The following is a 115,343-nucleotide window of genomic DNA, read 5'->3' as shown; positions in this document are numbered from 1 at the left end:
TAAAACCAATAAACAGCGAAACCGTAGTCTGACCCCTGGGTGGGTTGCAGGCAGGAAAACACAATCAACAATGCTGTGATAAACAAATAAGGCAAATAATGATTACAGTGAAAACGAATAAGCTTTTTTTATAGTGAATTAAGCATAATTTAATCCACTCAAAAAGAAAGGGGACGACCGGACTATTTTTCCAGCGTGCGCATCAACAGATGAACACGCTGGAATCATTCATTTCACGACGTGATCAGACTGACCAGCGTTTAATTGCCCAGCTTTTTTGCTGTGATGGCGTCAGGAAAGTCCAGGCCACGAAGCGGCTGATTTTGTTCCCGTGCACCATTTCGATGGTGCGAATGTCGGTTGCGCCTTCTTCGTTTAACGTGTCATACAGCAGCGGCAAGGTGGTTTTTTTGGAAACCAGCACGGTGTACCAGAAACAGTTCTGCGCTTTGCCCGCACTCTCTTCGGCCATGTGAACCACAAAGGCTTCTTCGCCGCCTTCGCACCACAGTTCGTTGTGCTGACCACCAAAGTTCAGTTCGGTCGTGCCACGGCGATCTAACCCCAGATTCTGGCGTTTACGCTGGCTGCCCGAGGCCGCATCGGCCGCTGACGCATGGAAAGGCGGATTACACAGCACGGCGTCATAGCGTTCGTCGTGGCGGATAATGGTATCGAGAATACGCTGCGGTTTGGCCTGCAGACGGAAACGCACCTGATTGGTCAGTTGCGGGTTGGTGGCAACGATTTTCTTGGCTGCCGCCATGGAAACCGGGTCGATCTCACTGGCAGTAAAACGCCAGCCGTATTCACGAAGGCCGATAATCGGGTAAATACAGTTCGCGCCAACGCCGATATCCAGCACGGAAATGTCTTTACCCTGCGGAATGTTGCCGTTGTTGCTGCTGGCCAGCAAATCCGCCAGATGGTGCACGTAATCCGCACGGCCAGGGATCGGCGGGCAGAGATAATCGGCCGGAATATCCCAGTTAGCAATCTGATAGCAGTCATGCAGCAAGGCACGGTTCAGCGCTTTTACCGCCTGAGCATTGGCGAAATCTACCGACAAATCGCCCCACTTGTTTTCTGTGACGAACGGCGCCAGTTCGGGGTTATTGGCAATCAGGGCCGGGAAATCATAGCGGCTGCGATGACGATTTCGCGGGTGAAGACCGCTTTTTTCCTGAGGGAAGACTTTCTTTTTTTCCACCTGAGTGACTCTCCGAAAAGGTGTGCGCGACGCATACAACATGCGCGGGGACGCTGGATGTTCATGAATTGGCGCACAAGATACCACAAACCGTCGCCGCCTGCCGGATGCTCACTGGCCGGGGCACATAAAAACCGTCACTTCCCGCCTAAAATGGGTAATCTGGCATTCAAAATTGAAATCAATATGTTGACCGAGGAATACCATGAACGCTGATGATCGCTACTATTACGAACCCGCTGCCGGTCACGGCCTGCCGCACGACCCGCTGAATGCCATCGTCGGCCCGCGTCCGATTGGCTGGATTTCCTCACGCAATGCGGCGGGCCAGCGTAACCTCGCGCCCTACAGCTTCTTCAACTGTTTCAATTATCGTCCACCGATCATTGGTTTCGCCAGCAGCGGCTGGAAAGACAGCGTGGCAAACATTGTCGAAACCGGCGAATTTGTCTGGAACCTGACGACGCGCGCGCTGGCGGTGCAAATGAATGAAAGCTCGGCCTCGCTGGAACGCGGTAACGATGAGTTTACGTTTGCCGGTCTGACGCCGCAGCCGGGCAACATCGTCGCCGCCGATCGCGTGCTGGAAAGCCCGGTGAATTTTGAATGCAAACTGACGCAATGCATCCAGCTGAAAACGGCCACCGGCGGGGATATTGATACCTGGCTGGTGCTCGGTGAAGTGGTGGCTGTGCATATCGCGAAACATTTACTGGTGGAGGGCGTTTACCAGACCGCCCTCGCCGAGCCGGTGTTACGTGCCGGAGGGCCTTCCGCCTATTACGGCATTTCTGAAGCGCTGCGTTTCGATTTAACCCGCCCCGACGCCCGCTGACCGACACAAAAAAACCGCCGCCAGAATTCTGCCCGGCGGCGGTTTTTTTTATGTCTGAAGCTGAACGGCCCGGATTATCTGACCGGGTAGTTCTGTTCCACGAAATCTGCAAAATCCTGACACATGGCATCATCACCGTCTGCGCTGTCGGCCAGAATGCGCTTGCCGTCGATCACCCGGATATGCACGTTGAGATCGAAATCCGCTGCCGGCTGTTCGCGTGTTGAGGCCAGTTCAATGGTGTGCTGCGCATCCTGCCACGCCGCATCGATGGTCTGATTACACGCCTGCGCCAGATACGCCGGATTGAATCCCTCACCGGTCAGGCTGCGTAACGTATCGTCATGGCTGACGCTGTTGCCCGGCGTCCAGTAATGCTTCGCCAGATCCGGGCCGATGGCCGGGTTATCAGTGAGGTAGCCGTCGCGTTTAAGGAAGAACGCGCGCGTTTGCTCAACGGCCATCATTGCCAGCAGATATCCCTGATAAGAACAGGCTGATTCCATCGACAGCAGATGCGGGATAGCCAGCGTCGGACGCGGGCTGCCGGTCACGCCCAGAATGTGGGTTTCGATATCACGCGCCAGCGCGATCATCGCCTCCGGCGTGCGTTTTTCATCAGGCCACTGATAGAGCTGCCATTCGAAATACGGGACCAGCAGGATATGGCGCTCATTGAACGAGCGCATCGGCTGACGGGCTTCGATGGTGGCGCGGATCAGTTCGTCAGGAACGGATTCTCCGGCGGCGTTTTTCGCGTAGCGTTTCAGCCAGTCCGCGTCATCAAGCAGGCTGTCGCAAAACATTGACTGGGTTTCGGCATAGGCCATCGAGGTCGGCGGGAATTCCTGCGAGAAGCACGGCGCATTCTGGCGGATATTGGCGAAATGCGCTGCGTGGCCGCCTTCGTGGAACAGGGTATTCAGGCCACCTGCCCCGCTGCCAACCTGATCGGGTTTCGCCAGACTGGTGAAGTTGATCACCGCAGGCACCCATTGACCGTTGTCGAAAAATGGCGGAACCGGGCCATGCATAAAACCGTTTTCGTATTTGCCTTCGCGCACCAGCAGATCCAGCTGCATATCCGCACCGTTAAAACCGATATTCAGACGCTTAAAGCTGTCGATCCAGCGGCGCAGGGAATCGGCAAACGGGAAGTAAGGGTCGAGCTGGCGGGTGACATCACCGGCGCTGGCAAAACGGATATTCCATGGCAGCAGTGCGGCATCGCCTTCACGCGCGACCAGCTCATTCAGGCTGCGCGTGTTGCTTTCACGGGTTTGTTCTTCGAAACGATCGAGGATGGCGAATAACTGTTCCGGCGTCATGCGCTCGGTTTTATTCACTTTATAATCGAAATAGTTGCGGTAACCGAGCTGGCGGGCGAAGCGGTTGCGCAGGCCAATCAGCTCCGGCAGCCCGTTGTGCAGCAGCCACTCTTCCAGTTCCCGCAGCGCATTTTGCGAACTGCGGCGATAGGTTTCGTTTTCGTTGTTTGCCTGATTGGTCAGCAACTCACCCAGCGATGCACTGACGCGCTCGCCTTTGCTGTTGATGTGCGTCATCCGGTACTGCTTACGTTTACCAAACAACACGGATTCAGCCTGAATGATTTCGTCGAGCAGCGCCTGCGCTTTGGGATCTTCAATCACGTTGCAGTCGAAGAAACTCAGCCAGCCGCGCAGGCCGTGGAGCAGTGCTTCGCCGTCCTGATCGCGTTTTTGATTATCGAGCTGTGCGATTAACTCGCGTAATTCTGCCGGGCGGGAAGGTTCGGCGATAAAACGTTTGTAGGCGGTTTCAGCGGCGGAGAAAGCCGCGGAGACATTGTCATCACCGATGCCCATATAGTTTTGCCAGAACAAATTTTCTTTGTCCTGATGCACTTTAAGGTAATCGCGGTTGAGGGCGTTAAAGTAGTCCTGAGCCTGTTTCATGCAATCTTCTCTGCTGAAAGTTAACGAGATTATGCATTGAGTGTATGTTCAGACAGCGGTTCTGTCGATATGGCAAAACCGCTCGTCACTGCCGGGCCACCAGGGAGGGGATCAGTTTTTCTTCACGAACTCGGATTTGAGTTTCATCTGACCAAAACCGTCAATTTTGCAGTCGATGTTGTGGTCGCCTTCAACCAGACGGATGCCTTTCACTTTGGTGCCGATCTTCAGCATGGAAGAGCTGCCCTTCACTTTCAGGTCTTTGATCACCGTAACAGAATCACCGTCTGCCAGCAGATTGCCGTTGGCATCGATCACTTTCAGGACGTCATCTTCCGCGGCTGCATCACCGCTCATGGACCACACATGTCCACATTCAGGGCAATTGAGCATTTCACCGTCCTGCCAGGTGAATTCAGAGTGACACGTCGGGCAAGCCGGTAAAGTTTCCATTGTTAAATCTCCATAAAATTTTATAAAAAAACCAATTAAATCATGAAATAGATTTCGTAGTTCCTCTATTTTAGCCTTTAACCACACTGTTGAACAGGGTAAGAGGGTTTTTGTGGCGCTGAGATGAATATAAACGCAGAATTTACAGCGTGATGCGGGGGTGTTTTTTTTATGCCTCCCCTGCGAAGAGGGAGGCCGGGACGGGGGATAAAAGACGAAATGAATGTTCAGGCAGGCTTTAACGCCTGATTTTGCGCTTAATCCCCCCCTTCACGGGTAAGGGCGTTAAAACACCTGTTCCACAATCATTCTGGCTTCGGGCATATCGGCACACACCCCTGCGGCCACCAGACAACATGCCATTTGGGTGAGGAGTGCCTGCGGGATAGCGCGTTCGCCCTTCAGGCATTGCTGAATGTAGTTCACGGTAGTGTCGACGTCTTTGGACGCGGGCAGATCCGCGGCAAAAATCTCTTCTTTTTCGGCCAGAACACTCAGCTCACCCCCGGCGATAAAGTGGGTCTGCGGGAACCGCTGCGGATTGGCATAGACTTCGCCTTCCGTGCCCTGGGTCAGCAAGGCGCGCCCGTCGATCTGGCGGAAGAAGGAAGAGACGCGCTGGATATATTCCGGGTGTGAAACGCTCGATAAGCGCAACGCATCCTGCCCGGTGAAGGGCGTAATTAACTTCGCCAGCGTGTGGCTGCTGTTACGCACGCCCATCTGCCAGCGCAGTGAAAGCTGTTTGTCGATGGGCGGGCACAGCACTGAAACCGGGATGAACACCGGAGCGGAACCGGCGTCGAGCTGCTGCTGCGCCTGCGCCTGGGTGTGTGCCGCCTCAATGCCCAGCGAACGGAAAATCTCAGCGCTGGTGATGCGGGTCGGATCTTCATCAACGCCGTGCACCACCACCGGCAAACCAAGACGGCTCAGTAACATCGCCAGCAACGGCGTGAGATTCGCCTGTTTGCGCGCGCCGTTATAGGTTGGGATCACCACCGGCAAAGGGCGATCAGCGGGCGCCTGAAGGCGCATCACGCGCTCTTCCATAGCCTGATAAAAGCCGAGCATCTCCTCTTCCGCTTCGCCTTTAATACGAAACGCAATCAGCAGCGCGCCGAGCTGTAAATCCGGCACATCACCGGCCAGGATCTCGCGGTAAAGCGCAAGCGACTGCTCACGGTCCAAATCGCGGGCGTGATTTTTTCCGCGCCCCACTTCTTTAATGAGTTTGGTGTAATCCATCGTAGCGTTACCTTCTCGGTGTAATGACTTTTCTTCAGGAATAATTATCGCCGGCGGGTGCGGCGGCGAACCGGATCTTTCTTTGCCGTTTTCAGAATATCAGGACGTTTCACTGATCCGGGCGCAGGCATTTCGCGGTGTTCAATCGGGAACACCGGCAACGCCGCCAGCAGGCGCGCACCGTAACTTTTGGTCAGCAGGCGCTGGTCATAAATGACGATTTCGCCGGTGCATTCATGGCTGCGGATCAGCCTTCCGACCTGTTGGATCAGGTTAAACGACGCGCTCGGCAGGCTTTGCACTTCGAACGGATAGCGCTTAAGGGTTTTCAGCCATTCGCCTTCGGTGAGGATCACCGGGCTGTCGACCGGCGGAAACGCAATTTTATGGATATGCACCTGCGTCAGCAGCTCACCTTTCAGATCCAGCCCTTCGGCGAACGATTGCAGACCAATCAGCACGCTGGTGGTGCCCGCTGAAACACGTTTACGGTGCTCTTCCACCAACCGGTAGCGCGGCTGATCGCCCTGCACCAGCAGCATCAGACGCAAATCCGGTAGCAGCGAGACAAACTGTTGCATCGCGCGGTTGCTGGCGAACAGCACCAGCTGGCCGGTGTGTTGCCCTTTCGCCAGTTCGCTGCGGAAAAAATCGGCCATCTCCTGCAAATGTGCCGCTTCGTTCGCCATCAGCGGCTCGAGGGTCATCTGCGGGATCACCAGTTTGCCCTGCGAAACGTGGTTAAACGGCGAATCCAGGCTGACGAAGCGGTCACCGGCTTTTTCGCTCAGGCCGCTCATCTCCTGCAAACGGGAGAAACTGTTCAGCGAACGCAGCGTGGCGGAGGTGATAACGACGTGCGGCACTTTGCGCCACAGCATTTTTTCCAGCTGATCGCTCACGCGGATCCCCGCGCAGTGGAACACCAGATGCGTCTGGTTATCGAAATACGTCCGCGTCACCCATTTGCTGATCGGCGCGTTCGAGGCTTTATCCAGCGCCGCCAGCCGCCACAGCTTGCTCATGGTTTCCAGATAACTTTGCATCCGGCTCATGTGCAGGATCGCGCGGTGCAGACGCATAATGTCGTGCTTGCCGGTCTTCTCACTGAGATCGTTGACCATGTATTCCGCCAGACTGCGCAGCCCGTCGGTCAGTTTAAACAGGCGACTGCACTGTTCGGTCAGTTCCGGCGGCAAGGCGCCGAGTTCAAAACGGTGCTCCGCTTCCGGGGTGTCCGGCGGCAGATACTGACTGACCGATTGTTCGATAAGTAGCAGCAGCTCGCGCATCTCGGCGCAGTGATTGTGCAGGCGCTCGGCGTTGGTCAGCGGCGGCGGATTTTTCGGCGTAAACAGCGACAGACATTGCTCTATCTGGCGCACAAAATTGTCCAGTTGCAGGCTGTTCCACATGGCCGTGATTTCAGCATCAACTTCCAGCGCATCGCGTGCCACTTCCGGCAGGTGATGCCCTTCATCGAGCACCAGCAGCAGATCTTTCGCCGGTGGCAGCACCGATTCCGACTCCAGCGCAGCCATCACTAAAGCGTGGTTGGTGACCACCACATCGGCACTTTCAATCTCTTTGCGCGCCACGAAATACGGGCATTCGCGAAAATAATGGCAGTTACGGCTCAGGCAGTTGGCTTTATCGGTGCTGATTTTGATCCACAAAGGATCGTCGATGGTTTTCTTGTAGTGGTCGCGCAGTCCGTCCCACTCATAGCGCGAGAGCGCGGTTTCCAGCGTTTTCGCCAGTTTCTGCTCTTCGCCGCTGGAGGGCGCCAGTTCGTCACCCAAAAATAACCCGAGATCGCCCTGCGCGTTTTCGTTGCTCATCGCCGCCAGATTGCGCGGGCACACATAACGCCCGCGGCCAAACGCGCCGGTAAATTTGAGATCGGGAATAATTTTTTTCAGCAGCGGTAAATCTTTGCTGTAAATCTGATCCTGCAACGCGACGTTGGCCGTGCTGACAATCAGCGGTTTTTCTTCTTCGCGGCTGACGGCAATGCCGGGGATGAGATAGGACAGCGTTTTCCCGACGCCGGTCGGCGCCTCAATGGCCAGATGCCGCGCTGAGTCACCCGAGAACGCCTTCGCCACCTCTGCAATCATCTGACGTTGCGGGGCGCGGGGAATGAAATCCGGGATTTGCTCTTGCAGGGCTTTGTACCACTGGCTGATCTGATTTTTTACTGCGGGGGAAAGCGCCATGCATCTCTTTTTGTTGGGGGTCAGGACCGAAGTGTGGCGGCTATTGTCCCACAGACCGGCTGATGGCGCAGCCCGAAATCAGGGCGACTGCACAAATTTACGTCAGTCATTTATTAAATAAAGTAAAAGTTCATTTTCAATTGTCATAAATTGATCACATATCTAAGGTAAAAAACCCTCGCTGAGAAAATTCCGAGCACACACGGAATGCATAGCAAAAATGATGAATAGCGTCTTTCCACAAGACTTCATATAAAGCTTTCCAACCAAAGCTTTTAATAAAGAATGCAGGGTAAAAATTCATGAAACGTAATATTCTGGCACTTTTAATTCCTGGTTTATTGATTGCATCAGGCGCGCACGCAGCAGAAGTTTATAATAAAGACGGCAACAAACTTGACCTGTACGGTAAAGTAAAAGGTCTGCATTATTTCTCTGATGCTCCCGGCAATGACGGCGACCAGAGTTATGTGCGTTTCGGTTTTAAAGGTCAGACACAAATTAACGATCTGATCACCGGTTACGGCCAGTGGGAATATAACGTTCAGGCTAACCACGCCGAATCCGACAGCAAATCCCCAAGCACCACCGGCACCAAAACCCGTCTGGGCTTTGCCGGTCTGAAATTTGGTCAGTACGGTTCATTCGACTACGGTCGTAACTACGGCGCACTGTACGACGTCGAAGCCTGGACCGATATGTTCCCTGAGTTCGGTGGCGATGGTTACACCAAAGCAGACCGCTTCATGACAGGCCGTACCAACGGCGTGGCGACCTACCGTAACCGCGGCTTCTTCGGTCTGGTGGATGGCCTGAACGTGGCGTTACAGTACCAGGGCAAAAACGAAAACGACGGTCGCAGCAGCAGCACAGCAAACGGCGACGGTTATGCACTTTCTACCACTTACGCACTGGGTGACACCGGCGTGAGCGTTGGCGGTGCCTACGCGTCTTCTGACCGCACCATCGGCCAGAGCACCTCCGCTTACGGCAAAGGTGATAAAGCTGACGCATGGACCGGCGGCATGAAATATGACGCTAACGGGGTTTATTTAGCGGCGATGTATGCTGAAACCCGTAATATGATTGCCATTACCGTTCCGGCGGGTATTGCAAGCGCACCGGCTGGCAGCGGCTTTGCCAATAAAACACAAACTGTTGAAGCGGTCGCGCAATATCAGTTCGACTTCGGCCTGCGCCCTTCTCTGGGTTATGTGCAGACCAAAGGGAAAGATATTGAAGGCATCGGCGACGTTGACCTGGTTAAATATTTCGACGTGGGCGCCACCTATTATTTCAACAAAAATATGTCAGCCTATGTTGATTATAAAATCAACCAACTGGATGACGACAATAAACTGGGTCTGAATAACGACGACGTTACTGCCGTTGGCCTGGTTTATCAGTTCTGATTTAAGTCAAATACCACCTCATTGTTATTATTCTCTGTCTTAATTTTTTTCGGCCGGACTCACCCTCCGGCCTTTTTTGTTTTTGTCCTTTTTCGTGCCATCTCGCGTAATTTGCCTTTTCCTCTTTCGCAGCCCGCTGAATCTGCTAAAGTTTCAGGGAATTTTACGAATGAGAACTTCTCTTAACAAAAACAGGGATACCCAATGAATAAAGTTTCGCTTTGTACCACCAGTGCATTGATTATGCTGGCCCTGAGCGGCTGTGCGCAGCAAAAGAACGATGCCCAGCAAACGCTGAACGATCAGTCCGTGATGGCGCTGAACTGGTTCCAGCAATCCGGTGAATATCATGCCCTGACCTATCAGGCATTCAACGCGGCCAAAATGGCCTTTGATCAGGCGCAGCCGCTGGCAGGTCAGAAGAAAGCCGTGGTGGTGGATCTGGATGAAACCATGCTCGATAACAGCGCTTACAGCGCGTGGCAGGTCAAAGCGAACAAGCCATTCGACAGCAAAACCTGGTCACAGTGGACCGCCGCACGTCAGGCGACCGCCATTCCGGGCGCAGTGGAATTTGCTAATTACGTCAATTCGCACGGCGGCACGATGTTCTATGTCTCCAACCGTAAAACCAGCGAATACGCTGCCACACTGGACAACATGAACCGTCTGGGCTTCTCCGGCGCGAATGATAAAACCATGTTGCTGAGCTCCGACACCTCAAACAAACAGGTGCGTTTCGATTCCATTAAAGCCGCGGGTTACCACATCGTCTTGTTCGTCGGTGACAACCTGAACGATTTCGGTGCCGCGACCTACCATAAAGGCAACGAACAGCGCCGCGCTTTTGTGAATCAGAACCATCAGCAGTTCGGCACCCAATACATCGTGTTGCCTAACCCGCTGTACGGCGACTGGGAAAGTGGACTGGCGAAGGATTACAACAAGTTAACGCCGGAGCAGAAACTGTCCGTGCGTGATCAGAATTTGAAAGCGTGGAACGGTAAGTAACAGCGGGCAGAAAGCGGTGAAATTTTCAGTGACTCAATGGCTGTGATTTCCCGGCTTTCTGTACCCTGACCGGCCACGAGAGGGAACCTCTTCCCTCTCGTGGCACTCTCCTGCATGTCGGCTGCGCGGGTCAGTCGCCCTGCCTCACCCTCTCAGCACCGTCTGTCAGAAACTGTAGTCAACCGCCGCGAAATACCTTCTTCCGTCTTCGTTATAGCTGTAATCATCGCGGTTCAAATCTTTATCCCCGAGGTTCAGCACACCTGCGCGCAGTTTCACGGCTTTATTGACCTGATAGGAACCGCCGGTGTTCCAGACGGTATATCCGCCCGGCGTGGCGTTTCCGTCGGTGACGGTGCGGCTTTTGCCCTTATAGTTGGCGGAAATATAGAAGCTCCAGTCCTCCAGCGGTTTCCAGTCCAGCGTCGCATTCGACGTGTGGAACGGTAACTCGGACAACGGTTTATTGCCGCCGTTGCTCAGGTCGCGGGCGTCGTTATAGGTGTAGTTCAGCTTCAGGTTCAGCACGTCAGTGACCGGTAAGCTGAGCTCCGTTTCCAGGCCACGGATGCGCGCTTTATTGACGTTGTAGTAACGGAAAATCGGGTTACCGCTGGCGTCGAAGCCAACGAAGTTCTGATACGTCTGCGCCAGATTGCGGTTCGCGGTGCGGATAACCGTGATCATGTCGTCGATGTCGTTCTGGAACACCGTCGCGCTGGCATTCACATCTTCCAGCCACCCTTCTTCTCCGGCGTAATACAGACCGAATTCGACGCTTTCGCTGGTTTCTGCTTTCAGATCTTTGCTGCCCACCACATTGCAGCTGCCACGGCAGGACGCACTTTGCCAGTCCGGGCTGAGTTGCAGCAACGAAGGCGCTTTGAAGGCCGATGCCCAGCCGCCTTTCACCGTCACGGTGTCGGTGGCGTTGTAGACCAGATAAGCACGCGGGCTCCAGTTGACGCCGTAGTTCTGGTGATCATCCATGCGCACGCCGCCGGTCAGCGCCAGGTTTTCAAAAATACGCCACTCGTCCTCGAGGAACAGCGCATATTGATTGGCCTGCGTACTGCCGCCGTTTTGCATGTTCACGCCGTCTTCGAGCTTGTCGTTGCGGTATTCACCGCCGAAAGTCAGCAACTGGTTGTAATCACCCAGCGGGATCACGACTTTGCCGTCGAGAGAGTTGTTTTTCGAGGTAATGGTTTCGGCGTTTTTATTCTCGATGTTTTCGCCGTAGAAACGCAGTTCGGTATTCGCCAGCCCCCAGCGGCCATTGTGGCCAAGCGAGTAGTTTTCACGTTCAATGCGGTTCTTATCCAGCGTGTCGGAATCGCGATCCTGACGATCAAGGCCGTAGCCGAAGGTGATGTCCTGATCTTTGTCCGGGGTCAGGGAGAACTCGACGTTGGCGTTGCGCGAGGTATAGCCCTCAATGCGCGGCTGGCCGGTGCTGCCGCTGGAGGAACTGGCCTGATCTTTTTCACGTTTACCCAGCGCACCGTAAACTTTCACCCCTAACAGGTCATCAACCAGCGGGCCGCTGGCGAAGAAGTTGCCGTTGCCGCTGTCGCCGCGATCGCGATGTTCCTGCACGGTGGTATCGGCGCTCAGCGTCCCGTGCCAGGCTTTGCCGACTTTACGGGTGATGATGTTGACCACGCCGCCCAGCGCGTCCGAACCATAAAGCGAGGACATCGGGCCACGCACCACTTCGATACGCTCGATGGATTCAGCGGGGATCCAGCTCAAATCGAAATCGTTATGACGGAAGACGGCGTTGCGGGAGTTCACGCGTTTGCCGTCCACCAGAATCAGGGTATAACCGCTGCTCAGACCACGGATGCTGACGCCCTGACGGTTGTCGCTTTCGTTAGTGATCTGCACGCCCGGTACGTCTTTCAGCACGTCTTTGAGGTTTTGAACCGGTTTCTTTTGCAGGTCTTCGCGGGTGATCACGCTGATACTTGCCGGGGCGTCCTTGAGGTTTTGCTCGACGGCGGAGGCGGTCACCACCATCTGGTCTTCCCGTTCTTTTACGTCGGTCGTCTCTTCTGCCATCACCGGAAACGCGGCGGCAAACAGCTGTGCGAATAACCCGGCTTTCAGTGCCGGTGTAAATTTAACCTTAACCATTTCTTCTCTCCATGAGGATAAAACAACCCCGGCACTGCGGGACGTTGTATTTTTTTCCATCAAACCGTCAAAAAAAGTGCGAACGGAATCGCCCGGTTTATCAGGATTTTCTTTTATGTTTCAGGCTCACAATGTGAAAGGCGGACGCCGCTACGTTGGCTGCGTCCTTTTTTACTACGTCATGTATTTAAATCGAGGGGTCGCCAACCAGTCCGTCGATGAGGATTTGCGGCGTTCCCTGCGAGCAGCGTTCAATACGTCCGCGCACGCCGTAAACGCGCGCCAGACTGTCAGCGGTGATCACCGCTTCGGGTTCACCATCGGCGATCAGATGCCCGTCTTTGAGCATCAGCACACGATCGCCGTGGCGCAGCGCGATGTTGATGTCATGCACCACCACCACGGTCACAATATTGCGTTTTTGCGTTTCCTTACGCACCAGATCCATAACGTGGAACTGATAATTAAGGTCGAGCGCGCTGAGCGGTTCGTCGAGCAGTAACAAAGAGGGCTGACGAATCAGTGACTGCGCCAGACCCACCAGCTGTTTCTGACCACCGGAAAGCTGATCGAGATAGCTGAGCGCCAGATGTTCGATGCCCAGCTGACGCAGCAGCGCCATCACCTTATCAGTGCCATCGGTCACTTTGCTTTTGCCGCCGGACGCGCGCTGCGCCACGATAATCGACTCGAGCACATGCAGATGCACACCGGCAGGCAGAGTTTGTGGCAGATAGACCACCTGCTCGGCACGGCGCGCAAACGGCATCGGCATCAGATCGTGGCCGTCGAGCATCAGTTGCCCTTCCGCCCGGTTCAGCCCGGCCAGCGAGCGCAACAGGGTCGATTTCCCGCTGCCGTTTGGCCCGAGCAATACGGTAATTTTCCCACGCGGCAGCATCGGCACGTTGAGATGGCGGATCACCGGGCGCTTCGGATACCCCGCGTTAAAATCGCGGATTTGCAGCCCCTGCGTGGCGGCATTCAGGAACTCTTCAGGACGCGTTTCCAGCATGGCAGACATCAGACGTTCCCCCGGTGACGAAGAATAATGCTCAGGAAGAACGGCACGCCGACCAGCGAGGTCACGATACCCACAGGAATGATCACACCCGGCACCAGATTTTTCGAGGCAACCGACGCCATCGACAGCACCAGCGCACCGATCAGCGCACTGGCCGGCAGGTAGAAGCGGTGATCTTCACCAAACATCAGACGGGCAATGTGCGGCGCAACCAGACCGATAAAGCCGATCGGGCCGACAAACGCCACCGCCAGCGCGGAAAGGATGCTGATACGCAGCAGGGTGCCGAGGCGCAGACGGCGCACGTCGATACCAAAACTGACCGCACGGTCTTCACCCAGACGCAGCGCCGTCAGCTTCCAGGCACTCATCATTGACCACGGCAGCAGGATCAGAAACGCGAACATCATCACGCCGAGTTTCACCCAGGATGCCCGCGCCAGGCTGCCCATCGTCCAGAAAACCAGCCCCTGTAAGGTGTCTTCGGTCGCAATGAACTGCATCAGTGACACCAGTGCGTTAAAGGTAAAGACCAGCGCGATACCGAACAGCACCACGCCGGAGCTGGCGACGCGCGTCCAGCGGGTGATGCCGTCAAGCATCAGCGCCGCCAGCAGGGCAAAAATGAAGGCATTGGCGGAGATAAACCACTGATCCGGCACCCCCGGAATACCGATGCCCAGCACAATCGCCAGCGCGGCACCGAAGGCCGCCGCCGACGACACGCCGAGCGTAAACGGGCTCGCCAGCGGGTTATTAAGGATGGTCTGCATTTCCGCCCCGGCAAGGCCAAGGGACATGCCGACGGCGATCGCCATCAGCGCATACGGCAGGCGGATATCCCAGACGATCACCCGTGTACCGGGATCGGCCGCGGCCGCATCAAACAGCGTTTTCCACAGCGTGGAGAGTGACAACCCCGAAGGCCCCATAATGAAATCAATCACCAGTGAGACGAGGATCGCCAACACCAGGATCAGCATAATCAACAAACGGCGGCGTACAATATTTTGGTATTGCCCCATGACGCTGTGCCCGGCGTTGTTATCTGCCGTCAGCGCGGGTTCGGTAGTTGCACTCATGTTTCGCTTCAATCTCATTAACGTAAAAACTTACAGCAGGATAACTTACTTCCCGCTTTCCGGTTTAACTGCATCCGTCCAGTAGGTCCCCGTTGGCTCAACGGCGAGGAACTGCTTATAAAGCTGATTCTGCGTCTGCTGCGGATCGAGATCCGCAAATTTCTGCGGATAGAAGGCTTTGGCAAACACCTGTACCGCCAGCACGTTATACGGCGAATTGTAATAGTTGTGCCAGATGCCGAAACTGCGCCCTTCTTCCACGGCTTTCAGCGTGCTGATGCCTTTACGCTGCAACAGCGGCGTCATGCTGGCGCGCGCCTGCTCCGGCGTGGTCTGCGCACCGAGCACCAGACCGGTCGGTGCCGGATCGCCTGCTTTGGCCGGTTTGCCGCCGCCGCTTATCAGATACACATCAGGCTGTGAGGCGATCACTTTTTCCAGATTCACCAGCCCCAGCGGCCCCGGCAGCAACGGTTTGGAAATGTTTACGCCACCCGCCTGATCGATAAAATCACCCATATTGCCCTTTCCGGCAGACCGGCAGCATTCATCGGCGGTAGACGCACGCAGTTCGATGAAGACTTTCGGTTTGTCCTGTTCAGGGATGTGTTGGGTGATGTCGGTAACGCGTTTGATGTTGTCCTGATAGAACCTGATGTAGTCCTGCGCCTGCTTTTCGCGGTTCAGCACTTTGCCCAGCAATTCCATGCTCGGCAGGGTATTTTTCAGCGGTGAGGTGCGAAAATCAACAAAGACCACCGGCACACCGGCTTTCTGTAACTGAGTCACCAGTGCGCTTTCTTTGCCCGGACCATGCCCCGACAACCCAAAGATCGCTACCTGCGGATTCAGCGTCAGCACTTTTTCCGGGCTGATGCTGTCGGCGCTGGTGTTACCAATCAGCGGGATGTTGTCGATTTGCGGGAATTTAGCCTGATAGGTGGCATAGGTTTGCGGATCCAGCTTACGGAAATCTCCCTGCCAGCCGACAATGCGGTCGAAAGGCTTCTGGCCTTCCAGCAGAGAAACGGCAAAGAACAACCGCCCTTCTCCGAGAACCACGCGCTGAACATCATCCGGCACGGTGACGGTTCGTCCGGCAATATCGGTGACGGTGACCGCCTGTGCGCCTGTGCTCATGACGCCCATCGCCAGTGCAAAAAGACCGCCTGCAACGCGGGCATTCACCCATTTCTGCTGATAATTCATCTTCTTCCGATTCCTTTACGTTTCCCTGAAGAGGCGCTAACAATAAAAGAAATGATAACGATTATCAATGCAGTTTACACAACCTATCAAGCCTACCTATAGTTGCTGCGAAACGAAACAATGCTGAGGTAACAAAGCATTACGCGATGTGGCGAGGGGGCCGCGATAAGCGGCATAAAAAAAGCGGAGCCTGAGCTCCGCTTCAATCACCGCAGGAAAGGAGTGAATATCACTTCGCGTCTTTGCGCGGTGGCTCGACGTATTTCGGGAATTCCATCTCGCTGTATTTCACCACTTTGGTGCCTTTGGTCAGCTTATAACCCAACCAGATGATGAGGAACAGCGGCAGCCCGATGTAGGTCGCGGCAACACCGTACCAGTCGATGGTGTCTTTCAGGAATGCCTGATAGTTCTGGCCGAGAGTAATAATCAGACACAACACAAAGGCGAATACCGGTCCGAACGGGAAGAAGCCAGAGAGATACGGCAGATCTTTCAGATCACGCCCCTGCGACACATAACCCCGACGGAAACGATAATGGCTGATCGCGATACCCAGCCAGGCGATAAAGCCGGTCATCCCCGAGGTATTCAGCAGCCACAGGTAAACGGTCTGATTACCAAACATCGAGCTGAGGAAGCACAACGCGGCCACGATGGTGGTGGCATACAGCGCGTTGCGCGGCACGCCGCCTTTGGACAATTTAGCAAATATGCGCGGCGCTTTGCCTTCGCTGGCCAGCGTGAACAGCATACGGGTTGACGCATACATGCCTGAGTTACCGGCGGAGAGCACGGCGGTCAGGATCACGGCGTTCATCACCGCCGCTGCCGACAGCAGACCGGCATTACGGAATACCAGCGTGAACGGGCTGACGGAAATATCGCCCACTTCATTACGCAGCAGATTCGGGTCGGTGTAAGGAATGATCAGGCTGATCACCAGAATCGCCAGAATATAGAACAGCAGAATGCGCCAGAAGACCTGACGAACCGCGCGTGGAATATTCTTGGCAGGATTTTCAGACTCGCCCGCCGCCACGCCGATAAGCTCAGTTCCCTGGAAGGAGAAACCGACGATCATCGCCACGCCTATCATTGAGGCAAATCCACCGGCAAACGGCGCATCGCCGATGGCCCAGTTGTGCCAGCCCGCCGTTTCGCCACCACGCATGATACCGGTGATCATCAACACGCCGACGGCGATAAAGATGATGACCGTGACCACTTTGATCAGCGAGAACCAGTATTCGGCTTCACCGAAACCGCGCACCGAGATGTAGTTCAGCAGGAAGATCAGGCTGAGGAACAAGGCGCTCCAGATCCAGCCCGGCGTGTCCGGGAACCAGTAGTTCATCACCAGCTGCGAGGCCACGAGGTCTACGGCGATGGTCACCGCCCAGTTGTACCAGTAGTTCCAGCCCAGTGCGAAACCGAACCCTTCTTCTACATAGCGGGAGCCGTAGGTGGAGAATGAGCCTGAGACGGGCATAAACGCCGCCAGCTCGCCGAGGCTGGTCATCAGGAAGTACACCATGATGCCGATTAACGCGTAGGAGAGCAGTGCGCCGCCCGGGCCTGCCTGCGAAACCGTCGCGCCGGAGGCAACGAATAACCCTGTACCAATCGAGCCGCCAATGGCGATCATCGTTAAGTGACGTGCCTTCAGCTCGCGACGCAGTGTAGGTGCTACCTGCGTAGTTTTTGTAGGTTGTTGAGCCATTTTTTCCCTATATCCGCTCGTCATTATAAAATTTAAGCGCGGATTGTAGCAAAACCTGCTGCTCTGAATAGCAGGAACGACCTGTTATAAGACACCTTCATAACAGGCCGCAGATCATTAGCGAAAGACCGTTATTGCGATTCCCGGCAATACGTTAAAAACCGCGATAACGCGCTGGAAATATGCTTCTGCCGGTGGTGGATCAGGTAGAGTTTGCGCACCAGCGGCCCGACCGGCAACGGAATTTCCACCAGCGTCCCGCTGCTGAGTTGCTCTGCAATCACCCGCCGCGAGAGGCAGCTGATGCCGATACCGTGGCGCACGGCGTGTTTGATCGCTTCGGAATTGCCCAGTTCCATCACCAGATTAAAATCGGGCAGTTGCGGCAGCAGCAGGTGATCCAGCACTTCACGCGTACCGGAACCGCGTTCTCGTAAAATCCACGGCTCACGGGCCAGCGCATCCAGCGTCACCGGATGCGTTGCCAGCGGGTTCTCCGGCGCAACAAACACCACCAGTTCATCGTCCAGCCACGGCTGGGTGATCAGTTCCGGCATCTGGCACGGGCCTTCGATCAAACCCAGATCGACACGGAAATCCGCCACGGCGTTGATCACATCATTGGTATTGCCGACGTTGAGTTCGAGCGGCGTCGCCGGGAAGTCCAGTCGATATTCCGCCAGCATCGCCGGCAGCATGTAGTTACCGATGGTGCTGCTGGCCCCGATGCGCAATGACCCGTTGTCATGGTTGAACAGGCGCTCGATTTCGCCCGCCTGTTCCAGCAACGCCAGCGCCTTCGGATAGAGCAGCCGGCCATGTTCGTTAATCACCAGTCGCTTACCGACGCGGTCAAATAACTGTACGCCCAGCTGGTTTTCGATATCGGCCAGCGAGGCGCTGACGGCAGATTGTGAAAGTGAAAGCACAACCGATGCCTGTGTGGTCGAGCCGCTTTTCAGCACCTCGGCAAACACTTCAAGTTGTCGCAATGTAATGTGCATAAATGTCCCGCTCTTCTCACGCGCCTGACAACGCGCTTGCTTTATTCAGTATAGACCGTCGGTCAGCCCGCCCCTTTCGTCTGCCTTTCTTATACCAGTTTTAGCGATAGGTTATAAAGTTATAATCAATTTCATTTTTATATAAGGGCGGCGTAGCCTTGTCTCATCACGCCTCAACGAGGAAAGGACGATGAACAAAATCCAGACGCTTACCCCCCATTTCCCGAAGCCCGGCATTGAGAAACACACCTGGCTACATCGCCTGTTACCCGGCCTGGCCCTGACCGGCGCTATTACCGCGCTGTCGGTCTGGCTGAGCGATTTCCCCGCCCTGAGCCATCTTGGCCTGAGCGCGCTGACCCTGGCAATTGTCATTGGCATGGTGATTGGCAATACGCTGTACCCGGCGGCGAAACCCTGGTGTGAAGAGGGGGTGACGCTGGCGAAACAGCGGCTGCTGCGCCTCGGCATCATCCTCTACGGCCTGCGGCTGACCTTCGCGCAAATCGCCGACGTCGGGGCGACCGGGATTGTGATCGACGCCCTGATGCTGTGCTCCACCTTTGCCCTCGCCTGCTGGCTGGGACAGCGGGTATTTAAATTAGACCGCGATACGTCCATGTTGATCGGCGCGGGCAGCAGTATTTGTGGTGCCGCCGCCGTGATGGCGACGGAGCCGGTGCTCAACGCCAAAGCGGAAAAAGTGACGGTCGCCGTCGCCACCGTGGTCATTTTCGGCACGGCGGCTATCTTTCTGTATCCGTGGTTGTGGCAGCTTAACGCGCACTATCACTGGCTGAATGTCACGGCATCGCAGTTCGGTATTTATACCGGTTCAACGGTGCATGAAGTGGCACAGGTGGTCGCCGCCGGTCAGGGCGTCAGCCCGGAAGCTGAAAACGCCGCCGTGATCGCCAAAATGATCCGCGTGATGATGCTGGCCCCTTTCCTGCTGCTGCTTTCCGGCTGGAAATCCCGCAGTGCCGTGCAACAAGGCGGCCAGAACCCTGGCATGCGTAACATCACCATTCCGTGGTTCGCGCTGCTGTTTATTCTGGTGGCGGCGTTTAACTCACTGGATATATTGCCGCACAGCTGGATCCCGGCACTGATTACGCTCGACACGGTTTTACTGGCCATGGCGATGGCGGCCCTCGGTCTGACCACGCACCTGAGCGCACTGCGTCAGGCGGGGCTGAAACCGATGCTGCTGGCCGCGATACTGTTCATCTGGCTGATTGTCGGTGGCGCGGGCATTAACCAGCTGGTGCATCATCTTTTTGCGCGGATGTGACGGCTTTTACACTTCAGTGCTGCGCCTCCTTCGCCAAGGCGCTATCATCCTTTCATTAACGCGATGAATAACTGAGGAGCAAAAATGAAGTTTGTGGGAGCACACGTAAGTGCGGCGGGCGGTGTTGATCAGGCCGTACTGAGGGCGCACGAGCTGGAAGCCACGGCTTTTGCGCTTTTCACCAAGAATCAGCGTCAGTGGAAAGCCGCACCTTTGCCGGAAGACGTGATCGAAAAATTCAAAGCGGCCTGTCAGAAATACGGTTACCAGAGCAATCAGATTTTGCCGCACGACAGTTATCTGATTAATCTCGGCCATCCGGTGACCGACGCGCTGGAGAAATCCCGCGAGGCGTTCCTCGACGAACTGCAACGTTGTGAACAGCTGGGGCTTTCGCTGCTGAACTTCCATCCGGGCAGCCACCTGATGCAAATCGACGAAGACAAATGCCTCGAACGCATTTCCGAGTCGCTGAACATTGCACTGTCGCAGACTGAGGGCGTCACGGCGGTCATCGAAAACACCGCCGGTCAGGGCAGCAATCTCGGCTTCCGCTTTGAGCATCTGGCCAAAATCATCGAAGGCGTGGAAGACAAAAGCCGCGTTGGCGTCTGCATCGACACCTGTCACGCCTTCGCGGCGGGTTACGATCTGCGCACCGTGGAAGCGTGTGAAAACACCTTTAAACATTTCAGCGATGTGGTCGGATTTGAGTACCTGCGCGGCATGCACCTCAACGATGCCAAAAGTGAATTCAACAGCCGCGTTGACCGCCATCACAGCCTGGGCGAAGGCAACATCGGCAAAACGGTGTTCGGCTGGATCATGCGCGACCCGCGTTTCGACGGCATCCCGATGATCCTTGAAACGGTAGAACCGGAGATCTGGGGCGAGGAAATCGCCTGGCTGAAGGCGCAGGAAACCGCAGAGGCGGATGAGGCGGCGGCCTAATTCCGCTTTGGAAAGCGTTAAAACCAATTCAAGGTCGTGGGCATCGGGTTATGGTTCTTACGCTTGGAAAGCGTTAAAACCAATTCAAGGTCGTGGGCATCGGCCCACACCGACCAGAGGGAGAATAAACCTTCTCCCTCTGGACTCCCGCGTTTTTTAAAACACGTGATCCGCGCGCTGGCTATGTTTCAGAAACTCCGGCTATTGCCGCAAACGCCGCCGCTACGCGGTCCTCTCATTTCAGGTTCGGACCCGCTCGGAAAAACCCCCTCGCGGTTTCTCACCGTTCATTCGACGTCGTTTTGAGCGCGGCCAAAGGCTATGTAAAACAAATGTTTTTCTCCTCCCCCTGCGATGTGGAAGGAGGAAAGCCGAATCAAACACATCGCTTCGACTTTAAAAATGCCATTGGCCGCGCTCAAAAATCACGCCGAAGGGAGAGGTGGAAAACCGCGCGTGTTTTTGCGCGGGTTGTAACCCGACCGGAGGGCACCGCGCAGCGGCGGGATTTTGCGGCAATAGCCGGAGCCGCTGAAACATAGCCAGCAAGCGACAGCGCGCAGTTAAAAAAACGCAGGATTCCAAAGGGTTTCGTTTAAAACCCTTTGGGCCCGTTTGGGCGGCGAGCCCAAGGTCTTGACCTTAAGGCCAGTGTGGGTGGCAACCCACGGTGTTGACCTTAAGGCCGAAATGGGTGGCAACCCACGGTCTTGACCTTAAGGCCCGTTTGGGCGGCGAGCCCAAGGTTTTGACCTTAAAGCCGAAATGGGCACCACCCCACAATCCCACCTGTTTAGAACTTTTCTCTCTTACTTATCCCATTTAATCCCTTGCTTAATCCCCCCGATATGTTAAAAATTTGCAATCAAAAAGCATCTGGACGGCTAAACGTCTAAGCATCCTCCCGGACATCTGAAAAGGCACCCCTAGCGTGAGATCCTCTATTCTCGAGATGCGTAATATCTCGATTTCATTTGCGGGTTTCCCCGCCCTGCGCCAGGTGGATTTCACGCTGGAAGGCGGATCCGTCCATGCGTTAGTCGGCGCAAACGGAGCGGGTAAATCGACACTGATGGCCGTGCTTTCCGGCACGCACGACCATTATTCCGGGCAAATCAGCATTGACGGTGAAACCGTTAATCTGCGCCTGCCGCATCACGCCCGCGAGCACGGCATTCATCTGGTACAACAGGAAGTGGACGTCGCGCTGGTGCCGACGCTGAATGTCGCGGAAAACATCATGCTCGACCGCCTTTCCGAACCGGGCCATCTGCACAACTGGCCGCAGCTTTACCGTCAGGCGCAGTTGCTGACTGAGCAGCTCGGGCTGAACATCAGCCTGCGTGCGCGTATCGAAAGCTGCACGCTGGCGGAGAAACAGCTGATTTTGCTGGCGCGGGCGTTATCGCATAAATGCCGGTTCCTGATCCTTGATGAACCCACCGCCCCGCTCGATCAGGCGGAAAGCGCGCGGCTGTTTGCGCTGGTGCGTAAGCTGAAAGCCGCCGGTATGGCGATTGTGTTTATTTCCCACCGCATCCATGAACTGCGCGATATCTGTGACCGCATGACGGTGCTGCGCGACGGGCGTCTGGTCAGTGATGACAGCATGGACGGCCTGAGCAATGAGCACATTATTGAGAAAATGATCGGCCATCAGCTCGACGATATTTATCCGCCACGCCGCCCGCCGCACAGCGGTGAAACGCTGCTGCATATCCACGGCATGCACGATAAAGACAAACTGCGGGATATCTCGCTGCGCCTGCATCGTGGCGAAATTCTCGGGATCGCCGGGCTGGCCGGTGCCGGTAAAACCGAACTGTGCAAGGCGCTGTTTGGCGCGACGCCGAGTCAGGTGGAAAGCGGTGAGCTGAACGGCAAACCCTGGAAACCGAAAGAACCGCATCTGTCCGTCGAACAGGGGCTGGCGCTGGTGCCGGAAGAACGGCGCAAGGAAGGCATTTTCATTGATGAAGATATTCCGATGAACCTGAGCGTGACCGCTGACGACACCTTCTCACGCTGGAGTATTTTCAACCGGCAACACGCGTTGTCGTGGGCAAAAGACATTATCAGCCGCCTGGGCATTCGCGCTTCCGGGCCCATGCAAAAGCTGGCACGGCTTTCCGGTGGCAACCAGCAAAAGGTGGCGATCGGGAAATGGCTGCGCAGTGAGAGTCAGGTGTTGATCTTCGACGAACCGACCAAAGGCGTAGACATCAAGGCCAAAACGGACGTGTTCAGGCTGATCGACGGCCTGGCGCAACAGGGAAAAGGCATCATTTATGCTTCCGGTGAGTTCGCCGAACTGGTCGGTTTATGCGACCGCATTCTGGTGTTGTGGGACGGCCGCATTGTGGCCGAACTCGATGCCGCCAACGTCGACGAAGAAACCTTATTAACCTATTCAACCGGAGGAACACCCGCGTGAACAAAGCCGTGGTGAGTAAAGAAAACCTGCCCGACGCCCGCCAGCCGTGGCGTCATCAGCTGTTTGAATTTTTATATAAATGGGGCATGTTGCTGACCGTGGTTTTGCTGATCGCTGGTTTTGGCATCGCCTCGGACAACTTCCTCGAACCGTCCAACATCATTAATATTCTGCGCTCCATCGCCATCGTGACGGTGATTGCGATTGGCGTGTCGATTTCGCTGGCGGTCGGCGGTTTCGATTTGTCGGTCGGTTCGACCGCCTCCCTCGCCAATGCGCTGGTGATCTCGATGTTCGTCTGGCACGGTTTCGGCACCACCGAAGCCATTCTGATCACGCTGGCACTGTGTACGCTGGTCGGCCTGTTCAACGCCTTCCTGATCGTCATCCTGAAAATCCCTGACATGCTCGCCACCCTCGCCAGCCTGTTTGTGATCCAGGGAGCAGCGATGACCTACAGCTACGGCGGTTCAATCACCGAAAACATGGTCCTGCCCAGCGGCGATATGGCCGAAGGCACGGTACCGGCAGTGTTCAGCCTGCTCGGCCAGGTGCCGGTGATTGTGATCGTGATGGCGGTGGTGACGGTTGCGGTACAACTGTTTATGTCGCTGACCAAACATGGCCGCCGCATGTACGCCATCGGCGGCAATCCGCTGGCCGCGCGTCTGGCGGGGATCCGCACCGCGCGCTACCGCGTCATCGCTTATGTGATTTCCTCCGTGCTGGCGGGCGCTGGCGGGATCCTGCTGGCATCACGTATCGGCTCTTCGCAGGTCAACGCCGGGGGCGGCTACCTGATGGACGCCGTCGCCGCCGCCTACATCGGTTTCTCGCTGGCCGGCTCCGGCAAGCCGAATGCACTGGGCACCTTGCTGGGCGCGGTGATTTTAGGCGTGCTGTCGAACGGGCTGGTGATGCTGTCGGTGCCGTATTACGCGATGGATATCATCAAAGGTCTGGTGCTGGCCGTGGCGCTGGCGCTGACGTATATACAGAAGCGTTAAACGCTTTTGAACGTGCTCCACTTCTTGAATTGATCAAGCCAGGCCAATGGCAGTTTATTCAGATCTGAAAAGATGAGGTTACGCTTTAAAAGCCTCTGGCCGCGCAGATCACCTGTTTTGAAAAACGCGGGCGTCCGGAGGGAGAAGTTTTATTCTCCCTCTGGTCGGTGTGGGCCGACGCCCACGACCTTAAGCGCCCTGCTCCCTACCTCTCCCTCAATGATTCTTTCACCTTATTCAACGGTTTAATCAGATAATCCAGCACGCTTTTCTGGCCGGTTTTGATGTCCACGTTCGCCACCATCCCCGGCACGATTGGGAACTGACGGCCTGCTTTGTTGGTCAGGAAGGCTTTGTCGGTGCGGACATAAACGCGGTAATAATACTGATCGCGCTTCACTTCATCCTGTAAGGTGTCCGGCGAAACGCCTTCGACTTTGCCCTCCAGATCGCCATAAATCGACGAATCGTAGGCGGAAATTTTTACCGTTGCCGGTAAACCGGGGCGGATGTAGGCGATGTCACGCGGGTTGATGCGGGTTTCTATCAGCAACTGATCTTCAATCGGTACGATTTCCATCAGTTTGCCGCCAGGCTGTAACACGCCGCCCACGGTGGATACCTGAATATCTTTGACGATGCCGTGCACCGGCGAATACAGCTCGGAGCGGGTGACCTGATCTTCTTTACCGGCCATCACCTGCGTTTCGGCGTCGAGATCGGCGTTGTTTTTCACCTGCTCTTCACGGGCACGCACCGCGTACTGATTTGTCGCATCGTCGATTTTCCCGCGCAGTTCGCTGGCCTGACGCTTGAGGCGGATCACTTCCACCTGCCCCGCCGCGCCTTTAGAAACTAACGGCTGGGTCATATTGATTTCGTCGTTCACCAGTTTCAGCGACTGCTGAAGGTTACTGACCGTCTCATCGCGGTTCTGTTTGCGTGATAAATACAGCTGCCGCTCACGGGCCACCAGCTCCGGTGATTTCATGGTTTCCGGGCTGAATTTCAGCGGCGCGCCGGTCAGTTCTGCGCTCAGGCGTTCAGATGAGGCGCGCAGTGTCCGCACGCGGGAGGCCGCCTCGCCAAAGTTTGACTGCGAACGGGTCGGGTCGAGCCGCGCCAGCAACTGCCCGCGGTTCACCACCGATCCTTCCTGCACCATCAGCTTTAAAATCACGCCGCCGTCGAGCGAATCAATTTGCTGCGCTTTGCTCGACGGCGTCACTTTGCCGGTGCCGACCGTCACTTCATCCAGCACCGCAAAGCGCGCCCAGACGAAAAAAATCAGCAGGCTGGCAAGCGACACCCAGATAATCCACGAGACTTTGCGACCTTCGGCTTCCAGTTCATCATGCAATGTTAAATGTGCCATGCGGGATCCTCAGCAGCTCAGGCTGCGCCTTGTCGGTTATCGGTGGCTGCCGCAACGGCAGGTGCGGGGGTATTGCCGGCGGCGGTCGCCAGAATTTTATCGCGCGGCCCGTCGGCCACCACGCGCCCGTTGTCCATCACCACGATTCTGTCCACCAGTTTGAGCAGCGCCGGACGGTGCGTGACGACGATGAGCGTCCTTCCCACCAGCCAGGTGTGCAGCTGGCGGATCACGTACTCTTCCAGCTGTTCGTCCATGGAGGCGGTCGGTTCATCCATCAGCACCACCTGCGGATTGCGCAGGATCATCCGGCTCAGCATCACCATTTGCCGCTGGCCGCCGGACAGCCCGCGCCCGCCTTCATTAATGATTTTATCGAGGCTGGAGGCGTCGGCCTGCACCATCGACAACGCACCGCTGATGCGCAGCGCCTGCAACATCTCCTGGTCGGTGGCATGCGGATACCCCAGCATCAGGTTCTGGCGCAGCGTGCCGAAGAACAGCCGCGAGTCCTGCGACAAATAGCCGAGCTGACGGCGGATATCTGCCGGTTCGACTTTGCTCATGTCTACGCCGTCGATGAGGATTTTGCCCTGCGACGGGCTGGCCTGGCCGGAGAGCAGTTTCAGCAGCGTGGATTTCCCCGCGCCGACTTTGCCGAGGATCGCCACCCGCTCGCCCGGCTTAATCTCCAGTTGGCCGATGCCGAGTACGTTCGGCGCATTTTCTTTGTCGTAGGTGTATTGCAGATTGCGCACGTTGAAGTGACCGCTGAGCGTCGGGCAGTGCGACAGCTCGGCATCCGCCGGGCGATCCACCGGTTTTTTCAACAGTTCATCCAGCCCGTGCATGGCGCTTTTGGCGTGCTGCCAGCGGGAGAACACCATGGTCAGCTGCATCAGCGGTGCGATGGTGCGCGAGGACAACATGCTGCTCGCCACCAGCGTACCGGTCGTGATATCGCCGCTGAGCACCAGATACACGCCGAACACCAGCATGCCGCCGTAAGTCAGTTGCTGCACGGTGGAAGCCCAGCCGGTCAGGCGCGCGCCCCACACCCGTTGCTTCATGCCGACCGCCGCGCTCACTTCATGGGTCTGTTCCCACTGACGCTGAAAATAGGCTTCGGCCTGCAAGGCTTTGATGTCTTCGATGCCTTCGATGGTTTCCACCAGCACCGCGTTGCGCAGTGCACTTTCGCGCATGCCTTCTTTCGCCAGTTTCGCCATCGGCCACTGGATCAGAATGCCGGGAATGACAATCAGCGGGATCGCCAGCAGCGGGATGATCACCAGCGGGCCGCCGATGAAAAACATAATGCCGAGGAACAGCAGCACGAAGGGCATGTCTGCCGCCGCGCTGATGGTGGTGGAGGTCAGCAGTTCGCGTACCTGATCGATTTCGCGCAACTGAGAGATAAAGGAACCGGTGGATTTAGGCCGGTCATCGTTTTTGATGTTCATCGCCCGCACAAAGAACAGCGAGGAGACTTTTAAATCGACCTTCTTGCCCATTAAATCAGACACCAGCGTACGCATCAGGCGGATGACATATTCCAGCCCCGCCGCCAGCACCACGCCGAAAAACAGTACCCACAGCGTCGGGTAAGATTGCGCCGGGATCACGCGGTCGTAGACCTGCATGGAGAACAAAATCCCGGCCAGCGCCAGCACGTTGCCGAGAATAGAAGCCAGCGAGATTTCGGCGATTTTGCGCCCCGAGCCACGGAAGTTGGCCCAGAACCAGTGTTTTTTGTGCGGCTGAACAAACTGGTCGATGCGCTGGTCGCGGCCACGCGGTGCCACGCCGACTAAAAATACCGGGCCGCTGCTTTGTTCCAGCATCGTCGCCAGTTCCGCCGAACGCAGTAAATCCCCGCCGTCGCTCAGCCAGTAATCGACCGTGCCGTCGTCATGCAGATTTTCCAGTACCGCGATACCGCCCTGCGCCAGCGTCACCACGGCGGGCAGCACTTCCTGGCGCCAGCGCACCTGATTCCAGCTGACCATGCCCACCTGCAACCCCATCAGGCCGCTGAGGCGGTCGAGCTGGCGGCGCAGTGGCTGGTGTTCGAACCAGCGCATTTGCTGGCGAAGATAAAGCGGATCGGCTGGCTTACCGAATGATTCGGCCACGCGCCCCATGGCGCTTATCCAGACGTCGATCGACAAAGGTGTTGCTGCTTCATTGCTCATTTCAACCTCGGTATCGAATGCTTCTGGCTAACTCCCGACGGCTCCGGATGTCAGAGGGTCGGAATGGTGTCACCTGTTTGTTTCTGACGATCGATGCCCAGCATGTCGACCAGATTGTCCACGGCGGCGGCGTAGCGCACGGTGGCGTCCCAGCCGTCGTAGAGCGCGCCAATGCGCGACGTGTCCGCCTGAAACACGTCCTGTTCGACGCTGAGTAAATCGTTCAGGCTGCGTTTGCTGAGTTTGTATTCGTCCTGATACACGCTGCGGGTGTGCGTCGCGCTGGCAAACTGTTCCTCGCCCGCCACGTTGCGCTGCTGCCCGCCGATCATGTCGGCATAGGCCGTTGAGGCTTTCTGGTTGATGTCCAGCTTGGCTTTTTCCACTTCGGCCTGCGCCGCCTGCCGCTGGCCTTCCGCCGCCTGCACTTTGGCGCTGACCGCGCCGCCCTGATACACCGGCGCATCCACCGCCAGCTGCACCTGATCGTCCCAGTAAGACCCGCCGCCGCCGGTGTTTTCGTAGCGCGTGCGCCCTGCCTGAACTTTCAGCGTCGGCCAGTGCTGCGCCTCGGTCTGATTCACTTCTTCGATCGCCGCCTGCTGTTTGGCCTGCGCCGCGCGCACCAGCGTGCTGTTTTCGTAGGGGATTTTGTCGAGTGTGACTTTCTGATCGAGCAGGCTTTGAGGGAGATCCGGTAAGTTGTCGGCGACCACGCCGGTAAGCACCGTCAGCTGTGCCTGCGCGGAACGTTGCTGGGCGCGGTATTGTTCGACGGTGGCCCGCATGCCCGCAATGCGGGTTTCGGCCTGCAAAACGTCCGACTGCGAGCTCAGACCGGCATCGGCGCGCAGTCTGGCGGTGTCCCGCACGCGCTCCAGAGAGGCGATGTTGTCACGGGCCGCGACGCTGAGCGCCTGATAACGTTTCACCGAGAGATAGGCCTGCATGGTGCTCAGCGCCACGTCGGTCATCGTGCTGTAAAGGGAATAACGGTAGGCGTCAGACAGATGTTCCTGCTGACTGATGCTGCCGCCGGTGCGGCCAAAATCGTAGAGCAGCTGGCTGAGTTGCACACCGGCTGACGCGTTGTTGCTCAGGCTGCCCGCCGAGTCAGTCTGATGCGACTTTCCCGCCGTGCCCTGTAATGAAATCTGCGGATACCAGGCGCTTTTCGCCTCATCCAGATTGCCTTTCCCCACGCGGATTTGCGCCGATGCTTCTGAAATCTGCGGGTTTCGCGCAAATGCCCGCAAGATAGCATCCCGTAATGTCATGCTGGCGCGCATCTCCTCGGTTGGCGCCGCTTTCCAGTTAAATTCCGGCTGTTTGTCTGCCGCGATGACCCCGTAATTCCCTGTTAAACCCGTCAGACACAAGGTGCCCAACATGACGGCGATACGCCGTGTCACTGTTTTTTTCTTCATTACCGACACCACTTAATTACGCCGATTTATAATTTTGGGTACAGCTCCCTGCCCGGTGAAGGAGAGGGTTGGGGTGGGGAATTCATGGCACCGCAGTCGCCAGTAAAACCCCACCCCCGCCGCCCCCTTTGCCGGGGGCGGCGTACAGACATTAACTCTGTTGTACGTGCAGACCGTGTTGCACCAGAACGTCCCCCAGGGTGTTCGAGGCATCCATTGATGCGTTGTGGTAAACGTCGAACGTCAGGCCATCCACCGTGCGTTGCCCGGTTTCACTCCATGCACCGTCCGTGCCCATTTGCAGATTCACCAGACTGCCCTCACCGCCTTTAATCACCACTTCATCGGACGGATTGTCTTTCACATTCAGCGCTTCATGCAGGTTCAGCGAGATGCTGTTGGTGCCGGAATTACCCAGATCGAAGATGTCGATATGCTCGACTTTCAGCCCGAGCAGCGTCAGATCCAGATGCTGATTGGTGCCTGCCAGCAGCAAGGTATCGACACCGGTTCCGCCGTCGATCAGACCGAAGTCCAGCGTGTGAACCGAGATGGTGTCGTTGCCCGCGCCGCCGATGGCCACGCCGTCAGTTGCCGTCAGGTCGATGGTCACGCCGCCAATGGAGAACGCCGTATCCGCATGCGCGGTGGTGTCGGCCGTGGCGGTATCGTGCGTGGTCGTCGTTGAGGCGCTGGTGTCCGTCGCTGCCAGCGGAGCAGTCAGCGTGCTGGTGGCGTGCGTAACTGAGGTATCCGTGGTGGTGCTGGTATCGGTGGTGTGAACCGCCGCCAGCGTATGGGTATCGTCCACTGCCAGCGACTGAACCTGCGCAACGTTGTTGTCCGCCGGTAATGTCGAACCGACCGTCAGCCCGACGTGGGCATCGAATCCGTTACCGGCCGCATCGACCGCTTTCAGATCAATCACCGCCCCGAGCAACGCGGCGAGCAACCCGGTCAGCCCGTAACTGCTCAGCAAGGCACTGCTGAACTTAACGGTCCACGAACCGTCCGCCTGCACGGTCCCCGCCAGCGTATTGCCCAGCAGCGTGACGCTGACCAGACCCCCTTGTGCGATGTTACGGCTGGTACCGCTCAGGGTCAGACCCTGACCACCGAGAATGCCGCCCACCACACCGAGCGTCAGCCCGAGCAGTGGATTGAGCGCCACCAGCGGCAGGGCGTGTGTCAGCACGCTCAGCGGGTTAGAGATGATGGCGGTGTTGCCCACGGTATCTGCCACCGACACAGAAACCTGCGTCGAGCCATCTGCCAGCCCTTTCAGCTCTGCCGAAGTAAACGGCACACTCCACGCGCCGTTAGTGATGGTGCCGGTGTGCGTCACGCCACCAATACTGACCGACACCGTGCCGTTGAGCAGGTTGGAGGTCCCGGTAATGTTGGTGTTAGCGCCCGCTTCCGCGGCGTTCAGATAGCCGTCACCGCCAAACAGTGAGCCGAGTGACAGCGTTGGCAGAGTATGAATACCGACCGTTGCCGATGCGCTTCCGCTGGTGGAATGACCGGCGGCGTTAGTGATGGAAGCACCGACATTCAGCGTCCCGTCGAGCAGGCTCGCCAGCGTCAGCTGCGGAACCGCGACGCTGAAGGTGCCATCCGCTTTCACCAGCGCCGTCAGGGTATTGCCGCCGACGTTCAGGGTCACGGTTGAGCCCTGCGCGTTGGTGGTGGTACCGCTGATGGTTTGTGTCAGCAGCGCATCCGCCGCGTTCAGCAGGCCATCGCCAAACAGCGGGTTAAGCGTAATGGTCGGCAGAGACTGCGATACCACGTTCAGCAGATTGGTGACCGACGCCGTATTACCGGAGCCATCCACCAGGCTGGCGATGACCGACTGTGAACCATTGAGAATGGCGCCCAGATCGGTCACCGGCACCGTCACGCTGAACACGCCGCCGACGCCCACATTGGCAAGGTAGTTTTTGCCGTTCAGGGAAATCTGCACCTGTGTGCCCTGCGCAACGTTGGTCGCGATACCGCTGATGGTCTGGCCGGTCAGCAGGTCAACCACGTTCAGCACGCCATCGCCAAAGACCGGATTAAGAATAATCGAGGGCAGATTGTGGATACCGACATTCAGCCCCAGGGTATTCGTCGCCGTGTTGCCCACTTCATCGGTCACGGTGGTGACGATGGTCAGATTGCCGTCCAGCAATCCGGCCAGCTGAAGCGGTGTCAGTGCAGCAGAGAACTTGCCGTCACTGCCCACGGTGGCCGTCAGGTTAATCAGGCCGCCGCCGACGTTGATGTTGACCGTTTCGCCAACATGCCCGTTAGTGACCGTACCACTGATGGTTTGCGTCAGCAGGGCTTCCGCCGCGTTGAGGATGCCATCAGCACCGAAAACAGGATCCAGCACAATTTTCGGTATGGCGTTGATGATGGAAGTGAGCGTACTGCTGCTGGTGCTGGTATTACCGCCGCTGTCAGTGACAGAAACCACCACAGGGAAGGTGCCGTCGCCCAGCGCTGTCAGATCACCCGGTTGCAGGGTGATGCTGAATGCGCCGGTACCGTCGGTCGCGCCGAGGAAGGTTTTCCCGCCCAGCGTGACCTGAACCTGCGTACCCGCAGTCACGCCGCTGACTGTCCCGCCAATCACCTGCGTGGTCAGCGCATCCGCTGCGTTCAGCAAGCCATCGCCCAGTACCGAGGTGAGGTTAATGACCGGTTTCACCAGATCCAGCACCGCATTGGCCACTGCCGAACCGACGTTACCCGCGGCATCCGCCACGGTGACGCTGACTGCCGCGGTCGTGCCACTGAGCAAGCCGAGCACGGACGGCGGAACGGTGACCAGGAAATGCCCCGTTGCATCCACTACGCCATCAATGGTTTGTGTACCGACCTGCACCGCGATGGCCGTACCCGCCGCCACATTCGAGACGGTACCGCTGATGGTCTGATTGACCAGCAGATCGGCGATATTCAGCACGCCGTCGCCAAACACGGTATTGAGCACCACCTCCGGCAGATTGTGGATGGCAATCCCCACCGGAATAGTGGTGGTTGACGTGTTGCCTGCCGGATCTTTCAGGGTAATGCCCAGATTCAGGTTGCCATCCAGCAATGCCGCCAGATCGCCCGGCTGGATCTGAATATTCCAGGTCCCCGCCGTCACGGTAGTGTTGTAGGTTTTGCCGCCAAGCGTCACGGTCACCTGAGTACCGTCAACCGCTGTCGCGACGCCGCCGATGGTTTGCGCCAGCAGCGATTCCGCGGCATTCAGCAGACCGTTGCCACCAAACAGAGGGTCCAGCGTGCCCAGCACCGGCAGCGTTTTAATCACGTCCAGATTCAGCACGGACGCGGTCACGTTGCCTGCGGCATCGGTGAGGTTCAGGTTCAGCACCTGCTGACCGTCACCCAGCGCACCGAGCAATGCCGCCGGAATGTTCAGTGACCACACACCGTTCGCCCCGACAATGGCCGACAGCGGCGTGCCGTTGATAACAGTGGACACCACAGACCCCACGCCCGCACCAATCGCCGTCCCGCTGATGGTTTGCGCCACCTGCGATTCCGCCAGATTGAGGAAGCCATCCGTCAGCCCCAGACCGCTGGTGACGTTGAGCGCGAGCAGTTTGTTGAAGAAGATATCCAGACCGGTACTGACGCTGGTGGTGTTACCCGCCTGATCCGTTACCGTCGCCGCCAGTGTCAGGGTGCCGTCGTTAAGCAGCAGCAACTGCGCTGGCGTCAGGTTGAGCGACCATGCCCCGCCCGGCTGAATAAGTGCCGTACCGATGGAGGCACCGCCCAGTGTGACGTTCACCGTCTGACCGTCTGCCCCGCTGGACGTACCGCCCACCAGTACGTTGAGCAGCGATTCCGCCAGATTAATGACGTTATTCCCGGCCACCACATCCAGCGCCAGCAACGGCGCGGTGGTATCGACGTTCACGGTGTGCGGAACCGCCGTGCCCACGTTACCGGCCGCGTCCGTCAGGGTGGCGGAGATCACGTTGGTCGCGCCGTTTCCTTGCGGCAATGCCTGCAAATCAGCAGCAGGCACGCTAACCGACCAGGTGCCGCCCGCCTGCACGGTGCCGTTGTAAGTTTTGCCATTCAGCGTCACCGTCACTACCCGACCCGCTTCGCTGATATCCGCCGTACCCGTAATCACCTGCGCAGATTTCGACTCGGTATTGTTGAGAACATCGTCGCCGGTGAAGGCATTGATGGTCACCGCTGGCACGGTGGTATCCACCAGCACGTTGCTGCTCGCAGTGGTCAGTGGCACCAGTGTTGACGCAGTGATTGCAGTGGTGGTGCCATTGACAAATTCAGCGGCAGGCACCAATGCTGACCAGATTCCATTTGCGACGGTCGCGAGATGCGGATTACCTCCGACGGTGATGTTGACCAGCGTACCGTCAGGCACGTTGATTGATTTACCCGAAACGGTAATGTTCGCCGGATTGCCATCCGCCACGTTAATGATGTTATCGCCGGTCACCGGATCAATGGTGATGGCGAATGTTGGCGGCGTCAGGTTGACCGTAATGGCCTGAGGCAGCGGCAGATTTGCCGTGTTACCTGCCAGGTCATTTACCGTTGCGGTGATCGTGTCCGCGCTGTCCAGCGTTGCCAGTTCCGCAGGGGTAAAGGTGGCACTCCAGGTGCCATCGCCCTGTACGGTTGCCTGATGGCTGATGCCGCCGACTGAAACCGTTACCTGCTGTCCGGCCTGCACATTCACTGTCGAACCGGTGATGGTTTGCGGATTCTGACTTTCGGCATAGGTCAGGTCGAAACCCACCCCTGCGAATGAAGTCACAGCAACGGCTGGCAACTGGGTCACGGCAATGCCGATATCGGTTGAAGCCGAACCGGTATTACCGCCACCGTCCGTCACCGTGACAGAGATTTGCTGTGCGCCCTGCGGCAGATCGGCGATTTCGCCCGAGTTCAGAGAAACCGTCCAGTTACCGTTCGCATCCACCGTCGCGCCCGGAATAGGGATCCCCCCGACAAGAACGACCACGCTTTGCCCGGTGCCCGTCACTCCCGTTGTCCCGCTAAGGACAATTGGCGTGGTGGCAGCCGCGGCAGCTTCCGCGGCACTCAGATAACCATCGCCAAACGGCGTGTTGATGGTGACATCCGGTGCGGTGAGGTAGCTGGTAAACGGCAGTGTCGCTGGCGTACTGTTGCCTGCGGCATCGGTCACCGTCACGTTAATATCATGCGCGCCACTGCCCAGAGAATTCAGGACGCCCGCAGGCAGACTGACCGTCCAGTCACCTGTGGTCGGATCGACGGTGGCGGTATAGGTGGTGCCGCCGACATCGATGGTTAATTTAACGTTCTGGTTGTCGCCGGTAATCCCGGTGTTACCCGTGATCACGTTCACACCGGCCGCTTCGGGAATATTCAGGCTACCGTCGCCAAATGGCGTGTCGATAGTCGGTACCGGGCCGGACAGATGTGACGTGAAGCTGATGGTCGTATCGTTATGGTTACCGACAGAATCGGTCGCCGTCACGGTAATATCATGCAGCGCGGTCGTCTGCCCCAGCGATGCCAGCTGAACTGGGGTGAGATTCAGGGTCCAGTTTCCGGTATCCGGATCCACGATTGCCGTAAACGGACTGCCGGTCATGCCCGCGATCGCCACACTGACGGTTTGTCCTGTGCCCGTTACGCCGGTGGAACCGGTGAGCGTCTGGCCGCCAACAGCCGCAGATTCGGCAATGTTCAGCGTGCCGTCACCGAATGGCAGATCAATCGTCGGTTGCGGAATGTTATTGATCCGCACATCAACCGATGCCGTCAGCGGCGAGGTGTTGCCCGCACTGTCGGTCACGGTCACCACGACCGGCCATGTGCCATCCTGCAAGCCCAGCAACTGTGCTGGCGTCAGGGTAACCGTCCAGGTTCCGGCAGCAGAATCCACCACCACCGGCACTGCGTTACCGTTAATGACCACAGTGACGGTTTGACCCGGCGAGGTGATACCGGTGGTACCGGTAATGCTGCCGCCCGCGGTCGCTTCGTCCAGATTCAGAATGCCGTCACCGAATGGCACGTTAATGCCAGCCACTGGCAGAACCTGCGTCACCGACGTGAAATCAAGGGTACCGGACGCACTGGTATTCCCCGCGCTGTCGGTGGCGGTCACGCTGATGGTGTGCGTGTCATCCGTCAGCCCCTGAAGCACGCCGGAAGGCACGGTCGCCGTCCAGGTGCCGTCATTGGCGACGGTGGCCAGCACCGGTGTGCCATCGACAGTGACCAGAACGGTCTGACCCGCACCGGTAATGCCGGTTGAACCGGTGATCAGCTGATTACCTGCCGCTTCGGTGGCGTTAAGAACGCCATCCACAAACGGCGTATTGATGGTCGGTAACGGTAGCGGAGACAGTTCGATATCCAGACTGGCGCTGGAAGACGCCGGGTTACCGGCAACATCCTGTGCCGTCACGGTCACCTGTACGATACCGGTGGTCAGCCCGTTGAGCAGCCCCGGCGCCACGATCGCCGTCCAGCCAAGTCCGTCAGGGTTCACCGTACCGGAAATCGGATCAACCAGCCCCGGCACCGTCACCAGCACAGCCGTTCCCGGCGCCAGACCTGAGCTGCTTCCGCTCAGGTTGAAACCGTCGGCCGCTTCACTGATATTCAGGATCCCGTCACCGGCAATCACGCCAATCGTCAGCGTTGGTAACGCGTGCGAGGAGAGCGTGAAATCAGCCGACGTGGTGAGGTTGTTCCCGGCCGCATCGGTCACGCTGACATCGATGGTTTTCGTGCCATCGGTGGTGATGGCCTGCACATCCACGCCCGGAATGGTCAGATTCCAGACACCCGTGCCGTCTGCGGTGGTGGTGTAGTCTTTGCCGTTAAGCGTGACGGTCACGGTCAGGTTTGGATCCGTGGTTCCGCTGACCGGAATACCCAGCGCCGCTTCTGCCAGATTGATGATGTCATCACCGCCGGTATCCACCGTCACGGTCAGGATCGGTGCGACGGTATCCACCGCCACATCATGCGTTGCCGTGGCGACGTTTTGCGCCACGTCATTCGCGGTGGCAGTAAAGGTGTTATTACCCGCCGGCATCGCCTGAACCTCAGCTGCCGTCATCGGGAAGCTCCAGGTGCCATTGGCCTGCACGGTGGCAGTAAACGTCGCCGTATAGGCTTCGCCGGTGATAACCACGGTGACCGTGCCGCCCACAGGAACGTGGGTGGAGGTACCGCTGACGGTCATCCCCTGATTGTGCTCAACGATATTGATGTAGTCATCGCCGGAAATCGCGTTGATGGTCAGCGTCGGCAGGTCGCCCGGCTGAGCGATCACGGTGGCGTTGTGAGTGGCAGACGCCGGGTTGCCGCTCACATCGGTACTTGTCGCCGTCACGGTCACCGGTCCGTCAGACAAGGTAGCCAGATCCGCGAACGGAACGGTAGCCGTCCAGGTGCCATCCGCACCCACCAGGGCGTTGTAGTCATTACCGTTAAAGGTCACGACCACCGTCTGCCCTTCTTCAAGATTCGTGGAGGTCCCGGTGATCGGAATATCCGCGCCTTTTTCTGCCGCATTAATGTAATCATCGCCCGACACAGACGTGATGGTCAGCGTCGGCAAATCAGCCGCCGCCGCATCGACGCTGAAGCTGTGATTGCCTGTGGTGATGTTACCGGCCGCATCGGTGATAGACGCTGACAGCGTGTACGTGGTGTCGGGCAGCGCCTGCACCACAGAACTTGGCAGCGTGAAGCTCCAGGTGCCGTCCGGCTGGACGACGGCGGTGTAAGTCACATTGTTGAAATTGAGCACCACGGAAACGGTTTGTCCGGCATCCGGGATGTCAGATGTGCCGCTGATCACCACCGGCTGCAAGGTTTCGGCAGCATTAATGATGTTGTCGATCGCCACCGGATCGAAGTTCAGCACCGGCGGCGTGTAGTCCACGGTAATTGCACTGTTGACTGTGCCCTCATTACCCGCGCTGTCGGTGGCTGTCACCACGATGTCTTGCGGGCCTTCCGTTATCGCCTGCAAATCAGCCGCACTGATGTTAACCGTCCAGATCCCGGTCGCATCGACAGTCGCCGTATGATCCACTCCGCCGATATTCACGACCACGGTCTGACCTGCGCCCGTCACGCCGGTGGTCCCGGTGAGGGTCTGATCGGCGCCCGCTTCCAGCTGATTGAGGAAAGTATTGCCAAATGGCGTTTCGATGGTCGGCACCGGAACGTTCTGCGTCGCGAGCTCAATATTGACCGGCGGCAGCGTGGTAGTGTTGCCCGCGGCATCGGTCAGTTGAACCGTCAGCGGATAGCTGCCGTCAGCCGCACCGTCCAGCGTATTGGCAGGAATGGTGGTGCTCCAGCTCCCGTCCGGCTGTACTTGTGCAGTATAAGTTTGTCCGTTGAAGGTCAGGGTCACGGTCTGCCCGGCTTCCGCTGCATCCGTGTTTCCGCTCAGGGTGATCGGCGCGCCCGCTTCGGCGGCGTTGATCACGTTGTCCGTCGCGATCGCATTAATCGTCAGCGGAGGCGGTGTGAAATCGACATTCACAGAACCGGTAATGGAGCCCTGGTTACCTGCGGCGTCGGTGACGTTAACCACCACCGGCGTCGGGCCTTCCGTTACGCCCGTTAAAGTGCCTGCCGGAACGGTGACAGTCCAGGTGCCGTCTGTCGCAACGGTACCGGTCAGGGGGATGCCGTCAATGATCACGGTCACCGTCTGGCCGTCGCCGGTCAGCCCGGTAGAACCGGTCAGAGTCTGTGCGGCAGCCGCTTCATCAGTGCCTAACTGACCATCGCCGAACGGCGGGTTCAGCGTAGGTACCGGCGGTTGGGTGTAAATACCAATATCCTGCTGCGTGGTCACGGTACCCAGATCGGTAGACACCGTGGTCGCAATCACATGGCTGGTGCCATCGGCCAGACTGGTAAGGTCATTCGCCGGGATCGGCACGGTCCAGTTGCCCTGCGCGTCGGTCGTGGTGGTGTAGGTTTTCCCACCCAGACTGACCGTGACGATCGTGCCCTGCGGCACATTGGACGTCGAACCGCTGATGTTCACACCCGCCGCGGCTTCCGTCACGTTGATATTGTTGTCACCGGCGATGGTATCAATGGAAATACCGCCGAGCGCTGAGTTGACGGTAAACGCATCGCTGCCCTGCGCCGGGTTTCCGGCCACATCCGTCACGGTGGCGTTGATCGTCGCCGGACCGTCGCCGAGTGTTTGCAAATCAACCGCCGGAACAGAAACGCTCCATGCGCCGCTGGCCTGCACGGTTGCGCTGTACTGAAGTGTGCCGATAGTGATGAGAACGGTTTGTCCCGCTTCCACATTCGTGGTGGTACCGCTGACGATTTGCGCTGTCTGCTGCTCCGCGCCATCAAGCGTATTGTCGCCTGCAAACGTCGAGACAGTCAGCGTCGGCAGTAAGGCCGGATCCGCTTTTACGGTGACCGGTGCGGTCGCGGTGCCTGCGTTGCCCGCGGCATCAGTGACGGTGGCGGTCAGGGTGTACGTTCCGTTCGCCACATTCGCCAGTGCATCGGCCGGAATGTTAACGGTCCATGCGCCGCCTGCGCCCACGGTACCGCTGTAGGTATGCCCGCCAAGCTCGATGGTGACGGTATCGCCCGTCTCACCCGCGCCCGCCGTACCGCTGACCGGGATAATCGCCCCGGCTTCGGCGGCATTGATGGTGCCATCGCCTGCAACCGGGGTGGTGATGGTGACAACGGGCGCAATGGTATCAACCGATACCGGCACAGAAATGTTGCTGGTGTTGCCTGCCGCATCCGTTACCGCCACCTGCACGGCGGTCGGGCCTTGTCCGACGGCAGTGAGTGCCGATGACGGCACAGATACCGAGAACGAACCGTCGGCGGCGACAACGGCGGCGTAATCCTGCCCGCCAAAGGTCACCACAGCGGTCTGGCCACTGCCGGAAACGCCGGTATTCCCGGTCAGTGTCTGGCTGACGCCCGCTTCGGCGCCATTCAGAATGCTGTCGCCAAAGGGTGTGTCGAGTGTGGCGTTTGGCAGATTGTGAATGATGACATTCAGCACATCGCTGCCGGTGACCGGTTGCCCGACGGCATCGGTGGCACTGACAGTAATGGTGTGTTGACCGTCACTCAGGGTAGCGAGATCAGCCGCAGAAACCTGCGCGCTCCAGCCGCCGCCCACGCCGACCGTCGCGGTGTACGTTTTGCCGTTGAGGATAATCGTCACGATGCCGTTGACCGGCACGTTGACGGAGGTCCCGCTGATGGTGACGCCCGCTGCCGCTTCCTGAGCATTCAGCTGGTTATCGCCGGTGACCGGATTCACAGACAGACCGCTTAGCGTGTTATTCACGGTGAACGATTCGCTGCCGGTGGCCGGATTTCCGGCCTTATCCAGCACCGCGACATCAATTTGTAATGTGCCGTTGGTCAGTGCGCCCAGCGCTGAAGACGGAATGCTGACGCTCCAGCTGCCATCGGCCTGCACGGTCGCGTTGTACACCACGTTGTTCAGGGTGATATTGACGACCTGCCCGGCTTCAACATGCGTCGTCGTCCCGCTGAGGGTCTGAGCCGTTTGCTGCTCTGCACCATCAAGAATATTGTCGCCAGCAAAGGCGTTCAGGGTGATGGTCGGCGCTAAGGCCGGATCGGCTGCCAGCTGAACATTGGACGTAATGGTGGTGCTGTTACCGGCTGCGTCAGAAAGCTGTACGGTCACCGGATATTGTCCGTCCGTCACGCCTGCCAGAGCGCCTGCCGGAATGGTCACTGTCCACTGCCCGTTTACCGCCACGATGCCGGTGTAAGGCTGGCCGTTAATCGTCACGGTCACGGTGTTACCGGCTTCAGAAATCGACGCGGTGCCGGTTACGTTAATATCAGCCGCCGCTTCGGCGCTGTTGATGTAACCGTCGCCGGAAACCGGATTGAGGGTCAGGGTTGGCGCGGTGAAATCGACAGTGGCGGAACCGCTGAGCGTCGCGGTGTTGCCCGCGCTGTCAGTCACATTCACCACAATCGCATTATTGCCTGCCGGTAATGCCTGCAAATCAGCAGACGGCAGGCTGACCGACCAAACGCCGGCGCCATCCACCGTGGCGTTATAGGTATGCCCGCCAAGGGTGACGGTGACGGTCTGCCCGTCACCGGTTTTGCCGGTGGTGCCGCTGAGGGTTTCAGCCGTTGCCGCTTCGGTAATATTCAGATAACCGTCGCCAAATGGCGTGTTAAGGGTGGGCACCGGAGCCTGATTATCCAGGCCAACAGAGATGCTGTTACTCAGCGTGGAGCCATCCAGCGCCTGCACGCTGGCAGAAAGTGGCAGGCCAGCAGGGTCAGCACCCAGTGATTGCAAATCAGCGGATGACAGCGCCAGTGACCATTTGCCATCTGGCTGAACCAGCACAAAGCGGCTCAGCGAACCGAAAGTTACCGTCACCTGCGCAAACGGCGCGACGCCAAGCGTGGTCCCGGTGATCAAAATGCCATCATTGGTTTCAGTGACGTTGATGACGTTATCGCCGGTCACCGGATCGATGGCGATACCGTTCTGCGAGGCATCCACGTTAAAGGTGTCAGTGCCCGGCGCGGCTTCGTTACCGGCTTTATCAGAAACAGTCGCGGTGATGGTTTGCGGGCCGTCACCCAGCACAATCATATCTGCCGCCGGAACAATCACGCTCCAGTTGCCGCTGGCACCCACGGTCGCCGTATAGGTGTGGCCATTCAGGGTGATGGTGACAATTTGTCCGGCTTCAACGCGCGTGGTGGTACCACTCAACGTTTGCGCGGTCTGGCGCTCAGCACCATCGACAATATTATCCGACGCGAAGGTATTCACCGTGATGAGCGGCGGGAGGGTCGGATCAGAAGCGACGTGAAGGGTGCTGGTATTGGTGATGGCGTTCCCCGCCGCATCCGTCAGTGTCGCGGTGACCACGACATCCTGATTAAGATTGTTCAGCGAACCCGCCGGAATGTTTACGCTCCAGCTGCCATCCGGCTGAACAATGGCGCCCGTATAATCAACGCCGTTAATGGTGACGACCACCGGACGACCGGCTTCGGATACCGACGCCGTACCGGTCAAGGTCATTTGCGTTGCGGCTTCCGCCACGCTGATGTAACCGTCGCCTTCCAGCGGATTGACCGTCAGGGTAGGCGCGACGGTATCGACAGAAACAGTAGTGTTGAGCGTAGTGTGGTTACCCGCGGAGTCCGTCACATTGATGACTACCGCGCTGTCCCCCTGCGGTAAACTTGCCAGCGCTGCCACCGGCAAACTGACGCTGTAACTGCCATCGGCCGCCACCGTGCCGGTGTAAGTCTGTCCGTTGATGATCACGCTGACAGTTTGCCCTTCACCTTTAAGGCCGGTGTTACCAGTCAGTATCTGATCAGTACCCGACTCCTGTGTGTTGAGCGTTCCATCGGTAAACGGTGTATCCAGCGTCAGTTCACCCGGGTGCACTGCGACGTTGAAGTCTTTGGTAGTCGAAATCGCATTGCCATCGGCATCCGTCATGCTGACAGTCAGCGTGGTTGTGCCGTCGGTCAGCGCCTGCAAGGCGTCTGCCGGAATGCTCACACTCCATGCGCCGTTCGGGCCTGTGGTGCCGGTATACGTCTGGCCATTGAGCGTAACGGTAATGGTCGTTCCTTCAGCCACATTGGACGCGGTGCCCGAAATCACCAGAGGAGACTGCCCTTCCGTCGCATTCAGCTGTCCGTCGCCGGAAATCGGGTTAACGGTCAATATACCGGCGTTGTCGTTTACCGAGAATTCAGCCGGAGTGGTGGTCTGGTTGCCCGCGGCATCCGTCAGGGAAGCGGTCAGCGTGTAGTCGCCATTGGCCAGAGCAGAAACGGCATTGGCCGGAATGGTCACCGACCAGCTGCCGTCCGCGCCCACAATGGCGTTGTAATCGACGCCGCTGAGGGTGACGACCAGCGTGCGCCCGGCTTCAGACACTGAAGCGGTACCGGTGACCGTCAGCGGTTGCTGATGCTCCACGGCATCCAGAATGTTGTCATTGGCGATAGGGTCAAGCGATACCACCGGCGGCGTTCTGTCGACCACCACGGTGACGCCCTGCGTAACGGAATTGCCATCCGTACCGGTGACGGTCACCGAAATCACATAGGTGCCATCCGCCAGATTTTGCAGATCGACCGACGGCAGGTTGATGTCCCATTTGCCGTCAGCACCGACGGTGCTGGTGTAGGATTTGCCATTGATGGTGAGGGTAATCGTCTGGCCTGCGGCCACGTTGCCTGTGGTACCGGAGAAAATCTGCGCGATGCGCGCTTCCGTCGCATTGAGGATGTTATCGCCCGCAAAGGCGCTCAGCGACAAGGTTGCTGCCTGACCGGTGTTACCGCCGCCATTGTTTCCACCCCCGGTATCGCCGCCACCGGTGTTTCCACCACCGGTATCGCCGCCGCCTGTGTTTCCACCGCCGGTATTGCCGCCGCCCGTGTTTCCACCGCCGGTATTACCGCCACCGTCGCTGCCGCCGTTATTGCTGCTGCTACCCCCTCCGCCGCCACCGCCACCACCTGCGGCAATCGCGATACCGGCACCGAGCGCAACCACGCCCAGAATGGCGCCTAAAACAGCGGGGTCAAAGTTGGAAGAGTCGAGGACCAGGGCACCGACGTCAGGAATGGTTTCATAGGCAGGGACGATCGGGACAGCGCCTGCGGTCGCGCCGGTATCGACAAAGGCCGCGTGTTCGATAGGATGCACGCCATCATCGAAAACCAGCTCGCTGTGATGGCCCTTGCCATCGGTATCGAAGAAGCTGTGATAACGGACCGTACGGCCATCTTTCATGTGGATGACAAGATCGTTCCCGACGCGCTCGTAGCTTACGACCGCGTCACGCGTCGCATGCACGCGTACTATGCTGATTTGATTGAGGGTTACGTCCTGGCTGGCGTTTGAAACCTGGGAGATCACCGCACCATTTGTACGAGAAAGAACATCAATAACAACGCTACCGTTCTGAGCCATGTTGTACCCCTGTCTGCATCCAGTTGTTGCTCATATCCGCCACGAACCACCCCTCCCGTCACAGGGAAGAGCGATTGGCGAACATGAAGACCATTGAAGTAATGGATTAACTTCCAACTGGTGATGAGTGGTACACAGACTGCAAAACGTACAAATAATGATAATAGTGATGCTTTTTATGTGTTTCTGTTTGGTGATTCCGTCATTTTTATCCCGGAAACTCCATAAGTTATATGCATGATTTGAGTTAAGTGTATTAAAAAAATGTTATCTTAAAGATAAAAATTATTCATCAAATGGATATGAAATATAATTTTTGACGGATGTGAAAATCTGGCCTAGCGAGGGATTATTCTGTTAATTTATTGAATTAACATGATTTTATGGAGGATTCACAAAAAGGTAAGCGCGATCATTGTCAAGAAAATCAACCATAAAGAGATAAAAAAAACCATCAAAACGGCTTACCAGTTTTGTGGGAACACATCGTTTTTTTTGAGCTTAATGCATTGAGTACAAAAATAATTAAGACTACGTGCAATCACTGAAACTTATCGTTTCTGATAAACTGTGCGGTCTGTTTAATCTCAGGTGTTTTTTCATGAAGGAAAAGACTCATCATCATGTCAGGTAAATATTTATCGCTGACCTCAACCAATATCACGAGATTCTTTTGGTTGTTCATTTTGCTGCTGGCACTGGGGCTGGGTCTTTACGGGTATAACTACACCAATGCTTATCTGAATGACAAACTGCGCACGGTGCAAACCACCGCCGACCAGTTGCAAAAACGTATCGATAAGTATCGCTACATGACCTATCAGATTTACGACAATTTCACCGGCCAGCCGCTGCCGCCGGACGCCGTGTCTGCGCAGGAAATTCGTCTGCGTCAGGACATGTTCTACGTGTCCAAACCGCGCAAGAAAACAGATGCCCTGATTTTCGGCACTCACGACAGCTCCACGCTGGATCTGACCCTGAAAATATCCGCCTTCCTGGATGAACAGTGGGGCGCGAAAACGCTGCCTTATTCGCTGTATTATCTGAACGGCCAGGATAACAGCATGGTGCTGATCACGACGGTGGCGCTCGAGGAACAGGATTCCCGTCTCAAAGAAAACTATTTCACCAGCACGCTGCAATCGCGACGCGCTGAAATGCTGCAACAGGCGAATACGCTGGACGAACGCGAAAGCTATTCCGGTCTGCGTAAATCCCGGCAGAGCAGCGACTACAGCTTCTCCCTGCGTACCACCTTCAATAACCCCGGCCATCTGGCTACGGTCATCGCGTTTGATATACCGATGAGTGATTTGATCCCGCTGAACATGGCGCGGGACAACTTCCAGCTCAATGGCAGCACGGCCGCCGTCAATGAAGGTGATCCGAGCGACGACAACGCCACCAGCAGCATCACGCTGCAGGGCTGGTCGCTGGTGTTTAACGTGCCGCTCAGCAACTCGCCGCTGTCGCTGACTTACCACGTGCCGCTGTTTAGCCTGGTGGTTGATCTGTCGAGAAACAACTTCTGGCTGATCCTCATCAATCTGTTCCTGATCGCACTGGCGATGACCAGCATTTACTTCATCCGTCATCAGTACATCCGCCCGAGTGAAAATATGGCGGCGCAGTTGCACATGCAGCAGGCGCTGAACCAGGAAATCATATCCGGGCTGCCGCTTGGCTTGCTGGTCTACAATTTCAGCAACCACAGCGTGATCCTCAGTAATAAAATTGCCGACCAGCTTCTGCCGCATCTCAGCCTGAATAAAATTGCCAATATGGCCGAGCAACACAACGGCTCGATTCAGGCCACCGTCAATAATGAGGTGTATGAGATCCGCATGATCCGCAGCCAGATTTCGCCGGAAACCTATCTGTTCCTGCTGCACGATCAGGACAAAGAAGTGATGGTGAACCGCACGCTGCAACAGGCGAAGCGTGAGTTCGAGAAGAATCTGCAGGCGCGCAAACTGATGCTGCACAATTTAGGCATCGAACTGAATCAGCCGTTGCAGGAACTGAACGGGCTGGTCGAGTCGTTAGTGGCGGTTGAAGAACCGCGCGAGCGCCAGATGCTTGAGGGCAAATTGCAGGTCGAATCGCGCAATGCGCTGACGCTGGTGGACAACATCACCCTGCTGACGCGGCTGGAAACGCAGGACTGGCAGCCAGCCAGTCAGTCCTATGTGTTATCCGCGATGGTCGATGAACTGCTGCTCGACGCCCTGCCCCGCTTAAGTCAGAAAGGGCTCGGGTTGCTGAATCATTTCCATATCGCGCCTGAAACCACCTTTGTCGGTGATATGCAGGCCGTGAAAAAAATCCTGTCGCTGCTGCTCGATTACGCCATCGTCACGACGTCCCTCGGCAAGGTCACGCTGACCAGCGAGCAGGACGAAGATCGCCCGGATCAGCTGGTGTTTCACATAACTGACACCGGCAGCGGAATTTCGAAGGAAGAATTGAGCAATCTGAATTATCCTTTCCTGAGTCAGACGTTAGTTGATCGCTTTAATCACGGCTCCGGCCTGACGTTCTTCCTGTGTAATCAGCTGTGTAAGAAGCTCGGCGGACAGCTGGAGATTCGCAGTAAGCTGAATATCGGCACACGTTATACGGTGCGCGTCAAACAGCGCCCGGAAGCGCAGGAAATTGAAGCGGAACACGAGAAACTGTTGACGGATGTGACGGCGCTGCTGGACATCACGTCTGACGAAGTGCGCGGGATCGTCACCCGGACCATGAACGCCTATGGCGCCGTGTGTATTGTGGCTGACGAACGCCAGCTGATGCGGGAATATGACGTGCTGCTGACGGATAACCCGCAGAACAGTGACAAATTTACGCTGCTGCTGACCGACGATGAGTCCGGTTTTCAGTCGCTTGAAAAGCATTATATTCGCGTCAATTACAACATCAGCAGTGCGCTGATCGACGCAACCCTACTGTTAATTGAGCAGCAATTTGCTGTGCCTGATGACAGTGTTTCATCCGAAGAAACCGGTGAAGACTCTCTCGACCATTATGAAAATCAGCTAAAATCAAGCGATTACTATCAGCTTTTTGTCGAGACAGTACCGGAAGATCTTGAGAAACTGTATAATGAAAACCAACGTCGTGATTTCACATCACTTTCCCAAACTGCACACCGCCTTAAGGGAGTGTTCGCTATGCTGAACCTGACCCCAGGCAAGCAATTGTGTGAAGAGTTAGAAAAGTACATCGCAGATGGCGATGCATTACAGATTACTGAAACCATCAATCTTATTGATTCTTTTGTCTCCAGACTGCTGCAGCAAGGTAGCTAATCACATGAATACTATGAACGTAATTATTGCTGATGATCATCCTATCGTCCTTTTTGGTATTCGTAAGTCACTTGAACAAATCGAATGGGTGAACGTCGTTGGCGAGTTTGAAGACTCGACTGCACTGGTAAACAGCTTAAGCAAACTTGATGCGCACGTGCTGATCACTGACCTTTCCATGCCCGGCGATAAATTCGGCGACGGCATCACGCTGATTAAGTACATCAAGCGTCACTATCCTCAGTTGTCGATCATTGTTCTGACCATGAACAACAACCCGGCAATCCTGAGTTCGGTGTTGGATCTGGACATTGAAGGGATTGTTCTTAAGCAAGGCGCGCCGACGGATCTGCCTAAAGCGCTGGCCGCACTGCAAAAAGGCAAGAAGTTTACGCCGGACAGCGTGGCAAAATTGCTGGAAAAAATCAGTGCCAACGGTTACGGCGACAAACGCCTGTCTCCGAAAGAAAGCGAAGTTCTGCGCCTGTTTGCAGAAGGCTTCCTGGTCACTGAAATTGCTAAGAAACTGAACCGCAGCATCAAAACCATCAGCAGCCAGAAGAAATCAGCGATGATGAAACTGGGTGTGGAAAACGATATTGCGCTGCTGAACTACCTGTCCTCAATCAGCTCCATGCCGATCGACAAAGACTAGTTTTCAGGCTTTCAGCGACAACTCTGACAGCAAAAAAAAGGCACCTTTCCGGTGCCTTTTCTTATGGCTTTTTTTCGACTCAGCTTTCCTGTACAGGCCGCGCTTTGCGCACCCGATCGCTGTAATAACTGAGCGTATCGCGCAGCGTTTCCAGCGTCACCGGCTTCGACAGGCAGTTATCCATTCCCGCTTCCAGACACCGCTGACGCTGCTCGGCCAGCGCATTGGCTGTTACGCCGATGACCGGCAGCGTATGCCCCAGCTCGCGCAGTTTTTGCGTCAGGCCGTAACCATCGAGACGCGGCATGTTCACGTCGCTGAGCACGATATCAATCTCATGTGCCCGCATCGCATCCAGCGCATCGACCCCGTCGTTGGCGGTCACCACGATATAGCCCATGGTGCCCAGCTGATCGGCGAGCAGACGGCGGTTGATCGGATGGTCATCCACCACCAGCAGCCGGATGTCGCTGTAGTCCTGCGCCACGGCATTGTCAGCCGCCGGTGCCTGTAATCCGCCCTCTTCCCCGGCCGCCTCAATCTGATAAATCCGGTTAAGCAGCAAGGCGATTTCCAGCGGTGTCGAGGTGCCGTGTACCCAATACCCTGGCCGGGTTTCCACTGGCGGCCCGATATGGTCTATCGAGAATTCAATCTGCGCGCGCAAGGTGCCCATGTGAATAAACGGCGTATCGGTGATCAGCACGTCTTCCGCGCCGGTCTGCTGCTCAGGTTCGTAACGCTGAATGTTCGCGCCGTGATAGCGCAGCAATTGCATCAGGTAGCTTTCGAGGTAGGCGTTGCGCACATCCAGCAGGACGGTTTTATCCTGCCAGTGATCCAGCGGCGCTTCGGACGGGAATACCGCGCTGTACAGCGGAATTCTCACCGTGAAGGAGCTGCCCAGACCCGGCTCGGATTCGACATCAATATCGCCATCCATCAGGTTGATCAGTTTTTCACAAATCGCCAGCCCCAAACCGGTGCCCTGGAAATGACGCTGCACGCCGGTCCCTACCTGGAAGAAGGGATCGAACAGGCGGGTAATTTCCCGTTCCGGAATGCCGACACCGGTGTCGCGCACCTGGAATTCAAGATAATTACCGCAGGTTCTGACGTTGAGAACAATGCAGCCGGTATCAGTGAATTTGATGGCGTTATTCAGGATGTTGGAGATGACCTGCTGCAAACGCACCGGATCGCCGTTAAACGACAGCGGCACGTTATGCTCGATAAAGCAGTACAGCCCGAGGCGCTTTTTCACCACCAGCGGCAAATAGTTACCGGCGATATGGGTGATTACTTCCCGGCAGGAGAACTCCTGAGGCTCGATTTTCAGCTGCTCGGACTCAATTTTGGAGAAGTCGAGAATGTCGCTGATGATTTTCAGCAACAGCGCCGAGGAGTTGTTCATCGCCGTCACCAGGCGGTCAACACCCTGCGGCAGCCCCTGCGTTTGCAGTAAATCCAGGTTACCGATGATGCCGTACAACGGCGTGCGCAATTCGTGGCTGACCGTCGCCAGGAACATGGATTTGGACTGGCTGGCCTGCTCGGCGGCGTTCGCCATTTCCTGCAACGACTCTTCCATTCTCACGCGCGCACTGACGTCAATCAGCACGCAGATCGCCACATCTTCGTTACGGTAGCGGGAATGGACAAAGCTCAGCTGGATATTGTTGTTGTTTTTCGTGATGACATCGACGAAGTTCACCTGCTGATCGCAGATGATGCGCGTAATGCGCTGACGGTCTTCCTGCGTCAACATGCTGATGTAATTGTGCGCCAGCTCGTTACTCAGAATGTTCACGCCGTCGCTGATGCGCAGAATCGAAATCCCCACCGGCGCCGACGCGACAATTTTATGATTGAACTGCTCGTGCTCTTCCAGGCGGAACGCATTCTGTTCGGCGGGTAAAAACATCTTGCGCTCGAACACCCACGCCAGAATGAACAGCAACAGGCCAGAGAAGATATTCAGCAGCACGGCGTTGAATATCATGATCTTGAACCGTTCGATCACAATATTGAACGGCATGGAATACACCACGCTCAGTGAGGACGGCGACAGCGGCTTTTTGTAGATCAGATCTTTGTAGCCGTTCATGTAGCCGAAGTAGGAGCTTTCCTGCGGGTAATTGCCCAGCGCGGCGGTATAGCGGTCACCTTCGGACAGGCTTAGCAGCGGCTGATCGTTCTCATCCAGCAGCGTCACGCCGGTATGTTGCGCGCTCGGCGTGACCAGATCTTCGAGACGCAGATTCTGCTGGATGCCCATCAGCGCTTCCAGCTTATTACCGACAAAAATCGGTGTCAGAACATACAGATAACCGGATTCTTTATTACTGGACTGCGACACCCAGTACAGGCTGTTTTCTTTATCCGGATTCTTGCCGTTACGGTATTGCAGGATTTTTTCATGCAGCGATTTCAGCTGATCCTGACTTTCCCGTTCAAAAGGCTCGCTGCTGATACCGAAATCCACCAGACACAGATTCTCACCGCCGATAAAGAACACGCGGTTGAGATCATAGGCATCGGAAAAGTTGTCTTTCCAGTAGTGGATCATATTGCCGAGCGACGCCAGCGAATTGCGGTAGCTGCCATTGAGCTGTGAGCAGTCAGACTCAGGGAAAAGCGAAAGGTAGGACGGCGGCGTATTCTTGGTACTGATCATCCCGTTGATGATGTCGAGGCCGTTCATTGAATCGCTCAGCCGCTTTTCCGCCATGAACTTAATGCTGCGCATCACGTCGTTGGAATTTTTGATATAGCTCTGCGCCAGATCGTAATTGAGGTTGTCCTCATCACGGATCTCCGACTCTTTGTTGTGGAAGATATTCAGCACATAAAAGGTGGTCAGCAGCACACCCAAAGTCCACAACATAAGCGCCAGCACCCGGAACAGGTAGCGGGAGATCCTCAGCGTTGTACGAAACGAAGCAAGATATTTCAAGGAGTAACCATCGGTGTAACGGCTCGGTGAGCGGAATGTGAATCAGAATACACTATTGGAGGACTTTCTAAAAAATCCCAAATAAATAAAAAAGGCATAACACGTTGCCATGTTATGCCTTTCTGACAACTGACTACGAAAACTTATTCTTCTTCGTCGTCAGCAGGCTGTTCGTCTTCACTTTCTGCTTCGTCTGGCAGATCGGCTGCTTGCGCCGCTTCCAGTTCGCCTGCTTCGGTGGCAACGCCATCCAGCTCTTCGTCTTCAACCGGTTCTGCAACACGTTGCAGGCCTACCACGTGCTCTTGTTCAGCGGTACGGATCAGCGTAACACCCTGGGTATTACGGCCAACGGTACTCACTTCAGAAACGCGGGTACGAACCAGCGTGCCGGCATCGGTGATCATCATGATCTGATCGGCTTCATCAACCTGGATCGCGCCGACAACCGGACCGTTACGCTCGCTCACTTTGATCGAGATAACGCCCTGTGTTGCACGGGATTTGGTTGGGTATTCAGCAGATTCAGTACGTTTACCGAAACCATTCTGCGTGACGGTCAGGATGCACCCTTCGCCGCGAGGAATGATAAGCGACACAACGCTGTCGCCTTCGCCCAGACGGATACCGCGAACACCGGTCGCCGTACGGCCCATCGAACGTACCGCTTCTTCAGAGAAGCGCACCACTTTACCGGCCGCAGAGAACAGCATGACTTCGTTTTTACCGTCGGTCAGGTCAACACCAATCAGCTCATCACCCTCGTTGAGGTTGATGGCGATGATGCCAGCGCTGCGCGGACGGCTGAAATCGGTCAGTGCGGTTTTCTTCACGGTACCGCTGGCTGTTGCCATGAACACATGACGGCCTTCTTCGTACTCGCGTACAGGCAGAATGGCGGTGATACGTTCGTTCGGCTCGAGCGGTAACAGGTTGACGATAGGACGACCACGGGCACCGCGGCTGGCTTCCGGCAACTGATAGACTTTCATCCAGTACAGACGACCACGGCTTGAGAACATCAGAATGGTGTCATGGGTATTGGCGACCAGCAGACGGTCGATGAAGTCTTCTTCTTTAATACGGGCTGCTGATTTACCTTTACCGCCGCGACGCTGCGCTTCGTAATCGGTCAGTGGCTGATATTTCACATAGCCCTGATGCGACAAGGTCACCACAACGTCTTCCTGGTTGATCAGGTCTTCGATGTTGATGTCAGATGAGTTCGCCGTAATTTCAGTGCGACGCGGATCATTGTACTGATCGCGGATCGCTTCCAGCTCTTCGCGAATGACTTCCATCAGACGGTCAGGGTTGGACAGGATGTACATCAGCTCGGCAATTTGCACCAGCAGCTCTTTGTATTCATCCAGCAGTTTTTCGTGCTCAAGACCGGTCAGTTTCTGCAGACGCAGATCCAGAATCGCTTGCGCCTGTTGTTCCGTCAGGAAGTATTTCCCCTCGTGAATACCAAACTCAGGCTCCAGCCACTCAGGACGGGCTGCGTCGTCACCGGCGCTGGCCAGCATCGCCGCCACGTTACCCAGATCCCATGAACGCGCAATCAGGCCCGCTTTCGCTTCAGCCGGAGATTGTGCAGCACGGATCAGTTCAATGATCGGATCGATGTTTGCCAGAGCGATAGCCAGTGCTTCAAGGATATGAGCACGGTCGCGGGCTTTACGCAGTTCAAAGATGGTACGGCGCGTCACCACTTCACGGCGGTGGCGAACAAACGCAGACAGAATCTCTTTCAGACCCAAAATTTTCGGCTGACCACGGTGTAATGCCACCATGTTGATACCGAAAGAGGTCTGCAACTGAGTTAGCGAGTAAAGGTTATTCAGAACCACTTCACCCACGGCGTCACGTTTGATTTCAATGACAATACGCATGCCGTCTTTATCAGACTCATCGCGCAGCGCACTGATGCCTTCAACACGTTTTTCTTTCACCAGCTCGGCGATCTTTTCGATCAGACGGGCTTTGTTCACCTGATACGGGATCTCGTGAACAATGATGGTTTCGCGACCGGTTTTGGCGTCCGCTTCCACTTCTGCGCGGGCACGGATGGAAATTTTGCCACGGCCGGTACGGTAAGCTTCTTCAATGCCGCGACGGCCATTAATGATCGCCGCTGTTGGGAAATCTGGACCAGGGATGTGTTCCATCAGCCCTTCAATGCTGATGTTTTCATCTTCGATAAATGCCAGACAGCCGTTGATCACCTCGGTGAGGTTATGCGGCGGAATGTTGGTCGCCATACCGACTGCGATACCTGACGAGCCGTTCACCAGCAGGTTAGGAATACGGGTTGGCATGACCGCCGGGATCTGCTCGGTGCCATCGTAGTTTGGCACGAAATCGACGGTGTCTTTTTCTAAGTCAGCCAGCAATTCGTGAGCAATTTTCGACATGCGAATTTCGGTATAACGCATGGCAGCTGCGGAGTCGCCATCCACTGAACCGAAGTTACCCTGCCCGTCCACCAGCATGTAGCGAAGTGAGAAAGGCTGAGCCATACGAACGATGGTGTCATAAACTGCGGTATCACCGTGTGGGTGATATTTACCGATAACGTCACCGACCACACGGGCCGATTTTTTATACGCTTTATTCCAGTCGTTACCGAGGACGTTCATTGCGAAAAGTACGCGGCGGTGTACCGGTTTTAAACCATCACGCACATCTGGGAGCGCACGTCCGACAATAACGGACATCGCATAATCCAAATAAGAGTTTTTCAGCTCTTCTTCGATGTTAATCGGTGTGATTTCTCTGGCAAGGTCGCTCATGGAGCTGCTATCCCTCTACTGATTATTCATGGCCGCTGCCCACGTAGGCATATATAGCGCAAAGGTGTAAAACTATACCACAAACCAGCGAAACGTGGAAAACAACCGCCCCCTTTTGGCGAGTATTATCCAACGTCTTTCAAACCTTTGCGCAAAGCACCGCATTTCGTATAAAGATTCGCCAGAACCACAAAACTGAACCAAAGCAGACGAAATAGGTATAATCGGTTTTATCGAGATATAAGGAGTCCATCACGCTCATGACAAACACCGCATCCACACCCGCCTCTGCTGCCCCACAGAATATCGACCACGAAGAGATCGCCAAGTTTGAGGCGGTTGCCTCACGCTGGTGGGATCTGGAAGGCGAATTCAAACCGCTGCACCGTATCAATCCGCTGCGCCTGAATTACATTCTGGAGCGTGCCGACGGCCTGTTCGGGAAGAACGTGCTCGACGTCGGCTGCGGCGGCGGCATTCTGAGTGAAAGCATGGCCATCGCCGGCGCGAAAGTCACCGGTCTGGACATGGGCGGCGAACCGTTACAGGTCGCGCGTTTGCATGCGCTGGAAAGCGGCGTGAAAGTCGATTACGTGCAGGAAACTGTCGAAGCCCACGCTGATGCGCATCCTCAGCAATACGACGTGGTGACGTGCATGGAAATGCTGGAACACGTTCCCGATCCGGCTTCTGTGGTTGACGCCTGCGCGCGTCTGGTGAAACCGGGCGGCCATGTGTTCTTCTCCACCATCAACCGCAATAACAAAGCCTGGCTGATGGCGATTTTTGGCGCAGAATATGTGCTGAAAATGGTGCCAAAGGGCACGCACGACATTAAAAAATTCATCAAGCCGTCTGAATTACTGGGCATGATCGATCGCACGTCGCTGTCCGAACGTCACATTATGGGTCTGCATTACAACCCGCTGACCGATCATTTCAAACTCGGGCCGAACGTTGATGTGAATTACATGATTCATACGCAGTCGGAAGAGAGCACCACCCTCTGACCTGCCGGAAATGACGCCGACGTCAAGCCCGGAAAATGTGTTCCGGGCGACATTAAGTGCAATTCTGCCCGCGCTTAGCGTGATGGGTTTTACTTAAACCTTAGTTTTTAGGGCGTTGGTGACGTCGGCGATGCAACATGATTTTTTAGAATAGTTATCCAGATCAATATAGCGTTTTTTTCTAACGTTTAATAAACCGGCAGTCGATCACTTTTCGCAAAAATATAAGAAAATCGTATTGAAGATATTGACAGGTTTGTCGCGCCAGCAATGACGGACTCCTCAGACGCAGACCAGAAATTTCTCCCCAAGTTATCCACAAATCTGACGATTTTGTTCACTTGCCAAAGGACGGTTCAGTCACTATCTTGTCATCAGAAAATAACAAACCCACAATATATTGTGTTTATATCCTGACCAGCACACTAGAATCGAGTCGTGCTGCCGCGCCGTTTCTGGCGGCCAGGTCGGACCCTTTATAAACCTTTGAGGTATCGTCCCGAATGAACCAAAGTCTGCTTGTAACTAAACGTGATGGCCGCACTGAACGCATCAATCTTGATAAAATCCACCGTGTCATTGACTGGGCTGCGGAAGGTCTTCAAAACGTATCAGTTTCTCAAGTAGAACTTCGTTCACACATCCAGTTCTATGATGGGATCAAAACCGCTGATATTCATGAAACCATTATCAAAGCGGCTGCGGATCTGATCTCCAAAGATGCCCCGGATTATCAATATCTGGCTGCGCGTCTGGCGATTTTCCATCTGCGTAAAAAAGCCTACGGCCAGTTTGAACCACCAAAACTGATCGACCAGGTGACCCGCATGGTTGAAATGGGTAAATACGACAAACATCTGCTGGAAGACTACACGGCTGAAGAGTTCGAGCAGATGGACAGTTTTATTGACCACTGGCGCGACATGAATTTCTCTTACGCGGCGGTTAAACAGCTGGAAGGGAAATATCTGGCGCAGAACCGCGTATCGGGCGATATCTACGAGAGCGCGCAGTTCCTCTACATTCTGGTCGCGGCCTGCCTGTTCTCCGGCTACCCGCGCGAAACCCGTCTGGATTACATCAAACGTTTCTACGACGCGATTTCAACCTTCAAAATTTCTCTGCCTACGCCGATTATGTCTGGCGTGCGCACCCCAACCCGTCAGTTCAGCTCATGCGTTCTGATCGAATGTGGCGACAGCCTGGATTCCATTAACGCGACCTCCAGCGCCATCGTGAAATACGTTTCTCAGCGTGCCGGTATCGGCATCAACGCCGGTCGCATCCGTGCGCTGGGCAGCCCGATCCGTGGCGGCGAAGCGTTCCACACCGGTTGTATCCCGTTCTATAAGCATTTCCAGACCGCGGTGAAATCCTGTTCTCAGGGCGGCGTTCGTGGCGGCGCAGCGACGCTGTTCTACCCGATGTGGCATCTGGAAGTGGAAAGCCTGCTGGTGCTGAAAAACAACCGTGGTGTTGAAGGCAACCGCGTCCGTCATATGGACTACGGCGTGCAAATCAACAAACTGATGTATCAGCGTCTGGTGAAAGGCGGCGACATCACCCTGTTCAGCCCGTCTGACGTGCCTGGCCTCTATGATGCCTTCTTTGCCGATCAGGACGAGTTCGAGCGTCTGTATGAGAAATACGAGCAGGACGCCAGCATCCGTAAGCAGAAAGTGAAAGCGGTTGAGCTGTTCTCCCTGATGATGCAGGAACGTGCTTCTACCGGCCGTATCTACATCCAGCACGTTGACCACTGCAACACCCACAGCCCGTTTGATCCGGCAATCGCTCCTGTTCGCCAGTCCAACCTGTGTCTGGAAATCGCGCTGCCAACCAAACCGCTGGATGATGTAAACGACGAAAACGGCGAAATTGCGCTGTGTACGTTGTCTGCTTTCAACCTCGGCGCTATCGAAAGCCTCGACGATCTGGAAGAGCTGGCGGTGCTGGCGGTTCGTGCGCTCGACGCCCTGCTCGATTATCAGGATTACCCGATCAAAGCCGCAAAACGTGGCGCGATGGGCCGTCGTACCCTGGGTATTGGCGTGATTAACTACGCGTACTATCTGGCGAAAAACGGCGTGCGTTATTCTGACGGCAGTGCAAATAACCTGACGCACAGAACTTTCGAAGCCATTCAGTATTACCTGCTGAAAGCGTCCAACGAACTCGCGAAAGAGCAAGGTGCATGCCAGTGGTTCAACGAAACCACCTATTCTCAGGGCGTGATGCCCGTGGATACTTACAAGAAAGATCTGGACGCGATTTGCAGCGAACCTCTGCATCTGAACTGGGATAAACTGCGCGAAGACATCAAAACGCACGGCCTGCGTAACTCTACGCTGTCCGCGCTGATGCCTTCAGAAACATCGTCGCAGATCTCCAACGCCACTAACGGCATCGAGCCACCGCGCGGCCACATCAGCATCAAAGCGTCGAAAGACGGGATCCTGCGTCAGGTTGTGCCGGAGTATGAGCGTCTGAAAGATCAGTACGAACTGCTGTGGGATATGCCAAACAACGACGGTTACCTGCAACTGGTTGGCGTGATGCAGAAATTCATCGACCAGGCGATTTCGTCTAACACCAACTATGACCCGTCGCGCTTCCCGAACAGCAAAGTGCCGATGAAACAATTGTTGAAAGACTTGCTGACAGCCTACAAATTTGGCGTGAAAACTCTGTACTATCAGAACACCCGTGACGGTGCCGATGATGTGCAGGAAGACATGAAAGCCGAGGTAGCTGACGACTGCGAAAGCGGTGCCTGCAAAATCTAATCCTCTGTTTTAAATTACTATATTATTTGAAACCCCCGTCAGGGGGTTTTTGCCGAGAATGTCGAGGAAGTTATGGCCTACAGTACTTTTTCCCAGAATAAAAACGATCAGCTTCTTGAGCCAATGTTTTTTGGCCAGTCGGTTAACGTTGCCCGTTTCGACCAGCAGAAGCATGAAATCTTTGAAAAACTGATCGAAAAGCAGCTGTCCTTCTTCTGGCGTCCGGAAGAGATTGACGTGTCCCGCGACCGTATCGATTTTCAGGCACTCCCGGACCACGAAAAACACATCTTCCTCAGTAACCTGAAATACCAGACGCTGCTCGATTCCATCCAGGGCCGCAGCCCGAACGTGGCGTTGTTACCGCTGATCTCTATTCCGGAACTGGAAACCTGGGTTGAAACCTGGGCGTTTTCAGAAACGATTCACTCGCGCTCTTACACGCACATCATCCGTAACATCGTCAACGATCCGGCGATTGTGTTTGACGACATCGTGACCAACGAAGAGATCCTCAAGCGTGCGAAAGACATTTCCGGTTATTACGACACGCTGATCGAAATGACCAGTTACTACCATCTGCTGGGTGAAGGTACGCATACCGTCAACGGCAAAACGGTGGTGGTAAATCTGCGCGAGCTGAAGAAAAAACTCTACATCTGCCTGATGAGCGTCAACGCGCTGGAAGCGGTGCGTTTCTACGTCAGCTTCGCCTGTTCCTTTGCGTTCGCTGAACGTGAACTGATGGAGGGCAACGCGAAAATCATCAAGATGATCGCCCGTGACGAAGCGCTGCATCTGACCGGCACTCAGCACGCGCTGAACCTGCTGCGCTCAGGTCAGGACGATCCTGAAATGGTTGAAATTGCCAAAGAATGTGAGCAGGAATGCCACGATCTGTTTGTACTGGCGGCACAGCAGGAAAAAGACTGGGCGGAATATCTGTTCAAAGACGGTTCAATGATCGGCCTGAACAAAGACATTCTGTGTCAGTACGTGGAATACATCACGAATATCCGCATGCAGGCCGTTGGCCTGACCGCACCGTTCAAAACCCGCTCGAACCCAATCCCGTGGATCAACGCCTGGCTGGTGTCTGATAACGTGCAGGTTGCGCCGCAGGAAGTGGAAGTCAGCTCCTATCTGGTCGGTCAGATCGACTCAGAAGTGCACGCCGACGACCTGAGTGATTTCGAGCTGTAAATGACAGACAGAACCATCACACTTTCAGCCGGTGGCCCCCCGCTGGTGTGCGAAAGCCGCCATCGCAATCTGCTGGAAGTGTTTGAACACAACAACGTCGACGTCGAATACCAGTGCCGGGAAGGTTATTGCGGATCATGCCGGGTCAAACTGGTGAGCGGTGCGGTGGAATACAGTGAAAAACCCTTAGCGTTCATCTCTGACGGCGAGATTTTGCCGTGTTGCTGTATGCCGGTCGGGGATATTGAGATTGAGTTTTAGTGGGTTTTGGCCCGCTCTCCTCTGTGCAGATCTGCTTTAACAACCACTTCAAAATCAACTTCAACTTCAACGTCAAGGTCGTGGGCGTCGGCCCACACCGACCAGAGGGAGAATAAACCTTCTCCCTCTGGACTCCCGCGTTTTTTTAAAACACGTGATCCGCGCGCTGGCTATGTTTCAGGTATCACTGCGACAGGCTGGAAATCTTGCCGCTGCGCGGTGCCTTCATTTCGGGATTGCAGCCTTAGGTCTGCAACCTCTCATTCAGCAAGATTTCTTAATCGCCCGCACGATCTTAAATTCAACAGCAAACAGTTGTTCATCTTTTAAAAAAGTGGATTGGCGTGATCAAAAATGGCACCGAATGAATGGTTCGAGACCTGAGGCTCGAAGCCTGAAATGAGGGTATCGCGCAGCGATGACATTTTGCGCCACTTATATTCAGCAAGATTTCTGAATCGCCCGCACGATCTTAACTTCAACAGCAGACAGTTTTTCATCTTTTGAAAAAGTGGATTGGCGTGATCAAAAATGGCACCGAATGAACGGTTCGAGACCTGAGGCTCGAAGCCTGAAATGAGGGTATCGCGTAGCGATGACATTTTGCGCCACTTATATTCAGTAAGATTTCTGAATCGCCCGCACGATCTTAACTTCAACAGCAGACAGTTTTTCATCTTTTAAAAAGTCGATTGGCGTGATCAAAAATGGCACCGAATGAACGGTTCGAGACCTGAGGCTCGAAGCCTGAAATGAGGGTATCGCGCAGCGATGACATTTTGCGCCACTAATTGTAGCCACGAAACATGTCCGTCGTGCCTGCGACAGCGCGCAGTTAAAAGAGCCCGGGGGTCTTGGGGGCGGCGGCGACAGGCCGCCCCCAAGTCGGTGTGGGCCGACGCCCACGGTCTTGATCTTAAGGCCGGTTTGGGCGGCAGCCCAAGGTGTTGACCTTGAATGATAACTAGACTTTCTCGACTCGGTCGAGCCACGGATAATCCGCCACCGGCTCCCACCCGTTCAGGTAACGCCTGAGAAGATCCATCGCCACCATCGCCATCGTCTCCTGCCGTAATGCCAGACCGTGACGCGTTGCGGTATAGCGGATAGTCAGGCCACTGGTGCCCGACGGCGTATGCAATGCCAGACTGAGTTGGTCGCCCGACAGCGCGCCGACAGCCAATGCCAGTTGCGCACCCGTGGTTTCGGCCAGGGTTTGCGCGCGCGCCAGCAGGCATTCAAGGGATTTATCCGGCGAAGCTTCGTTGCCCTGCGGCAATAACTCCCCGTTTGCCAGCGGCACGCCCGCGCTTTGCAGACGCCAGTTCAGCAGTCCACCGGTAAAACTTTCACTGACCGCAAGCCGCAGATTTTGCGTCAGCAGACGTTCTGCCAGACGATCCGGCAAGCTGCCGAAACCTTCGAAAATCGTACTCTCCCCGGCAACTTCGCGTACCCGCTCGAAAATCTGATGCATCAACGCTTCCTGCGAACGCGGTCCGGTGACTTTCAGTTCAATGATCGGCGACGACGAACGGTACCCCATCACCACGCCTTCCGGCATATCTATTTTATCCAGCTCGGTCGCCAGATCGCTTTCACCGCGGCCAAATGTCGTCAGGCGCAAACACAGCGGCGCTTCCAGCGCGGGGAATTGCTGATGTAAACGCGGAACGATTTGCTGTTCCACCATGACTTTGAATTCAGAAGGCACGCCCGGCGTGAAGAAAATCTGGCAACGGTTGAGCTTAACGCGAAAACCGCAGGCGGTGCCGACCGGATTATCCAGCAGCTCGGCATTGGCAGGGATTTGCGCCTGTTTGCGGTTAGATTCCGCCATCGGGCGGCCACGTTCGTTGAAGAAAGCCTGCATGGTGGCGATCCACCCGGCATCTTCCACCAGCTCCACGCCACAGGCTTTAGCGGCGGCCAGCGCGCTCAGATCGTCCGTGGTCGGGCCTAACCCGCCGTTTACGATTAACACATCGGCGATATGGCTGCGCTCTTTCATCACGCTGACCAGTTCGTCCAGGCTGTCGCCTACCGTCTCACGGCTGGTCATTGGCAGACCCTGATCAAACAGATAGCTGGCGAGCCACGCGGCGTTTGAATCCACGATCTGACCGTGAAGCACTTCCTCGCCGGTACTGAGCATTTCAACCCTAAGCATCACTTTCTCCTCTCGTTTTGTCCTTCCACTGTAGAAAGGCTGACGCAGAAACACAATCGCTCAGGCACAAAGTGATCGCGCAGACGAAAAAAAAGCCTGCTAAGCAGGCTTTCTGATTCAGAACGGGATTTAGAAATTGACTGCGCCACCCACGTACGCGCCGTCGGCAACGATGTTATCGCGGTTGCCATCTTTACCATCCAGCGCCATGTAGCGGTAACCCACGCTCACGGTCACTAATGGAATCGCCGTCAGACGCACGCCCGCATTGGCTTCTTTGTAGTTACCGATGCCGCTGGACAGGGAGTCCGGAGAATAATAGTAGTCACCGTAAAGGGTGAACAGTTTCGCGATTGGCAACTGTAAACCGCCGCCCACAGCCGCGGCGTACCCTTCGTCGCCGTCTTTCGGATTGGTGTACAGACCTTTACCGCCAACGGTTGCCATGAACGGGCCCAGCGGAATGTTGTAACCCAGGCCAAGACCTGCCACATCACCATCATCATCGTTGTGGGTGTAATCGCCGCTCAGCGCCAGACCAGGCGACGTGGTGCCGAAACCGACGCCCAGATGGGTATAGTGCTCACCCACTTCGCCGTTCACGCTGATCGCACTGGCAGACGTTGCCGTCAGCAGCATGCCAAGGGCTGCGCCCGCTACAATAATTTTTTTCATCATCATTCCTGACATTCATATAACAGTGGGGAAATATTTAGTGCGCAGTCTAAATTAATTTGCCGAAAGGTGACATCTTTCAGAACGTTAAAAATCCCTTAGCGTGCAAATAAAATGTAAAGAAACGCATATATATTCGTTATTTATATTGCCCTAATCAGAATAATAAGCCTCACCTATTTGCCCATGATCAACGAATGGGTACACACTAGCCGTTAAGGTAAATTGTCCCAGGGACAGGGACCCACCTGCCTGGATGCACAGGATTTGCCGTTAAATGTGATCATTGATCATGCACGTCACACCCGATCTACGCGATACAAGGAAATTATGGTTATGGAAAAGAAAGGACTGACCACCGCTGCCGGAGCGCCCGTTGTCGATAATAACAATGTCATTACCGCAGGCCGTCGCGGCCCGTTACTGCTGCAGGATGTCTGGTTTTTGGAAAAGCTGGCGCATTTTGACCGCGAAGTGATCCCCGAGCGTCGCATGCACGCAAAAGGATCCGGCGCTTATGGCGTCTTCACCGTTACGCACGATATTACGAAGTACACCCGCGCAAATCTGTTTTCAGAAATCGGCAAGCAAACCGAGATGTTTATCCGCTTCTCCACCGTTGCCGGTGAACGCGGTGCGGCAGATGCAGAACGTGATATCCGCGGCTTCTCGATGAAGTTCTACACCGAGCAAGGTAACTGGGATTTAGTCGGCAACAATACACCGATTTTTTACCTGCGCGACCCGCTGAAATTCCCCGATCTCAATCACGTGGTAAAACGCGATCCGCGCACTAATCTGCGCAATCCTGCTTACAAGTGGGACTTTTTCTCTCATCTCCCTGAATCGCTGCATCAGCTGACTATCGACGTCAGTGACCGTGGTCTGCCAACGTCATACCGTCATATCCACGGTTTCGGTAGCCATGCCTTCAGCTTTATCAATGCTGAAAATAAGCGCTTCTGGGTGAAATTCCACTTCCGCAGCCAGCAGGGCATTCAAAACCTGATGGATGACGAGGCTGAAAAACTGGTCGGAACCGATCGCGAAAGCGCACAGCGTGATCTGTACGAAGCAATTGAACGCGGTGATTTCCCGCGCTGGAAGCTCTTCGTGCAAATCATGCCGGAAGCGGAAGCCTCACAACTGCCTTACAACCCGTTTGACCTGACCAAAGTCTGGTTGCACGGTGATTATCCGCTGATTGAAGTGGGTGAGTTCGAGCTGAACCGTAATCCTGAAAACTACTTTGCAGAAGTCGAACAAGTTGCCATGAGCCCGGCTAACGTCGTTCCCGGCATCGGTTTTTCACCTGACCGCATGTTGCAGGGCCGTCTGTTCTCGTATGGCGACGCACACCGCTACCGCCTGGGCGTGAACCATCATCAGATCCCGGTGAACGCCCCGAAATGCCCGTTCCATAATTATCACCGTGACGGTGCCATGCGCGTGGACGGCAACAGCGGCAACGGCGTGACCTATGAGCCAAACAGCGCCGGTCTGTTCCAGGAGCAACCTGATTTCAGCGAACCGCCACTGAGCATTGAAGGTGCAGCCGATCACTGGAATCATCGTGAAGATGATGATTACTACACTCAGCCGCGTTTGCTGTTCAATCTGCTGTCTGAAGCAGAGCACCAGCGTATGTTTGCGCGTATCGCGGGCGAACTGAAACATGCCTCGCAGGAAACGCAGGCACGCCAGGTTGCACTGTTCTATAAAGTCGATCCGGCTTATGGAGCAGGGGTTGAGAAGGCACTGAAAGACTGATTTTTTGCCATCATCAATGACAAGGGCCGCAATGAGCGGCCCTTTTTGCTTATGCGCTCAGCGTTTCCAGCCATTGCCTGACGCTGGCACGGGAGATTTTTATCCCGCCCTGCGCGAGGGCTGCGGGGAGTGCGTGATACGCCACCGGCAGCTGAAAACGGGGCACCTGACGGCTCAGCCACAGATTGAGTTCGTCATACGGCAAACTGTCCTGTGCATCGAGGATCGCCACCGGACGATGACCAAATTGTGCATCTTCAACCGGCACCACAAACGCCTGGGACACCTGCGGGTGACTGACCAGCACTTTCTCGATATCTTCCGGCTGGATCCCTTCCCCGCCGCTGAAAAACAAATTATCCAGCCGTCCGGCGATGTACAGCTCATCTCCGTTCCACATGCCGCGGTCGCGGGTATGAAACCAGCCGTCACTGCCGGTCAGCGGGGTTAACTGACCGTTTCTCCAGTAACCGCTGGCGAGACTGTCAGCGCGGATCAGCACTTCCTCACCGGCAATGCTGACCTCTTTTCCGGCCAGCACCTGTCCGACGCCCGCTGAGCCTTCTGCGCGTTTGGCCGTCACGGTGGATGCGGTTTCCGTCATGCCATATCCGCACCAGCAACGAATGCCCAGACGTTCAGCCTGTTCGGTTAATTCCGGCGGAATTTGTGCGCCGCCGAGCAGAACATGTTGCAGTTTTGCGGGCACTGAAGGCTGTCTGAGTAAACGCCAGAGCTGAGTCGGCACCAGCGAGGCGTGGCTGCATTCTGCCAGCGCAGCTTCCAGCGGTTGCCCTTCGGCCAGCACCAGCGTGGCCCCCGCCGTCAGCCAGCGCCAGATAATGCCTTGCCCGGAAACGTGAAACAGCGGCAGTGAAAGCAGCCAGCTGTCATTGCGGGTGAAAGGGATCAGGTTCAGTACGCCCGCCGCACTGGCAAGATGCGCGGCTGCGGTGTGTGCGGCGGCCTTCGGCAAGCCGCTGGAACCGGATGTCAGCGTCAGTGTGGCGAGACGTTGTGGCTGCCACTGTGCAGCCTGGACGCAATACGCGTTTTGCAGGGTGAGCGAAGCCATAGGCAGTGGCAACGGCGATTCCGCCAGATCCAGCACAAATCCGATATCGAGCTGCGGCAGTAATGCTTCGCATAACGCCTGTGGCAATTGCGGATTAAGCGGCAGCAGACGCGCGCCGGTTTGCAGCAACGCCAGATAACTGAGTACCGCATCCAGCGTATTTTTACTGCGCAGCACCACGCCGGTGCCCTCGCCGACGCCCTGCTGAATAAATCCGGCAGCCAGAGTATCCACGCGGTGCTGCAAATCACGCCAGCACCAGGTGATATCACCGGCTTTAAGCGCCACGGCAAAAGGCGACAGGTTTGCCCTTTCACGCCACGGCCAGTCTTTGATCATTTGCTCTGCCACACACACTCCAGATCAGACACATCGGTCAGCGGTAACTCAGAGCCCGGCCAGCGGCGAACCAGTTGTGCCTGCATGAGATCCAGCGTATCCAGCCCCGGAATGGCGTCCGGCGTCAGCCACTGGGCGATACGCGCCAGTTGCGTCAGACCAAGACTTGATTCGATAGAGGAACTGATCACCGCCTCAAGCCCGACGGCATGCGCCTGAGCGATCAGCTGACGGCAGCGCATCAGGCTGCCGGTGAGCGTGGGTTTGATGATGATCGCGGCCAGCCCCGGCTCTGCCTGCACGGTAAAACCGGCTTCGCGCACGCTTTCATCCCAGGCAATGGCAATGCTGGTCGCCTGAGCAAATGCGCGGGATTGCTCCCTGGTCTGGCAAGGTTCTTCAATAAAAGTAATGCGTGACCGCAGTTCAGGTGCGACGTGACGGGCGAACCCTTCGGATTTGGCCTGCGTCCAGCTGCGGTTAGCATCGAGACGCAAATGCAGATCCGGCAGGGCTTCTAGCAGCATACTGACGTTCAGTCCGTCGCCGACCGACTCGTATAAACCGACTTTTACCTTCGCTACTTTCCGGCCATGAGCGTCACCGGGCAGCGCGCCGAGACGCGCATACAATTCATTCGGATCGCCGTGGCACAGTGGCGAACAGCGCGTACTCAGCACGGGCGGTAATTCGCCGCGAAGTTCGGCATCGGCGCAGCTCAGGCCGAAGGCAACAGAAGGCAAGGCGCTGAACGCCGAGGCAACCGCTGCCAGTGATGCACCCTGCATCCACTGACTCAGACCGTGCTGCACCGCCTCCTGCGCCTGCGACAAATCTTCCGCACTGAATCCCGGCAGCGGTGCGATTTCACCCCAGCCGGTTTTTTCGTCCTGCCACAATGACACCAGCAGCCCGTCGCGGGTTTTCAGTCGCTGATTGCGTAACACCACGCCCGCGTCCATAGGCAGGCTGTACCGGTACACCGTGGCGCGGCGCATTATGGATTCCGCTTAAATTTGCTGAAGTCCGGCTGGCGTTTTTCTACAAACGCGTTGCGACCTTCCTGACCTTCATCGGTCATGTAGAACAGCATGGTGGCGTTCCCCGCCAGTTCCTGCAAACCGGCCTGACCGTCGCAGTCGGCGTTAAGTGCGGCTTTCAGACAACGCAGCGCCATCGGGCTGTTTTCCAGCATTTCACGACACCAGCGCACGGTTTCTTTTTCCAGATCCGCCAGCGGCACAACGGTGTTGACCAGCCCCATATCCAGCGCCGCTGCCGCATCGTACTGACGGCACAGGAACCAGATTTCACGGGCTTTTTTCTGGCCGACAATACGCGCCATGTAGGACGCGCCCCAGCCGCCGTCAAACGAACCGACTTTCGGACCGGTCTGGCCGAAAATGGCGTTATCCGCCGCAATGGTCAGGTCGCACATCATATGCAGTACGTGACCACCGCCGATGGAATAGCCGGCCACCATCGCCACCACAGGTTTCGGACAGGTACGGATCTGGCGCTGGAAATCCAGCACGTTCAGATGATGTACGCCGCTGGCATCCTGATAGCCGCCGTAGTCACCACGCACTTTCTGATCGCCGCCTGCGCAGAACGCTTTATCCCCTTCGCCGGTCAGCACGATCACGCCAATGCCTTCGTCATAACGGGCATCGTCCAGCGCGCGGATCATTTCTTTCACAGTCAGCGGGCGGAAAGCATTACGCACCTGAGGACGGTTTATGGTGATTTTGGCGATACCGTCGGTGGATTTGTGATAGCGGATATCTTCAAAATCACCGGTGCAATCACGCCATTCAACCGGCGCGTACAATTCTTTTTCATCAGGATAAATCATGCTCAACGTCCTTTAAGACAGGTGAAGTAATGAATGCCAGCGCCTGACGGGCAAATTCCGCCGGATTGTCACGATGGGCGTTATGCCCGGCATTGGCAACTGTGCGCAGTTCGAAACCCGACTGCTGCGCGAGAGTAATAAATTTGGTGTCCGCGCTGCCGCACAACCACGCCAGCGGCAGGGAAAACTGATGCAGCTTCAAACGCAAATCGGGCTGCACCGCCAATGAGGTAGCGGCCAGCATGGCAGCGACGGCGTGAGGAGAGTTAGCATCGCGCAGCAGGATCAGTTTCTGACGCTGCGCATCGGTCAGGCTGTCAAACACCGGCTGGCGATACCAGTTGGTGAGCGCCTGTTTCCAGGGCAACTGCACAAAACGCGCTGCCCATTGCTGATCGTGGTGACGGCGCTGTGCGCGCGCGGCCTGGCAGGTTAGCCCCGGGTGAGCGCCCTCGACCAGCACGCCTTGCAGCCCGCGGGCGTCGCCCTGACAGGCGTGATACAGGCTGATGCGCCCGCCGAGGGAATAGCCAATCAGCCAGTAGCGGGTAATGCCCTGCCCGTGCAAGGTATCGGTCAACAGCTGGCTGACATCTGCAAAACCGGCGGCCGTTAACGACGCGGAACGCCCGTGCCCCGGCAAATCCACCAGCAGACAAGGCCAGCCGGAAAGCTCAGCAAACAAGGGTTGCCAGTCATCGCCACTGCCCAGCAGGCCGTGCAGGAAAACCAGCCATGGCCGCCCTTTCACGTCGGCATTGAGGCGCGTACAGGCCAGCGTCATGACTGACTGACCTCGCTGACCAGCGCGCGCAGAGCGTGCGCGCCATCGGTGTCATTAACCTTCAGCTCCACCAGTTTTACACCGCCATGTTGCCAGCATTGCGTGACCGCGTCGTACAGTTCAGGCATGGAGGTCGGGCTGGCGTAATCGAGTCCAAACATCGCGGCAGCGTGGCGGAAATCGACGTTTTGCGGCATGCAGTAAAAACGCTGGCGCTCCGCCTCTGGCGTGGGCAGCAGCGAGAAAATCTGCCCGCCGTTGTTGTTCACCACGATGATGACCGTCGGCGCAGAGCACTGACGCATCAGCGCAAGCGCATTCAAATCGTAAAGTGCGGAGATGTCGCCGAGCAGCACCAGCGTCGGTTTGCAGGTGGCCCGCTGCACCCCAGCGGCAGTAGAGAGCAGGCCATCGATGCCGCTGGCACCGCGATTCGCGAAAACAGGGTATCCGCAAGGGAGTTGTGCAAAAGCATCGACCAGCCGGACGATCAGGCTGTTACCGAGAAACAGCTGTCCGTGCTCCGGCAACAAGGACGGTAATTGCCAGGCGGCGACCGCTTCGCCGAAGGTGCCTGCGAGCCGCAGCTCGACGGCATGACGCGCGCGCGCGGCACATTCGTCAAGCTCAGGCGCCCAGTCAGGCTGATGTTGCGCCGGATGCAGGGCGAGCCACGTCTCAATGCTGGCCTGAATACGCCGGCCACGGTGTTGCGCGGGATCTTGCCGGCCAGGCAAAGGATCGACCAGCCAGTACTCTTCCGGCTGACACGCCGCCTGCCATTGCAACAAGCGTTTGCCGGTCAGCCCGCCACCAAACTGCACCACCAGTTGCGCGCGTCCCAGCAGTTTCTCCGCCTGCGCAGATGCCAGCCACAAATCGGCGCATGGCAAAGGGTTGCCGGTCGCGGCCTGTACATCGCTGAGCAACGGCCAGCCAAGCTGGTCGGCCCATTGCGCCAGCAGTTCACTTTCACAGGCAGAAAGGCGACCGGCGATGATCACGCCGCGTTTTTGCCGCCACGAGAACCAGTCAGGCTGCGCCGGAGCATACTCAACCGGCGCAAAACTCAGCCACGGCTGATGGCCCTGCCACCAGTCGCCGAGCTGTTGCATCCAGTCCTGATGTTCGCCGTTGTCCTCACCGTACAGCGGTTCGGCAAACGGGCAGTTAATGTGAACCGCGCCATGAGTTTGCTGCGCCAGAGCGTTATCCAGCGCCGAAACCAGCCAGCGCGCGCTGATTTCCGGCGTCGGGCGCGGTAAATCCAGCGTCTGCACCGGGTGGCTGGCAAACATGCCGGTCTGGCGTATGGCCTGATTGGCTCCACAGTCGATAAGCTCCGGCGGGCGATCGGCCGTCAGCAAAATAAGTTTTTCGCCGGTCAGCCCGGCCTCGATCAGCGCCGGATAGAGATTCGCCACCGCCGTACCCGAGGTAACGATCACCGCGACCGGTTTTCCGCTGGCCTTTGCCAGCCCGAGTGCCAGATGGCCGAGGCCGCGTTCGTCAAAATGGGTGTGGCAGATCAGGTGCGGATGCGCGGCCGCCGCTAGTGTCAGCGGCGTGGAACGGGAGCCCGGCGCGATGCAGACATGCTGCACCTGATGTCGGGTCACTGACTCAAGAATCAGCGTCGCCCATCGGCGGTTAAAAACGGCAACAGACATGATCAGCTTACTCCGGCAAAGGATTATCCGGCCTGAACGGCAGGCGTGTAGTGTTCTTCCAGCAAAGTCCGCAATCCTGCGGCTTTGTTTTCGATCTCCTGCCACTCCTGTGCAGCATCTGAACCGGCGACAATACCTGCGCCAGCGTAGAGTTCCAGATGATGTCCTTTGACGGCTGCCGAGCGCAGCGCCACGGTAAATTCACTTTGTTCGGTGCTCAGATAACCGGCCGAACCGGCGTACCACTCCCGGTCAAAAGGTTCATGCCCGGCGATAAACTCCCGCGCGGCCTGGCGCGGTAAACCGGCGACGGCCGCGGTCGGTTGCAGACGTTGCAGACACCCCGCGTCATCAGCGCCGGTCAGTTCACCGTGAATGCTGCGACGTAAATGCTGCACTTTGCGCAGCCGCAGGATCTCCGCGGGCATCACATCCAGAGAGTGCGCCCCGCCCTGCAAACGCTGGCAGATATCATCAACCACCAGCAGGTTTTCGCGCTGATTTTTGCCATCGTTGAGCAGCCATTCGCCAAGTTCGCGGGCTTTCTGAAGATCAGGATGATTGGCGACCGTTCCGGCCAGCGCCTCGGTGAACAGCTCGGTGTGATCACGCAGGAACAGCCGTTCGGGGCTTGAGCCGAGAAATGCCTGCTGCGGCGTGAATGCCAGCATAAAGTGGTAACAGTGGTGATTCACCGCACGGCTGGCGGCGAGAAAGGCACAGGCATTGAGCGGCTGGCTGAGGCTTAAGGTGGTTTTGCGTGCCAGCACGACTTTGTCGAACTGCTGCTGCTCAATGCCTTCCAGCGCACGGTTAATGAGCTGGTTCCACTGTGGTTCGGCGGGCAGATGCTGATGCTGGACGACGCGGGACATAATTGGCGGTAAAGCATGGCTGGCGACCAGCGAACGCAGGAATAACCGCGTGCGACGCGCCTCTTCGCGCAGCGATACCGCGCTGAACAGCGTGCAGCGCAGCCAGTACGTCGTGCCGCTGCGGCAAAGTTCGATGCGAGGTAAAAACAGCGCATTGGCTGCGCGCCCGCCTGCATCCGCGCCGTTGAAGGCATTCAGCCCCCAGATGTGCAGATCGGGAATATCACGGTGCTGGCGGATAAAGGCCTGCGCCTGTTGCATATCGCCAAAGGCATACGCATCGCCGCACACGGCCGCTTCGTCATGACCGTCGCGCTGTTGCCAGTAGAATTTCGGGTAGCAGGGTTGCGCCGACAGCCATTCGAGCAGGCCGGTGTCAGGCTGTTTTTGCAGGGAATAACTGAACTGCCGGATACCCGCAGCGTCAGGCCATTCGCCTGCAAGCGTTGCATCAAGCTGGTCAATGATTGCTGATATCTGTTTCACCGCTACCTCGGGCCATACCGGATGTTTTGTGACGGGCAGAAATACCCTTCTGGATCAAAAAACGGGTTGGATCAATTACGGATGAATTATGAGGCGTTACGAAAAATGAAAATATGCGACAGATCAAGCTGTAGTGAGAGCTATAAGCTACGAAGGAGTATAGGAGGAGAAAAAAGGATTATCAAAGCGGCAGAACGCGCAAAAGCGGATGAAATGAGGGCAGCCTGATGGCTGCCCTGCGGATTACCGGAGACTTAGCGGCGCAGCAACAAGCCGACAACTAAACCTACTGCAGCACCGACACCCACACCGTGCCACGGATTTTCGCGCACATAGCTGTCGGTTTGCTCGGCAACATCACGTGCTTTGCGACAGTAGGAACGGGCTTTCGGATCAAGGCGGTTTTTGATGTCCTTCAGCGCGTATTCAGCGCGGGACTTGATTTCAACGTACTTTTCGTCAGCTTTATCACCGGAAGACTTCAGCACTTCTTCCAGCGTTTCAGTCAGCATGCGTAAATCGTCATCTAACGAATTCTGCTGTGATTCAAATTGGTCAGCCATGGATATCTCCTTATGATGTGATCATTCACTTGTCATTAACCGTAGCGCAGATCGGGATGAAATGCCTGTGAGATTTCACATAAACTTCCGTAAAAACGGGGTTTTAAGAACCTTCCGACCCTTTGGTCTGAGTAAACGCAGGCGTTTTTTTCGTGGCCAGTTGCTGTTTCTCACGCTGTTTTGCCAGCCATAATCCGCTGTTTTTCATCGCGTAACCGAAAACCAGTCCAACGAGCAAAGAGACGACCACCAGACGCCAGTTCCCCTGAGCGGCAAAGGTCGCGCAGGCGCCGATAAAGGTGCCAGGCACAAACGCCAGCCACTGCTGACGCGCCTGAATACACATCAGGAAGGCCACAACGCCGGTCAGCATATAACCCAGAATGCTCCACTCAGGTCGCATGGCGCTGCCCGCCATGATAACCACCGCCCAGAAGACGCCACTCATACAGGTCAGCGTGCTGATAACCAGCCCGCGCAGGCCGCCTTGCGGGCAAGCGAAGTACGCCGTACAGCCGAGGAAACCCGCCCAGCCGATGAGTCCCAGACTGATGGCTACCCAGCCCCAGACACCGGAGAGGATGCCGGTGGTGATCGCGATCATCACTAAAACATTCATGGTCTAAAACCTGCGCAATGTTGAACAAGCGCGCAGTTTACTCATTGATGGCAAGAATGGAATGGGCAAGATCACATTTCCAATGTAATTTTATGCTGAACGTACATATAAATGTGACTTGCATCACAAAATGAGCCGCTTTTGCTCTTTACTCCCCCACTCCTGAACGCGTGATGGCGCATTCGGGAGGGATGTGATGGGAATATTTCGCCTGATAAAAGTCATGAAGATAATTAATCATAATTTTTACTTTTCTCTTTTTATTGATGATGGTTTTGTTAGGCATTGTTATTTCACCCGCACGACGTCCTGTTTATATAATTCATCCGGCTTCATATGAAAACACCCGTCAATTTTAATAAGCGGCATGTATAAAAGAATGCTGCTTATTACCTCTGAATTAATATACCGGAGTTGTAAAGATGACTATTATTACACGTGAGAAAACACTTTATACCTTGCAGGATCCTACCTGGCTGAAAAAAGCCGGCATCGATAAAGGTATTAACCACGACCGTCAGCATATTGACCTGATCCTCGCCGCTGGCGACACGCTGACGGTTCAGCAAACGAACCCCAAGTTCACCGCCCCTCTGACGCTCTGGTTACTAAACACTGACTCGGAGACAGAAAAATCCTTCTCCGTCACCAGCAAAGCTACCGATATCTCGTTCACGACCACTTCCGTCCCCTTCATCACCACGCCCTATACGTCTTCAGCAGAATTACCGGTGGTAAAATTCAGTTTCTCTTCAACCGCCAAACCTCTGCCTGTCTATAATTTAAATGATAACGAACGCGCCTTCTTCCAATTATGGGACGGACACGATGCAGAGTTTGCTTTAATTCATTCTCAATATATTCAGATCCTGGTTCCCAAGAGTGATAAAGCAAAAATGAAAAACACCGGGACAGCGGATAATTTGAATGGGATAATTAATAATTATACCCAAATCTTTGAATTCTATAATTCCCTTATGGGGATCAGCGTTGATGCAACCGTCGCCACGGATAAAAATATCCCTAACCGCTATTTTGCTAAAGCAGATCTGAACGGTCCCGGCGGGGCTTACTACGGTACAAACTGGACGGCGGAATCAAGTTCCAACATCGCAGGGTATTGGCTCGCCGCCATGATCGATAACTGGGGAGCATTACATGAAATCGGGCATGGGTATGAAGGCAAATTTGTCTCGGATCCCCAATTTTCTACCCACGAAGTCTGGAACAACATTTTTGCCGCCAGTTTCCAAAACCTGGTGTTAGGTGATCTGGTTTACAAGAAAGGCTGGTTATACAACTACGGTAAAGAGGCCGCCGTTCTCGCGACCATTCAAAAAAACCTCAAAGATAACAAATCTGTCGCAAGCTGGGATCTGCGTTCCAAACTGTTCTTCATGATGCAGTTGAAAGACCGTGGGGGTGACAACGCCTTCACCCATTTCTACAAAAATTACCGGGTCATCAGCAATCAAAGCGGCTTTGTGGCCTCTGACTATCTGGTGCTGGATTTATTGTCTGACAGTTACCTTCAAATTGGCGGAGTGGATGTCACCCCTTATATCTATCGTGCGGGTGCAACACTCTCGGATAAACAACGCGAAATCAATCTGTTTAATGACGGTGAACCGGCTTATCCCCTTTCAGAACTGGTCAGCAGCACTGACGCTGCTACCCTCAGAACCAGCCTGAATCTGCCTTCGGTATTGTCTCTGGTCACCGCGACAGAGCTTGCGTCCACGTCATTAAAAGGCGATCTGACCATTGTGTTGAACATTGAGGATTCAACCCAAATCAGCGGAGAAAGCGCATTTCTGCTGAGCGAAGATGCCAGCCAGCCGTTGCTGTCCATCCCGATTTCCGATGACAAGCTGACGCTGTCACAACTGCCGATAGGTGCCTACAAATTGCAGCTTCCTACTGGCAAAAGTAAGAAGTATTACGTCAATGGTCATTACGCCATCGTTAAAAATGGCAGCAATACCCAGACAGCAACTTATGAAGCTAAGCTCGGTGCATTACTGGCAAACCAGTCTTTCAACTTCCTGGGGCTTTCGGATTCTTTGTTCTGCACCCTAAAAATCGATCATACCAGGCAAACCATCAGGGTGGATGTGAACAACACTTCCCCGCATTCTTACTTCGTTAATCAGGCCTATGCCAAAATTGAAATTTACGATCTGGCAGGCAACATTGTTTTCAACCGCACCATCAATGGTGATAAGACGACCACATCGCACGATGTCATTGCGTTTGAACCGAATTATCGCATCAACATTTTCCACGCCGAAGTCACTAATCGTCTCAAGCTGAGCCCTTATATCGCGGGCGTGGTGAATACCAAATCGACCAATAACAGTTTTATTGTCACACCGGCCGGTCTGGTCAACGTCGCGGTAGAGAACGATCCCTTTGTGTCTCTGGCTGCCAGTATCGGTAAGCAGGCTGAGATCATCAGAGCGACTCCTGCCATGCTGGCGGCGAAATTCGCCTCCGCGAAAGACGACATTTACATGGCGATTGCGCTGTTCCCAAGCCCGCAAAAAGAGCAATTGCTGGAAGACTATAAAGACGTTATTCCTTCAAATGACAGCGTTGTTCCCGAACCCGTGATTCAACCAAATGGATTCACGCTCAATCTTCAGGGAAATGCGGAGGGTGCTGAGTTTACTTATGAAGCGACGGTGACGGCTAACGGCTGTGAAGCGGGGGCCAGCAAAACGCTGATTGCCACCGAGGGGAAAAACCCTTCATTGCAGGTGACCGTCTCTGATGAAAACGGCAAAGCACTGTTTAAATATGTTCATCAAAATCCGTAATCCCTTAGTCGTGCTATAAAAAAAGCCGCTCAGATGAGCGGCTTCGTTTTTCATAACAGTGTCGGTCAGAGCATAGGTTGCGCCATCTGTACCAGCGTAATCAGCGGTTGCGGATAGATACCCAGCAACAGCACCAGAATCGCGGAAATCAGCACAACCACACCACCTGCCGTCAGCGCCCAGTTGTTCGGGGTATCACGCACCAGTGTTTCCGGTGCACTCAGATACAGGCTGACAGTGACGCGCAGATAGTAGTAAAGGCCAATCGCAGACCCCACCACCACGGCTCCGGTCAGCCACCACAGATGCGCGGTCACACCGGTCGCAATCACGTAGAACTTACCGATAAAGCCCAGCGTCATCGGGATACCGGCCAGTGACAGCATCATCACCGTCATTACCGCAGACAGAATCGGCTTATGCCAGAACAGACCACGGTAGGAGAACAGTGATTCTGCATCCGGGCCTTTGTAAGGGCTGGACATCAGGCTGACCACACCGAACGCGCCGAGGCTGCTGAACAGGTAACCGGCCAGATAAACACCGACAGTTTCCATCGACAGCTGATGCGTTTGTACTGCAATCAGCGCCACCAGCAGATAACCGAGGTGGGCGATGGAGGAGTAACCGAGCAGACGTTTAATGTTGCTCTGGCTGATGGCCATCACGTTACCAACCAGAATCGAACAGAAGGCAATAATGCCCAGCACGATGCGGATCGCTTCGCTGTCAGCCACCGGCGCGTAGAGGAACAAACGCATCACGACCGCAAAGATAGCGATCTTGCTGGCGGTTGCCAGGAAGGTCGATACCGGTGCTGGCGCGCCCTGATATACATCCGGCGTCCACAGGTGAAATGGCACCAGCGACAGCTTGAAGCCCAGGCCGACAATCATCATACCCAGACCAGCCAGCAACAGCGGCTGGTGCAGCATCACGCCGTCGCCCAGATTTTTGCCCAGTGACGCGAAGGACAAATCGCCAGACTGTGCGTACAGCAGCGCCATACCAAATAGCAGGAAAGAGGACGCAGCCGCGGAGAGCAGCATGTATTTGATGGCCGCTTCGAGAGAGCGTTTCTGACGATAGGCGTAACCAATCAGGCCGAACAATGGCAGCGAAATCAGTTCGATTCCGAGGAACATTGACGCCAGATGGTTAGAGCAAGCCAGCAGAATGCCACCCATTGCCGCGATGAGGACTAAGAGATAGAACTCTTCGCGGTTGTCCGGATAGCCGGCCAGCCATGGGTAAGCAAAGGTGCTGGTTGCCAGGCTCGCCAGCAACACCAGCCCGATGTAGAACATCGAGTAGCCGTCAACGCGCAGCAGCGGCGTAACGTCCTGTGGCCCGACCTGCGCGACATAGTAGAGGGAAAGTAAGGCAACGTTCAGCCCGATGACTGTCAGTGTGGCATTGAGAAAATGGTCGCGTCGCCACGCAATGGACAGCATCACCACCACCACCGTCAATCCGACGATCATCAGCGGTAATAGTGCGATCAGATTTTGAAGTGTAAATGTCATGGCGAGTTACGGCCTTGTCGTTGAAATAGTGGAAACTGATGACCCATACCAGTGCTGAATGTTGGTCATCGCTGCACTTGAGGTATCCAGAATGGGCTGCGGGAAGAAGCCCAGCGCCACCAGCAATACCACCAGTAACAGAATGATCGACAGTTCGCGTGCGGTCATGCCCGGCAACGGCTGGTCAGACTTTCCTTTACCGTAGTAAGCGCGCTGCATCATCGCCAGAGAATACACTGAGGCAAACACCAGACCGAAGGTCGAGATGACAGTAATCACCGGCACAACCGGGAAGCTGCCAAACAGGATCATGATTTCGCCCACGAAGTTACCGGTACCCGGCATCCCTAAGGTCGCCACTGCAAAGAACAGCGACAACGCTGGCAGGTATTTAATTCGGCCCCACAATCCGCCCATCTGGCGCATATCGCGGGTATGCAGACGTTCGTAAAGCTGACCACAGATGATGAACATACCGGCTGCGGACAGACCGTGCGCAATCATCTGAATCACTGCGCCCTGGTACGCCAGCTGGCTGCCGGTGTAGATAGCGATCAGTACGAAGCCCATGTGCGAAACAGAGGTATACGCAATCAGACGCTTAATATCGGTCTGCGCGAATGCCATCCATGCGCCGTAGAAGATACCAATCACGCCCAGCCACATGGCGATCGGGGCAAACTCGTGTGATGCATTCGGGAACAATGGCAGACAGAAACGCAACATCCCGTAAGCAGCGGTTTTCAGCAAGATACCGGCTAAGTCAACGGAACCTGCGGTTGGCGCCTGACTGTGCGCATCTGGCAACCAGCCATGCAACGGCACCACAGGCATTTTCACCGCAAACGCGATAAAGAAGCCGAGCATCAGCAGATATTCAACACCGTTCGACATTGGTGTTTTCAGCAAGTCTGCGTAGTTGAATGTCCACACGCCGGTGGCGCTGTAATGCACAAACACCAGACCGAGGATGGCAATCAACATCACCAGACCGCTGGACTGCGTGTAGATGAAGAACTTGGTTGCTGCGCTGATACGCGTTTTACCGTCTGACGCTTTGTGACCCCACAGAGCAATCAGGAAGTACATCGGCACCAACATCATTTCCCAGAAGAAGAAGAACAGGAACAAGTCGATGGCGAGGAACACGCCGATCACGCCGCCGAGGATCCACAACAGGTTCAGGTGGAAGAAACCCTGATACTTCTGGATTTCACGCCACGAACAGAGGATCGCCAGTACGCCGAGCAAACCGGTCAGCACGACCATCAGCAAGGACAAACCGTCCAGCGCCAGATGGAAGCTGATACCAAAACGAGGGATCCACGGCACCGAGAACTCGGATTGCCACTGTGGAATACCCGCAGGTGATGTTAATGAATATCCTCCCTGCAACCACAATTGCACGGAAAGAGCCAGCGTCAGCCCCATCGCAATCAACGCGATCCAGCGCGGTACTTTGCTCCCAAAGCGCTCAGTCTGCCAGCACAGCAGCCCGCCGATAAAGGGGATAAATATTAGCCAAGGTAATAGCATGGCGTGTCGTTCCCTTCTTTTATGCCCGTAGGCTATTTCACTTGCCGGCCGTCAGACAGACAAACCGGCATTGATAATCACACCCGTAAGACAGGCTTAAATCACCAGCAGCAGCGCAAGAACAACCACTGCACCCAGCCCCATTGACGCGACATACCAGCGGACCATACCGTTCTCGCTCAGCGTCAGACCGCGATTCCCCAGACGGGTAAAGATCGCAGGCAGATTCATCATCGAGTTCAGCGGGTCACGTTGCAGGAGTTTCGCGATAGCCAGATACGGTTTCACGAAAATCATGTTGTACAGCCAGTCGAAGCCCCAGGCGTGGAACCACCAGGTCGTGAAGAAACGACCCGGTGCGCTTTTCGCGATGCTGTTTACCAGCGAGCGTTTACCCAGATACAGGGCCGCCGCCAGCAGAATACCGGCAATCGCAATCACGCCTGACGTGATTTCCAGGGTCAGCACGCTGCCATGCGCCAGCTCAGTGGTTTCCGGCAGAACGCCTTTCAGAGGCGGAACAATCATCGCGCCAATGAAGGTGGACAGAACCAGTAACACCAGCAGCGGCAGGTGATGGGTAATGCCTTTACCCGCATGGGCTTTAATTTTTTCTTCGCCATGGAAGACGATGAAGATCATGCGGAAGGTGTACAGCGAGGTCATAAACGCACCCACCAGACCCGCGACCATCAGATTGAGATGACCGTTAGCCAGCGCACCGGCAAGGATTTCATCTTTACTGAAGAAGCCCGCGGTAATGATTGGCAAGGCTGACAACGCCGCGCCGCCGACCAGGAAGCAGACATACACCAGCGGAATGGATTTACGCAATCCACCCATTTTGAAGATGTTCTGCTCGTGGTGGCAGGCCAAAATGACCGAACCGGAAGAAAGGAACAGGAGTGCTTTGAAGAACGCATGCGTCATCAGGTGGAAGATTGCTGCATCCCACGCCTGTACGCCCAGCGCTAGGAACATGTAACCAATCTGGCTCATGGTCGAGTAAGCAAGTACGCGTTTGATGTCGGTTTGCACCAGGGCGGCAAAACCTGCCAGCACCAGCGTTACCGCACCAATAATGCCCACCAGATGCAGAACCTCAGGCGCCATCAGGAACAGGCCGTGGGTACGTGCAATCAGGTAAACACCAGCGGTAACCATGGTTGCGGCGTGGATAAGCGCGGAAACCGGTGTCGGACCGGCCATGGCGTCTGCCAGCCAGGTCTGAAGCGGAAGCTGTGCGGATTTACCCACTGCGCCACCCAGTAACATCAGGGTTGCCCAGGTGATTGCCGTGTCACCTACCGCCAGTTTCTGCGGTGCCAGCACCATCAGTTCACGGATATTCAGCGTACCCAGCTCGCGGTACAAAATGAACAGCGCAAATGCCAGAAACACGTCGCCGACACGGGTCACAATGAACGCTTTCATCGCTGCCGCGCCGTTGGCCGGGTTGGTGTAGTAGAAACCGATCAACAGGTAGCTGCAAAGACCCACGCCTTCCCAGCCGAGGTACATCAGCAACAGGTTATCTGCCAGGACCAAAACGACCATGCTGGCGATAAACAGGTTGGTGTACGCGAAGAAGCGGGAGTAGCCCTCTTCACCGCGCATGTACCAGGACGCAAACATGTGGATGAAGAAGCCGACGCCGGTGACCACAGAAAGCATGGTCATTGACAGGCCGTCGAGGATCAGCGTTGCGGAGATATTGAAATCGCCGACCTGCATCCAGTTCCACAGTGTCTGACTAAAGACGTCAACGCCTGCCGCTTTCTGGCTAAGGAAGTTGATGCCAACGTAGACAGTGGTCAGCGCTGCCAGACCAATCGACCCCACGCCAATGGTAGCAGACGTATTTTCAGACCAGCGACCGCGTGAGAAGGCCAGTAACAGGAAGCCAATCAGCGGGAACAGAATTGTTAAATATAATAAGTTCATCCGCGCATCTCACTGACAGTATCAATATTCAGAGTGTGGCGACGGCGATAGAGTTGCAGCAGCAACGCCAGACCAATACTGGCCTCCGCCGCAGCCAGGCTGATGGCCAGGATGTACATCACCTGTCCGTCTGCCTGACCCCAATAGCTTCCAGCCACAATGAACGCCAGCGCCGCTGCGTTGATCATCACTTCCAGACTGATCAGCATAAACAGCAGGTTACGACGGACAATCAGCCCGGTCAGCCCCAACACAAAGAGAATCGCGGCCAGGATCAGGCCATGTTGTAGAGGGATCATGCTCTCTCCTCCGTTTTTCGTTTCGCCATTTCCGTCGTGACCGGTGCGTCACCAAAGACTTCACCCGCTTTATGTTCACGACCGATGTGGAACGCCACGACCAGACCGGCCAGCAGCAGCATTGACGCCAGTTCCACGGCCAGAACGTAAGGACCAAACAGCGCGATGCCGACGGCTTTCGCGTCAACCATCTCGCCTTTGATGCCGTGGTCGTGCAGACCAAGAATTGATGCGATCATCACGCCCAGCAGAACAACTGCCAGAATTGAAGGACCGATCCAGGTCGAAGGTTGCAACCATGCGCGTTCCTGCTCCTGGACGTTGCCAAGGTTCAGCATCATCACCACGAACACGAACAGCACCATGATGGCCCCGGCGTAAACAATGATCTCCAGCGCACCGGCGAAGTACGCGCCGAGCGAGAAGAACACCGCAGCAATCGCCAGCAAAGAGACGATCAGATACAGCAGTGCATGTACCGGGTTGGTATGCGTGATAACACGCAATGTCGCCAACACGGCCACCAGGGCTGCAATATAAAATGCAAATTCCATGCTTGCGGCTCCTTAGGGCAACAGACCTTTGACGTTGATCGGTTTGGCTTCGTTTTCCGCATCGCCTTTCGGCTTGCCGTCAACGGCCATACCGGACATCCGGTAGAAGTTATATTCCGGATATTTACCCGGTCCAGAGATCAACAAATCTTCTTTTTCGTACACCAGATCCTGGCGTTTGAATTCACCCATTTCGAAGTCCGGCGTCAGCTGGATAGCTGTTGTCGGGCACGCTTCTTCGCACAGGCCGCAGAAAATGCAGCGTGAGAAGTTGATGCGGAAGAACTCCGGGTACCAGCGACCGTCTTTATGCTCTGCTTTTTGCAGAGAAATACAGCCGACCGGACAGGCTACCGCACACAGGTTACAGGCAACGCAGCGCTCTTCACCGTCGGGATCGCGCGTCAGCACGATACGACCACGGTAACGCGGAGGTGGATTGACCGGCACTTCCGGGTACATCTGGGTTTCGCGCTTGGCGAAGGCATGCATGCCTATCATCCACAAGCTGCGAACCTGGGTCCCGAACCCGACCACTATGTCTTTCAATGTCATGGTTTCATCACCCCTTATTGCGCGTTGTACAAGATGACCGCAGCGGTCGCCAGCAGATTAAGCAAGGTCAATGGCAGGCAAACTTTCCAGCCAAATGACATCACCTGGTCGTAGCGGGGACGCGGTAAAGCAGCACGGATCAAAATGAACATCACCATGAAGAACGCCGTTTTCAGTGCAAACCAGATCACCGGATACAGGAACGGACCCTGCCAGCCACCGAAGAACAAGGTCACGATCAGCGCAGAAACCGTCACGATACCGATATATTCCCCCACGAAGAACAGACCGAATTTCATACCGGAATATTCAATGTGGTAACCATCGGCCAGTTCTTGCTCGGCTTCCGGCTGGTCAAACGGGTGGCGGTGACAGACAGCGACACCGGCGATGGCAAAGGTCACAAAACCGAAGAACTGCGGAATGATATTCCACATGTGCGACTGAGAAATGACGATGTCCTGCAGATTGAAGGAACCGGCCTGCGCCACAACGCCCATCAGTGATAAACCGAGGAACACTTCGTAGCTCAGTGTCTGGGCAGACGCACGCATCGCACCCAGTAGCGAGTATTTGTTATTACTGGACCAGCCAGCGAACAACACGGCATAGACGGTCAGACCGGCCATCATCAGGAAGAACAAAATACCGATGTTCAGATCTGCGGCGAACCAGGTCGGACTGACCGGAACAATCGCAAAGGAGATCAACAGGGACGTAAACGCAATCATCGGGGCCAGCGTAAAGATGGCTTTGTCGGTGAATTTAGGTACCCAGTCTTCCTTGAAGAACATCTTGATCATGTCAGCAACCAGCTGCAGGGAACCGCCCCAGCCGACACGGTTTGGTCCGTAGCGGTTCTGGAACAGGCCGAGCAGGCGACGCTCGCCGAAGCTCATGAAAGCCCCGCAGGTCACGACGATCAGCAGGATCACGATAGCTTTCAGGACGGCGATCAGCGTGTCGATTACGACAGGTGTAAACCAGCTCATTGTGCAGCCTCCCGCAGATTTTCAACCGTAGCGCCAACCAGAATCGGCGGAATGCCCGGCAAGCCCAGCGGTAAACCAAGCTGACCCTGATCCAGGGTTTCACTCAGGCGAACCGGCAATTTCAGTGTCTGACCGGCACAGGTGAATTCCACCTGAGAACCTGCATTCACACCTAGCTGCGCGGCATCGGCCGGGTTAACCATCACATAAGGTGCTGGCATGCGTTGCTGAATGACGGAAGAAAGCTGGGTCATCTCTTCACTGCCGAACAGGTGATAGTAAGGCGCGACACGCCAGTTACCCACTGTGGTGGTGAATGCAGCAGGGATAGTGGTGAAGTAGTCGAGACTCCCCTCCCCCGCTTCGATGAGACGCACACCCGGATCACCGTGGCGCAGACTGCCGCCAACTTCGCTCTGGAATTTGTTCCAGGCTTGCGGTGAGTTCCAGCCAGGTGCCCAGGCAAAAGGTACCTGATTGCGGTTGGCTGTCGGGCTGTTGTTCCCTTCCATCGAGAAGGCAAACATGGTGTCTTTATCTTGCGGCTGACGCGGTTCGTGCACGCTGATGTTCGCGCGCATTGCAGTACGTCCACTGGAGCGGTTCGGAGAACGCGCCAGTTTCTGACCACGAATGCGGAAGCTGGCATTTGGCGCAGCTTCAACCATGCCCTTCAGCTGCGGCAATGCCTCGACGCAGGCTTCGATCACGTGATCGAGCTGAGTCCAGTCAACGTGGCGGCTGTTGACGGTTGAATGCAGCGAGTGCATCCAGCGCCAGCTTTCCAGCATGGAAACGGTGGTGTCGTAGTAAGCCGGATCGTAGACCTGGAAGAAGCGCTGAGCGCGGCCTTCCTGATTCACCAGCGTACCGTCGCTTTCGGCAAAACTCGCCGCAGGCAGGATCAGACTGGCTTTATCCATGATGCGCGTGCGCTGATGGTCAACAACCACCAGGTTTTGCACACTGGCAAGCGCCGCATCCACCTTCGCTTCAGGAGCCTGACGATAAAGGTCATTTTCCATCACAATGGCGCTGTCTGCGTCGCCGCTGGCCAGCAACTCAAGCGCATCATCCAGCGTACCGCCGCCAATCATGGACAAGCCGATGCTGTTTGCCGCAGAAGCCACGAAAGTGATACCGACATCACTGCCCGCCACTTTCAATGCTTTGGCGATGTTCGCTGCCGCTTCAATGATCGCATCAGAACCGGCGTTAGAACCGGTAATGATCAGAGGCTTACGGGCACCGGTCAGTGCCTGCACGATCACATCAATTTTCTTGTTCAGACCATCAGCCAGATCGCTGACCGCTGGCGCTGAATTATCCAGCGCATGGGCGATTGCAAAGCCGAAACGGGCCTGCTCATCGACCGGCGCACGGTAATTGTACGCTGCGATATCGTCGAGTTTGGTGTTGTCTACGTTGGTAATAAACAGCGGATGTTTGGCGTGCTGACCGATGTTTTGCACCGCCGCAATCTGCCAGTCAGCAACACGCTGAGCGGCGGCCATTGCACGGGCTTTGCCTTTAACGGCCTGACGGACAGACAGAGCGATACGGGCACCGGTCTGAGTCAGATCTTCACCCAGCACCAGCACGGCATCGTACTCTTCGATTTCACGCAATGCTGGCGTATGTACGCCGCTGTTGCGCAGAACGTTGAGCATCAGTTGCAGACGACCCTGCTCAGCGGCGTTGATCCCGGTGTAGAAGTTTTCGGCTCCCACCAGTTCACGCAGGGCAAAGTTGCTTTCGAGGCTGGCGCGTGGAGAACCGATACCGATGGTTTTCTTCGCCTGACGGATGATGTCTGCCGCGCCCTGCATCGCCTGTTCAGCGTTCAGTTCAATCCAGTCGTTGCCACGCAGCTGCAATGGCTTCTTAGGACGATCTTTCAGGTTCACGTAGCCATAGCCGAAACGGCCACGGTCGCAGAGGAAGTAGTGGTTTACGGTACCGTTATAACGGTTTTCGATACGACGCAGTTCGCCATAACGCTCACCCGGGCTGGTGTTACAGCCAACAGAACATTGCTGGCAGATGCTTGGCGCAAACTGCATGTCCCATTTACGGTTATAGCGTTCGGAGTGCGTTTTATCGGTGAATACACCGGTCGGACACACTTCTACCAGGTTACCGGAGAACTCGCTTTCCAGCGGGCCATCTTCCGGACGACCGAAATAGACGTTGTCGTGCGCGCCATATACACCCAGGTCTGTGCCGTCCGCGTAATCCTTGTAGTAACGGACACAGCGATAACAGGCGATACAGCGGTTCATTTCGTGAGAGATGAACGGGCCGAGATCCTGATTGTTATGGGTACGCTTGGTGAAACGGTAACGGCGCATACTGTGGCCGGTCATGACTGTCATATCCTGCAGGTGACAGTTACCGCCCTCCTCACACACCGGACAGTCGTGCGGATGGTTGGTCATCAACCATTCCACAACGCTCTCGCGAAACTCTTTCGCTTCGCCGTCGTCGATGGAAATGAAGGTGCCATCAGACGCTGGTGTCATACATGACATCACCAGACGACCGCGCGTGTCTTCCGCGTTTTGGTATTGCTTAACCGCACATTGGCGGCAAGCGCCGACGCTTCCCAGCGCCGGATGCCAGCAAAAATAAGGAATATCGAGGCCGAGAGAGAGGCAAGCCTGTAACAGGTTGTCCGCTCCGTCTACATCGTATTCTTTGCCGTCTACATGAATCGTAGCCATAGTCAGCATGCTTCCACGTGGCCCACCTGACGGCGGGCGTTAATCAAAAATTCTTGCCGGGTTGGCGTCTATCACTCGACAGCGCGTCCCTTGTATTGGGATTTCGCGCACAGCGGGCTCACGTCCGCTGCCTGTTGCCTTCACTACCAGCGCTGTTTCAGCAGATTGTTTGGCTGAATACCGCCAATCGCCCGCGCGTTGCTGTAATGCTGTTTGGCGATGCCCGCCTCAAACTCTTCCCGGAAATATTTAATCGCACTCTGTAATGGCTCCACGGCACCCGGCGCGTGTGCGCAGAAGGTTTTGCCCGGACCAAGCTGGCGGCAAAGCTGTTCGAGAGTTTCAATGTCTCCCGGCTGCCCTTCACCACGTTCCAGCGCGCGCAGGATCTTCACACTCCACGGCAAACCGTCGCGGCACGGCGTACACCAGCCACAAGATTCACGGGCGAAGAACTCTTCCAGATTTCGAACCAGCGGAACCATGCCAATTTCATGATCGACTGCCATCGCCAACGCAGTACCCAGACGGCTACCGGCTTTACCGATGCTGGCGAAATCCATAGGCAGATCCAGGTGATCGGCAGTCAGGAAGTCAGTCCCTGCGCCGCCCGGTTGCCAGGCTTTGAATTTCAGGCCATCACGCATACCACCGGCATAATCTTCAAGAATTTCACGTGCAGTCGTACCAAACGGCAGTTCCCAGACGCCCGGATTTTTCACCCGACCGGAGAAGCCCATCAGTTTGGTGCCTGCATCTTCGCTTTTGCCCGCAGACATCCCTTTGTACCAATCCACACCGTGCTCAAGAATGGCAGGCACGTTACACAGGGTTTCGACGTTGTTCACACAGGTCGGTTTACCCCATGCACCGGCAGAGGCCGGGAACGGTGGTTTGGAACGCGGGTTAGCGCGGCGGCCTTCCAGCGAGTTAATCAGTGCTGTCTCTTCACCGCAGATGTAGCGGCCCGCACCGGTATGCACGATCAGTTCGAAATCAAAACCGGTACCGAGGATATTTTTACCCAGCAGACCCGCTTCAGTGGCTTCAGCGATCGCGCGACGCAGATTCACGGCGGCTTCGATATATTCGCCACGCAGGAAGATGTATCCACGGTAAGATTTCAGTGCAAACGCGGAAATCAGCATGCCTTCCACCAGCAGGTGTGGCATTTGTTCCATCAGCATGCGGTCTTTATAAGTACCGGGTTCCATCTCATCGGCGTTACACAGCAGATAGCGGATGTTCATGCTTTCGTCTTTTGGCATCAGGCTCCACTTCAAACCGGTGGAGAAACCCGCACCGCCGCGCCCTTTCAGGCCAGCGTCTTTTACCAGGTTGACGATCTCTTCCTGCGCCATGCTTTTGAGCGCCTTTTCTGCGCCGACGTAACCGTTTTTGCTGCGGTATTCGTCGATCCAGACCGGCTGCTCATCGTCACGCATACGCCATGTCAGCGGATGCATTTCCGGCGTGCGTTCAATATGTCTTGGCGTATAACCGTTGATTGTCATACATAGCGCTCCAGTAGCTGGCCGATGGCTTCTGGTGTCAGGCGGCTGTGCGTGTCCTCGTCGATCATCATCGACGGGCCTTTGTCACAGTTACCGAGACAACAGGTCGGCAGCAGAGTAAAGCGACCGTCTTGCGTCGTTTCGCCCGGCTTAATGTGCAACTGTTGTTCCAGCGCAGCCTGGATCCCCTGATAACCGGTGATGTGGCACACCACGCTGTCACAGTAACGGATCACATGGCGGCCAACCGGCTGGCGGAAGATCTGGCTGTAAAACGTCGCCACACCTTCAACGTCACTGGCCGGAATGCCCAGAACATCGGAGATCGCGTAGATAGCGCCGTCTGGCACCCAGCCACGCGCTTTTTGCACGATCTTCAACGCTTCGATAGAAGCCGCGCGGGCATCTTCGTAGTGATGTTTCTCGTGTTCAATCGCTTCGCGTTCAGCATCGCTCAGTTCAAACACCGGCGTGATCACCGGCTCGCTGACGTTGATGAACTGAACCTCTGAGTTTTTATTGATATCTGTCATCGTTAGCGGTCCACATCTGACATTACAAAATCGATACTGCCCAGATACACGATCAGGTCGGATACCAGGCTGCCACGGATTACGGACGGGATCTGCTGCAAATGCGGGAAGCTTGGCGTACGGACACGTGTGCGGTAGCTCATGGTGCTGCCGTCACTGGTCAGGTAGTAGCTGTTGATCCCTTTGGTCGCTTCGACCATCTGGAAAGATTCTTGCGCAGGCATGATCGGCCCCCACGACACTTGCAGGAAGTGCGTGATCAGGGTTTCGATGTGTTGCAGGGTGCGCTCTTTCGGTGGCGGCGTGGTCAGCGGATGATCCGCCTTGAACGGGCCTTCAGGCATGTTTTTGTAGCACTGTTCCAGAATGCGCAGGCTTTGGCGAAGCTCTTCCACTTTCAGCATTACACGGGAATAGCAGTCGCTGACGCCGTCGCCGACCGGCACTTCAAAGTCAAAGTTTTCGTAACCGGAATACGGACGCCATTTACGCACGTCAAAGTCGATGCCGGTGGCACGCAGGCCAGCGCCGGTGGTGCCCCACGCCAGCGCGTCATCCGCGTTGTACGCAGCCACGCCTTTGGAACGGCCAATCAGAATCGTGTTTTTCAACGCCGCTTTGACGTAGGAATCCAGTCGTGCTGGCATCCAGTCAAGGAATTCACGCAGCAGACGATCCCAGCCTTTCGGCAGGTCATGTGCAACGCCACCGATACGGAACCAGGCCGGGTGCATACGGAAACCGGTGATCGCTTCCACCAGATCGTAGATTTTCTGACGATCGGTAAAGGCAAAGAACACTGGAGTCATCGCGCCCACGTCCTGAATAAACGTAGAGATGTACAGCAGGTGGCTGTTGATGCGGAACAGTTCAGACAGCATCACGCGAATGGTGTTGACGCGATCCGGCGTGACGATACCGGCAAGTTTTTCAACCGCCAGCACGTAAGGCATTTCGTTAACGCAACCGCCGAGATATTCAATACGGTCAGTGTACGGAATGTAGCTGTGCCATGACTGGCGCTCGCCCATTTTTTCAGCACCACGGTGGTGGTAACCGACATCCGGTACACAGTCGACAATCTCTTCGCCATCAAGCTGCAGGATGATGCGGAACGCACCGTGTGATGACGGGTGGTTTGGTCCGAGGTTAAGGAACATAAAGTCCTCATTTTCGGTGCCACGCTTCATGCCCCAGTCTTCCGGCTTGAAGGTCAGCGCTTCCATCTCGAGCTCTTCTTTTTGCTTGGTCAGTTCATAAGGATCGAACTCGGTGGCGCGCGCCGGATAATCTTTACGCAACGGGTGCCCTTCCCAGGTCTGCGGCATCATGATGCGCGTCAGGTGCGGGTGGCCATCGAAGGTAATACCAAACATTTCCCAGGTTTCACGCTCGTACCAGTTGGCGTTCGGGAACACCTTGGTCAAGGTCGGAACATGGAGATCGTTTTCCGCTAACGCCACCTTGATCATGATGTCGCGGTTACGCTCGACGGAGATCAGGTGATAGAAAACGGAAAAATCCGCGGCCGGTAAACCGTCGCGGTGAGTACGTAAACGCTCATCAACGCCATGCAAGTCAAAAAGCATGACATAAGGTTTTGGCTGTTTTCGTAGAAAGGTAATCGCTTCCAGTACCTGTTCACGCTTGAACCACACCACGGGAACTCCGGTACGGGTCGGCTGAACAGTAAAGGCCTCAGGCCCAAAACGGTTACGCAACTCGCCAATAACCGGATCATCAAGATGATCACGGGTATGCCATGCTGGCAGGGCGGTATTTTGCGTCGTCAAATCTGTCATAATTTTTTTCACCACACTAAATGGTCATTTATGCCGTAAGGGGGATATGCATACACCACCCCTCAGGGTTGACTCTCAGATCGCAGTGTTAAATCTCGTCCGGCGAACGCAGATTTGTCACGGCTATGCGTTCAGCACGTTTACGCTCTTTTTCAGACTGCATATTCGCGCGGTAAACACCCTGATCGCCGACGACCCATGACAATGGGCGGCGTTCTTTACCGATAGATTCCTGCAGCAGCAACAGCGCCTGCATGTAAGCCTCAGGACGCGGCGGGCACCCCGGGATATACACATCGACAGGCAGGAATTTATCCACACCCTGCACGACGGAATAAATATCGTACATACCGCCGGAGTTCGCACAGGCACCCATCGAAATCACCCATTTCGGCTCGAGCATCTGGTCATACAAACGTTGGATCACCGGGGCCATTTTGGTGAAGCAGGTGCCTGCCACGACCATAAAGTCGGCCTGACGCGGCGATGCACGCAGAACTTCTGCACCAAAACGCGCGACGTCATGCACCGCAGTGAATGACGTCACCATTTCGACGTAGCAGCAGGAAAGGCCGAAGTTGTACGGCCAGAGGGAGTTTTTGCGTCCCCAGTTCACCATGCCGTGCAGTGATTCCTGAAGGTTTCCCATGAAAACGCTGCGTTTAACCTGCTCCTGAAGTGGATCGCCGACCACCTCCTGATTCTGCAGGGGGTAACGGTCGTTCTCACCGTCCGGGTCTACGCGGGTGAGCGTATAGTCCATCTTATTGCCTCGCTATGACTTACTACTGAGGGTGACTGTTGGTATTAATCGCCGGGCTTGGTTTAACAGGTCCTTTCGAACGTGTCGGCGTCCAGTCCAGCGCGCCAATCCGCACCAGATAAAACAAACCAGCCAGCAGTACCAAAATGAAAATGGTGGCTTCGACGAAACCGGTCCAGCCGCTTTCACGGATAGAAGTTGACCATGCATAGAGATACAAGGCTTCAACGTCGAAAATAACGAAAAACATCGCGACCAGATAGAATTTGGCGGAGAGACGCAGGCGGGCTGAGCCCACGGATGCGATACCAGACTCATAAGGGGTATTTTTGTAACGCGCTCTGGCTCTCCCGCCGAGGAACGCGGCGCCCAGTAACATCAGGCAGCAAAGCCCCATTGCGACGATAAGATAAACGGCGAACGCCCAGTGTTGAGCGATGACTTCAGTGGCTGTTGACATACTCATTGCTTACTCATCAAAAGTGGCGCTTTGGCATCTGCTCTATGGGATCGGCAGTTTGCGCACCACATCGATTCAAGGGAAGGATTAATAACCACACAGTTCACGACTCAACAAAGGATTAAGCCAGTGATTTGTTGTGGGCTTTTTACCCTTTTCTATAACCTTTTGTCAACTTTGACAAAAGTATCTCCACATTAGTTTACATGCTTATCATTTAATTAACATTACATGCGACAACACTTAAGCTAAATCGTGTCAGTTAAAAAGGGTGATAAAGCATGAGCCTGTGACGGGAGTTATGACATCTTTGTTGCTTTGCTATTGTCGCAGGAATAGACAACGCTTCCACTCTCTTATTGGGGTTATTTTTTTGATCCAGGTCAGAGTTCTGTCAATTTCGACAGAAAAAAAGCCGCACTTTTAACAAGTTTTGTTGAATAACAGAAAACAACAAGTCAATGGCGAGAAAAAATCACTGTTTTTTTCACGCGAAAAAAAGCCTATTTTTGCGTGATTTAGTAGGGTGATAATGAAGACCAGAAACAGTCAGGACGGGGAACAAGCAGCATTAAGGGAGGAAAAAACAAGTTTGGCGTGAGATTTTAAATAAAACACCCAAAAAGAGAGGTTTTACTACCCGAAAGGAGTAGAGGCCTTTACCCCCGCCCTGCAGTATCCGGGCGGGAGGTAAAAAGAGGCGGTAATCTTAACTTTTTGAATCAGCCAGCAGCTCATGATCGTCATCCACTACAGGCCGGGGACCGTAAGCGCTGAGAGAATAAGGATCATTGCCCTGTTCAACCGCGTTGAAAATGGCCATCGCCAGTTCATTGTTACAGTTGGCATTTTTATACAGTACATATTGCGTGTCAGGCAGACGCGGCAGACCATCCTGTTCACCCAGAACGCGCAGTTCAGGGCTCATCATTTCGATAGGTCTTGCGGTCACGCCCAACCCGGCGCGAACGGCGGCGCGAATAGCCGACAATGTCGATGCCACGTAAGCGATACGCCACGGAATACCGGCCTGATTCAGGTATTCTGTCGCCATCTGGCGGTACGGGCTTGGCTCATCAAGTACCACGAGCGGCACACTGTCACCGGATGGATACGCGAAATCCGCCGCGCAGTACCAGAGCGTAGGTGACGTCCGCAGAATGATATGAGGATGTTCTGTGCCCGTCATCGTAGTGATGGCCAGATCGATCTCTTCGCTTTCCAGCATCGATAGCATAAACGGACTGCGTTTTACCCGTACGTCGATTGACAGTTTCGGGTACACAGACGTCACGCGACTGAGCAGAAAAGGCAAAATGGTATCGGCGGTATCATCGGATGCACCGATGGTAATTCCGCCCTGAACATTGCTGTACATCAAAGAGGTGCAGGCTTCATCGTTAAAACGAAGAATTTTGCGTGCATACCCCAATAACTGAATGCCGTGTTCAGTTAATAATTTATTGCGTCCGTGCCTGGCAAACAGTTCTTTTCCAACGAGTTGTTCAAGACGTTGCATTTGTTGACTGACTGCCGACTGAGTACGACACACAGCAGCAGCTGCTGCAGCGAACGTATTCAAATCCGCAACAGCTACAAATGTCCTCAACAGGTCAAGATCGAGATTGAGGATTGGACGATTTGCATTTGTCATAGTTTTTCTTCGCTTTATAGAATCTAATAACAAGCTACCCTGATGCTGCGTCAAAGTATCAGCATCCGCAGAATACCAGATATGTCAGGTACTCACTCATTAGATAAGCAAAATTGAGAAATATTTGTGCCTGAAAAATTTCATAGAAGCAGTTTTCATCTCCTCAGATGCCGTGAAAAATCTCCACACAAAAGTTAAATGATTAGCCAGGCTTAATTAATAAGAATAAACCATTTTCGCCTGCTCCACTCACCTATTTTCTTTGCGCTTTTCCTGTCGATACCTGAGGTTGAAGCCTGTCAGCAAGCCGGATACATAAGTTAAATTTACCGTTCAGATAAGTTGTAAGACAATATAATTCAACAAATTCATTAGCTCACGCTGATATCAAACTCATGACTAAAAAATCAGTTTAGCGGCCATTAAGATATTTTCATGATCGCCCGTTATTATTTGTGCAGGTTTTATTAAATATACGTAAAGGGTGCCCTCATAAAACCCATGGAAATAGTGGCCTCTCCAAAATTTTCTTATGATCATTCATCCAGCAGTTATTATTAATCATTAGATAAATAAAACTAATTCACCTTGCCCCCGTGCCGCAGCACGGAGAATTCCTGCTATTTTTTTTCAGATTTTGTCGAGGTTAGGTAAGTTTTAATGATGTTGTCTGCAAAACTGCGGAAACAAAAGGATGGCTTTAACACTGTCAGACAGTCAAAACAGGGAATTTTTAGATTAAAAAACCCGCATTGGTAAAATATAAAACTACACATTTCTCTTTATGCAAATTATTAAACCAACCAAAATCCACAACATGACCAGAAACCCCCACCCCCTGCGATTTTCCTGCTGTTTTACACCAAAAGGGCGCGCAGCCCTTCTCATGCACTCTTTGGGGGAGTAAATTGTCCGCTTCGCACTGTTCTACGGCGATTAACGCCAGGGAAGAACAGGCTTTACTGCAAAAGGCTCACATTTACATGTCCCCGATTGAAAAATCCCGCAAACTGGACAACGTCTGCTACGACATTCGCGGCCCGGTGCTCAAAGAAGCAAAACGTCTGGAAGAAGAAGGTAACAAAGTCCTCAAACTGAACATCGGCAACCCCGCGCCTTTCGGTTTTGATGCACCTGATGAAATTCTGCTCGACGTCATTCGCAACCTGCCTACAGCGCAAGGGTACTGTGACTCCAAAGGTCTGTTCTCAGCACGTAAAGCCATCATGCAGCACTATCAGGCGCGCGACATGCGTGACATGACGGTGGAAGACATTTATATCGGTAACGGCGTGTCGGAACTGATTGTTCAGTCGATGCAGGCGTTACTGAATACCGGTGATGAAATGCTGGTGCCTGCACCGGATTACCCGTTATGGACGGCGGCGGTGTCGCTTTCTGGCGGGAATGCGGTGCATTACATGTGTGATGAAGGCGCTGACTGGTTCCCGGATATCGCCGATATACGCGACAAAATCACCCCGCGCACCCGCGGTATTGTGATCATCAACCCGAACAACCCGACAGGCGCGGTTTACAGCAAAGAGTTGCTGATGCAGATTGTGGATATCGCCCGCGAACACAATCTGATCATCTTTGCTGATGAGATTTACGACAAGATTTTGTATGACGAAGCCCAGCACATTTCCATTGCGTCGCTGGCGCCAGATCTGCTGACCGTGACCTTCAACGGGCTGTCTAAAACCTACCGTGTGGCCGGTTTCCGCCAGGGTTGGATGGTACTCAACGGACCGAAGAAACATGCCAAAGGCTACATTGAAGGGCTGGAAATGCTGGCCTCGATGCGTCTTTGTGCCAACGTTCCGATGCAGCATGCTATTCAGACGGCTCTCGGCGGTTACCAGAGCATTAACGAATTCATTCAGCCGGGTGGTCGTCTGGTGCAGCAGCGCGACAGCGCGTGGGAACTGATTAATCAGATCCCCGGCGTATCATGCGTGAAACCGAAAGGTGCGCTGTATATGTTCCCGCGTATTGATGCCAAGCGTTTTAACATTCATGACGATCAGAAACTGGTGCTGGATTTGCTGTTGCAGCAAAAAGTCCTGCTGGTTCAGGGGACAGCATTCAACTGGCCGTATCCGGACCACGTCCGTATCGTGACGCTGCCACGCGTTGATGAGCTGGAAATGGCGATCAGCAAACTGGGCCGGTTCCTTGAAACTTACCGCCAGTAATCCCTGCGGGCGCAGATTTCTGCGCCCTGTTTTATCTTTCTGATCACACTTGCCGATTTCCGCCACACTCCGCACAATGGATACTCATTTGCCGTTATTAATGAGAGTGCCATGAATCAGAGCCATTTCTTCGCCCACCTTTCCCGCCTGAAACTGATTAGCCGCTGGCCGCTGATGCGCAACGTGCGTACTGAAAATGTGTCGGAACACAGTTTGCAGGTCGCCTTCGTGGCTCACGCGTTGGCCGTGATTAAAAACCGCAAATTTGATGGCAACCTGAATGTAGAACGCGTTGCCCTGCTCGCCATGTATCACGATGCCAGCGAAGTGCTGACCGGCGACATGCCTACGCCCATCAAGTATTACAATCCGCAAATCGCCCATGAGTACAAAAAAATCGAGAAAATCGCCCAGCAAAAACTGATTGAGATGCTGCCGGAGGATTTGCAGGAAGATTTTCGTCCGCTGATCGATGAACATTATTACAGCGAAGACGAAAAACTGACGGTCAAACAGGCAGATGCGTTATGTGCCTATCTGAAATGTCTCGAGGAGCTCTCGGCGGGCAATAACGAATTCACCCTGGCTAAAGCGCGTCTGGAAAAAACGCTGGCGAATCGGAAAAGCCCGGAGATGGATTACTTTATGGAAATCTTTGTGCCGAGCTTCAGCCTGTCGCTGGATGAAATCAGCCTCGATTCACCGCTCTGACCGCAACCAAATACAGCACGGCCAGGGTCAGAACGGAAAGAGAACCGGCACCAGAAACACGCTGACGACCATCACCAGCAAGGTGAACGGCACGCCGATACGCAGAAAGTCGCCGAAGCGGTAATTCCCCGGCACCATCACCAGCGTATTCACCGGGGATGATACTGGCGTCATAAACGCTGCCGAGGCGGCTATCGCGATAATCATTGTGAAAGGGTACGGCGACACGCCCATCTGATGGGCCGCCGCGATGGCAATCGGTGCCATTAACACCGCTGTGGCGGTATTGGAAATAAACAGCCCGATACTGGCGCAGAGAACAAATAAACACAGCAGCATCATGTACGGCCCATATCCCCCGCTGACCTTCATCAGGCCTTCGACGATCAACGCCACGCCGCCTGTTTTTTGCAGCGCCAGCGCGAACGGCATCATCCCGATAATCAGCAGCAAGCTCGGCCAGTGAATCGCTTTGTACGCGCCGTCCATGGTGATGCAGCGGAATTTACCCATCAGCAGACAGGCAATAATCGCCGCAATGGCGTTCGGCACATCGTCGGTCAGCATCAGTGCGACCATGAGCGCCAGGCAAAACAGCGCGTGCGGTGCCTGACTGAGCGCGGGGGCGACTTCATCCACCTCGGCGGGCAAACTGAGGACAATAAAATCGTGCATCTGCTGCTGAAGCTGTCGGATCAGCTTCCAGTCCCCTATCACCAGTAACATGTCGCCCAGCTGGAGTTCCTCGTCCACCAGTTTACCCGGCAGCGCCTCCCCCTGACGGCGGATCCCGACCACGTTCACCCCGTAAGCAGAACGGAATGCGACTTCGCGCAGGGTTTTACCCAATAATTCGGAATCAGGAATTAAAGAGACTTCTGCCATCCCGACGTCGCGGGACTGTTCAGAAAAATATTCACCGCGCAGCACCATCGGTTCAAGCATTTCATCGGCACACATTTGTCTGACCGAGATGTCAGGATCGGTCATGTCCAGCAGCAGTACGTCTCGCGCGCACAGCCCGGTGCTCCCCGTGGCGCTGACCATCACCCGGCGGAACTTACGCCAGCGCTCAATACCCACCACATTCGCACCGTAGCGGGAGCGCAGGTGGAGATCGTCCAGTGTCCGGCCAACCAGCGGTGAGCCGGGGCGGATCGTCATCCTGCGCGCACGACCGTTTAACTGATAATCGCGGATCAAGTCCCGGAAAGTCCGGCGCTTCCAGTGTTGTTTATCCTGCGAGGTGTCCTGCGCTGACAACCAGCGGCGGGCAATCAGCATGTACCCGACCCCCATGATCAGCACCACCAGCCCCACCGGCGTGACGCCGAAGAAGCCAAAACCGTCGAACCCTTCACGCAGCAACTCGCTGTTCACCACCATGTTCGGCGGCGTGGCAACCAGCGTCATCATGCCGCTGATAAGCCCGGCAAAACTGAGAGGCATCATCAGCCGCGCCGGTGAGGTTTTCATGCGCGCGGAAACGCTGATCACAACCGGAATGAAAATCGCCACCACGCCGGTTGAACTCATAAAAGCACCAAGACCGGCGACCGTCAGCATTAGTAAAATCAGCATCCGGGTTTCACTCTGACCGGCCACTTTCATCAGCCAGTCACCCACCTGATACGCCACGCCGGTCCTCACCAGACCGTGGCCCACCACAAACAAGGCGGCGATCAAAATCACGTTCGGATCGCTAAATCCGGCAAGAGCTTCATTGAGGGTGAGCGTACCGCTCATCACAAAAGCAATGATGACCAGCAAAGCGACAATGTCCATGCGCAGCGTATTGCGCGCAAACAACACCATCGCGGCCAGCAGCAGTACCACAACCCAGATTAATTCACCGGTCAAAACACACTCCCTTTGCGTTAAGATTCAGAGGCAGGAACGTGGTAAGAATGGCATAAAAAAACCCCGCCGGAGCGAGGTCTATATCAAGTAAAATGTCGAAACTGTACTTTTTTCAGGCTTAGCGCAAACTTACCGTCACGCCCTGCTCGTTGCTTTCCACCAGCAGAACTTCCAGCGTCGTCAGCTCAAAATCAACATTTTCGATCCCCGGCGTATCATCCGGTGCATTCACAGCGATCACTTTACATCCGGCGGCAAGCCCAGCCATTACGCCTGCAGCGGCATCTTCCACCACAACACACTCTTCCGGCGCCAGACCTAAACGTTCTGCACCCAGCAAATAGGCATCCGGCTGCGGTTTGCCATGCTTAACCTGCTCCGCAGTGATGAACACTTCCGGCACAGGCAAATGTGCTGCCGCATGGCGTGCACTGGCGACAGGCATAGAACCGGAGGTCACAATGGCCCACAGAATATTTTGACGGTTGAGTTCGCTCAGCAGTAAATGTGCACCCGGCAACGCCGAGACGCCTTCGGTGTCGGTGGCTTCGATTTTTTCCAGCTTCAGAAACTCTTGCTGAATCGTCTCTTCTGTTTCACCTTGCATAAAATGACGTAAAGAGGTGATCGCCTGTTTGCCATGAATAAAGGCCAGAACATCCTGCGGGCTGACTCCCCAACTGAGCGCCCAGTTAACCCATGCACGCTCAACTGCCGGTAATGAATCCACTAACGTTCCATCAAGGTCGAACAAGAAACCTTTACACTCCACAGGCAATTCCTCTTTAGTTAATTCCAGTCAGGCATTAATAATTTGCGCTATCTCTACAGCGCTCAGATGATACTGACGCGGGCATGATTGCCAGACCGCCAGCATACGCTGGTATTTATCCCACATTTTGGTCTGCGAGTTAAACCCGTGAGTCCCGGCGTCGAAGTCAGTGTAACGCCCTTCGGTGTTCACCATAAAGCGCACATAGCTTAAATAGCGGGATTCGGTGGCCGCATCGAAGCCGAGGAAATCTATACGACGGCGATCCAGACCCTGGGTGTCTTTCAGATTGGTCCATGACACCTGCATCGCATGGTGCATTTCCATAATGTTAATCACTGTGCGACAGGTTTCTTCCGGTAACTCACCGAAATCTCTGTCCAGCTCACGCATTTGCAAACCGAAACCGCGTTCGATCACCGTTTGCAAACGGCGGTAGCGTTCCGCGTTATCGGGATCAAGCATGGTCATCATTTTGTATTGATTCGACAAGATCAGGCGTTGCGCGTTAGTCATTTCCATCGTGAAAATCCTCATGTCTGCATAATGAGCAAAGCATGGCATAGCGCAAACTTCTGCGAAATCGCAAGCACACCATTCTTTGATTTGAGTCCGGATCTCATGTGAAATAATCACCGGAGGAGAAGTTCCTCCGGTCAAAATGCGGTGCAGTGAAGCTTAGCAATATTGGAGATGATGTGAAAAGCGCTGGAAACAGGCTTACAAATCGTCGAGGAAGGTTTTGTCGAGTTGTTTGAACGCACGCTTGAGGACATCAGCCAGCGCCTGATAGGTCGGCGTCCCTTCGACCGGCGCAAGCGCCTGGCCCGATTCAGCGAGTTTATTACGCACATCGTGGAACCAGCTCAGCAGCGTCGGCGGCAAAGGCGTCAGTGAACGGCGGCCAAGCCACCATAACCCTTGCATAGGCAAGCTACAGGCAAATATCGCCGTCGCAACGGCCGGCCCGAGTTGTCCGCCCAGCGCGATTTGCCAGGTCAGCGTGAAGATCGCCACCGGCGGCATGAAGCGGACAGCAAAACGGGTGGCGGTTGAAATCCGGTTCTCGGGGAACACAGGAGCCAGGCGCTTATCAGACGGCCATGTTTTCATATAATGCTGCCCACGCTGGAAAACCTGGAACCAGCTTACAGAGCCTGTTGGCTTACTCGTCATAATTGCACCTCAACTTCACGTGTAATAATTAAAAAATAGTTGTGAAACATAAACTGGAGTTTACCACGATAAAATATATTTTGTTTTTGCTGAAACGTGCCGGTATCCTGTCGCAGCATTTAAAGCCATATCACTAAGCATAGTGCCTCGGGCCGAGGTGTTTTGTAATTAGTAATTGCATTTTTTGTTAGTGTTTTCACTAATAGATAACATTCTAAAGACGCATAACAGAGACATTTTGTGTACTGCGCCCCCATTTTTTTGCTATCCGCGGGCACAGAAAAAACCAGCGTCCTGCGATTCTTTAGCTTTTTCATTATCATGCCTGTTTTGGCTCTCTGGCATGATGTTAATCATAATTGTCACCGCCATTATGCGCTACGCTTGATGTCAGACTGACGATTTATTAACCACGTGTATTGTTTTTTTCCTTAAACAGCACCAACAATAAATAGGTACTTCCATGTCGAGTAAGCTTGTACTGGTTCTTAACTGTGGTAGTTCTTCCCTTAAGTTCGCAATCATTGATGCTGTGAACGGCGAAGAGCACATTTCAGGTTTAGCCGAATGTTTCCACCTGCCGGAAGCGCGCATTAAGTGGAAAATGGACGGTGGCAAAGAAGAAGCCGCGTTGGGTGCGGGTGCCGCACACAGCGAAGCGCTGAAATTCATCGTGAACAACATCCTGAGCCAAAAACCTGAACTGTCTGCAGAGCTGGTTGCAATCGGCCACCGCATCGTTCATGGCGGCGAAAAGCTGACCAAGTCCATGCTGATCAACGATGCTGTTATCGAAGGTATCAAAGAATCTATCCCGTTTGCACCGCTGCATAACCCGGCTCACCTGATCGGTATCGACGAAGCGCTGAAATCCTTCCCTAAACTGGCTGACAAGAACGTGGCTGTTTTCGACACCGCCTTCCATCAGACCATGCCAGAAGAATCTTACCTTTACGCACTGCCGTACAGCCTGTACCGCGATCATCACGTCCGTCGTTACGGCGCACACGGCACCAGCCACTTCTATGTGACTCAGGAAGCCGCGAAAATGTTGAACAAACCGGTGGAAGAAGTGAATCTGATCACTTGCCACCTGGGTAACGGCGGTTCCGTCAGCGCAATCCGTAACGGTAAATGCGTTGATACTTCCATGGGTCTGACCCCGCTGGAAGGTCTGGTGATGGGCACCCGCAGCGGTGACATCGACCCGGCCATCATCTTCCACCTGCACGATTCTCTGGGCATGAGCGTTGATCAAATCAACAAAATGCTGACCAAAGAATCTGGCCTGCTGGGTCTGACTGAAGTCACCAGCGACTGCCGTTATGTTGAAGATAACTACACCACTAAAGCAGATGCTAAACGTGCGATGGACGTATTCTGCCACCGTCTGGCGAAATACATCGGTAGCTACGCCTCACTGATGGAAGGCCGTCTGGACGCTGTCGTCTTCACCGGCGGTATCGGCGAAAACGCAGCAATGGTGCGTGAATTATCTCTGGCTAAACTGGGCCTGCTGGGCTTTGAAGTTGACCACGAACGCAACCTCGCGGCTCGTTTCGGTAAATCCGGTGCCATCAACAAAGAAGGCACCCGTACCGCGCTGGTTATCCCAACCAATGAAGAGCTGGTTATTGCACAAGACGCTGCGCGTCTGACCGCATAATTCGATTCAACACTGCCAGTTTTCGCTGGCAGTGATTTTTCACTCAAAGGCAAACGCCGCCCGTTTGGACGCACCGCGCAGGATAATCGTCGCGCTCATGCTGATCATTATCCCCTCTGCACAAACCTGCGACCGTCTCTGCCTGGCAACCGTTAAAGAGGTTTAGCCGTGTCCCGTACAATTATGTTGATCCCCACAGGTACCAGCGTTGGTCTGACCAGCGTCAGCCTCGGTGTGATCCGTGCCATGGAACAAAAAGGCGTCAGCCTGAGCATCTTCAAACCCATCGCACAACCACGTGCCGGCGGTGATGCACCCGATCAAACCACCACCATCATTCGTGCCAACTCCTCCGTGACTGCAGCGGAACCGCTGAAGATGAGCCACGTTGAAGCGCTGCTGAGTTCAAACCAGCAGGACGTGCTGATGGAAGAAATCATCGCCCGTTATCACGAAAACACCAAAGATGCGGAAGTGGTGCTGGTTGAAGGTTTAGTCCCTACCCGTAAACACCAGTTTGCGAATGCGCTCAACTATGAAATCGCCAAAACCCTGAACGCAGAAATCGTCTTCGTTCTGGCACTGGGTAATGATTCTCCCGCGCAGTTAAAAGAACGTATCGAACTGGCCCGCTCCAGCTTCGGCGGCAGTAAAAACAAAAACATCACCGGCGTCATCATCAACAAACTGAATGCGCCGGTTGACGATCAGGGACGCACACGTCCTGACCTGTCTGAAATCTTCGATGACTCCAACAAAGCCAGCGTCGCCAATATCGATCCGACTCAGCTGTTCGCGAACAGCCCGCTGCCGGTGCTGGGCTGCATTCCATGGAGCTTCGAGCTGATTGCCACCCGCGCAATCGACATGGCTAAGCACCTGAACGCCCGCATCATCAACGAAGGCGACGTGCAAACCCGCCGCGTGAAATCCGTGACTTTCTGCGCACGCAGCATTCCTCACATGCTCGAACACTTCCGCCCTGGTTCCCTGCTGGTTACCTCCGCAGACCGTCCGGACGTTCTGGTTTCAGCTTGTCTGGCGGCGATGAATGGCGTTGAAATTGGCGCAATTCTGCTGACCGGCGGTTACGAAATCGACGAGCGCATCAACAGCCTGTGCGCACGTGCTTTCCAGACTGGCCTGCCTGTCTTCATGGTAGACACCAACACCTGGCAGACCTCCCTCAGCCTGCAAAGCTTCAATCTGGAAGTCCCTGCGGACGACCATCAGCGCGTTGAGAAACTGCAACAGTATGTCGCTTCTCACATCAACGCTGACTGGATTGAATCACTGAGCGCGCATTCTGAGCGTTCACGTCGTCTGTCTCCGCCAGCGTTCCGCTACCAGCTGACCGAACTGGCCCGTAAAGCCGGTAAACGCATCGTTCTGCCGGAAGGCGACGAGCCACGCACCGTTAAAGCGGCGGCACTGTGTGCTGAACGCGGTATCGCGGAATGTGTGTTGCTGGGTAACCCGGAAGAGATCAAGCGCGTTGCTGCGGCGCAGGGTGTAGTGCTGGGTAAAGGCATCGAGATTGTGGATCCGGTCGTTGTGCGTGAAGAATACGTCGCACGTCTGGTTGAGCTGCGTAAAAGCAAAGGCATGACCGAAGTGGTTGCGCGTGAACAACTGGAAGACAACGTGGTTCTGGGCACCCTGATGCTGGAACAAGGTAACGTTGACGGTCTGGTTTCCGGTGCTGTCCACACCACCGCAAACACTATCCGCCCACCGTTGCAGCTGATCAAAACTGCACCGGGTAGCTCACTGGTTTCTTCTGTGTTCTTCATGCTGCTGCCTGACCAGGTTCTGGTTTACGGCGACTGTGCGATCAACCCGGACCCAACGGCTGAACAGCTGTCTGAAATCGCGATCCAGTCTGCGGATTCCGCTGCGGCGTTCGGTATCGAACCACGCGTTGCGATGATCTCTTACTCCACCGGTAACTCCGGTGCGGGTAGCGATGTTGAGAAAGTGCGTGAAGCGACCCGTCTGGCGCAGGAAAAACGCCCTGACCTGATCATCGATGGCCCGCTGCAGTACGATGCAGCCATCATGGCTGACGTTGCGCTGTCCAAAGCACCAAACTCGCCGGTAGCGGGTAAGGCGACCGTGTTCATCTTCCCTGACCTGAACACCGGTAACACCACGTACAAAGCGGTACAACGTTCTGCGGATCTGGTTTCTATCGGGCCGATGTTGCAGGGCATGCGTAAACCGGTCAACGATCTGTCCCGTGGCGCACTGGTAGACGATATCGTCTACACCGTTGCTCTGACAGCGATTCAGTCTGCTCAGGCAGAAACTGCGGTTCCGGCTAAATAAGCCAACCCCTCTGAAGGCAAAACGCCGGGCTTTATGTCCGGCGTTTTTTTGGGCTCATTTTTGCGGGTCGCCAGCCGCTCAGAGCAATGTTTTAGCCGCTTCAAGTATATGCTCAGCGGTCAGGCCATATTCCTGCTGTAAAAACTCCTGCGTCCCCACCTGCCCGTAACGTTCTTTCACGCCAACACGCCGCATAGGTACCGGCTGATTTTCTACCAGCACTTCCGCCACCGCCGATCCCAGCCCGTTATGAATACTGTGATTTTCACAGGTGATGATTTTACCGGTTTTCGCGGCATATTTTATGATGACGTCTTTATCAATCGGCTTGAGGGTAAACATGTCGATCACCGCCGCACTGACGCCTTCACGTTCCAGCATCTGCGCCGCTTTCAGCGCTTCGGCGACCATAATTCCGTTGGCGATAAGCGTGATGTCGCTTCCGTCTCGCAGCACGTTTGCTTTGCCGATGGTGAACGTTGAGCCTTCCTGGTAAATCTGAGTCGCCTGTTTACGGATGGTGCGCACCCAGTAAAATCCCTTCAGATCCATCAGTTGCAGCAAAATATTGCGGAACATCACGGCGTCGGTGACCTCCATCACCACGGAATTTGCCAGCCCGCGCACAATCCCCATGTCTTCGAAGGACATGTGCGTGCCGCCGTTGTGACAGGCACTGACACCGGCATCGGACGCAATGATTTTGACGTTATTCTTCTGATAATCCAGTGACATAAACAACTGATCAAAACAGCGGCGGCTGGCGAACGCGGTAAAAGTATGCACAAAGGGGACGCGGCCTGTCAGCGATAAACCCGCCGCCACGCCGATAACGTTGGCTTCCATGATGCCGCAGTTAATCACGTGTGACGGGTGATCTTTGTGCACGCCATCCATCGCCATAGAACTCATCAGATCCGCTTCCAGCGCAATGATCGGCGTATTTTCAACAATCTTTTCACGCACGGTATTGGCGTAAACCTTACGCATTTCCACGGCGTCTTTTTGTAATTCCAGAGAGACTTCAAACATGGGCGGCCTCCAGCTCAGCGATTGCGTGTTCAATTTCCAGTTTCACTTCCGGCGTTAAACGCAGATGATGCGAGTTCGCCAGCTGCTCGAGATACTTCACGCCCTGCCCTTTAATGCTGTCGAGGATCACCACCAGCGGACGCTGCCCGCCCTCACGCACCGGCGTCACCGCATCGCGGATTGCCACAACGTCATCGCCTTTAATCGTCTGCACATCAAAACCAAAAGCGCTGAATTTCCCGGCCAGATCGAAAGGTTTAATGACTTCGTCCAGCGTGCCGTCGAGCTGCTGTTTGTTGTAATCGATGAACAACGTGAGGTTATGCAGATTGTGGTGAGCAATAAACTGGAAGGCTTCCCAGCACTGACCTTCATTCAGCTCACCGTCACCCAGAATGCAGAAGACACGGTTAGCCCGCCCCGCCAGCCTGTGCGAGAGCGCCATACCTGCGGCGATGGACACGCCCTGCCCGAGCGAACCGGTCGTGGCATCCACGCCGGTCGTGCGCAGCCGGTCGGGGTGGCTCGGCAGGCGCGTGCCGTTCTCATTCAAGGTTTTCAGCTGGCTGACCGGGAAATAGCCTTTCAGCGCCAGCGTGGCATACAACGCCGGGCCTGCATGCCCCTTGGAGAGCACGAAATAATCGCGATCCTGCCAGTCCGGATTTTTCGGGTCGATGCGCATCACATCGCCGTACAATACTGCCAGCGTTTCCACCACTGACATGCTGCCGCCATAGTGTCCGAAGCCCAGACCGGTCAGCATTTTCAGCGTCTCGATGCGGATTTGGCGCGCCAGATCATGAACCTCATGGATATCTTTCATCTTGCAGGGTCCTTATTTTAGTGAGCACTTATCCAGACCTGTTATTTCTAACAGGCCTGAACCGTGATCCCCGGTGGGTGATAAGAGACTGAGTGAGTGAGTGACTGAATTACTCTTCGCTGACCGCTTTCTCAGCCGCAGGTTTTTTGCCGAGATAGTTGTAAGCAACCAGAACCGCGAAGATGCCGACAATCAGCGCCATGATGCCTTCTTTAGACATGAAGCGAGCCAGATTGCCCAGCAGGATACCGATGACGCCAAAGTCGGCATCTGAGAAGGTGGCGTTTGCGAAGCCCAGCGCGCCGAGCACCGGCAGCAGCAGAACCGGCAGGAAGGTGATCAGCACGCCGTTAGCAAACGCGCCGACCATCGCACCGCGCCGACCGCCGGTCGCATTGCCGAAGACACCCGCCGTCGCACCGGTGAAGAAGTGCGGCACTACGCCCGGCAGGATCAGCACCAGATGCATCTGGCCTAACAGGAACAAACCGACCAGACCGCCGAGGAAGCTGAACAGGAAACCAATCAGCACGGCATTCGGTGCGTACGGGTAGACCACCGGGCAGTCCAGCGCGGGACGTGCGTTGGGCACCAGTTTCTCGGAGAAGCCAACGAATGCCGGTACGATTTCCGCCAGAATAAGACGCACACCTTGCAGGATGATGAACACACCCGCCGCGAAAGTGATCGCCATGATGATGGCGTACACCAGATAGTTCTGGCCTGCGCTATAGGTGGCTTCGACAAACACCTGCCCGGCGAACACCGCCATAATCAGGTAAATAATGATCATGGTGAGTGAAATAGAAATGGAGCTGTCGCGCAGGAAGCTGAGGTTTTTCGGCAGATTCATTTCTTCGGTAGAGCGTGACCCTTTACCGACTTTGCTGCCGATCCAGCCAGACAGCACGTAACCGATGGTGCCGAAATGGCCGAAGGCCACATCGTCGCTGCCGGTGATCTTACGCATATAACGTTGTGCCAGCGCCGGGAAAAACGCCATGATCAGGCCCAGCGTCAGGGAGCCGGTGAACACCAGTGAAACGCCTTCAAAACCGGCAACGGTCAGGATGACGCTGATCATGCAGGCCATATAGAACGTGTGATGCCCGGTCAGGAACACGTATTTCAGACGGGTAAAGCGCGCCACGATCAGGTTTGCCACCATACCGAACGCCATAATTAAGGCGGTCGGCGCACCGAATTTCTCCAGCGCGATGGAAACAATCGCTTCGTTATTAGGAATAATACCCTGGATATTAAAGGCGTGTTCGAACATACCGCCTAAAGGATTTAATGAGCCGACTAATACTGTTGCACCACCGCCTAAAACTAAAAAGCCCAGTATTGTTTTGACTGTACCTTTTACCACATCAGAAAAGTTTTTCTTTTGCGCCACCAAACCGATTAAGGCGATGAGCCCCACCAGAACAGATGGCACTTTTAATATATCAACCACAAACTTGAGCGTTTCCTGGATAAACATATCCACCTCGGATGTATATTGTTTTTTATTGTAGGGTCAGTCCGTGTCGGTCTGGATCAGGACACCGGATGCTTCTCAAAATGTGCGACCAGCTTGGTTTCCAGCTCGTTGATATCCACAATATTTGTGATGACAACCAGCTGATTGTCTGGGATATTGGCGCTGGCGGCGATGTCTTTCGCCATCACGAACAGGTCTGCCTCGCCGGGAATGGCTGAAGATAAATCAGAGTGTTCAACATCCGCCTGAATATTTAATTTTTTCAGCACTTTTTTAATGTTCATTTCGACCATAAAGCTGCTGCCTAAACCGGAACCGCAAATCGCCATAATTTTCATGTTATTTACCTGTGTTTTAAAAGTTTGTAGGGTTACGCATCAGAATGATTTCTGATGTCAATACACATTAATGCATCCGTTGTGCGTTAAGGTTATTCCGTTATTTAATCGTAAAACGGTCAGAATTTCGTAATGACATCCTGAATTGTTTTTATATCTTTTGCCTGATGTATTTTCTGCATATCTTCGTCGCTGGAAAATAATTCAGCCAGTTCAGAGATTAATTCAATATGACTGTGCTTATCGGGTGCCGATAACATGACGACGGTATAAACAGGGTCATTGTCCTCAGAATTAAATGTCACTCCCTGAGGCAGCGTGAGCAGCGACAATCCTAACCCCTTCGCGCCCTCTTCCGGTCTGGCATGCGGCATGGCAATGCCCGGGGCCAGAACAAAATACGGCCCTAACTTTTCCCGCTGGGCAAAAATCGCCGTCAGATATTCCGGGGTAATCGTGCCCTCTTTCAACAAAGGCTCAGCGCTGACTTGCACCGCCTGCCGCCAGTCCGTGATATCCGTTCTGATCTGAATCCTGTCAGAGGTCAGCCAATCATTCAGCATAAGTGTGGCTCCGGTTTTGAAGTGTTAATGGCTGGTGTGCCTCTTTCCCCCAAACCACACCAACGCCCTGACTCTACGCACCGGTAGCGTTAACATCTGTGATACATCTCACAAAGATAGCGCTACCAAGCGTCTATCATTACGTTCTGTGATAGCGCTATCAAAAATAGTCCCCTGCCGGTACCACTGCACCGCAGTTCACACAAATAACGGTATACTTTGTCCGGAAATGACCGATAATTTACCCAATTCCGCCGTGGATCCTTCGGGTATCGCCCTGCTGCGGCTTGCTTTTTTCGCTATATCTTCGGGTGCAGGAGTCAGGATTGTGCATGTCCATTAACAAGAAAAGGCGCAGTACAGGGAGAGTGACGCTGGCTGATGTGGCGCAGCTTGCAGGCGTGGGCAGCATGACCGTTTCCCGCGCACTGCGTACCCCGGAACAAGTCTCCGATAAGCTGCGTGAAAAGATCGAAGAGGCCGTCAGCCAGCTGGGTTATTTACCCAATCAGGCGGCCAGTTCACTGGCTTCTGCGTCATCAAATACTGTCGCCATGATTGTGCCAAGTCTGTCGGAACCGGGCTGCGCTGAGATGTTTGCCGGGCTTCAGAAAGTGCTACAACCTGCCGGGTACCAGATCATGCTGGCTGAATCCCAGCACCGTATTGAGCGGGAAGAAAAATTGCTGGAAACGCTGCTGTCTTACAATCTGGCGGCGGCCATATTGCTCTCTGTCGAGCACTCGGCCAACGTTCGCCAGTGGCTGGATAATCTGACCATCCCGGTGCTGGAAATCGGTGCGCTGACGGACTCTCCCATTGATATGAATATCGGGATTGATTACGTCGAGGCGATGTTTCAGCTCACTCAGACCGTGGTGGCGAAGGGATATCAAAACATCGGTATGCTGTGCGCCAATCAGGAACAGTGGATTTTCCAGCAACATTTGCAAGGCTGGCGAAAGGCCATGCTGAAAGCGCATATGTCGCCGCATCGGGTGATCAACGCGGCCGAGCCCGCCAGCTTTTCCACCGGCGCTCAGCAGTTGCCTGAGTTTCTGCTGGCCTGGCCGGAAATCGACGCGCTGGTGTGCGTCTCAGACGATCTGGCCTGCGGAGCGCTGTACGAATGCCAGCGCCGACGTATCAAAGTGCCGGACGATCTGGCGGTCGTGGGATTTGGCAACTCGGACGTCAGTAAAGTCTGCCAGCCGCCGCTGACCACTATCGCCATCCCGCATAGGGAAATTGGTACGCGTGCGGCCCAGGCCTTGCTGGCCAGGATCCATGATGAAGAGTGGGAAGAGGTGACGATCGCCTCGTCATTGTGTAAGCGGGACAGCTGCTAAATTCACGACAACAAAAAGCCGCAGGCGACATCAGTACGCGTGCGGCGGGTATTACAGGCTCAATGATTCAGAGGCTGAGGCTTAGATCGGGGTACTTTCGTTATCCGGCTCATCATCCGCTTTGGCAGATTCATCACTCAGCAAGTCACGGGTTAGCGGCTTGCCATGCTCTTTCTCGTTATTACGCGTCATCCAAAGTGACAGCGCTTTAAGCGAGTCCGGCGTAAATTCGTCGCATCGTGCGGTGATCTCTTCCGGCGTCATCCAGCGTACAGAATCAATTTCTTCTTCCTGCAAGGCAAACGGGCCGTGGGATACGCAACTAAACAACGCGCCCCACACGCGGCATTTGTTCTCTTCTTCGAAGTAGAACTGACCATGTTCGGCAAAGGGTACACCGGCGATCCCTAACTCTTCTTCCGCTTCACGGCGGGCTGAATCAAGAATATTTTCGCCACTCTGCACCACGCCACCTGCGGTTGCATCCAGCCAGCCGGGATAAAAGTCTTTGGTTTCGGTACGACGCTGAACCAAAATATTGCCCATTCCGTCATGCACCACGATATAGCTGGCACGGTGGCGCAGGACCTGAGCACGCATTTGTTGTCGGCTGGCCTGGGCAATGACCTCGTTATCTTCGTTGACGATATCAACCCATTCTTCCGTACTGATGTTTTGCTCTTGTTCTGACATCCGCTGAAACCTTCTGTTTTAAGCGCTGGTCTGTGCGCAATGGGTCTGTGCGCAGTAATGGGTGCAACACGTCGATAATGTCCGGAGATTCTATCTGGGTCTGCCACATGGCTTCAATAGCAATGGATGCGTTGGTGACAGGTAAAAGTTATGTTACCCCACAAACTTCGCCATAAGACAACTCTGACAAAGGTCCGGTGCAGGCAAGTATTCACAACCATTATGATACCCTACCCAATCATTTTAAAAACTGTGATTATCAACCGCGCACTGGCGGATTTCATTAAGTGATTAACATAACGCAGGAGGCAATATGATTGATCTTTATTACGCGCCCACACCCAACGGTCATAAGATTTCTCTTTTTCTGGAGGAAGCCGGTCTGGCCTACCGTCTTCATCGCATTGATATCAGCGCAGGCGATCAGTTTAAACCCGAGTTTCTCGCCATTTCCCCTAACAATAAGATCCCGGCGATTGTCGACAGTCAGCCGGTAGACAGCGGCGCGCCCATTGGTGTGTTTGAGTCCGGGGCCATTTTGCAGTATCTGGCTGAGAAAACGGGAAAATTACTCAGTAAGGAATTGCGCGAACGCACCACAACGCTGGAGTGGCTGACCTGGCAGGTGGCCGGAATGGGCCCGATGCTCGGGCAAAATCATCACTTTACGCACTACGCCCCGCAACCTGTACCTTACGCCATCGAACGCTATCAGCAGGAAACCAAACGTCTTTACGGCGTACTGAATACCCAGCTGACTAAAAATGCCTATATCGCCGGGGACACCTACAGCATTGCTGATATCGCCGCTTATCCGTGGGTAGTAGCGCATGAGCGCCAGCGCATTGATTTGGCGGAGTATCCGGCGGTGCGAAACTGGTTTGAACGCGTTAAAGCCCGTCCTTCCACGCAAAAAGCCTACGCCCTCGCCGATCCCCTGCACATCAACCACCACTGACAGCGCTGTCCCCGGTGTCTGCCGGGGGTTCTGCTGAACACATTCAGCTGTAAATAATTTCCGTTAACTGTGCTCCATATCGCGCGCTAAAGGCGGCGACTCAACTATGATTAATGACAGTTCATTCGCATATTCAGACAGTTAAGGAACCTGATATGAAAATCCTGATCACCGGCGCTACCGGGCTCATTGGCCGAAGGCTTACCGGGCGACTTGTTGAGCAATCTCATCAGATTACCGTACTTACCCGTGCGCCTGAACGCGCCGCGAAAGTGCTGGGCTCACAGGTTCAGCTGTGGGAAACGCTGGACGGCAAAACGTCACTGGATGGATTTGATGCGGTGATCAACCTTGCGGGAGAGCCGATTGCGGACAAACGCTGGACGAAAGATCACAAAGCGTTGCTGTGTGAAAGCCGCTGGCAGTTAACTGAGAAACTGGCACAGCTGATTAACGCCAGCCAGACGCCGCCGCAGGTCTTTATTTCAGGTTCAGCAGTGGGTTATTACGGCGATCAGGGGCAGGCCCTGGTGCCGGAAGACGAGCCGCCAAACAAGCAGTTTACCTGGCAGCTATGCGCACGCTGGGAAGCACTGGCGATGACGGCTGAAAGCCCGCGCACCCGCGTGTGCCTGTTGCGCACCGGCATTGTGCTGGCAGAAAAAGGCGGCGCGCTGGCAAAAATCGTATTGCCTTTCCGCGCCGGACTCGGCGGCCCTCTGGGTGACGGCCAGCAATACATGCCATGGATCCATATCGACGATATGGTCGAAGGCATCATTTTCCTGATGATGCACGAAACCCTCAGCGGACCGTTCAACATGGTGGCGCCTTATCCCGCACGCAACGAACAGTTCAGCGCTCTACTCGGTGAGGTTCTGCATCGCCCGGCGTTTATGCGGGCACCTGCCCCCGTCATACGTTTGCTGATGGGCGAGTCAGCCGTACTGGTGCTGGGCGGCCAGCGTGCCGTGCCGCGCAGGCTGGAAGCGGCCGGCTTTGAGTTTACACATCAGGAATTGAAGGAAGCGCTGGAGGATTTGCTGAAGTGAAGGGGCTGTCAGGCCCCTGCTCAGCCGGAGCGAGAATGTTTCGGTTGAGCAGAGGGACAATTGCGTTGTACTGACGCTTTTCAAAAACAGATCGAGAATTTTCGGTTTCTCAACGACTGCGATCACTTCTCTTTCAGTGCCGAAACCGCCCAAAGGAGGAAAGTGCTTTTCCTCCTTTGGATTCCTCCTCGCTTTTTCAACAAGCGCTTCGCTTGCTGGCTTTGTTTCAGGTATCACCGCGACAGGCTGGACATCTTGCCGCTGCGCGGTGCCTTCTCTCGGTCCTGGAGCCTTTGGTCTCCAGGCCGCTCCGTTCAGCAAGATGTCTGAATCGCCCGCCCAATCTTAAATTCAAAAGCAGAGTGGTTTTATCTTTAGGAAGTGTTGATTGGTGCCCTTAAAAGGGCACCAATCAACATGCGAGCCCCAAGGCCCGGTATAGCCTTATTCCTTCACATCCACCTGATAAAACACATGTTTGCCAAAGGGATCAATCTCATAGCCGCTCACTTCTTTGCGAACGGGCTCGAAGATGGTCGAGTGTGCAATCATCACCGCTGGCGCCTGGTCGTGCATCATTTGCTGCGCCTGCTCGTAAAGTGCAACACGTTTGGCATGGTCTGTGGTTTCTTTGGCTTCGGTGATCAACTGGTCGAAAGGTGCATAACACCATTTCGCAGAGTTAGAACCGCCCTTCGCTGCGTTACAGGTAAATAACGGGCCAAAGAAGTTATCCGGATCGCCATTGGCTGTCGTCCAGCCCATCAGCGCGGCCATGTGCTCGCCGTTACGGATGCGGGTCTGGTATTCACCCCACTCAAAACTGACGATGTGTGCTTTCACGCCAATTTTTGCCCAGTCCGCCTGAATCATTTCAGCCATACGACGGGCGTTCGGGTTATACGGACGTTGTACCGGCATCGCCCACAGATCGATATCAAAACCGTTTGGCATGCCTGCTTCAGCCAGTAACGCTTTGGCTTTCTCCGGCGAATAATCGTAATCCACTACCTTGTCGTTATATCCCCAGACACCGGTTGGCAGCAGCGTTTTCGCTGCGGTGCCGGTGCCACGGAATACCGCTTCAATGATTTGTGGCTTGTTGATCGCCATGCTCAGCGCCTGACGCACCTTCACATTGTCCAGCGGCGGCTTCTGCGTATTAAAAGACAGGAAGCCGGTATTCAGACCCGATTTACTCATCAGATTGATGTCTTTGTTGGCGCGCATCCGGTCGAGATCTGCCGGGTTCGGGAACGGCATCACCTGACACTCATTTTTTTCCAGTTTTGCGAGACGCATCGAGGCATCCGGGGTGATGGTATACACCAGACGGTCAATTTTAGATTTACCCTGCCAGTACTCCGGGAAGGCTTTGTACAGCAAGCGCGTGTCTTTCTGATACTGAACCAGCTCGAACGGCCCCGTACCGACCGGATTCAGATCGAGTTTCTCCGGAGTACCGGCTTTGAGCATCTGATCGGCATATTCTGCCGAGAGGATAGATGCGAAATACCAGGCCAGATCGGCAACAAATGGCGCTTCGGGGCGGGTCAGGTTGAAGCGAACGGTGTAATCATCCACTTTATCAATGCTGCCGATCAGATCGCCCAGCTTCAGGCTGTCGAAGTTCAGATAAGTGCCGCCGGACACCTTGTGATACGGGTTGTTTTCATCTTTCTGGCGCATGAACGAGAAGATGACGTCATCCGCGTTGAAATCACGGCTGGGTTTAAACAGTTTACTGCTCTGGAATTTCACGCCTTTACGCAGGTGGAAAGTGTAGGTTTTACCGTCCGGGCTGACGTCCCAGCTTTCTGCCAGGCTTGGCACCAGCTCAGTGGTGCCGGTTTTGAAATCAACCAGACGGTTATAAATCGGCACAGCGCTGGCATCGACGGAAGTGCCCGATGTGTAAAGCTGCGGGTTAAATTGTTCCGGTGAACCTTCTGAACAATACACCAGCGTTTTTGCCGAAACGCCGCCCGTGATCGCTAACGCCAGTAACCCTGTGCTTATTTTTAAAATGTTGTGTTTCATTTTTTCCCTTTTTTCCCTGTCCGGAGAGTGTTTAAAACTTCTTCATCATGGAACCCAAAGCAAAAACAGATTAACATCTGAATAACAACTAGTAATACTTTGTTATATATGAAAATCTTATAACAAGTAAACCCATTGGCGATCATTCAGAGGTCAAGATGTCGACAACAATCGCAAAACAGCTTACCGAACGTTTCTACCGCTATCTCTCCGTGACGTCACAAAGTGACGCCAGCGTGAACACCTTACCGAGCACGCCGGGCCAGCATGACATGGCGCGGTTACTGGCTGAGGAGCTGCATCAGCTCGGTTTAGAAAACATTCAGATTGATGAATGTGCGACCGTCACCGCGGTCAAACCCGGCACTAAAACCGGCGGGCCGCGCATAGGTTTTATCACCCACATTGATACCGTCGATGTGGGCCTGAGCGCGGATATTCATCCGCAAACGCTGCGCTTCACCGGCGATGACCTGTGCCTGAACAAAGAAAAAGATATCTGGCTGCGCCCTGCTGAGCGCCCGGAAATCCTGGCGTATCAGGGTGAAGAAATCATCTTCAGCGACGGTACCAGCGTGCTGGGCGCAGATAACAAAGCCGCCGTGACGGTGGTCATGACCATGCTGGAGAATCTGAACGCGTCGCAGGAGTATGGCGATATCGTGGTGGCGTTTGTGCCGGATGAAGAAATCGGGCTGCGTGGCGCGAAAGCACTGGATCTTGCCCGCTTTGACGTGGATTTTGCCTACACCATTGACTGCTGTGAACTGGGTGAAGTGGTGTATGAAAACTTCAACGCGGCAGCCGTGGAAATCGACTTTACCGGTGTGACGGCGCATCCGATGTCAGCCAAGGGTGTGCTGGTCAATCCGTTACTGATGGCGCAGGATTTCATCAGTCACTTTGACCGTGCAGAAACGCCGGAAAATACCGAAGGCCGCGAAGGCTACGTCTGGTTCAACGGCATGAGCGCTTCCCAGCAGGGTGCGCGGCTCCATGCCTCCATCCGTGATTTCGACAGCGCCAGTTTTGCTGCCCGTAAGCAGAAAATTCAGGATGTCGCGAAAGCGATCGCAGCTCAGTATCCGACAGCGAAAGTCTCGGTGGATATCAGCGATACCTACAGCAATATCAGCAGCGCGATCGGCGAAGACCGCCGGGCGATCGATCTGATTTTTGCCGGGCTGAAAGAGGTCGGCGTTGAACCGAAAGTGATCCCGATGCGCGGCGGCACCGACGGCGCAGCGCTGTCAGCAAAAGGTTTGCTGACACCGAACTACTTCACCGGCGCACATAATTTCCATTCGAAGTTTGAGTTCCTGCCGGTGAATTCGTTTGTGAAATCCTACGAACTGACCGTACAGCTGTGCCTGCTGGCAGCGAAAGGGTAACCCTGTCATCCAGCGTTCCCCTCATGAGAGGGGAACGCTGCGTAACGATATTACTTCAGCGCACCTGACAGAAACTGTTGCAGACGGGCACTTTTCGGGCTGCCGAACACGTCGGCAGGGTTGCCCTGCTCTTCAATCACGCCCTGATGCAGAAAAATCACATGGCTGGACACGTGGCGGGCAAACTCCATTTCATGCGTGACGACCACCATGGTTTTCCCCTCTTCCGCCAGTTTCTGCATGATGCGCAGCACTTCACCGACCAGCTCAGGGTCGAGCGCAGAAGTAGGCTCATCAAACAACAGCACTTCGGGTTCCATTGCCAGTGCACGGGCGATAGAGACACGCTGTTGCTGACCACCGGACAAGTTCACCGGGTATTTACCCTGCGCACGTGCATCGATGCCGACTTTATCGAGGTATTTCACCGCACGCTCGCGCGCTTCGGCTTTGCTCAGCCCCAGCACCTGTACCGGCGCTTCCATGACGTTTTCAAGCACCGTCATGTGGCTCCACAGATTGAAGTGCTGGAACACCATCGTCAGTTTGGTACGCAGCAGTTGCAGCTGTTTTTTGTCGAACACTTTCAGTTGCCCGTCGGTGTCGCGCACCATGCGGATATCCTGATTGCTGACGCTGATTGACCCTTCGCTCGGCTTCTCCAGGAAGTTAATGCAGCGCAAAAATGTACTTTTCCCTGAACCTGATGAACCAATAATACTGATCACATCTCCCGCATTGGCGGAGAGCGACACGCCTTTGAGCACCTCATGGTCGCCGTAGCGTTTGTGGAGATCGAGAACGGCTAATTTGTTTTCTGACATAACGTTTCCCGCAATGGTGTCGATAGTTGGCTTTTTTAATGAGCGGACTGGGGCTTCACATGCGCCAGCCAGCGTTTTTCCGCCTTACGGAACAGACCAATCAGAACAAAAGAAACACAAAGATAAATCACCGCCGCGATCCCGAAGGCGTAAAACGGCTGATACGTCGCCGAGTTAATATCGCGGGCAATCTTCAGCACATCCGGCACGGTGGCGGTAAACGCCAGAGCCGTGGAGTGCAGCATCAGAATGACTTCGTTGCTGTAAGCCGGCAGCGCCGTGCGTAACGCCGAAGGCAAAATAATGCAGGTATAGAGTTTAAAACGCGAAAATCCGTAGGCGTTCGCGGCTTCGATTTCACCGTGAGGCACTGACCGGATGGCACCGGCAAATATCTCGGTGGTGTACGCACAGGTGTTGAGCGTCAGCGCCAGGATCGTACAGTTCAGACCGCTGCGAAAGAACGCATTCAGGAAGTCCGTGCCGCGCACGATCTCCAGGCTGTACATGCCGGAGTAGAACACCAGCAGTTGTACATACAGCGGCGTGCCGCGAAATATGTAGGTGTATAACCAGATCGGATAGCGGATTAATTTATTAGACGACACGCGCCCGACGGCCATGGGCACCGCCAGCAATCCGCCGATCACCACGGAGCTGATCAGTAACCACAGCGTGATCGCCAGCCCGGTGAAACGGTAGCCATCGCTGTACAGCAGCGACCAGCCATATTGTTGGAGGATTTCGATCATAGCTCAGCCCTCTTCACACCCAGCGAATAACGGCGTTCAAGCCATAACAGCACGCCGTTCGACAGCGTGGTAAAGACCAGATACACCACCCCCGCCACAATCGCAAAATAGAATGGCTGATAGGTGCCCTTTCCTGCCAGCTGCGTGGCTTTCACCACATCATTCAGGCCGAGCAGTGACACCAGCGCGGTGGCTTTTAAAATCACCTGCCAGTTATTACCGATACCAGGCAACGCGAAACGCATCATGGCCGGGAAGAGGATACGGCGGAAAATTTGTGAGCCGGTGAAACCATAAGCGGTGGCCGCTTCAATCTGCCCGCGGGGAACGGCCATAAACGCGCCGCGAAATGTCTCGGTGAAATACGCTCCATAGATAAAACCGAGCGTGATGATACCGGCGCTCATCGGGTCGATATCAATTTGCGTCATCCCGAGAGACTCGGTGACGCTGTTGAGTGCAATCTGCAAGCCGTAAAAAATCAATAACATCAACACCAGATCAGGTACGCCGCGGATAAGCGTGGTGTAACACCCAAAGAAACCAGAAATAACCCGGCTTTTTGACAGCTTCCCACC

At 55.0% G+C, this 115,343-nt stretch carries 78 protein-coding genes; 23 read left to right on the top strand and 55 right to left on the bottom strand.

Features of this window, described 5'->3' with window-relative positions; all coding sequences use genetic code 11:
- Nucleotides 1–244: 244 nt before the first annotated feature.
- Nucleotides 245–1,210: a 23S rRNA (adenine(1618)-N(6))-methyltransferase RlmF gene (gene rlmF / locus J1779_RS06635; protein WP_217203214.1), complete on the bottom strand. Its 966-nt coding sequence runs from the start codon at nucleotides 1,208–1,210 to the stop codon at nucleotides 245–247.
- Nucleotides 1,211–1,415: 205 nt separating this feature from the next.
- Here rlmF and J1779_RS06630 point away from each other — a divergent pair, with 205 nt between their 5' ends.
- Complete coding sequence (locus tag J1779_RS06630; protein ID WP_122094634.1) at nucleotides 1,416–2,045, top strand: flavin reductase family protein; 630 nt, start codon at nucleotides 1,416–1,418, stop codon at nucleotides 2,043–2,045.
- A gap of 74 nt (nucleotides 2,046–2,119) precedes the next feature.
- On the opposite strand, the gene J1779_RS06625 is transcribed toward J1779_RS06630, so the two are convergent.
- From J1779_RS06625 to dinG, 4 genes are all read right to left on the bottom strand, one after another.
- Nucleotides 2,120–3,982: a M3 family metallopeptidase gene (locus tag J1779_RS06625; RefSeq protein ID WP_217203212.1), complete on the bottom strand. Its 1,863-nt coding sequence runs from the start codon at nucleotides 3,980–3,982 to the stop codon at nucleotides 2,120–2,122.
- Between the two features lie 111 nt (nucleotides 3,983–4,093).
- Nucleotides 4,094–4,435 (bottom strand): zinc ribbon domain-containing protein YjdM, encoded by a 342-nt coding sequence (locus J1779_RS06620; protein ID WP_122094631.1) that lies wholly within the window; start codon nucleotides 4,433–4,435, stop codon nucleotides 4,094–4,096.
- Between the two features lie 285 nt (nucleotides 4,436–4,720).
- Nucleotides 4,721–5,683, bottom strand: a complete 963-nt coding sequence (ybiB, locus tag J1779_RS06615; RefSeq protein ID WP_217203210.1) for a DNA-binding protein YbiB — start codon at nucleotides 5,681–5,683, stop codon at nucleotides 4,721–4,723.
- 44 nt (nucleotides 5,684–5,727) lie between these two features.
- Nucleotides 5,728–7,902: an ATP-dependent DNA helicase DinG gene (dinG, locus tag J1779_RS06610; RefSeq protein ID WP_056782344.1), complete on the bottom strand. Its 2,175-nt coding sequence runs from the start codon at nucleotides 7,900–7,902 to the stop codon at nucleotides 5,728–5,730.
- 302 nt (nucleotides 7,903–8,204) lie between these two features.
- Here dinG and ompC point away from each other — a divergent pair, with 302 nt between their 5' ends.
- Entirely contained in the window at nucleotides 8,205–9,314 is a 1,110-nt protein-coding gene (gene ompC / locus J1779_RS06605; RefSeq protein WP_217203208.1) for a porin OmpC, read from the top strand.
- A 204-nt stretch (nucleotides 9,315–9,518) separates the two neighbouring features.
- Nucleotides 9,519–10,325, top strand: coding sequence for a 5'-nucleotidase, lipoprotein e(P4) family (locus tag J1779_RS06600; protein WP_217203205.1), 807 nt, complete (start codon nucleotides 9,519–9,521; stop codon nucleotides 10,323–10,325).
- Nucleotides 10,326–10,490: 165 nt separating this feature from the next.
- Here J1779_RS06600 and cirA read toward each other — a convergent pair whose 3' ends face one another.
- From cirA to yieE, 6 genes are all read right to left on the bottom strand, one after another.
- Complete coding sequence (gene cirA, locus J1779_RS06595; protein WP_183847723.1) at nucleotides 10,491–12,464, bottom strand: catecholate siderophore receptor CirA; 1,974 nt, start codon at nucleotides 12,462–12,464, stop codon at nucleotides 10,491–10,493.
- A gap of 187 nt (nucleotides 12,465–12,651) precedes the next feature.
- Nucleotides 12,652–13,488, bottom strand: coding sequence for an ABC transporter ATP-binding protein (locus J1779_RS06590; protein WP_122094623.1), 837 nt, complete (start codon nucleotides 13,486–13,488; stop codon nucleotides 12,652–12,654).
- Entirely contained in the window at nucleotides 13,488–14,570 is a 1,083-nt protein-coding gene (locus J1779_RS06585) for a FecCD family ABC transporter permease (protein ID WP_217203204.1), read from the bottom strand. Before J1779_RS06585 ends, J1779_RS06590 begins: the two co-directional genes overlap by 1 nt.
- A 45-nt stretch (nucleotides 14,571–14,615) precedes the next feature.
- On the bottom strand, nucleotides 14,616–15,779 hold the full coding sequence (locus J1779_RS06580) for an ABC transporter substrate-binding protein (RefSeq protein ID WP_217203203.1): 1,164 nt from the start codon (nucleotides 15,777–15,779) through the stop codon (nucleotides 14,616–14,618).
- Between the two features lie 229 nt (nucleotides 15,780–16,008).
- On the bottom strand, nucleotides 16,009–17,502 hold the full coding sequence (locus J1779_RS06575) for an amino acid permease (RefSeq protein ID WP_217203202.1): 1,494 nt from the start codon (nucleotides 17,500–17,502) through the stop codon (nucleotides 16,009–16,011).
- 131 nt (nucleotides 17,503–17,633) lie between these two features.
- A complete protein-coding gene (yieE, locus tag J1779_RS06570; RefSeq protein WP_056782324.1) occupies nucleotides 17,634–18,506 on the bottom strand; it encodes a DNA-binding transcriptional regulator YeiE in 873 nt (290 codons plus the stop codon).
- Between the two features lie 190 nt (nucleotides 18,507–18,696).
- On the opposite strand from yieE, the gene J1779_RS06565 reads away from it, so the two are divergent.
- The 4 genes from J1779_RS06565 to J1779_RS06550 all read left to right on the top strand — a co-directional run bounded on the left by J1779_RS06565 (nucleotide 18,697) and on the right by J1779_RS06550 (nucleotide 24,192).
- Complete coding sequence (locus J1779_RS06565; RefSeq protein WP_217203201.1) at nucleotides 18,697–19,800, top strand: YeiH family protein; 1,104 nt, start codon at nucleotides 18,697–18,699, stop codon at nucleotides 19,798–19,800.
- Nucleotides 19,801–19,884: 84 nt separating this feature from the next.
- Nucleotides 19,885–20,751, top strand: coding sequence for a deoxyribonuclease IV (gene nfo / locus J1779_RS06560; protein ID WP_217203198.1), 867 nt, complete (start codon nucleotides 19,885–19,887; stop codon nucleotides 20,749–20,751).
- 952 nt (nucleotides 20,752–21,703) lie between these two features.
- A complete protein-coding gene (locus J1779_RS06555) occupies nucleotides 21,704–23,185 on the top strand; it encodes a sugar ABC transporter ATP-binding protein (RefSeq protein WP_217203234.1) in 1,482 nt (493 codons plus the stop codon).
- A gap of 11 nt (nucleotides 23,186–23,196) precedes the next feature.
- Nucleotides 23,197–24,192 (top strand): ABC transporter permease, encoded by a 996-nt coding sequence (locus J1779_RS06550; RefSeq protein ID WP_056782371.1) that lies wholly within the window; start codon nucleotides 23,197–23,199, stop codon nucleotides 24,190–24,192.
- A gap of 205 nt (nucleotides 24,193–24,397) precedes the next feature.
- On the opposite strand, the gene J1779_RS06545 is transcribed toward J1779_RS06550, so the two are convergent.
- The 4 genes from J1779_RS06545 to J1779_RS06530 all read right to left on the bottom strand — a co-directional run bounded on the left by J1779_RS06545 (nucleotide 24,398) and on the right by J1779_RS06530 (nucleotide 43,215).
- Nucleotides 24,398–25,567, bottom strand: coding sequence for a beta-barrel domain-containing protein (locus J1779_RS06545; RefSeq protein ID WP_122097567.1), 1,170 nt, complete (start codon nucleotides 25,565–25,567; stop codon nucleotides 24,398–24,400).
- A 17-nt stretch (nucleotides 25,568–25,584) separates the two neighbouring features.
- Nucleotides 25,585–27,762, bottom strand: coding sequence for a type I secretion system permease/ATPase (locus J1779_RS06540; protein WP_217203196.1), 2,178 nt, complete (start codon nucleotides 27,760–27,762; stop codon nucleotides 25,585–25,587).
- A gap of 50 nt (nucleotides 27,763–27,812) precedes the next feature.
- Nucleotides 27,813–29,189 (bottom strand): TolC family outer membrane protein, encoded by a 1,377-nt coding sequence (locus J1779_RS06535; RefSeq protein WP_122097565.1) that lies wholly within the window; start codon nucleotides 29,187–29,189, stop codon nucleotides 27,813–27,815.
- Nucleotides 29,190–29,340: 151 nt separating this feature from the next.
- Entirely contained in the window at nucleotides 29,341–43,215 is a 13,875-nt protein-coding gene (locus tag J1779_RS06530) for an Ig-like domain-containing protein (RefSeq protein WP_217203194.1), read from the bottom strand.
- 623 nt (nucleotides 43,216–43,838) lie between these two features.
- On the opposite strand from J1779_RS06530, the gene rcsD reads away from it, so the two are divergent.
- Together rcsD and rcsB are read left to right on the top strand one after the other, a co-directional pair.
- Entirely contained in the window at nucleotides 43,839–46,529 is a 2,691-nt protein-coding gene (gene rcsD / locus J1779_RS06525) for a phosphotransferase RcsD (protein WP_217203193.1), read from the top strand.
- Nucleotides 46,530–46,533: 4 nt separating this feature from the next.
- Nucleotides 46,534–47,184 (top strand): response regulator transcription factor RcsB, encoded by a 651-nt coding sequence (gene rcsB, locus J1779_RS06520; protein WP_056782307.1) that lies wholly within the window; start codon nucleotides 46,534–46,536, stop codon nucleotides 47,182–47,184.
- Between the two features lie 79 nt (nucleotides 47,185–47,263).
- Here rcsB and rcsC read toward each other — a convergent pair whose 3' ends face one another.
- Together rcsC and gyrA are read right to left on the bottom strand one after the other, a co-directional pair.
- Nucleotides 47,264–50,140: a two-component system sensor histidine kinase RcsC gene (gene rcsC / locus J1779_RS06515; RefSeq protein WP_217203192.1), complete on the bottom strand. Its 2,877-nt coding sequence runs from the start codon at nucleotides 50,138–50,140 to the stop codon at nucleotides 47,264–47,266.
- 143 nt (nucleotides 50,141–50,283) lie between these two features.
- Complete coding sequence (gene gyrA / locus J1779_RS06510; protein ID WP_122097561.1) at nucleotides 50,284–52,935, bottom strand: DNA topoisomerase (ATP-hydrolyzing) subunit A; 2,652 nt, start codon at nucleotides 52,933–52,935, stop codon at nucleotides 50,284–50,286.
- A gap of 260 nt (nucleotides 52,936–53,195) precedes the next feature.
- Between gyrA and ubiG the strand changes: the two genes are divergently transcribed.
- From ubiG to yfaE, 4 genes are all read left to right on the top strand, one after another.
- Nucleotides 53,196–53,945, top strand: coding sequence for a bifunctional 2-polyprenyl-6-hydroxyphenol methylase/3-demethylubiquinol 3-O-methyltransferase UbiG (gene ubiG / locus J1779_RS06505; protein WP_217203191.1), 750 nt, complete (start codon nucleotides 53,196–53,198; stop codon nucleotides 53,943–53,945).
- A gap of 503 nt (nucleotides 53,946–54,448) precedes the next feature.
- Nucleotides 54,449–56,731, top strand: coding sequence for a class 1a ribonucleoside-diphosphate reductase subunit alpha (gene nrdA / locus J1779_RS06500; protein WP_056782300.1), 2,283 nt, complete (start codon nucleotides 54,449–54,451; stop codon nucleotides 56,729–56,731).
- 72 nt (nucleotides 56,732–56,803) lie between these two features.
- Complete coding sequence (gene nrdB, locus J1779_RS06495; RefSeq protein ID WP_056782298.1) at nucleotides 56,804–57,934, top strand: class Ia ribonucleoside-diphosphate reductase subunit beta; 1,131 nt, start codon at nucleotides 56,804–56,806, stop codon at nucleotides 57,932–57,934.
- Complete coding sequence (gene yfaE / locus J1779_RS06490; protein WP_056782296.1) at nucleotides 57,935–58,195, top strand: class I ribonucleotide reductase maintenance protein YfaE; 261 nt, start codon at nucleotides 57,935–57,937, stop codon at nucleotides 58,193–58,195.
- 964 nt (nucleotides 58,196–59,159) lie between these two features.
- Here the strand turns inward: yfaE and J1779_RS06485 are convergent.
- Entirely contained in the window at nucleotides 59,160–60,365 is a 1,206-nt protein-coding gene (locus J1779_RS06485; protein WP_056782291.1) for a nicotinamide mononucleotide deamidase-related protein YfaY, read from the bottom strand.
- Between the two features lie 129 nt (nucleotides 60,366–60,494).
- A complete protein-coding gene (locus tag J1779_RS06480) occupies nucleotides 60,495–61,040 on the bottom strand; it encodes a YfaZ family outer membrane protein (protein WP_056782289.1) in 546 nt (181 codons plus the stop codon).
- Between the two features lie 336 nt (nucleotides 61,041–61,376).
- Here J1779_RS06480 and J1779_RS06475 point away from each other — a divergent pair, with 336 nt between their 5' ends.
- The gene (locus tag J1779_RS06475) at nucleotides 61,377–62,810 is read left to right on the top strand and encodes a catalase (RefSeq protein ID WP_217203190.1); all 1,434 of its coding nucleotides are present in this window, start codon (nucleotides 61,377–61,379) and stop codon (nucleotides 62,808–62,810) included.
- 49 nt (nucleotides 62,811–62,859) lie between these two features.
- Here the strand turns inward: J1779_RS06475 and menE are convergent, their stop codons facing one another.
- From menE to J1779_RS06435, 8 genes are all read right to left on the bottom strand, one after another.
- Nucleotides 62,860–64,236, bottom strand: a complete 1,377-nt coding sequence (gene menE, locus J1779_RS06470; protein WP_338019852.1) for an o-succinylbenzoate--CoA ligase — start codon at nucleotides 64,234–64,236, stop codon at nucleotides 62,860–62,862.
- A complete protein-coding gene (gene menC, locus J1779_RS06465; RefSeq protein ID WP_217203188.1) occupies nucleotides 64,221–65,222 on the bottom strand; it encodes an o-succinylbenzoate synthase in 1,002 nt (333 codons plus the stop codon). The genes menE and menC overlap by 16 nt, the downstream gene beginning before the upstream one ends.
- Entirely contained in the window at nucleotides 65,222–66,079 is an 858-nt protein-coding gene (gene menB / locus J1779_RS06460; RefSeq protein WP_056782282.1) for a 1,4-dihydroxy-2-naphthoyl-CoA synthase, read from the bottom strand. Before menB ends, menC begins: the two co-directional genes overlap by 1 nt.
- Nucleotides 66,066–66,863 (bottom strand): 2-succinyl-6-hydroxy-2,4-cyclohexadiene-1-carboxylate synthase, encoded by a 798-nt coding sequence (gene menH / locus J1779_RS06455; protein WP_217203186.1) that lies wholly within the window; start codon nucleotides 66,861–66,863, stop codon nucleotides 66,066–66,068. Before menH ends, menB begins: the two co-directional genes overlap by 14 nt.
- Entirely contained in the window at nucleotides 66,860–68,533 is a 1,674-nt protein-coding gene (menD, locus tag J1779_RS06450; protein WP_217203185.1) for a 2-succinyl-5-enolpyruvyl-6-hydroxy-3-cyclohexene-1-carboxylic-acid synthase, read from the bottom strand. Before menD ends, menH begins: the two co-directional genes overlap by 4 nt.
- A gap of 23 nt (nucleotides 68,534–68,556) precedes the next feature.
- Nucleotides 68,557–69,894, bottom strand: coding sequence for an isochorismate synthase MenF (menF, locus tag J1779_RS06445; protein ID WP_217203183.1), 1,338 nt, complete (start codon nucleotides 69,892–69,894; stop codon nucleotides 68,557–68,559).
- A 254-nt stretch (nucleotides 69,895–70,148) separates the two neighbouring features.
- Nucleotides 70,149–70,457: a DUF883 family protein gene (locus tag J1779_RS06440; RefSeq protein WP_056782270.1), complete on the bottom strand. Its 309-nt coding sequence runs from the start codon at nucleotides 70,455–70,457 to the stop codon at nucleotides 70,149–70,151.
- 103 nt (nucleotides 70,458–70,560) lie between these two features.
- Nucleotides 70,561–71,076, bottom strand: a complete 516-nt coding sequence (locus J1779_RS06435; protein ID WP_056782267.1) for a DUF1097 domain-containing protein — start codon at nucleotides 71,074–71,076, stop codon at nucleotides 70,561–70,563.
- Nucleotides 71,077–71,498: 422 nt separating this feature from the next.
- On the opposite strand from J1779_RS06435, the gene J1779_RS06430 reads away from it, so the two are divergent.
- Nucleotides 71,499–73,895, top strand: a complete 2,397-nt coding sequence (locus tag J1779_RS06430; protein ID WP_217203181.1) for a putative mucin/carbohydrate-binding domain-containing protein — start codon at nucleotides 71,499–71,501, stop codon at nucleotides 73,893–73,895.
- Between the two features lie 65 nt (nucleotides 73,896–73,960).
- On the opposite strand, the gene nuoN is transcribed toward J1779_RS06430, so the two are convergent.
- The 14 genes from nuoN to lrhA all read right to left on the bottom strand — a co-directional run bounded on the left by nuoN (nucleotide 73,961) and on the right by lrhA (nucleotide 90,750).
- Nucleotides 73,961–75,421, bottom strand: coding sequence for an NADH-quinone oxidoreductase subunit NuoN (gene nuoN / locus J1779_RS06425; RefSeq protein WP_056782262.1), 1,461 nt, complete (start codon nucleotides 75,419–75,421; stop codon nucleotides 73,961–73,963).
- 6 nt (nucleotides 75,422–75,427) lie between these two features.
- Nucleotides 75,428–76,957 (bottom strand): NADH-quinone oxidoreductase subunit M, encoded by a 1,530-nt coding sequence (gene nuoM / locus J1779_RS06420; RefSeq protein WP_056782259.1) that lies wholly within the window; start codon nucleotides 76,955–76,957, stop codon nucleotides 75,428–75,430.
- 96 nt (nucleotides 76,958–77,053) lie between these two features.
- Nucleotides 77,054–78,901, bottom strand: a complete 1,848-nt coding sequence (gene nuoL, locus J1779_RS06415) for an NADH-quinone oxidoreductase subunit L (protein ID WP_122097549.1) — start codon at nucleotides 78,899–78,901, stop codon at nucleotides 77,054–77,056.
- Nucleotides 78,898–79,200 (bottom strand): NADH-quinone oxidoreductase subunit NuoK, encoded by a 303-nt coding sequence (nuoK, locus tag J1779_RS06410; protein ID WP_056782255.1) that lies wholly within the window; start codon nucleotides 79,198–79,200, stop codon nucleotides 78,898–78,900. Before nuoK ends, nuoL begins: the two co-directional genes overlap by 4 nt.
- Nucleotides 79,197–79,754: an NADH-quinone oxidoreductase subunit J gene (gene nuoJ / locus J1779_RS06405; RefSeq protein WP_056782253.1), complete on the bottom strand. Its 558-nt coding sequence runs from the start codon at nucleotides 79,752–79,754 to the stop codon at nucleotides 79,197–79,199. Before nuoJ ends, nuoK begins: the two co-directional genes overlap by 4 nt.
- Before the next feature lie 12 nt (nucleotides 79,755–79,766).
- Nucleotides 79,767–80,309 (bottom strand): NADH-quinone oxidoreductase subunit NuoI, encoded by a 543-nt coding sequence (gene nuoI / locus J1779_RS06400; RefSeq protein ID WP_056782251.1) that lies wholly within the window; start codon nucleotides 80,307–80,309, stop codon nucleotides 79,767–79,769.
- A gap of 14 nt (nucleotides 80,310–80,323) precedes the next feature.
- Nucleotides 80,324–81,301, bottom strand: a complete 978-nt coding sequence (gene nuoH / locus J1779_RS06395; RefSeq protein ID WP_056782249.1) for an NADH-quinone oxidoreductase subunit NuoH — start codon at nucleotides 81,299–81,301, stop codon at nucleotides 80,324–80,326.
- Entirely contained in the window at nucleotides 81,298–84,024 is a 2,727-nt protein-coding gene (nuoG, locus tag J1779_RS06390; RefSeq protein ID WP_217203179.1) for an NADH-quinone oxidoreductase subunit NuoG, read from the bottom strand. The genes nuoH and nuoG overlap by 4 nt, the downstream gene beginning before the upstream one ends.
- A 143-nt stretch (nucleotides 84,025–84,167) precedes the next feature.
- Complete coding sequence (nuoF, locus tag J1779_RS06385) at nucleotides 84,168–85,538, bottom strand: NADH-quinone oxidoreductase subunit NuoF (RefSeq protein WP_056782245.1); 1,371 nt, start codon at nucleotides 85,536–85,538, stop codon at nucleotides 84,168–84,170.
- Nucleotides 85,535–86,071, bottom strand: coding sequence for an NADH-quinone oxidoreductase subunit NuoE (nuoE, locus tag J1779_RS06380; protein ID WP_238485086.1), 537 nt, complete (start codon nucleotides 86,069–86,071; stop codon nucleotides 85,535–85,537). The genes nuoF and nuoE overlap by 4 nt, the downstream gene beginning before the upstream one ends.
- A 2-nt stretch (nucleotides 86,072–86,073) precedes the next feature.
- On the bottom strand, nucleotides 86,074–87,873 hold the full coding sequence (gene nuoC / locus J1779_RS06375; protein WP_238485085.1) for an NADH-quinone oxidoreductase subunit C/D: 1,800 nt from the start codon (nucleotides 87,871–87,873) through the stop codon (nucleotides 86,074–86,076).
- Nucleotides 87,874–87,961: 88 nt separating this feature from the next.
- Nucleotides 87,962–88,636 carry a NuoB/complex I 20 kDa subunit family protein gene (locus tag J1779_RS06370; protein ID WP_056782240.1) on the bottom strand — a complete coding sequence of 225 codons (675 nt, stop codon included), beginning with the start codon at nucleotides 88,634–88,636 and terminating at the stop codon, nucleotides 87,962–87,964.
- 22 nt (nucleotides 88,637–88,658) lie between these two features.
- Nucleotides 88,659–89,102, bottom strand: coding sequence for an NADH-quinone oxidoreductase subunit A (locus tag J1779_RS06365; protein WP_072158212.1), 444 nt, complete (start codon nucleotides 89,100–89,102; stop codon nucleotides 88,659–88,661).
- A 703-nt stretch (nucleotides 89,103–89,805) separates the two neighbouring features.
- On the bottom strand, nucleotides 89,806–90,750 hold the full coding sequence (lrhA, locus tag J1779_RS06360) for a transcriptional regulator LrhA (RefSeq protein WP_056782235.1): 945 nt from the start codon (nucleotides 90,748–90,750) through the stop codon (nucleotides 89,806–89,808).
- A gap of 983 nt (nucleotides 90,751–91,733) precedes the next feature.
- Between lrhA and J1779_RS06355 the strand changes: the two genes are divergently transcribed.
- Both J1779_RS06355 and yfbR read left to right on the top strand, forming a co-directional pair.
- The gene (locus tag J1779_RS06355) at nucleotides 91,734–92,948 is read left to right on the top strand and encodes a pyridoxal phosphate-dependent aminotransferase (protein ID WP_136375755.1); all 1,215 of its coding nucleotides are present in this window, start codon (nucleotides 91,734–91,736) and stop codon (nucleotides 92,946–92,948) included.
- Between the two features lie 111 nt (nucleotides 92,949–93,059).
- Nucleotides 93,060–93,659 (top strand): 5'-deoxynucleotidase, encoded by a 600-nt coding sequence (yfbR, locus tag J1779_RS06350; protein ID WP_056782229.1) that lies wholly within the window; start codon nucleotides 93,060–93,062, stop codon nucleotides 93,657–93,659.
- A gap of 27 nt (nucleotides 93,660–93,686) precedes the next feature.
- Here yfbR and J1779_RS06345 read toward each other — a convergent pair whose 3' ends face one another.
- From J1779_RS06345 to yfbV, 4 genes are all read right to left on the bottom strand, one after another.
- A complete protein-coding gene (locus J1779_RS06345; protein WP_217203177.1) occupies nucleotides 93,687–95,519 on the bottom strand; it encodes an SLC13 family permease in 1,833 nt (610 codons plus the stop codon).
- Between the two features lie 118 nt (nucleotides 95,520–95,637).
- Complete coding sequence (locus J1779_RS06340) at nucleotides 95,638–96,291, bottom strand: sugar phosphatase (RefSeq protein ID WP_217203175.1); 654 nt, start codon at nucleotides 96,289–96,291, stop codon at nucleotides 95,638–95,640.
- Nucleotides 96,292–96,318: 27 nt separating this feature from the next.
- Nucleotides 96,319–96,813: a YfbU family protein gene (locus tag J1779_RS06335; RefSeq protein WP_056782224.1), complete on the bottom strand. Its 495-nt coding sequence runs from the start codon at nucleotides 96,811–96,813 to the stop codon at nucleotides 96,319–96,321.
- Between the two features lie 198 nt (nucleotides 96,814–97,011).
- Nucleotides 97,012–97,467, bottom strand: coding sequence for a terminus macrodomain insulation protein YfbV (yfbV, locus tag J1779_RS06330; RefSeq protein WP_056782222.1), 456 nt, complete (start codon nucleotides 97,465–97,467; stop codon nucleotides 97,012–97,014).
- A 463-nt stretch (nucleotides 97,468–97,930) separates the two neighbouring features.
- On the opposite strand from yfbV, the gene ackA reads away from it, so the two are divergent.
- Nucleotides 97,931–99,133, top strand: coding sequence for an acetate kinase (gene ackA, locus J1779_RS06325; protein WP_217203174.1), 1,203 nt, complete (start codon nucleotides 97,931–97,933; stop codon nucleotides 99,131–99,133).
- Nucleotides 99,134–99,316: 183 nt separating this feature from the next.
- Entirely contained in the window at nucleotides 99,317–101,461 is a 2,145-nt protein-coding gene (pta, locus tag J1779_RS06320; protein ID WP_056782218.1) for a phosphate acetyltransferase, read from the top strand.
- Between the two features lie 78 nt (nucleotides 101,462–101,539).
- On the opposite strand, the gene J1779_RS06315 is transcribed toward pta, so the two are convergent.
- From J1779_RS06315 to J1779_RS06295, 5 genes are all read right to left on the bottom strand, one after another.
- Nucleotides 101,540–102,493 carry a transketolase family protein gene (locus tag J1779_RS06315; RefSeq protein WP_056782214.1) on the bottom strand — a complete coding sequence of 318 codons (954 nt, stop codon included), beginning with the start codon at nucleotides 102,491–102,493 and terminating at the stop codon, nucleotides 101,540–101,542.
- Nucleotides 102,486–103,319 carry a transketolase gene (locus J1779_RS06310; protein ID WP_136376805.1) on the bottom strand — a complete coding sequence of 278 codons (834 nt, stop codon included), beginning with the start codon at nucleotides 103,317–103,319 and terminating at the stop codon, nucleotides 102,486–102,488. Before J1779_RS06310 ends, J1779_RS06315 begins: the two co-directional genes overlap by 8 nt.
- Before the next feature lie 109 nt (nucleotides 103,320–103,428).
- Nucleotides 103,429–104,805 carry a PTS ascorbate transporter subunit IIC gene (locus J1779_RS06305; RefSeq protein WP_056782209.1) on the bottom strand — a complete coding sequence of 459 codons (1,377 nt, stop codon included), beginning with the start codon at nucleotides 104,803–104,805 and terminating at the stop codon, nucleotides 103,429–103,431.
- Nucleotides 104,806–104,861: 56 nt separating this feature from the next.
- Nucleotides 104,862–105,143, bottom strand: coding sequence for a PTS sugar transporter subunit IIB (locus J1779_RS06300; protein WP_056782206.1), 282 nt, complete (start codon nucleotides 105,141–105,143; stop codon nucleotides 104,862–104,864).
- 119 nt (nucleotides 105,144–105,262) lie between these two features.
- Nucleotides 105,263–105,706, bottom strand: a complete 444-nt coding sequence (locus tag J1779_RS06295; RefSeq protein WP_217203172.1) for a PTS sugar transporter subunit IIA — start codon at nucleotides 105,704–105,706, stop codon at nucleotides 105,263–105,265.
- 332 nt (nucleotides 105,707–106,038) lie between these two features.
- Here J1779_RS06295 and J1779_RS06290 point away from each other — a divergent pair, with 332 nt between their 5' ends.
- Complete coding sequence (locus J1779_RS06290; protein ID WP_122097538.1) at nucleotides 106,039–107,055, top strand: LacI family DNA-binding transcriptional regulator; 1,017 nt, start codon at nucleotides 106,039–106,041, stop codon at nucleotides 107,053–107,055.
- Between the two features lie 81 nt (nucleotides 107,056–107,136).
- Here J1779_RS06290 and yfcD read toward each other — a convergent pair whose 3' ends face one another.
- Nucleotides 107,137–107,748: an NUDIX hydrolase YfcD gene (gene yfcD, locus J1779_RS06285; RefSeq protein ID WP_056782198.1), complete on the bottom strand. Its 612-nt coding sequence runs from the start codon at nucleotides 107,746–107,748 to the stop codon at nucleotides 107,137–107,139.
- Nucleotides 107,749–108,061: 313 nt separating this feature from the next.
- On the opposite strand from yfcD, the gene J1779_RS06280 reads away from it, so the two are divergent.
- Together J1779_RS06280 and J1779_RS06275 are read left to right on the top strand one after the other, a co-directional pair.
- Nucleotides 108,062–108,706 (top strand): glutathione binding-like protein, encoded by a 645-nt coding sequence (locus J1779_RS06280; RefSeq protein ID WP_122097537.1) that lies wholly within the window; start codon nucleotides 108,062–108,064, stop codon nucleotides 108,704–108,706.
- Nucleotides 108,707–108,861: 155 nt separating this feature from the next.
- Nucleotides 108,862–109,758, top strand: a complete 897-nt coding sequence (locus J1779_RS06275; RefSeq protein WP_056782193.1) for a TIGR01777 family oxidoreductase — start codon at nucleotides 108,862–108,864, stop codon at nucleotides 109,756–109,758.
- Nucleotides 109,759–110,202: 444 nt separating this feature from the next.
- Here J1779_RS06275 and J1779_RS06270 read toward each other — a convergent pair whose 3' ends face one another.
- Nucleotides 110,203–111,798, bottom strand: a complete 1,596-nt coding sequence (locus J1779_RS06270; protein ID WP_136376803.1) for an ABC transporter substrate-binding protein — start codon at nucleotides 111,796–111,798, stop codon at nucleotides 110,203–110,205.
- Between the two features lie 158 nt (nucleotides 111,799–111,956).
- On the opposite strand from J1779_RS06270, the gene pepT reads away from it, so the two are divergent.
- The gene (gene pepT / locus J1779_RS06265; protein ID WP_217203170.1) at nucleotides 111,957–113,189 is read left to right on the top strand and encodes a peptidase T; all 1,233 of its coding nucleotides are present in this window, start codon (nucleotides 111,957–111,959) and stop codon (nucleotides 113,187–113,189) included.
- A gap of 50 nt (nucleotides 113,190–113,239) precedes the next feature.
- On the opposite strand, the gene hisP is transcribed toward pepT, so the two are convergent.
- The 3 genes from hisP to hisQ form a co-directional block, all read right to left on the bottom strand.
- Nucleotides 113,240–114,013 carry a histidine ABC transporter ATP-binding protein HisP gene (gene hisP / locus J1779_RS06260; protein WP_056782185.1) on the bottom strand — a complete coding sequence of 258 codons (774 nt, stop codon included), beginning with the start codon at nucleotides 114,011–114,013 and terminating at the stop codon, nucleotides 113,240–113,242.
- A gap of 35 nt (nucleotides 114,014–114,048) precedes the next feature.
- The gene (locus J1779_RS06255) at nucleotides 114,049–114,765 is read right to left on the bottom strand and encodes an ABC transporter permease (RefSeq protein ID WP_056782183.1); all 717 of its coding nucleotides are present in this window, start codon (nucleotides 114,763–114,765) and stop codon (nucleotides 114,049–114,051) included.
- Nucleotides 114,762–115,343: histidine ABC transporter permease HisQ (hisQ, locus tag J1779_RS06250; RefSeq protein WP_217203168.1), on the bottom strand; the 582-nt coding region annotated here is incomplete at its 5' end. The genes J1779_RS06255 and hisQ, both read right to left, overlap by 4 nt.

This window comes from Rahnella rivi (assembly GCF_019049655.1).
In the GTDB taxonomy this organism is placed as follows: domain Bacteria; phylum Pseudomonadota; class Gammaproteobacteria; order Enterobacterales; family Enterobacteriaceae; genus Rahnella; species Rahnella rivi.
This window is presented reverse-complemented; position numbering and strand designations above follow the sequence as displayed.

What these genes read in the sequence shown, in the direction of transcription:
- nuoM (WP_056782259.1), bottom strand. Translation starts at nt 76,957, where the DNA reads ATGCTATTACCTTGGCTAATATTTATCCCCTTTATCGGCGGGCTGCTG.
- menB (WP_056782282.1), bottom strand. Translation starts at nt 66,079, where the DNA reads ATGATTTATCCTGATGAAAAAGAATTGTACGCGCCGGTTGAATGGCGT.
- J1779_RS06270 (WP_136376803.1), bottom strand. Translation starts at nt 111,798, where the DNA reads ATGAAACACAACATTTTAAAAATAAGCACAGGGTTACTGGCGTTAGCG.
- J1779_RS06355 (WP_136375755.1), top strand. Translation starts at nt 91,734, where the DNA reads ATGTCCCCGATTGAAAAATCCCGCAAACTGGACAACGTCTGCTACGAC.
- cirA (WP_183847723.1), bottom strand. Translation starts at nt 12,464, where the DNA reads ATGGTTAAGGTTAAATTTACACCGGCACTGAAAGCCGGGTTATTCGCA.
- hisP (WP_056782185.1), bottom strand. Translation starts at nt 114,013, where the DNA reads ATGTCAGAAAACAAATTAGCCGTTCTCGATCTCCACAAACGCTACGGC.
- ubiG (WP_217203191.1), top strand. Translation starts at nt 53,196, where the DNA reads ATGACAAACACCGCATCCACACCCGCCTCTGCTGCCCCACAGAATATC.
- nuoH (WP_056782249.1), bottom strand. Translation starts at nt 81,301, where the DNA reads ATGAGCTGGTTTACACCTGTCGTAATCGACACGCTGATCGCCGTCCTG.
- J1779_RS06600 (WP_217203205.1), top strand. Translation starts at nt 9,519, where the DNA reads ATGAATAAAGTTTCGCTTTGTACCACCAGTGCATTGATTATGCTGGCC.
- yfbR (WP_056782229.1), top strand. Translation starts at nt 93,060, where the DNA reads ATGAATCAGAGCCATTTCTTCGCCCACCTTTCCCGCCTGAAACTGATT.
- nuoF (WP_056782245.1), bottom strand. Translation starts at nt 85,538, where the DNA reads ATGACAATCAACGGTTATACGCCAAGACATATTGAACGCACGCCGGAA.
- menD (WP_217203185.1), bottom strand. Translation starts at nt 68,533, where the DNA reads ATGTCTGTTGCCGTTTTTAACCGCCGATGGGCGACGCTGATTCTTGAG.
- J1779_RS06435 (WP_056782267.1), bottom strand. Translation starts at nt 71,076, where the DNA reads ATGAATGTTTTAGTGATGATCGCGATCACCACCGGCATCCTCTCCGGT.
- J1779_RS06540 (WP_217203196.1), bottom strand. Translation starts at nt 27,762, where the DNA reads ATGAGCAATGAAGCAGCAACACCTTTGTCGATCGACGTCTGGATAAGC.
- J1779_RS06475 (WP_217203190.1), top strand. Translation starts at nt 61,377, where the DNA reads ATGGAAAAGAAAGGACTGACCACCGCTGCCGGAGCGCCCGTTGTCGAT.
- J1779_RS06370 (WP_056782240.1), bottom strand. Translation starts at nt 88,636, where the DNA reads ATGGACTATACGCTCACCCGCGTAGACCCGGACGGTGAGAACGACCGT.
- pepT (WP_217203170.1), top strand. Translation starts at nt 111,957, where the DNA reads ATGTCGACAACAATCGCAAAACAGCTTACCGAACGTTTCTACCGCTAT.
- J1779_RS06565 (WP_217203201.1), top strand. Translation starts at nt 18,697, where the DNA reads ATGAACAAAATCCAGACGCTTACCCCCCATTTCCCGAAGCCCGGCATT.
- nfo (WP_217203198.1), top strand. Translation starts at nt 19,885, where the DNA reads ATGAAGTTTGTGGGAGCACACGTAAGTGCGGCGGGCGGTGTTGATCAG.
- menH (WP_217203186.1), bottom strand. Translation starts at nt 66,863, where the DNA reads ATGACGCTGGCCTGTACGCGCCTCAATGCCGACGTGAAAGGGCGGCCA.
- J1779_RS06295 (WP_217203172.1), bottom strand. Translation starts at nt 105,706, where the DNA reads ATGCTGAATGATTGGCTGACCTCTGACAGGATTCAGATCAGAACGGAT.
- J1779_RS06275 (WP_056782193.1), top strand. Translation starts at nt 108,862, where the DNA reads ATGAAAATCCTGATCACCGGCGCTACCGGGCTCATTGGCCGAAGGCTT.
- J1779_RS06625 (WP_217203212.1), bottom strand. Translation starts at nt 3,982, where the DNA reads ATGAAACAGGCTCAGGACTACTTTAACGCCCTCAACCGCGATTACCTT.
- nuoL (WP_122097549.1), bottom strand. Translation starts at nt 78,901, where the DNA reads ATGAACTTATTATATTTAACAATTCTGTTCCCGCTGATTGGCTTCCTG.
- J1779_RS06580 (WP_217203203.1), bottom strand. Translation starts at nt 15,779, where the DNA reads ATGAATTATCAGCAGAAATGGGTGAATGCCCGCGTTGCAGGCGGTCTT.
- pta (WP_056782218.1), top strand. Translation starts at nt 99,317, where the DNA reads ATGTTGATCCCCACAGGTACCAGCGTTGGTCTGACCAGCGTCAGCCTC.
- J1779_RS06365 (WP_072158212.1), bottom strand. Translation starts at nt 89,102, where the DNA reads ATGAGTATGTCAACAGCCACTGAAGTCATCGCTCAACACTGGGCGTTC.
- J1779_RS06440 (WP_056782270.1), bottom strand. Translation starts at nt 70,457, where the DNA reads ATGGCTGACCAATTTGAATCACAGCAGAATTCGTTAGATGACGATTTA.
- nuoJ (WP_056782253.1), bottom strand. Translation starts at nt 79,754, where the DNA reads ATGGAATTTGCATTTTATATTGCAGCCCTGGTGGCCGTGTTGGCGACA.
- J1779_RS06430 (WP_217203181.1), top strand. Translation starts at nt 71,499, where the DNA reads ATGACTATTATTACACGTGAGAAAACACTTTATACCTTGCAGGATCCT.
- J1779_RS06335 (WP_056782224.1), bottom strand. Translation starts at nt 96,813, where the DNA reads ATGGAAATGACTAACGCGCAACGCCTGATCTTGTCGAATCAATACAAA.
- J1779_RS06480 (WP_056782289.1), bottom strand. Translation starts at nt 61,040, where the DNA reads ATGAAAAAAATTATTGTAGCGGGCGCAGCCCTTGGCATGCTGCTGACG.
- nuoC (WP_238485085.1), bottom strand. Translation starts at nt 87,873, where the DNA reads ATGACAGATTTGACGACGCAAAATACCGCCCTGCCAGCATGGCATACC.
- J1779_RS06620 (WP_122094631.1), bottom strand. Translation starts at nt 4,435, where the DNA reads ATGGAAACTTTACCGGCTTGCCCGACGTGTCACTCTGAATTCACCTGG.
- nuoK (WP_056782255.1), bottom strand. Translation starts at nt 79,200, where the DNA reads ATGATCCCTCTACAACATGGCCTGATCCTGGCCGCGATTCTCTTTGTG.
- J1779_RS06280 (WP_122097537.1), top strand. Translation starts at nt 108,062, where the DNA reads ATGATTGATCTTTATTACGCGCCCACACCCAACGGTCATAAGATTTCT.
- J1779_RS06530 (WP_217203194.1), bottom strand. Translation starts at nt 43,215, where the DNA reads ATGGCTCAGAACGGTAGCGTTGTTATTGATGTTCTTTCTCGTACAAAT.
- nuoG (WP_217203179.1), bottom strand. Translation starts at nt 84,024, where the DNA reads ATGGCTACGATTCATGTAGACGGCAAAGAATACGATGTAGACGGAGCG.
- J1779_RS06290 (WP_122097538.1), top strand. Translation starts at nt 106,039, where the DNA reads ATGTCCATTAACAAGAAAAGGCGCAGTACAGGGAGAGTGACGCTGGCT.
- J1779_RS06300 (WP_056782206.1), bottom strand. Translation starts at nt 105,143, where the DNA reads ATGAAAATTATGGCGATTTGCGGTTCCGGTTTAGGCAGCAGCTTTATG.
- J1779_RS06590 (WP_122094623.1), bottom strand. Translation starts at nt 13,488, where the DNA reads ATGTCTGCCATGCTGGAAACGCGTCCTGAAGAGTTCCTGAATGCCGCC.
- yfaE (WP_056782296.1), top strand. Translation starts at nt 57,935, where the DNA reads ATGACAGACAGAACCATCACACTTTCAGCCGGTGGCCCCCCGCTGGTG.
- J1779_RS06315 (WP_056782214.1), bottom strand. Translation starts at nt 102,493, where the DNA reads ATGTTTGAAGTCTCTCTGGAATTACAAAAAGACGCCGTGGAAATGCGT.
- J1779_RS06575 (WP_217203202.1), bottom strand. Translation starts at nt 17,502, where the DNA reads ATGGCTCAACAACCTACAAAAACTACGCAGGTAGCACCTACACTGCGT.
- rcsB (WP_056782307.1), top strand. Translation starts at nt 46,534, where the DNA reads ATGAATACTATGAACGTAATTATTGCTGATGATCATCCTATCGTCCTT.
- nuoE (WP_238485086.1), bottom strand. Translation starts at nt 86,071, where the DNA reads ATGACAGATATCAATAAAAACTCAGAGGTTCAGTTCATCAACGTCAGC.
- J1779_RS06310 (WP_136376805.1), bottom strand. Translation starts at nt 103,319, where the DNA reads ATGAAAGATATCCATGAGGTTCATGATCTGGCGCGCCAAATCCGCATC.
- J1779_RS06485 (WP_056782291.1), bottom strand. Translation starts at nt 60,365, where the DNA reads ATGCTTAGGGTTGAAATGCTCAGTACCGGCGAGGAAGTGCTTCACGGT.
- ackA (WP_217203174.1), top strand. Translation starts at nt 97,931, where the DNA reads ATGTCGAGTAAGCTTGTACTGGTTCTTAACTGTGGTAGTTCTTCCCTT.
- dinG (WP_056782344.1), bottom strand. Translation starts at nt 7,902, where the DNA reads ATGGCGCTTTCCCCCGCAGTAAAAAATCAGATCAGCCAGTGGTACAAA.
- ybiB (WP_217203210.1), bottom strand. Translation starts at nt 5,683, where the DNA reads ATGGATTACACCAAACTCATTAAAGAAGTGGGGCGCGGAAAAAATCAC.
- gyrA (WP_122097561.1), bottom strand. Translation starts at nt 52,935, where the DNA reads ATGAGCGACCTTGCCAGAGAAATCACACCGATTAACATCGAAGAAGAG.
- yieE (WP_056782324.1), bottom strand. Translation starts at nt 18,506, where the DNA reads ATGCACATTACATTGCGACAACTTGAAGTGTTTGCCGAGGTGCTGAAA.
- J1779_RS06305 (WP_056782209.1), bottom strand. Translation starts at nt 104,805, where the DNA reads ATGTTTATCCAGGAAACGCTCAAGTTTGTGGTTGATATATTAAAAGTG.
- ompC (WP_217203208.1), top strand. Translation starts at nt 8,205, where the DNA reads ATGAAACGTAATATTCTGGCACTTTTAATTCCTGGTTTATTGATTGCA.
- nuoN (WP_056782262.1), bottom strand. Translation starts at nt 75,421, where the DNA reads ATGACATTTACACTTCAAAATCTGATCGCACTATTACCGCTGATGATC.
- nuoI (WP_056782251.1), bottom strand. Translation starts at nt 80,309, where the DNA reads ATGACATTGAAAGACATAGTGGTCGGGTTCGGGACCCAGGTTCGCAGC.
- yfbV (WP_056782222.1), bottom strand. Translation starts at nt 97,467, where the DNA reads ATGACGAGTAAGCCAACAGGCTCTGTAAGCTGGTTCCAGGTTTTCCAG.
- J1779_RS06585 (WP_217203204.1), bottom strand. Translation starts at nt 14,570, where the DNA reads ATGAGTGCAACTACCGAACCCGCGCTGACGGCAGATAACAACGCCGGG.
- J1779_RS06555 (WP_217203234.1), top strand. Translation starts at nt 21,704, where the DNA reads ATGCGTAATATCTCGATTTCATTTGCGGGTTTCCCCGCCCTGCGCCAG.
- menC (WP_217203188.1), bottom strand. Translation starts at nt 65,222, where the DNA reads ATGCGCCGCGCCACGGTGTACCGGTACAGCCTGCCTATGGACGCGGGC.
- J1779_RS06535 (WP_122097565.1), bottom strand. Translation starts at nt 29,189, where the DNA reads ATGAAGAAAAAAACAGTGACACGGCGTATCGCCGTCATGTTGGGCACC.
- yfcD (WP_056782198.1), bottom strand. Translation starts at nt 107,748, where the DNA reads ATGTCAGAACAAGAGCAAAACATCAGTACGGAAGAATGGGTTGATATC.
- nrdA (WP_056782300.1), top strand. Translation starts at nt 54,449, where the DNA reads ATGAACCAAAGTCTGCTTGTAACTAAACGTGATGGCCGCACTGAACGC.
- J1779_RS06630 (WP_122094634.1), top strand. Translation starts at nt 1,416, where the DNA reads ATGAACGCTGATGATCGCTACTATTACGAACCCGCTGCCGGTCACGGC.
- J1779_RS06255 (WP_056782183.1), bottom strand. Translation starts at nt 114,765, where the DNA reads ATGATCGAAATCCTCCAACAATATGGCTGGTCGCTGCTGTACAGCGAT.
- J1779_RS06545 (WP_122097567.1), bottom strand. Translation starts at nt 25,567, where the DNA reads ATGGCACATTTAACATTGCATGATGAACTGGAAGCCGAAGGTCGCAAA.
- nrdB (WP_056782298.1), top strand. Translation starts at nt 56,804, where the DNA reads ATGGCCTACAGTACTTTTTCCCAGAATAAAAACGATCAGCTTCTTGAG.
- lrhA (WP_056782235.1), bottom strand. Translation starts at nt 90,750, where the DNA reads ATGACAAATGCAAATCGTCCAATCCTCAATCTCGATCTTGACCTGTTG.
- rcsD (WP_217203193.1), top strand. Translation starts at nt 43,839, where the DNA reads ATGTCAGGTAAATATTTATCGCTGACCTCAACCAATATCACGAGATTC.